Source organism: Mesorhizobium sp. M0317 (assembly GCF_040321555.1).
Classification (GTDB): Bacteria; Pseudomonadota; Alphaproteobacteria; order Rhizobiales; family Rhizobiaceae; genus Mesorhizobium.
Map to the genome: position 1 here is coordinate 1 of NZ_JAMYRV010000029.1, position 83,280 is coordinate 83,280.

The window sequence follows — 83,280 nt, forward strand, 5'->3', positions numbered from 1 at the left end:
CTCGCGATTGGCCATCTCCACGGCCAGGATCTGCCGGCGCCCGTCCCAGTCGATGCCGACCGCGATCAGCACCGCCTGGCTCATCACGATGCCGGCTTCGCGCACTTTCTCGTAGCGGGCATCGAGAATGAGGTAGGGGAATGGCTCCTGAAGCGGTCGTTCGGCAAACGCCTTCAGGCTCTCGTCCAAGCGCTTGTTGATGGCCGAGATCGACGAAGCCGAGAACGCATGACCGCACAGCTCTTCCGTGATCGCCTTGACCTTGCGGGTCGACACGCCCTGCATATACATCTCCGCAAGCGTCGCAACCAAGGCCCGCTCCGAACGCTGGTAGCGCTCGAACAGCTCGGTGGAGAAGTGACCCGCCCGGTCCTGTGGAACCCGCAGCTCAAGCTTGCCCACCCGGGTGACCAGGGTGCGGCCGTAGTAACCCGAGCGATACCCAAGGCGCTCAGGCGTGCGTTCGCCCTTCGAAGCACCCAGCGCCTCCTCCATCTCGGCCTCGAGAACCTCCTGCATTACCGCACGGATCACTTCGTGCAGCCCCTCCGGGTTCGAAAGCAGAATGTCTTTGACGGCAGCGCTGGTCGATTTACCTTCTGTCTTGGTCATGGTGGCGTTCCTTCCAGGGAATCGGTGACGTTGAACATCACCAGCCTGCCATGACCGCCCTCTCTCAGCGAATTTGCAGAACTCTCAGCACACTACCTTTTTAGCAATGGGCGCCGTTCAGTCTTAGGCTGGACAGCGATGGTCTGAGCACCTGGTCACCGACTGATGATGGTGATCCGTCAGACCCTCACGCGCCCCTTTTGTTCGACTATCCCATCCCTTCCCTTCACCTGCGCCTCGGAGATTCTGCTGAGCGCAGCTGCCGCAATGGGCGAGACATACGGGCTTGGGACCAGATTTTGCTCGCCAGATAGTGCGGGCCCTTTAGTGAACTCTGCCATGTCGATGAGCTCGTTGTTTGAATTGCTGGCAAGATGCATTAGCTGGGGCGCGCCGCTTTCAGGACGAGAACCTGCTCGGCGCGACAGTCCTGTCCGCCGCAATGCCAAGGCAGGCCCCTGCTGGCTTTGATGCAAGGCTGCAGCGCGTAGTTGTCGACCATCAGCTCGCCAAAATGACGGCGTCGTGCCGAGCGGTCCCGCCGCATGATGCCTCAACCTCGGGCTCACCACAAACAATGCTGTCCCCATGAACGAAACTGTCGCGAAGCGAACAGTCGAACCGTAGCCGAAACGTTTTCCGTTCGTGCTTGGGTGGATCCGCAAGGCAAAAACAAGGAAGTGCGAACCAAGGTCCGCCCGCACAATTGAGCTCCAAGCCGCAGCTGGTCGTCAGGCTGGCACGTCATTTGCGGTCGAATGCAGGACCGTTTGTGACGCCTACCTCTACCAGCTGAGTTGATTGTGATGATTTACAAAACTTTGCACACCTCCATTTCGGCGAAAATTACGTTATCGGCAGCTAAAACCAAATATTTTACAACAATTACCAGAGTACATTCTAGGCCTTCCTTCAGTACTTAGCTGACGGCCCAGCACAACTGCGCGCGTTTCAAAGTTGTTCACAGAATCACTCGTGTCCATCACTTTATTATTAAAGCGGAGATCGACAATGACCATTAGGAGCCTCCTCCTCGGCTCAACTGCGGCACTGATTGCCGTTTCCAACGCTCGCGCCGTCACCACCGCCGCCGAGCCTGACCCGACTGAGTACGTCAAGATCTGCAACGTCTACGACTCGGGCTACGTCTACATTTCAGGCACCGAGACCTGCCTGCGAATCGGCGGCTCTGTCCGTTACAACGTCGGACTGTTTGAGCACTCAAGAACCTCGGATGTGAGGACTGGTGAGCATCAGGGCGCGTGGCAAAACAACACACGCTTCACATTGAAAACCTGGACCGGCCAGGAGACCGAACGCGGGACGTTGAAGACCTACACCGAAACCCGCGTGAACTTCGGCAGCCAACAGACATCGGTTTCGGACAGTTCTCGGTCCTATGCCTTGAACGGAGGCAGCAGCCTGACTATCGCCTGGATTCAGCTTGGTGGCCTGCGAGTTGGTAAGGACCGGTCGGCTTTCGACATGTTTATTGGCTGCGCGGGTGATGTACTGAACCAGACGCCGGCTCCGTACGCCGCTTTCGATACCAATGTGGTTCAGTACTACTTGGACGCAGGGAACGGCTTTTCGGCCGTGGTTTCGCTGGAACAAGGCTCGGACGTGGTCGGCACAATCGACAGCTACGCTCCCCACATAGTAGGCGGCTTGAAATACGCACATGGCTGGGGAGCGATCACCGGCGTTGCAGCTTATGATAGCAACTACGAATCGGTGGCCGCCAAGGTCCGTGTCGACATCAATGTCACCAACGAACTGTTGCTATCCGGAATGTTGGGCTACGGTTCCCATGGCCAGCTCAATTACGGCTCGACGAATTCGGTAGACGCTCATGGTCGCGGTTTCTATAAACCTTGGGGCGGGAACTGGGCTTTCTGGGCTGGCGCCGGTTACGAGCTCACCGAGTCAGCTTCGTTCAACCTTCAGCTCTCGGGTGATCAGCTCAACAACTATGGTGTCGCTGCGAACGTCGCCTATGCGTTCCTTCCAGATTTCACAGTTACGGCTGAACTCGACTATGACCGCTACGGAGGCTCCGCCGTCGGAAAGGTGAAAGCTTCCGAAGTGAACTGGACCAATGCCAACAAGAAGAGCAGTGTCGGCGGTATCCTGCGTTTCGAACGCTCATTCTAATGCGATGAAGCGTTGGGCTCCGAGGTCCAGTTGATGCGCGGACATTCCCCCTACATTCCGTTGATTGTGCATGCACGGCTCGGACGGCCGTCGTACGCGGCGACCGTCATGGAGCTCGGGTTTGACGCCGTGCTCCTGAACACGGCGGTCCCGAGGGCGGCCGATCCGGTCGGCATGGCGCGTGCGTTCGGCAAAGCGGTCGATGCCGGTCGTGACGCTTTCAGCTCGGGAATGCTCGAACGGCGCTACCCACCGACGATCGGCAGGGCCGTCTTCTCATGAAGTCGTGGACGTGCCGGCTGGATTGACCGGCTGGTGCCGCTCGGCGTGAGTCTGGTGCAGCTCCGGATAAAGGATATGGACGAGAAAGGACTGCAGACGGAAATCCGCCGCGCGAACGACGCCTGCGCGGTCCATGGTTGCCAAGTGAGTCAACGACATTTGGCGCACGGCAATCGAGGAAGGCTGCGACTTCCTCCATCTTGGTCAAAAGGATTTGGCTGCCGCCGATGCTGGCGATGAAATACGTCGGATTGAAGCTCGGCCTGTCGATCCACGATCACACCGAACTGGAAACGGCGCCAGTGGCGGAACCGGAGTATGTGGCGCTCGCCCCAGTCTATCCAACAGCCTCAAGAAGATGAATGGGCGTCGCGAGGACTCGAGCGGATCAGCGAGTGGAAGCACCAGGTCGCGCCGATCCCATTGGTCTCCATCGGCGGCCTCAACCTGACCGTCTCGAAGGCGTTTTTCGAGGCTGGCGCGGAAAGCGCAGCCGTGGTCACCGACTTTGCGCTGAACGACGCCCCAGAAGCGCGCACGCGAGAATGGATCGAAAGACAGAGCAATGGCGCCGAGGCGAGAACCGCATGTGCTCGTTGCTGTCGGGTCAGACAGCAGCGGTGGGGGCTGGAATTGCCCGCGAGATCGAGACGATCGCTTCCAGTGGCGTGCGCACCTGCCTTGCTGTCAGCGCGCTGACGGTGCAAACCCATGAACACGCCTGGAAATCCAAGTTACGCAACCCCGTCCGGTGGCGGATCAGATGCGCGCTACGCTTCAGCCTAACAGAGTGGCCGCCACCAAGATCGGCATGCTCGCAACGGCTGAGATCGATCGTCGCTGCGGTTGCCGCTGTGCTGCGCGAATATTCGCGCATACCGACAATCCAGATCCGGTGCTGGCTTCCACGTGAGGCCGAGCGGTTCTTGAAGCAAGCGCCATCCAGCATCATGAAGTAGCATCTGATGTCGCTTTGCCGTGTCGACACCAATGTCATCGAAATGGCGCTTCTTGCCGGCTCAGTGCTAGCGGTGAATGAGGCCGGCGCGCTTCAACAAGGACCACAAGCCACCCCGCCTGCTGGACTCCTCCAAATTCGAAACACGGATGGTTCCTATCCAGACAATTGATTTTATCAATCTGCGACAATACCGCATATCGGCGCCGGCGGAATGATCACCGGTAGCAAGACGAGCTGTTTCGGTGGCCTGTAGGACGCGCACCGCGACCGAGGTACAAGCCAGCCCGTCTGCGGCCATGTTCCGATCGGGCGCATCGGTGCGCCGATGAGATTGCCGGCGGAACGTTCTATTCGTACAGCCGTGACGGCAGTCATCTCACCGGCGCCATCTGCCGATGGATGGCCGGCAGTCGGTGCAGCATGGGCTGACACTGTTCGGAATGAAGCCGCTCGCGCTTCGGACCGTTGAAATGGAGGACATTAGCTTGGAACCGATCAGTCTCGACGAGCTTCTGGCCAGCGTCGGCAAGGAAGTCGGCGTGTCGCCGTGGCGGGTGGTTTCGCAGCAGATGATCGACCAGTTCGCAGAGGCCACCGATGACCACCAGTTCATCCACTGCGATCCGGAGCGCGCCAAGCGCGAGACGCCGTTCGGCGGCACCATCGCACATGGCTTCCTTTCGCTTTCGCTTTTGTCGGCGATGACTTTCGAGACCATGCGGCCGCTCGAAAACTGCAAGATCGGTGTCAACTATGGCTTCGAATCGCTGCGCTTCCTGGCGCCGGTGAAAACCGGATCTCGCATCCGCACCCGTTTCGTACTGGCCGACGTCAAGGTCAGGCCGTCGGGCTGGGTGCAGACGGCGCTGGGCGTGACGATTGAGATCGAGGGCTCGAAAAAGCCGGCGCTGACCGCGCGCTGGTTGACGCTGACGCTGATCAAGCGCCAGCCGGAGGCGGCCTGAATTGCTCAACGAGCGTCAGCAGAGACGATCTTCACGTGCCGGGGCGATGTAGGCGACCAGTGCGCACCAATCGGCAACGCGGCCACGTGGGTCGGCTAAATAGAGTGGCAGGAATGCCTAATCGGGGCTCCGTCTCGGAAGAGGCGTCGATGTATCGGAAGCGCTTCGGCTTTCGACGCTGCATTCCTTTTTCACGAAGGTTTCATGGAGAATTCCCAACCACGGGGTCGAAAGATCGGCTTTTGATCGGAGTGGCAGATCCTCCCGGAATGAAACTGCCAATAGGGTGTTATCGAGTCAACCGGGTCGAACTTGAGGGTCGCGGGTGTCGCTGATCGGCTGCTCGTCGAGCTCGAGAGCTGCCAGCTAAAGGCAGAACACGGCTATGGCAAGAGCTCCGCAGTTGATGTGGACGCCCAGAGCTGGGAGTACAGATCGACAAGTTCCCGGCGGGCGAACTTGCCATTGGTAGCGCGCCAGACCAGTCGCGAGAAAGCCTCGATGAGAAGGCCCCCGAGCCGCACGCGGGATCGACTACAGCGGCGTTTGGCGAGAGGCATTCGAAGGCGAGATCGAGTGTAAGATGGACGAGCTCGACACGCGTATCGCGCAGTCCCTGCGATCGCGCCTTGTCCCGCGGCGCTCGTGCGTGCGAACTGTTAGTAGATTGAGCTGACTAGATGAACCGGGATGCCATCAAAGCGGAACTGGAAAAGACGTCCCTGGCCGAACTAAGCAAGATCAATCCAGCCATCGCTAAAGGTAGGCGAACGAGACGTTCGGACTCCGTGCCGCTGAAATCCTCAAATTGAATCGGCCGGACCGTTGGAGCTATCATCACCCGCTTGGCTTCCAGAGCTACGGAGCGGGTTGATTACCTGAACGTCCTCGAAGTCCTTTTCATTGTCGGTCACTACGACACACTCGTTGGCTTCGGCTACAGCGGCAATGATTGTGTCTAGGGCGCTCCGCGAACGGCCTCTGGCTTTGCCGTTGGCCATCAGCCGCGCCCACACGAGGCCAGCTTTCTCGTCGAACGATAGCACGCGGTCAGCGAACAGCGCTTGCGGGCCTTCGGAGCCCTCGAACCAAGTTTCAAGGCTGCTGCGCTTTTTCCCCTTCGGCTTCTCTAGGATGCCTCGGCGAATTTCGGCGACAGTAAGCGAAGCAATGAAGAGGTCTTCGTCCTTCTGCGCGCCCATCCAGGCCAGCAACGAGCCCGAAGGCTCCGGCTTTATGACGTTGCTGATGATATTCGTATCAAGAAGGTAGCGCGTCACAGGTCGATCTTGCGCCCCTCTTCGCGTGGCCGGCTGAGGTCGAGATTGGAGCCAACCAGAGGGGAGCGACGCAAGGCGGCGAGAATGCCGCCCGCTCTCGGTGGCTCACCCGCCACGGCTTCCTGTATGGTCCGACGAAGCTGTCGGGCATCCGGCCCGCTCTCCGTTAATTTTCGGGCAAGAGTTCGCAGTAGATCGCGGTCTGCGTCGAAGGCCAGGATCTCGAACCGCGCGATGCCGCGCTCAGCCAGGCGAGACCGATAATTCTCGATGGCTCTCTTCTGTGCAGTGTTGCCCATCGCGTGCCTCCGTTCTCTATCCGGATATATAGCCATGGCTTTTTCGGAGCACAAGGTGCCCCGTCATCGGCACTCCTGCGCGACGCGCGTTATTGATCATAGAATCTCCATCTTGTCGAAGCACTGTGACCTGGCATCATTGTCGCAAAACGAAGTATTTCGCGTCAGGACAGGAACGCGATCATAGCGCGACCGAAACGTGCAACCGCTTCGTGGTCGCCGGCGCGGCCCGCGAATCGGCTGTGCCTGCGTCGCCGAAGCCCGATCGACGCTTCGTCAATCTGGTCCGGCTGCTGGCGCGACAGGCCGCACGGGATTTCATTCAAGCCGAAACGGATAGCCAGACGCGAGACCGCGTCCCGGAGTAAGGGGCCGCCTCATGAAGGTCGCGCTTGGCGCTCACTACTCAACTGACAATCACCGGGACACCTCGATCGAGGATCAGTTGCGGCTCTGCTGCTTGCGTGCTGAAAAGCAAGGCTGGACAGTCGTCGGCAGCAATACCCACCGCGCGATCTGCGGCGCGTCGCTGTTGCGTCCCGGCCTTCAGGAGCTGATCAGCGATGCGATGCAGGGCAAATTCCTGATCGTGCTCGCAGAGGCGATGGATCGCCTGACCATGACCGCTGCAAACCGGGAGCAGGCCAGGCTGGGCAAACGTTGTAACAGATCCTTCAAGAAAATTCATAGACTCTTAGCAACTCCGGCTCGGTGTGAATGGTAGGCTTATTGCAACGTCTGAGGTCAGTGGTTCCAAAACGTGGCCCGCTTATCTTCGACTCGCCGAACTGCTTGCAATTTCGGCTAAAGGCAAAAGAGCGCGCTTTGTTGTTCGACAGGGCGATATCGGCAGTCGCCACAGCCACCGAGATTTGTCCGGTCGTTGGACAACCTTCAAAAGCTGCGACTTCTGTGGAGGACGCGAATGAGAAATTCGGTAGGACTTGGTCCTGACCCATGATGACACTGGTCAGTCGCCTACGCATGGCAGCGCATTCTGAGCGCCTTCGAATCCTGGGCCTTTGTGCGCATGCAGACCTAACTGTCTGCGAGCTAGCCGAGATTCTGGGTCTATGCCGAGAGCGGGTTGCGCGACACGTCCGGCTGCTCGCCAGAGCCGACTTTCTTTGCTGCAACGAACAGCCTCCGTGGCGCTCGTACCATCTCAAAGCAGGATCCAACAACGGCGGGCTGGTTCAATTATTGATCGATCTCCTGCCCCATCGCGACGGCTATCATAAACAGGACCTGCAGCGGCTTGAAGCGGTACGAGACACGCGGCCGAAGGGGACCGCGTGCTTGATCGTGAAATAGCTCAATCCAATTGGAGCGCGAAGCTACCATGGACAACTCCGCCGACGGCGCGATCGCACAGCCCGACACTCACGCGCGGTCTTCCTTGGCCGCGGTTGATTGCCGCGTTCACGAGCTGCTTCTGAGACAGGAGCGGCAGGAGCGGACGACCCTCAAGCTCATCGCCTCAGAGAACTTTGCGTCCTCGGCCGTGCTGGAGGCGAACGGCTCGATTTTCACGAACAAGTACGCCGAGGGGTACGCCGGTGCGCGCTACTACGCTGGAAACGAGATCGTTGATGAGCTTGAGAAGCTAGCCATTGAGCGCTTGAAAACACTATTTGGCAGCGAGCATGCCAACGTCCAGCCTTATTCCGGCTCGCCGGCCAACCAGGCTGTCTATCGTGCGCTTTTGAGTCCCGGTGACAAAGTCATGGGCTTGCCCCTTCCGGAAGGGGGCCATCTGACTCATGGTTGGGCCATCAACTTTTCCGGAACTGACTATCAACGCGTGCCCTATGGACTAGATGAAAAGACACAGCAGATTGACTATGACCGCTTGCGCGAGACAGCCAAGCGGGAACGGCCGCGGCTCATTTGGGTCGGCGGAACCGCTTACCCGCGTGTCTTTGACTACGCGGCAATGGCAGAAATTGCCCTGGAAGCGAACTCCTATCTCGTAGCCGACATTGCGCACATCAGCGGCCTGATTGCCGCGGGAGCGCACCCGAATCCCGTGGGCCATTGCGACGTGGTCAGCAGCACGTCCCACAAGTCGATCCGCGGTCCCCGCGGTGGCTTCATTTTGTCAAGGAACGAAGATCGCTATCAGGCCCTGTATCATACAAAGAGCAAATACAATCTCGCCAGACGAATAGACCGGGCGGTCTTCCCTCACCTGCAAGGCGGACCTCACATGAATGCCATCGCTGCGCTAGCGGTTGCCTTGCACGAAGCCGCGAACCCGTCCTTCCGAAGCTACGGCCAACAGACGGTCAAGAATGCCAAGGCTCTGGCACATGCACTGCTTGAGCGAGGTTATGACCTGGTTACCGGGGGGACGGACAATCACATGCTGATCCTTGATCTTCGCGATCGGCCACTATCGGGCAAGGCCTATGCCGAGCGACTAGCAAAGGCAGGAATCATCACAAACTTTAATATGGTGCCTGGCGACCCGCGGCATCCGGCGGTCACAAGCGGAATTCGCCTGGGGGCGCCAGCAGTGACGTCAATGGGCATGCGCGATGTGGAAATGGTGCAAATTGCTGGCTTCATTGACTCCGTCCTCCAGCGGCCAGACGACGAAGATCTCCATGCCTGCGTGCGAAGAGACGTTGCCGACTTGTGCGCTGCGTTCGAGGTCCCGGGCATCTCCGACAAGTAAGGTGGGCCAAGCAAAATGCCCATACCACATCCAACATCCGAAGCGAGGTATTCATGGCTAGGCAGTTCGTGTTCTCTTCCGAATCGGTTGGCGCGGGGCACCCGGATAAGTTGGCCGACAACATCTCGGATGCCATCCTCGATGCCATCCTCCGCACAGATCCCAAGGCGCGCGTCGCCTGTGAAGCGTTGGTAAAATCAGGGATAGTCGTTCTGGCTGGCGAGATCACCAGCGATGCCCAGGTGGATTACAGCCAAGTTGCGCGCGATACGATTCTCGACATTGGGTACGACGACGAAGCCGTCGGCTTTGACGGCCGGCGTTGCTCCGTCGTTCATGCCCTCACCGAGCAGTCGCCCGACATCAGCCAAGGCGTTGACGAGGGAAGAGGGCAAGACCTCCAGCAGGGAGCGGGAGATCAGGGCCTCATGTTCGGCTACGCATGCCGCGAAACCGATACCCTGATGCCTTTGCCGATCCAGCTCGCTCATCGCTTGACGAAACGGCAGGCGTATGTCCGGAAGGCACAACAGCTTGGCTGGTTGCGTCCTGACATGAAATCCCAAGTCTCAGTGCGCTATGAGGGGTTGCGCCCGGTCGCCCTGGATACCATCGTCGTGTCGACGCAACATGACGAGCAGGTCTCGCAAGAGACTGTCCGCGAGGGCGTCATTGAGGAAATCATAAAGCCTGTCCTGCCGACCCACCTGGAGACGGAAGGCATCAGAATTCTGGTCAACCCGACGGGGCGGTTCGTAGTCGGCGGGCCGCGCGGCGACTGCGGTCTCACTGGACGCAAGATCATCGTCGATTCCTATGGCGGGATGGGTCGTCATGGCGGCGGCGCCTTCTCGGGCAAGGACCCGTCCAAGGTTGACCGCTCGGCTGCCTATGCAGCCCGCTATGTCGCAAAGAACATCGTCGCTAGCGGACTTGCGGACGTGTGCGAGGTGCAGCTTGCTTACGCAATCGGCGTGGCCAGTCCGGTTTCCGTCATGGTCAACACGTTCGGGACAGCCAGGGTTGAGGAAAGCAGGATCGAGCGCCTCATTCTTGAGTTGTTCGATCTCAGACCGAAAGGCATTATCAAGATGCTTGATCTCTTACGCCCTATATATCGCAATACAGCGACCTATGGCCATTTCGGCCGTGAAGAGCCTGATTTCACCTGGGAGAAGACAGACAGGGCGGACGAATTGCGTCGCGAGGCAGGACTCGCCGCCCCGTGAGAGCCGCCGGCGAACGGATCGGCAAGCGGAAAGCCCATTTCCACCGGGCAGACCCGCGCCTGGCAGGCGTGGCGAGAAGCCGGCTCGGGTTTTTTGGCGGAGACATTGATGCCGGATTATGACGTGCTTTGCATCGGCAATGCCATTGTCGACATCATCGCCCAGTGCGACGAGGCATTCCTCGAGATCAACGGCATCATCAAGGGCGCGATGAACCTGATCGACACGCGCCGCGCCGAACTGCTCTACAGCCGCATGGGCCCGGCGATCGAGGCCTCCGGCGGCAGCGCCGGCAATACCGCCGCTGGCGTCGCCAGCTTCGGCGGCCGCGCCGCATTCTTCGGCAAGGTATCGAACGACCCGCTCGGCGAGATCTACGCGCATGACATCCATGCCCAGGGCGTTGCCTTCGACAGCAGGCCGCTCGAGGGCCAGCCGCCGACGGCGCGCTCGATGATCTTCGTCACCCCGGACGGCGAGCGCTCGATGAACACCTATCTCGGCGCCTGCGTCGAGCTTGGCCCTGAGGATGTCGAGGCCGACAAGGCATCCGGCGCCAAGGTTACCTATTTCGAGGGCTATTTGTGGGATCCGCCGCGCGCCAAGGAGGCGATCCGGCAGACGGCGAAGCTCGCACACGAGGCCGGACGCGAAGTGTCGATGACGTTGTCGGATTCGTTCTGCGTCGACCGCTACCGGGACGAGTTCCTCGAGCTGATGCGCTCGGGCACTGTCGACATCGTCTTTGCCAACAGCCACGAGATCAAGTCGCTCTACCAGACAAAATCCTTCGACGAGGCGCTGGCTCAGATCCGCAAGGACTGCAAGATTGCCGCCGTCACCCGTTCCGAAAAAGGCTCGGTGATCGTGCGCGGCGACGAGACCGTGGTCATCGAGGCGACCGCCATCAAGGAGTTGGTCGACACCACCGGCGCCGGCGACCTCTACGCCGCCGGTTTCCTGCATGGCTACACGCAGGGCCGCAACCTCAAGACCTGCGGCGACCTTGGCTCGCTGGCGGCCGGCCTGGTGATCCAGCAGATCGGCCCAAGGCCAAGGCAGAATTTGCGCCGCGAGGCGGAAGGGGCTGGGTTGCTGTAGATGCGCCGGCAACTAACCAGCCGCCCTACTGACGCGATGACCGCAGTGGCGGAACTGTGTCAAAGCTCGCTGATAGCGACAGCCATTCGCTTCGGAGAACTGACCCATGCTGCTGCCGTGAAGCTCGCTGGAGGAGCGGTGCAAGGCGTGCTTGCCATGACGGCATTCACCGTCATCCAGATCGTCACCAGCATTTTCCAGAAGCTCAGCTTGGGGAAGGCCAGTAAGGTTCCTGAGGTAACGGAGAACTCGCGGCGTCCGTCGGACTTGACTTGCGATCACGTCCCACGATGCCGAATGCGGGCAGCAGACTGAATATTTCACAATGCTAGACAAAGGCGTAAAAGCGCGATCACATAACGACATAAACATTTCGTTATGCGTCATTGACAAAAGAGCGAACTGCTGTGATTGTCTGCGTGTCGTGGTTCTCGCGTGCGGCGCTGCCGCAGCGGAGCTAAGAGGGAAGCCGGTGCGATGCCGGCGCTGCCCCCGCAACTGTTAGCGGCGAGCCAACACACGTCACTGAGGCGAATACCCTCAGGAAGACGGGTAGAGGCTATGACCCCGCGAGCCAGGAGACCTGCCACGCGAATTACGTCCACGGGCGGGGTGTCTCGGTGGCCGCTGCAACCCGGCGTTGATGCCGGCCTGCTAGCGCCTTCCTTGTCACCGACGCCCCAATCATCGGGGTATGACATGACTGTCTCTCAGCAAATTCCTGTAGCAACGCTCGGCGTGCCGCGCTTCGGTCGTCGGCGAGAACTGAAATTCGCCCTTGAAAGCTACTGGTCCGGAACATCGTCCGCTGGCGACCTTCTCACGACGTCGAAGGCGCTCCGTGCCGCTAGCTGGGAAGAGCAGCGCGATCGCGGCGTGTCGAAAATCCCGTCGAACGACTTCTCGCTTTACGACCATGTGCTCGACACCGCAGCCATGGTCGGGGCCGTTCCATCCCGTTACGGCTGGAATAGCGGCGAGGTCCCACTTGACATCTACTTCGCAATGGCGCGCGGCAACCAGGGTCAGACGGAGGATTGTGGACACGCTGGTTACCAGGAGGAGGCTCATGGACCTGGTGTAACCGCGATGGAAATGACCAAGTGGTTTGACACCAACTACCACTACATTGTGCCGGAACTCGATGATGATCAGACGTTCGCCCTCTCGTCATCGAAGCCGGTCGATTACTTCCTCGAGGCTAAAGCTCTCGGCATTCACACACGCCCAGTCATCCTTGGACCCATCACCTTCCTCAAGCTGGCGAAATCGCCTGCCGAGGGGTTCGGTCCCATCGCGCTCCTACCGCGGCTGCTGCCGGTTTACGAGCAGCTTCTGGAGAGGCTGAAGCTGTCGGGAGCCGACTGGGTGCAGATCGATGAGCCAGCGCTTGTCCTCGATCTGAACCCGAACGAACGAGCTGCGTTCGAATTCGCCTATGGCCAGCTGTCGAAAGCCGCGCCCGAGCTGAAGATCATGCTGGCTACGTATTTCGGGTCGCTGGGAGACAATCTCGAAACCGCGATTTCTCTGCCCCTGGCCGGCCTGCATATTGATCTCGTGCGCGCTCCCGAGCAGCTGGAAACGGTGGGTCGGCTCGCTCCGAAGGATCTGGTGCTCTCGCTCGGCTTGATCGATGGCCGCAACGTCTGGCGTGCGAACCTGCCCGCCATTCTCGACCGCATCAAACCGATCGTCGCCGGCTGGCCCTTGGACCGCGTCGAGATCGCGCCTTCTTGCTCGATGCTGCATGTGCCGATTGATCTGCGCATGGAGACGGAACTCGACGCGGACATCAGGTCGTGGCTCGCCTTCGCGGCCCAGAAGACCGACGAGCTGGTCTTGCTGGCCCGGGCCCTGTCCCAAGGCAGGGATGCGGTGGCAGGCGCGTTGAAAGCGTCTGCCGAGGCTGCCGCCACGCGCGTGACATCCACGAGGATCCATGACCCGCTTGTTCAGGGGCGGATCGCTAGCATTGAGGACAGCGCGAAGCGACGAGAGAGCGCTTTTGGCGAGCGCTCCAGAGTCCAGGCCGGCTCACTCGGGCTGCCGCCGTTCCCGACGACGACCATCGGGTCCTTCCCGCAGACGCCGCAGGTACGCAAGGCGCGGGCCGCTCATGCGAAGGGCCAGCTGAGCTATGTCGACTATGAGACGTTCCTGAAGAAGGAGATCGAGGCTGCAATTCGCTGGCAGGAAGAGATCGGGCTGGACGTGCTGGTGCATGGTGAGTTCGAGCGAAACGACATGGTACAGCATTTCGGCGAGCAGTTGTCCGGCTTCGCGCTCACCCAGCATGCCTGGGTACAAAGCTATGGGTCGCGCTACGTGCGTCCCCCCATCATTTTCGGCGACGTATCGAGGCGCAATCCGATGACAGTGCGCTGGTGGCAATTCGCCCAGTCGCTTACGGAAAAGCCCGTGAAGGGAATGCTCACAGGCCCAGTCACCATTCTCAACTGGTCTTTTGTTCGCGACGACGTACCCCGCTCCGAAGCCTGCCGCCAGATCGCGCTCGCCATCCGCGACGAAGTGACGGATCTCGAAAGATCCGGCGCAAGGATGGTCCAGATCGATGAGGCCGCGTTTCGCGAAGGATTGCCACTGCGCCAATCTGACTGGAAAGTCTATCTCGACTGGGCTGTCGAATGTTTCCGGATCGCTTCAACGGGTGTAAAGGACGCGACTCAAATTCATACCCACATGTGCTATTCGGAGTTCAACGAGATCATTCACGCGATCGCTGGAATGGATGCGGATGTCATTTCGATTGAGACGTCGCGCTCGAAGATGGAACTGTTGGACGCCTTCACGAGCTCCAAATATCCGAACGAAATCGGTCCTGGCGTCTATGATATTCACTCACCACGCGTCCCGGAAGTCGGCGAGATTTCGGACCTAATCATGCTTGCCCGCGAGCGACTGTCCGACGGCCAACTGTGGGTAAACCCGGACTGTGGCCTCAAAACACGCAAGTGGGAGGAGGTCCGCCCTGCCCTCATTAACATGGTCGCTGCAGCGCGCGCGCTCCGGGAGAAAGTGGCCTGAGGCTTCTCCTTCCTCACCGTGTGGTGAGCTACCGGCTGGCTCCTGTCGGCCGTGAACATGCCAAACCGGCACACTCTTGGAAATGAGCCACTCGGCGCAAATGTGCAATTTCCCTACGGCACGTGTCTTAATCCCGCAGAAATATAAATGTGGCACTACGCTATAATATTGGTTCCTTGGGGACATACAGGCCCCGCGCCTCGAACAAATCGGACACGCGTCGTTTCTCAAAGTAGACTGCTTGGCGCGTTCGCTCAGGACAATGTATGGTGCTGCGTCTGTCCGCCCCCAGTTGATCGCGCAGACTACGGGCGAGGTGGCAGGGTTCGGGTATCGCTAGCGTCCCGCCAATTCGGAGATGGACGTCGCAATTCGTGTCGCCAAGTAAAAATCGCCAATCATTTTCGATTGCGAGTCCGCGGCCAGTTGGCCCTTATTTTCCTGAGATCTGCGTTACAGGCCGGGGCGTTGTCGCCGTTTCTGAGGGTAAGATGGGATAGGCGACGTCAGGTGCCTCTCCGGTCAGCGAGTTGAGGAAGGCAACAAGCAGGTCAACTTCTTCGTCCGCCAGTACTACGCCGAGCTGGGTGGTCCCCATAATGGCGACGGCCTGTTTCAGATCCCAAACCTTGCCCGAATGAAAGTATGGCGCGGTGAGTGCAACGTTGCGCAGCGGCGCCACGCGGAAGACATAGGAATCGTCGGCTGCATTGGTGACCTCAAATCGGCCCTTGTCTTTGTCCGGCAGGACTTCGGCGCTGGGCCGTTCCACGAGGCCGAATGGGTAATAGGCTTGCCCACCAACGTTGATGCCGGCATGGCAGGACGAGCAGCCTTTGTCCATGAAAAGCACCAGGCCCTGTTTCTGTTCGGAAGTCATGGCAACCTCATCACCATTCAGGAAGCTGTCGAACGGGGCAGGTGTGACCAGTGTCGCCTCGAAGGCTTCGATCGCCTTGGCGAAGTTGTCGAAGGTGACCCGATCGGCTTCAGCCGGAAAAGCCGCATCGAACCACTCGACATATTGCGGCATGGACTTGAGAGTGGCGATGAGTTGGCCCGGTGTATTGGCCATTTCGATCCCGGCTTGGACCGGTCCCTTCGCCTGAGCCTTCAGGTCTTCGGCACGACCATCCCAGAACTGGGCGATGTTGAAGACAGCGTTCAGTACAGTCGGCGCGTTGCGCTGTCCCTTCTGCCAACCATGGCCAATCGAGGTTTCGTGATTGTCGTCGCCGCCGGTGGCCAGGTTGTGGCATGAATTGCACGACAAGACGCCTGACGCCGAGACGCGTGGATCGAAGAACAGTGCCTTGCCGAGAGCGATCTTTTCCGGGGTGATCGGGTTGTTGGCGACTGTCGGCGTGGTGGATGGCAAAGCCGTGAAGGTGGCCAATGCCGTATCTCTGAGGTCGGTGGGGATCCAATCCGCAGCAAAGGCGGTGGGTGCCAGCAAGGTGACAGCCATCGTACTGAATAGGATTTTCATAATTGGTCTTCCTGCGTCGTCCACGCAGCCATTATGCGATCTGCGGCTCATGAACGCCCTGAGCTAGATCAGCTAGAGGGAGAGGACGGGGTCTCACACCTGTTTTCGCAGCTGAGCTGGGACCTCTTGGAAGTGATCGCTCTTCTCGATTGGACTTCAGGAGGAGGAGTATCCCTGGTTGGCAACCGGTTTTATGCATCAAAGCACGCCCTGAGGGCGGCTTCGTAGATTCGGTCACTGCGATCTTCCAGCCAAGGTTGAGAAAGTCGACAGCATCCGCAAGACTGGCAATCTCTTGCACGATGTGCGCTGCACGCCTTGCGAAAAGTGAGCTTCTGAAACGTCAGGGTTCATTCGTTCCTCCTGACCTGCTGATTGCGTGAATCGGCCTTGTCGACACCCGCCGACTGCACATTTTGATGTCACCAGCGATGGCGGTTTCAATACCTAAGCAGCGACGGTCTATGCGACATGGAGGTCGTAGCGGAATAGCCGTTCTGCCTTCATCGATCGTCACACCGGCATATAGCTCCGCTTCTACGAACATCCCATCACGCGAGGATGGCGCGGCGCTTGAGCAGGTCCACCCGCTGCAACTGCCTCACACCTTGATCCACAGATCCTAGGCGATGACCATGTTGTCGTCATCATTTGACGGGCGCGGGGCATTGGCTCATAAGCGAGCCACCGCAAACTGTGCGGTTGCCAGTGCGTAATGAAGTGAATTGGAATGATCTTCGGTTTGGGAAACACGCACGTCCGACGCAGCTTGCGTTGACAGAGGCGGTTTTAGGCGCAATAGCACCTCCGCTGGCCTATTTTGTGGAGTTCAATTGTGGTTCGGCCAAAGGCGCGGCGCCGGACCGGCCCCTTGTAAACGTAATCAAAGAGAGAGAGACCCTGCATGGAAGAAATCTTACCGCGCATCGCCACTGGTGCCGGCATCGGCCCGGCTGTCGCAGAGAAGGCCGTTGGGTTAATGCTGGGTTTCCTGCGGAGCCACGCGGCCGACGGTCCCGGCGCGCGCATGATCGAGGCCATTCCGGGAGCTTCGGAATTAGTAGCGAAGTATCATGGCGACGACCCAGAGGGTGGCGGCCTTATGGGGCTCGGGCAGCAATTGATGAGTGAGGGTCTCAGCATGGCAAAGATCGCCGCCCTCGCCAACGAGACGATCGCCTGCGCCAAGGAACATGCCGGCGACGAACTCGTGGACGAGGTCCTCAATTCCGTTCCTGGCCTTCCCCAGTTCGTCTGATTAGCGGCAGCCGGGGGCGCATGACCTTGTTCGCCCGTGCCGGCCCGTTTGCGCAGCAGGCATTCTCCGCCGGGCGTTCCGCACCGATCTCGTGAGACCACCAACCGCCGGGCACGCGGAGCGAGCGTTGGAGTACTTCATTCGTCTATCGAAAAATCAACTTCAGGCGATTCGATGTGTATAATTTCTGGCGGTAAGGGTTTATCCTGAACGCTTTCGATGAAGCCCGCGAGATAGGCAAACGTATTGTATTTATCGAGGACTAGCCGCTTCGCCTCTCTTATTGCGCCGCGACGTTCCTTCCAGAGGTCTGAGTTGATAATTTCTTGAATTTTTTGGATTACGTTCTTGTCCTCTGGGTCAATCAGAACCATAGAGTCCGAAGGGAAGAACCTCGTGATTGCCGGGCTGCCGTAATAGATCGGCATTGTTTCAGCGACGAAGCAGTCCATAAGCTTCTCTGTAAAATAGTAATCAGCACGAGTATTCTCGAACGCTATACTGTAGCGATAAGGTGCGAGTGCGTTCCATTTATCTCCAATCAGCCGAAAACCTCGGCCGAACAGGTCAAAATCGAGCTCCTTTCTTAGCCGTTCCAGAAACGCCAGCCGATACCGATGTCCTTTAAGCAGGGCGATGTTACTGGTAATCCATGAGAGCCGAAGTGGCTTATCCATGACTTCGCTGACCAGAAGTTGGTCATATGTCTTGTTTACAGACCAAGACCGAGTGATCGGTGGAGACAAAACGAATCGGCGAGCTGCATTCTGCCGAGCAACCAGCTCTGCGTCAGACGTCAGGACGATAGTATTTTTCCCCTGCCCTTCATGAAATGCACGATGAGCTTTCGTCGGCGGTTCGCCGATTGCAAAAATTGTCCTGTTGGGGCTCGCCTCGATATCAACAGGGAGCCCAAAAAGAGAAGCAGAGTTAAAGACAATATGCCAATCGGGCACGAAGGATGTCGTGCGTACAAAAGCGACATTGTTCCAGATTCCACTGCCCTTTGGAGTGAGGTGGTGGATTGCATCATCCAAAACGCCCCAAGAATCTAGACATGTAGCAACAATGGGCGCCGGGCGTTCCGTCAACAATTTGGCCGACAAACCAGTTCCACTCCCTTCACACGTGAAGGTACTCAATCGCCATTCAGGATTGCGGTAACATCGGGCAGCATAAACCTTCCGGGACCTGCTGTCGAGGCAATTGTCGCATTGCACTTGACCAGGTTCTTCCTCGCTTCGTGTGGTGATTAGGCCGGCTGAGTGGCAGCATGCGTGCCTAAGGAGTTCGCAGCCGGCGCTGCCTAATGGTACGTTTGATCGTCTTCAGGCGGTTGATCAGCCCTTCCGCCTCGGCCGTTCTCCACGGCAGTTCAATGGCATCGCGAACGGAGTCAACGTCACGGCGTAGGACCAGACCGAAACGCGTGATGGCGATGAGCCGGGTGACGCCAAGTCGATCGAAGTGCCGAGCTTGCCCAACTCACAGGCCCCGCAAAATGCCGCGGAAGGGCATGGCAAGCCTGCGCATAGTGGCAAACTCATGTCATCCCTGCTTCAGGACGTCGACCTTTTCTGGCCTGGTTGATCGTCAGCACATCCGGAGGCTTCATGCAGAGGGCCTCGGCGACTACCGGCGAGATCACACGGCCGGTCGCGGCATTCTGTATGAGGACGCGTCGCTGGCTGGTTGATGCGTATGATTGATGCAGGCGGCTCACTGTCCTTGCCCGGCCTCTCGGCGCGGCGCCAACTTGCGAGAAGCCGCTCCAGATTCGAGAAGCTGCCGGTCGCCGCGCTGTTTGATATCGTGGAACAGGTGTCATCCGCAGCCATTGCCGCCTCTCCAGGACCGGCTAAGAAACGCCTCGAAATACATTGATGTCCCAGGTTTATCAGCGGCGGTTCCCAGCCCCTTTGCAAGAGCGGCTCACCGGCGATGAACTTACATCACTTTGGCCATTGCCAATGAACGTTTGTTCCATCGTCCCTGACGCCCACCATCAAGCGACCACTATCGCTCGATTTCACAGTCCAAAGAAGCAAAGCGAGACAAAAACAGCGCGCTTAGCCTCGAGGCTACTAGCGACTTCGGCGCTAAGTTAGAGCGGCACGCGCCACGCACCTCGGCAGGGTCGCCAACAACGAGTGGCTCAGCGGTCACGCCGCGAAATATGGCGCATCGATGTCGCTTCTGACGAGCATTGGCAATAACGCAGTCAGAGACATTGTTGCTTTCAGCGGCAACCGGCCCTATGAAGCGACGCTTCGCTGACTATGTTTCACCGCCTGGAGAGTTTCATGACAGAAGAAGCCGGAAAAAACGTCGACACCCTCATTGAGCTTGCCGCCGATGTCGTGTCGGCCTACGTGTCCAACAATCCGATCCCGGTGGGGGATCTCCCTGCCCTCATCGGCCAAGTGCATGCGGCTCTGAGAGCGACGGCCGGAGGTATCTCTGCACAAGAGCCGGTTGCCCTTACGCCTGCAGTCCCGATCAGGAAGTCTGTGACACCGGACTACATCATCTCCCTTGAAGACGGGAAGAAATTCAAATCTTTAAAGCGCCATCTGTCGACCCACTATGGGCTGACGCCGGGTGAATATCGGGCCAAATGGGGCCTGCCGGTGGATTATCCCATGGTGGCGCCGAACTACGCCGCGAAGCGTTCGTCACTGGCGAAAACGATGGGGCTCGGCCGCAAACCGAAAGCGCCGAGAGAGCCGGAAGCGCCGGTGCCGACGAAGCGAACTCGCAAGAAGGTCGCGGCTTGATTGCGGCAATTGAAATTCCTTCTGCAGCGTTGCAGCCGTCGGCTTAATCTGGGCGTCGCATAAAAAAGGCGGGGCCAACCCCGCCTTCCTTTCCAACAACTTGTTTCATGAGGAATTCGCGACCCATGCAGCAATCTGCTGCCCTCAGTTTTTGCTCGTCCCAATCGAGCGGCCGTGAGGACCTACGTGCCTACTCTTGCCAGGACGCAGGAGAAAATTTCAACCAGCTTTGCTCAGGCTGCCAGCTGAGGACTTGCCAGTGCGGCGGTCCTGCTCGATCTCATAGTTGATCTTCTGGCCGTCAGCCAGGGTCGAGAGGCCCGCACGTTCGACAGCGGAAATGTGGACGAAAACTGTCAATGACCATGGAATCGGGACCCTGTTTTTTCGCGCAAAAGGGGGTCTCTAGTCAGCGAGATCGGGGCTTTGCGCACGCCCTCCCGCAATCGCTCGTAGGGGAGCGTCTCGCTGCGGCACCAGTGAGCACCAGGGGACTCGACCATGACGATTTCTTTGGCCATCGGTGCAAAGTCCGCGCGGAAGTGAATGGTACTCTTGACTGCGACGACGGACTGCTCCTTCGGCTCTATTCCAACAGCGCGCAAAAGATCTTGGTCTAGGCATTGATATCGGATGGTCGAGACTGCGACCTGCACGTCGGAACGCGGGTCCAGTACTCGTAGGCGCGCCATCCGACCAAGATCAACTTTTACGCCGGCGAGGAACGGTCCATTGGCCGTGAACACCCCTTCCCAAAGTTGCTCGACGCGAACTCTGACCCGGTAAGGTTCGGCATCATACCCGAAACGTCCTCCCAGGCGTACGTCCATTTCGGCGCCTACCCCGGCCTCGTGAGCTGACGCTGCTGTCTCTGGATCCCAAAGCAGCCCTAGAGCGCTGTTCCGCAATCCACCTTCGACCATCCCTCTGAGAAGTCCTACGGTATCTGATGTTCCTCCGCAGCCTGGATTATCCTGAACATCGGCGAGGACGATGGTTTCGCCCCTGCCTCCGTGGAGTAGGGCATGTTCCACTGCCTGCCCGACGCTGAGCAACGGCATCTCGAACATGCTTTCAGCCTCGAGCATCGCCGCGCAGGCCTTGTCGGCTGCGGCTGCGACGGCCGCTGCATCTGTCCCGTAAGCTACTATCGCCGGGCCGCAGTCCCGAATATCAGCCAAAGGAAAACCTAGCGCCATGTCAACATTGAATACAGCGGCGTCCAGATAGCCCGGCAGTTTCTGGTACAGGCTCTTGCAAGGCTCGAAGTCTGTGCACTGCGCGGCCAGCGGAATCAGAAACGGCGGCTTTCTGAACGCTTTTGCCAGAGCCCTGCCATGTCGGATGCGGTGCCCTAATAGCGTAAAGGCGCGTTGACCGGTCGCGGCCATGTCGATGTGCGGGTAGGTGCGAAACAGAGCGATGCCATCACACAATTCCACCATCGTCTCAGTGACGTTGGCGTGAAGATCAAGGCTGATGACGACGGGCAGCTCAGGTCCGACGAATGCTCGGACGCGTCGAAGCAATTCTCCTTCACCATCCTCATATGATTGGACTGCCATAGCGCCATGAAGGTCGAGAAAAATCGCGTCGAGCTTCCCAGCGGCCGCGATGCCGCTGCAGATCTCCGTGGCGATCCGTTCGAACGCGTCGTCCGACACGAAGCTAGTCGGCTCGGCCGCAGCCCACACTATGGGCACGAGATCGCACGTGTCTTTGGCGGCAGCAATGAAGCCCCCAATCGGGATCTCAAGGGGAGGAAAGACATCGAGAATGTCAGCGCCAAACGTTATTGCTGGCCAGCCGTCGGCCCGAGCGAAGTCGTCGTAGAAGGCGCCAAACGGGGCGAACGTGTTCGTCTCGTGCAAGAGGCCAGCAATGGCTACGCGCAAGCGAGCCTCTGCCGGCTTGGTCGATGCTGGTTCAACGCTTTCGTTCATACAATGCTCCCTTCGGGAATTGGGCCGGCTGTTGCTGGTTTGAGAACCGTTCCTGACAGTTAATTGCAGGTGCTGCGTTGCCGCCCACCGTCTCGCGCACTGCTCGCATGCGGTTTGTGCTAAACACACACGGTAGCCGCGCGAACGCTCTTGTAGACCATGCGAGCCGCGACAAGGTCGGCCAACCCGGATCCAACCGCTTTGAAATAGGTGATCTCATCAACGGCGGTGCGCCCCTTCACTTTCCCGTTTGCAAGGTCCTCGAGCGTGCCGAGGACATGTTCCTTGGCAACCACGCCGCCTCCTATGGGCTGAACAAGGTCACCCGCCTCGTGCAACGCTTCGTGGGTATCGACAAACACCCTGGCCATCATCAACGCTGCATCGTCTGCCTCCCTCATTCCCGGGGTAAAGGCGCCAATGAGATCGATGTGTGTTCCCTTACGAATCCACTGTCCTTTGATGACTGGCTCGGTCGCAAGGGTTGCAGCTGTGACAATGTCCGCGGCGGCTACGGCCTGTTCCAAATCAGTCACGACCTGAGCGGTAATCCCGCGCTCATTCAATGAGCGAGTGAGCTTGTCAGCGCTCTCATGTTGAATATCCCAAACCGACACTTTCTCGATCGGTCTAACGGCGAGGTAAGCGTCAGGAATGAGGCTGCCGACCCGACCAGCGCCTATAACCAGTAGTGAGCGTGCATCCACCCGAGCGAGAAAACGAGCGCCCAATGCGGCCGTGGCCGCCGTCCGCCTTGAGGTGATGACATTGCCATCCATCAAGGACAGTTGTCGGCCTGTCACCGCATCGTAGAGGATGTAGGTGGACGTCAGTCCGGGTAAGCTTCGGGCTGCGTTTCCTGGAACCACAGTGACTAGCTTGACCCCCAGGAACTGATCCTGATCCTCGGGTTTGGCCCAGGCCGGCATGATAAGAAGGGTTGCATCCGGCTCACCAGTTTTCTCGAGACGATGATGATGCCGGGCAGGCACCACACAGCCATTGTGAAAACCGGCCTGTAGGGCGTCGACAAGTGCATCGAAGGGGAGACTTGCCGCAGTCGCATGGGCATCAATGATCCTGATAGCGGCATCAGTCATATCCGTTTGCTCCTTGTGGTATCGCTCCGTCGGCGAGCTTCGTAGCTTCCGTCCAGAATCGCGGCACGTCGAAGTTGCAGGCAGCAACACAAAGCTATGAAAGCCATCGAGCCCTCGAACTGACGTCCTCTAACGATATTTGTTCGCCTATGATCCTTTGCGCCAGCAACTCGCCGCAGCCGAACGCCATCGTCCAGCCGAGTTGCCCGTGCCCCGCGTTGATCCAAAGATTGTCGAACCGCCGGATGCGGCCCAGGTAGGGGGGACCACCGGGTGTGGTTGGCCGCAGACCGGACCAGAATTCCGGCGTTGCCAAATCCACCGCGTGCCCGAAAGACCGTCGCGCGTAAGCGGCAATCCGTTCAATGCGATCCTCGGGAAGAGAGCGATCGCGAGCCGCAAATTCAGCGATCGCGGTGACGCGTAGCTTTCCGCCAAAGGTTGCGACAGCCAGCAATTCCGTTTCGTCGACATAGGGCAACGTGGGCACCCCCTCGGGATCCGTAATCGTCCAAGTGCCCGAATAGCCCTTTACTGGATATATATTGGGGCGAAAGCTGAGCGATCGGGTGATGTCGGGCGTTTCGACACCCGTGGCCAAGATCACTGCCGAGCAGGGTATTTCTCCGCGGTCTGTTACGATCGCCGCGATAGCATTGCCCACGCGGCGAAAGCCTGTGACGCGGGTATCGAAATGCAGACTTACCTTGTGTGTCTGGCTCAAGAAGGCGGCTGCTCGTTGGCTAAACAGCCGGCAATCGCCAACAGAGTCTGCTGCACTGAACAGCCCTCCAACCAAATCGGGCATAGCGGCGAGCGCAGGTTCGCGCATAATCAGCCCCTTCCGGTTAAGCACCTCGATTGCGCCGTCGCCATGACGCCTGATCGAGGCGACATAAGTGTCGAACTGCGTCTTGTTCTGGAACAGATACAGGCCGCCCTGATGTCGGATTTCTTTGGGTAGGTCCATGTCGGTTTCGGCCGCGGCGACGAGAGCGCGGCTATAGCGGCTCAGACGCTGGAGCTTGTCGGTGTTCCTTAGATGAGTCGAAGAGCGGCAGTTGAGCAAGAACTCAAGGCCCCAATGCCAAAGCGCAGGATCTCCCAGGCGTGTTATTTGGACCGACGGGTCACGTCCCGCAATGGCTTTCACCATGGCGCCAATTGCTTGCGGTCCTGCCCAGGCTTTCGCGTGTCCGACAGCGATGATCCCGGCGTTCGCGCGGCTGCACATTTCGGCCGGGCCGGAGAGTGCGTCAATGACAGCTACGTTGATGCCGCGCTTCGCAAGAGCGTATGCGGTTGTGATTCCGGCTACCCCGGCACCAATCACGGCGATGTTGTTATTTCCATTTCCGTCACTCATAAAATTTCTTCAAGACTTAGCTAAATTCATTTTGTCCCTCTCAAACCCTTGGAGCGTCCGTCAAAGCGCACATGCGAACAGATCACCGGAATGCCTTTTCGGCAAAAGTTCATCGTGCGCTAGCGCGAGATCGCTTCAAACGGCTGAAGAGGGCTGGACCAGTACTCCGTGGACGCGCGTGGCGATCCACAAGATCAGTGCATCCTCCTCGCTTGCCGAAACGAGCGCGTGACCCATTGTGGAGTCATAGTAGCTGCTGTCGCCTGGCAAGAGGCGCACCGGCGCATAGTGCTCGGTGTGCAAGATCACCTCACCTGACAGCACATAGAAGAACTCCTCCCCCAGATGGCCCTCGATTTTGGTGAATTCTTTGATTGAGTGCGCACGCACACGCGTCAGCAGAGGCGTGAACTGCTTGGCTGCGAGATCGGCGCCAAGCAACTCGTATTGGTAGTGAGGTGTCTGTTGCAGAATGCCCTCGCCGCCTCTGGTGACGACCAGGCGGCCTGCCGCACCGGGTTTGCTGGTGATACTGCCGAAGAGCTCGGTCACATCGACACCCAACCCAACCGAAAGGCGAAGGATGGTGTCGTATGTCGGCGAGACTTGGCCGTTTTCGATTTTTGATACGGCCGAAATCGAAAGCCCCGATCTCTGCGCCAAGTCATTCAGGGTGAGCCTGAATTGCTTGCGCAGCTTCTGAACGGTAACTCCGACCGGTGGATATTTGTGCTGCTGTATGGAATCCAACTGCGTCATCTCTATCTCATACCGAATCGGGCTGGGGCGTCAGAGGTCTTTTTACCATCAAGGAGCAATGTAGGATGGATAATCACGCATCGCCTGGCGGGCAGCGGCGTCAGTCCTCAGATCGGGAACACCGGCACCCGGCGCGACCGTCAGCGTCGAGTTCAGCAGAAGCTGTGTGTAGGGGTGGCGCGGCTTTTCGAAGATCCGCTCGGAGACGTTCATTTCGACGACCCGGCCTACGTACATTACCGCCACGTGCGTGGTCATATGCTGGATCACGCTCATGTTGTGGCTGATCATGACGTATGTCAGATCGAATTCCTCGCGCAGCGTCAAAAGCAGATTGAGCACTTGGGACTGAACCGACACGTCAAGCGCCGAGGTCGGCTCGTCGCATATCAGCAGTTTCGGACGTGAGATCAGAGCTCGCGCGATGGCGACGCGCTGCCGTTGGCCGCCCGACATCTGGCTGGGATACGCTTCCAGGAAACGTGACGGCAAACCCACCACGTCAAGAATTTTTCGCGCTCGTTCTTGCCGCTCCGCCGACGTGCTCTCGCCGCGCAAATACAGCGGATAGGCCACGATCTTGCCCACGGTCTGGCGCGGGTTCAGCGACGAATACGGATCTTGGAAAATGAACCCCATCCGTTGGGCGATCTGCCGACGTGTCATGCCGGCGATGGACCGCCCATGCAGCAGTACGTCCCCTTGCGTCGGCGGGAGGAGACCGAGCATGATCTTTGCGAGCGTGCTTTTCCCAGACCCAGACTCGCCGACGATACCAAGAACGTCGCCCTTCCTGACGCGGATCGAAACGTCATCCACAGCACGCATCGGCGCGCTGTGGCCGAAAATCCCTCTTCGGCCACCGTATTCGTGCGAGACCTTGCGCAACTCGAGAACAGGTTTGTGGCTCATCAGGCAACGACCTTCAGACGCATTTTTGCTTCGCCGGCCTTTATGCAGCGTGCCTGATGGCCGTCTCCGATCTCTTCCAGGTCAATCGGCCTTCTGCAAGCATCGGAGGCGAGAGGACACCTATCGTAGAAATGACAGCTCTCTATACGCGTTAGAAGCGAAGGCACTGTGCCTCCTATAGAGGGCAACGGCTTCATTCGCGGGTGCGAAGGATCAGGTACTGAACCAAGCAACGCACGGGTATAGGGATGGGACGGATTGGTGAACAGTTTCTCGGCGGCCGCTGTTTCCACCACCTGACCCGCATACATGACGAGCACCTTATCGGCGATGCGTGACACAAGCCCGAGGTCGTGCGTAATCATGATCATTCCCATCCCGAAAGACTTCTGCAGGTCGATAAGCAGTCGCAGCAATTCAGCCTGGATGGTGACGTCCAGAGCCGTGGTCGGTTCATCCGCCACTATCAGCTCGGGCTCGCACATCAGCGCCATGGCGATTACGACACGCTGGCGCATCCCGCCCGAGAGCTCGTGCGGATAGTTGCCCAAGCGTTGCGTCGCGTTGGAAATCCCAACCTGCTCGAGAAGTAGGATGGCCCGCTCCCGCGCCTCCCTGCGAGTGGCCCAACGATGCGCCCGATAGACATCGGATAACTGCCGTCCGATCGTGTGCAGCGGGTTTAGCGCGGTCATCGGCTCTTGAAAAATCATCGACAGACGGTTGCCCCGCAAACCCCGCAGTTGACGCTTTGAGATCGATTGCATGTCGATGCCGTCGAAGCTCACCTCCCGCGCCGTCCGCTTTGCCACCTTGGGCAAGAGTCCCAGAAGCGACAGCGCGGTGATCGACTTTCCACAGCCGGATTCGCCGACGATGCACAGAGTTTCGCCTTTCGACACGCTGAAGCTTACATCCTGAACGGCCGCAAGAGTTCCGTTCGCCGTCGCAATGTCAATGTTGAGCTTTTCGACGTTGAGAAGCATTGGCCTTCCTTCAATTGCGTCCATCGGGCGACAGCAGATCGCGCAGACCATCGCCAAGAAGGTTCGTGCAAAGGACGAGCGTGAACAGAAACGCCCCAGGTATAGTGATAAGCCAAGGCTCAAACAGGATCGAGGCTTTGCCTTCCGCAATCATCAGGCCCCATGACGGGAGGGGCGCCGGCACGCCGAGACCCAGGAATGAGAGGGCCGCCTCGAGAATCATCGCCTGCGCCATTTCAAGCGTAGCCACCACGACCAGATTGTTGAGGAGATTTGGGAGGATCTCGTGCCTGACGATCTGGAGGACGGAGGCGCCCTGCAACTGCGCCGCGGTCACGAATTCCGTTGACCTCAGTTGAATCGTCGTGGCCCTCGTAACGAGCGCAAACCGGTCCCAAAGCAAGAGCCCGAGCGTCAGCATGACCACCGTAAGTGAGGACCCCACCAGCGCCACCACGGCCAGCGCCACCAGAATGACTGGCATTGCCAAACGAGCGGTGATGACGAACATCGCCACGCTGTCCACCTTGCCGCCGAAATAGCCCGCGCAAATCCCGATAGTGGTTCCGATGATGCCCGACACGACGGCGGTCCCAACGCCGATTACCAGGGAGATTTGGGCGCCATAGATGATGCGTGACAGGTAATCACGACCCAGCTGGTCGGTGCCAAGCGGGTGCACCCAACTTCCCCCGGGCAACCAGATTGGAGGGGCAAAGCGGGTTGCAAGCGATTGCAGATACGGGTCATAGGGGGCCAGCAAGGGCGCAAACACTGCCATAACAACGACGATGAACAAGACTAAGAGCCCTAGCACCAACCCGCCGTGCCTTAGCCAGCGCAGCAAGTTGCTCTTTTGTGCAATCGGTTCCGATCTTGCTGGATATGCTGAGGCGTCGGTCATTTGCTGCGCATCCTTGGATCAAGCATAGCATTGAGCATATCGGCCAGCAGGGTCAGCACGACGTAGAACAGCGAGAAGCAGAGCACGAGTGCCTGGACAGTTGGTAGATCGGCTCGCGATATGCTTTCCCAGGCTAGAGAGCCCGCTCCGTGAATGGCAAACACATTCTCGACAACTACAGAGCCTGCCAGCATGAAACCGAACTGCGCCGACGCCAGACTGATAACAGGCAGCGCTGCATTGCGCAGGGCGTAGTCGAATAGAACCCGCGTCTCCGAGAGCCCCATGGCGCGAGCGGTGCGAATATAGTCAGCCTCAAGGGCCGATATCATGCCTGAACGCGTCAAGCGCATGATTGCCGGGGTGGCGAAATAGCCCAGCACGACCGTAGGCATTATAAAACTTTGCCATGAGGCCGTGCCCGAGGCCGGCAAGATCGCCAGCTTCACGGAAAACAGGATGATCAGCAGAAGGGCAAACCAGAAGCTGGGCATGGCCTGACCGACGACCGCGAATAGCAAAGCCAGCCGATCCACAAAGCTGTTGGGCCAGCGCCCTGCAACAACGCCCAGCGGCACTGCAATGAGCAGCGCCAAAATCAAGGCGAAGAATCCCAGCTGGGCTGTCATCGAAAAGCGATCAATAAGAAGCGTGGCGACCGGCTGCCCGAAATAGAGACTTGTTCCAAAATCCCCGCGAAGAACTCCACCGAGCCAATGCACATATTGGACGACAATAGGCCGGTCGAAACCGTAGAGATGCCGCAGTCGATCGGCATCAGCCGCAGTCGAGGCTTGGCCGGCCAAGGCAGCCGCAGGATCACCAGCCGCAAAGATCAAGGAATAAGCGACAAACGATACAAATAGCGTGAGGAGGCAAGCCATCAGTATCCGCCGCATTGCAAAATGCAACATTGTGCGCTCCTGCAAGGGTTATGCGTCCAGCCGCACGTGGCGACTGGACGGCAGGAGATCACTTCCATTTCGCGTCGTAGAACGGAATGAACTCGTCTGGATTGATGTGCAGCTCGAGGTCTTTCGACATCGCAGTGTTCATGCTCCACACCCACAGTGGAACCCAATAGGCCCGATCGGCGATCAGCTTCAGAGCCTTTGAATAAAGCGCTTTGCGGCGATCCCTATCCATGATTTTGGAGGCTTCCACGACAGGCGCGACGATCTCAGGGTCGTTCACCACGTCGTCGCCTGTGCCTGCAAAGAAGTCACCAACGCTCAGCGCGACATCCCCCACGCCATAAGCACCCCAGTCACTATAATACATGTCCTGCTTATGGGCGCGCCACTGTTCTACGCCCGCTGCATACTGGAGATTGTTGAGGTTCAGGTTGATCCCGACCGCGGCGAGGTTGGCCTTCACGGCTTCTGCCACCGAGACGCCTTCGGGCGAGATGACCATGCTCAGGTTGATGCCCTTTTCCAATCCGGCTTCCTTGAGCAGCTGCTTTGCCTTTTCCGGATTGTACTCATAGGTGGTAACGTCGGTCTCGCAGCCGAACTGTACCGGATTGCAGGCCGAGTTGATGATCGGAGAAGTTTCTCCCTTGAATGCGTCGCGTATTTCTTTCCGGTTGATGGCGTAGTTGACGGCCTTGCGAACGCGTACATCAGCGAGCGGTGAGTTGGGGACGTGGGGATCGAGGCTGATTTCGTCGAAACGCATAACAGGCGAGCTTTCGACGTGTACGCCTGGTTGACCGGCAAGCCGCTGGATGTCATCTTTGGGAACACGCCAGATCCAGTCGATGTTGCCATTCAGCAATTCGGCATACTGGGTGTTGCTTTCCGGCAGGACCCGGAAGTTAATCTTGCCGATCTGCGGTTGTTCCTTCTGGCCGCCCTTGTAGTAGTCTAGGAATCGCTCAAGCTTGACTCCGACACCAGGCGTCAGTTCAACAAGTTTATAGGGACCAGTTCCGATGGGCTTGACAGCCATGCCAGCCGCACCGACCTTTTCGTAGTAGGCCTTGGAGTAAATAGGGACGTTGCCGGCGAGCATCTCCAGTGCCAACGGATAAGGAGCCTTCATGGTGAGTCGGACAGTATCATTGTCGAGCTTTTCAGCCTTATCGATCCAATTCACAGCGATGGCGTATTTAGCGCCGAAGTCAGGGCGGGAGACTAGGTTTAGGGTGAAAACCACATCGTCGGCGGTGAACGGAGACCCGTCGTGAAATTTGACGCCCTTGCGGATTTTGAAGTCGATCTGGGTGTCGGAGTTGAACTTGTATGACTCGGCCAGTTCGGGCACGAACTTTCCGGACTTAAAGTCCTTGGACACAAGGCCGTCGTAGAGGATGCGACCGACAGAGAGAGATTCTCGGCTGGTCCCGGTATAGTAGTCAAGCGTCTCGATCTCGTTGGTAAAGGCAACATTGAGCGTGTCGTCCGCCTTGCCCGCGAAAGCCGGGTGGCCGATTGTCATGAGGGCAAGAAGCCCGACGGCAGCTTTGTATTTCCTGACCTTGTTTTTCATTGCAGTTCCCCTGTTCTCGATGACAATGAGTTCCGATGCACCGTTTCGTTCATGTTTCTTTTGCTTCATCCCCCCAGATGGTTTCGTAGATCCGCAGCAGGTTATCGCCATAGATCTTGCGAATGTCGTCAGCCGTAAAGCCGCGCCTCAGCAGAGCTTCGGTCAGGGCCAACATGGTCTTTGGCGTTTCGATGCCTGCGGGATAGAAATGCGGGGGCTCGGGATAAGCGTCAGCGCTCCAGATATTTTCGGCAAGGAACCCACGATAATCCTTTATCGAAGCGGCATCATCCATGTAGGGAGACTGCCCGCTGTAGTAATCGATCCCTAGAGTGATGCACTGCGTACCAACAAGGTCGCACATGTAAACGATATGATCGATAAACTGGTCGATCGTCGGACGCTTGTCGCCCGAGACGAAACCGGGGAAGCCCACCACTCCAATGGTGCCGCCGCTCTCAGCGATCGCCTTGATCATCTCGTCCGAAATGTTGCGGGGCGACGGATGAACTGATTTGGCGTTTGCGTGCGAGATGATGACGGGCGCAGAAGAATGCTCGATGGCGTCCATCGTCGTCTGAATACCGGTATGCGAGCAATCGACGATCATGCGCGCTTGGTTCATCCGGTCGACTACTTGCAATCCAAAGCGACTCAGGCCTGCATCGGTGCGTTCTTCGCAGCCATCGCCGATGCGGTTCTTCACGTTATACGCGAGTTGCATGATGCCAACGCCAAGCGCTTTGAAAGCGTCGATCAGGTCGAGACTGTCCTCGATCGGTGCCGGCCCTTGGAAGTGCATGATGATGCCCGTCTTGCCCATTGCCTTGGCCGTCCGAATGTCGGCAGCGGCACGGACCAACACGAGATCATCCCGCTCCCTCAGCAGCCTATGCCACGATCCGATCGTCCGCATCGTCGCGCCGGCGCCGTCCCAATACCCCACGGTTGGCGCAATCGCAGTCAGACCGCCAGCCTGGTAGTCCGCAATTCGCGCGTGGTCATCCAGAAGCGGGCATACGGCATCAATGATGATTGCGGCCTCGTGCAGCTGTTTCTCCGTGGCATCCATCAAGTCCTCCTAGTCCAGTCCTCATTGCGTCCGGTCCACTAGCCGACCTAATTTTCTTGTAGGAAAATTTTGTCATCTATGCAACAAAATTGTCGTACTGTCGACACAAGAGAATCTCGGCGCCTCACCGAGGGAGCGGAAGGAACTCCGGGAAACCCACCGCATCTGGGCACGGCAGCCGTCGGGCTGGGGTCCTCTGCGGGACTCTCGGGCGGCAATTGACCGGGCACGTGCAGTGACGACAGGTTGAATTCCGGCGGCACCTGCGCAGCACCAAGTTGGCGAAGGTTCGGCTAACATGCTCTGCCGGTGCAACGAACAGCATTGCGACGCGTCCTTAGTGGGATTCATCGGTTCGACCGCGGTCGACAACATGAAAGCGACGTGCAACTAACAATCACCGTGGCGAACCCGGCAGCCCGGACCTGACCGCGCCCATCGCCCGGCGCTCGACCGCTCGAGAAGCCGTCAGCCGCTTGCCCTACCGTTGGGCCGATAGTGGCGAAAGACCTCAGGCTGACCAGCCACGAACAAGACGGAGATGGTCAAACGAGTTCGCTGTGCCGATGGTATTGTTCCAGATGTAACGTGCCATGCTCGACAGATCGTTCTGAGCAAGCAACGTTCGGACTGCGCCGGGGCCACAGTGCTGTCCAGCCGCACGACCGCACCGTCTTCCAGTTTTAGTTGGGGCATTCGACGGCAGCGCTCGATTGATCTCTTCCCAGGTCTCTGGCCGAATTGCGCTGATCGTCTTTTGCAGCACCGACTTCTGCGGGCTCCAGGGACCACGGCAGGCGGGCAAAGGCGCGAAACGAGGCTAGTCTTCGAGGTTGGAATGCGGTGTTGCTCGAGAAACGCACAGCGCAGCACCGCTTTGCCCCGGGGGTCTTGACGCCGCACCGAACCAAGTCTCGCGCCAAGCAGGTCATAGTGCTCATCCAGCCACTAGACCGCCTTCAACTCATGGCCGATCTCGTGCGTGGCGACAAAGATCGAATATGCTGGCTTGGACGGTGCGTTCTCGGCGCCTTGTCGGCTCCGGCGGTGCCGGATTGTGCTTTGGACTCGGCGCCATGAGGCGAAGTGTACCTGGAACCGCCGGACCTTGCCTGCGCAAAAACCTAGGGGCCCCCGAACAATATCAAAGTGATGGACGGAAACTAGTGGTTCTCGCCTGACATAAGAGTCCGGCTTGGGATTCCCTTTCGCGGGTTTGCATGCGAGTCTGGCGCATGCGCACAGGAATATCCCTCACCGTTTCGTTGATTGATCGCCAGCGCCTGAATGCGCTGATCCGGGATCTCGCACGCAGAAGCACGTTTGGCGCGCCGAGATCATTCTGTTGAGCAGCGACGGCGTCGGGACCGTCCAGATCATGCGGCAAACCGGCAAGTCCAAGACCTGCGTGTGGCGCTGGCAGGAGCGCTTCGCCGCCGAAGGCTTCCAAGGACTGTTGCGCGCAAGACGCGGCCCTCGCGCATTCCACCACCCGGGCCTGAAGTCGCCGAGCGCGTGGTGGCGCTGACGTTGCAGGACCCGCGGGCGAGACGACGCACTGGATCGCAGACATGATGGCGCAAGCGGCTGGCATCAGCGCAAGCGCTGTTCGTCGCATCTGGAAGGCGCACGGGCTGCGGCCGCATCGCTGGCGGCAGTTCAAGCTCTCCAACGATCCGCAGCTTGTCGACAAGCTGCGCGACGTCGTAGGCCTCTATGTCGATCCGCCTGCTCACGCCATCGTGCTGTCGGTCGACGAGAAGAGCAGATCCGGGCGCTTGACCGCACCCAGCCGGGCCTGCCGATGAAAAAAGGAAGCCTCGGCACCATGACCCACGACTACAAGCGCAATGGCACGACCACGCTGTTTGCCGCCCTCAACGTGCTCGACGGCACCGTTATCGGCAGGAACGTGCAGTGGCATCGCCATCAGGAGTTCATCCGCTTCCTCAACGCCATCGAGGCGCATGTTCCGGCCAGCAACGCCGTCCACGTCGTCCTCGACAACTACGCCGCTCACAAGCATCCCAAGGTGCGGGCCTGGCTCGATCGCCGTCAGCGCTTCACTTTCCACTTCACGCCGACTTCGTGCTCGTGGCTCAACGCGGTCGAGGGCTTCTTTGCCAAGCTGTCGAAGCGTCGCCTCAGGCGCGGCGCCTTCCACCCGTCGTCGACCTCCAGGCCCAAATCAACCGCTTCCTCGAAGAGCACAACCAGCAACCAAAGCCCTTCAGTTGGACCGCCGACCCCGACAAAATCATTGCCGCCGTCAAACGTGGGCACCAAATGTTAGATTCCATCCACACCTAGTCTAGCCGGAGCGCACGGCGACTATTTCGGATAAGCCTCTCACGGCACCTGCTATTCGCGCCCTTGCAAAGTTCGTGGCCAACGTTTCCACGCAAACGGCAATCCGTGGTGATCATCTAGCGGGCCTTCGTTCCCTAGCTTGGCTTTTCCTGCGACGATCACACGACCATCGGATGATGAGAGTTGCAGCACTCCTCCACTCTCAGATGCCTGCAGCGCACGCAGCTCCGTCCTCCCCAGGACCCTTGCCCAATAGGGATAGAGCTTGCAGTGCGCGGACACGCAGACCTGATCCTCATTGATAGCGATCCTCGGCGAAAAGAACCTTGACACGATATCAAACTCGGCGAGTGCTCCTTTTGGATCAACAAGAGCCGTGAGAACGAGACCGCGGCAATCGATCTCTGCTATGGTCCGAAAATTCGGCTCATAGTCAAGAACGAGACGTTCGTCGCCGACGACGACAACGAAATCATCATACGCCCTCCGAACTTCCTTGATCGGCAGGCCCATGCACCGTTCGATCGTTTCATATTCCATGGAATTTGCCGCAGCCGTGTCGATTGCCGGAAGCGCGACTTGCACGACGTCCCCTTCCAGCCAACCGTGGAGAAGGCCGCTTTGCGACTGATAGGACACTCGAAGGTGCCGGCCGTAGTCGGCGAAAAAATAAAGCCAGTATGTCGCCGCCAGCGTTCCATGCCCGCAGAGATCCAGTTCGGCGTTCTGCGTGAACCAGCGAATTTCGAAATGACCTGCAACTTCCAACGGGCGAAGAAAGACGGTGACAGGCTGGCGAAACCGTTGCGCCAGCCGGAGGCACTCGGCCGTTGCCGGATATTTCTCATAGAGCACGACTGCCGCCGGATTGCCGGCGAAGCGGTCGTCCGCAAACGCATGAACGACCGTCGGCAAATCGCAATCCGATCGAGTCGCATCAAACGTTTCCTGACTTGAGCTAGGTGGGCTGACGAAACCTTGCTTGCCAGGGGTCATATCTCAACTCCCCGGACTCGGGCTGAGATCATCAAGTTCCGTCGAAACTTGAAAGCCTGGGTCGGCCTGCTCTTCTTCGCTCGGATATGCGCGTTGCGCCTCGGCTCTGGCTCTCTCGTCCAAAAAGCCATATGGCTCGGCCCGCATGACGGGAACCAGCTTGGCCTCCATCTCTCTTGCGTCCACCAACATCGCGTGGGTCCCGCCTATTGGGAACTGCCGCAGCACATCTCTCATTTCGCGAACGTCGCGCTGAGTATCGTGTGCCAAGAAGGAATACTCGGGTCGACCCTTAACGTCGCGAGCATAAACCGAGGTCGAGAGATCCACCGGACCTTCTCCGAAGTCAGCGAGCCCCCTTAGGTTAATTGTCTTGCTGTAAGGTACGTCCCCTAACAGCTCGCACCTATGCACATGTGTAAAGCTTGATGTGCCGAGGCCGATAATCAAACCATCTGAGCGGCTGATCTCGCCAAATATCGAGTCATCGCCAAACGGGCTGCCCTGCCACCAATCTGTCTGGCACAATCGTTCCGTTCCCGGGCCGATAACGACCATCGAATAGGCGGGATGTTTGGTGCGCCTGGAGGGAAGCTGTCTCAACACTAGATCGGCCAATACGCCTGTCTCGGACTTCGTCTCCGTCCAGTGAAAATGCCGGGTGGCGCAGTAGCTCAACGTGAACGCGGGGAGAATAACTGTGGAGGAAGCGGAGACGCGCACTAATGCTTTCAGAAGAGTGGACGTTACCTCATCCGCACTTACGTTCCTCAGCGCCACCAAAGATGAGTGCAGGACAATGGTGCTGGGCGCTCGTGATTCGACGTATTCAACAATTTGCGCGAGCTCGTTTCCAAATCCGGAAGCTTGCCCGCACGCGGCAGTAGCGCCCGCTTGAAATCCGGTGCGGTCGATCGGTCGAATTCGCCTAGCCCACTCCTCGAGCGACAGGCCTTGCGCTTCATAGACGTCTTCGCCGAACATGAGGCCGCTTTGGGCCAGCATGAGCTGTATGTCGAGGAAGTGCAGGGAATCAATGCCATGTTCCCGGGCCGCGCAGTTGGGCAAAGCCGGTCGTTCCGTGACAGCGCGCACCGCCTTCAGTAGATGATCCAAAGGTGACCCCGTTCCCTGTCCGGCCTGGGGGTGAGCTGCGGCAGGCCTAGTATTCGCCCGAAGCGCTTCCTTGGCTGCTCTCTCAAGCGCGAGCTGATCGAGTTTTCCATTGGCGGTGAAGGGAAGCTCGACAATAGGCACAACAAGTCGAGGAACACGATCTTTCGGCAGCGCACGGGATAGCCGCCGCTGAATTTCATCCACGTCGGCGCTCGCAGGCGTCACCAAGCAAACCAGCTCCTGATCCGCGTCGTCGTCTCCATTTAGCACGACCACCGCTGAGTCCCTGCAAGCACCCGTCTGGTCGATCGCGCTAGTGATTTCCCCTTTCTCCAGTCTGGTTCCGCGAAACTTTATTTGCTCATCCTTTCTTCCGAGAAACCGCAGACCGTGTTCTGACGAAGCCATGACGTAATCACCAGTGCGATACAGAACTTGCTCACCATTGTCCGTTATGCATCGCGCGAAGCGCAATTTCGATTGTGCTTCATCAGCGACATAGCGATGTGACGTCTGCACGCCTCCCACCCAGAGCTCGCCCTCGGCCTCAAGGCCAACATTGGACCCGTTCTCATCGACAACAAAGAAATCGACGTTGCACGCTGGCTTGCCGATGAACATCGGACTGGCTTCATCACCTCGAGGGCAATAGTGGTAACTAACGGCAACGCAGCACTCGGTAGGACCATAACTATTTATTAGAATGGCATTGGGAAGGCACGAATAGAATCGCCGCCTAACTGAATCTGGCAAGGACTCACCATTGCATACCAGATATTTTAGATCGGTGAATTGCTCAGCAATATGAGGCAGACGTTCAACAGTTCCAAGAAACCGTCGCAGCAGCGTCGGCACCATCTGAACGACGTTGGTTCGGCTATGAGCCAGAAACTCGATCGTCTGAATAATCTGTGTTTGCAGTTGAGTGGATGGCAAGACTATCGCACCGCCTGTCACGAATGGTACGAAGAATTCGGGAATGGAAACATCGAACGCAGGGCGCGTAAGCTGCGAAATGCTAGCTCGCTCCGAGAAATCGATCATGTCGACATACCAGTCGACCAAATTCAGAAGAGCTGCCTGGGAAACCGGCACCCCTTTCGGGATTCCAGTGGTTCCGGAGGTATGCATGATATAGGCGATCTCCGAGAAGGCTGACTTGATGCCGCCGCTCTGCGAAAGGCGCTCGACGCGGATCGAACCATTGGAATGGTGCTCGACTATGGCCTTGGGTTTCGTGTTGCGGCGGATATAGTCCAATCGCTGGTCGGTTTCCGCTGGGTCAATAGGAACGAAGGCTGCACCAAGCAATTGAGTAGCCAAAATGGTCGCAACCAGTTCTACAGATCGGGGAAGTTTGACAATGACCGCATCACCATGGCCGACCCCAGCAGCCTTCAGGCGCCCTGAAAGGCCGGACGCGGACATCCCCAACTCGCGGTAACTCACGTCGCCATTATCGTTCGTGCGCACAGCAATATTCGACGCAAACCTGTCCAAATTCTTTGCGATGAGGTTGGCTAACGACTCGCGCCCAAAACGCAACGGCCGGCGCGGACCCGAGAGGGTCGGCGTTAGAGTCTGCATCGTCAGCATCTTCATTTGGGTTCTCTCCAAAGCTCTCGAGTTCTTACGCATCCGCCCCGTGCAGCCGACGTGCTGAGCAGCCCGGCGGCGACGGAGGCATTTGCGAGTCGCATGATCTCCTGAGTGGCGGCCGGTCGATGTATCCGGGACTGGCTTAAATACCTTGGCGCCCGGACAGTGATTGCTGCCAAAAGTCGACAGCGGCAAGCTGACGGTCGCCTTACCCTGCTTCATCGAAAGGCTGGAGCATGCCAGTAAGTGGGCAGTTCCCACCAACGCTCATCACCTCGCGCAATGTTTCGTCGCTAGTCCGTTGCTGCATGAACTTCACTGTACAACCGCATGAGCTGTGCCAAGTCGAAAAACAATTTCGGTTCAACACCGTTCGCTTCCGAGGTCCTCATTCAATTTGTCTGCGCGAACGCGGTTCTGTCCGCTTTCCGACAATGGATAAACGTTCAAAGGGGAATGTTGCGGAACGTTCGACACCGCCAAGACATCCAGATCCTTAAGGTCACTGCGCGTTTTCGACCGAGCGATCTGATCGCTGGTGGCTCCTCGAGTCCCTTCGTTGTGCGCGATGCACACCCTGACAAACGGCTGCCAGCAGTAGCAGCAGCGAGCAAAATGGCACGACTCTTGATGGCCCATTGAATGCGGACGCTGCCGCCTGCGGGCATTTGCCTTGCGGGCAACCCCAAAAAGGGATCAGGAGTTGAGCAACATGTCTGCGCAGATGGTCGGCTTGCCGAACGGCGAATGGAAATGGAGGTGGGCGCAGCCATCGGCCCCGCCTATAGCGAGAAGAACCCGCTGCGCCCCGCCCACCCGCAACGTCGCGAGCGCGACAAGGAGGCGCGCTCCGGCGCCGTCGAGCTGCGCACCGAAGCTCAGGAAGGAAGTACTCCCCGGGTTTACTCGAACCCCCGCCGCGCTGACCGCCGTCATCCAGGAAGCTATATTTTGAGCCCATCTCGACCGGCGATTGGCGCCAAGGGGTGAGCGGCAGCCTGGCATCAACGTGAGGCCTTTCTTCGAGCGGCCGATCGAGGGCGATCGGCCATACCTGTGGGTTGACGCCACTTGCCCGAAGGTCCGCCGTGGTGGGCCGATCGTCTCGGTCGCCGTCGTCATACCGTCGGCGTCACGCGGACGGACGACGCGAGGTACTGGGGATAGAGATTGGCACGTCTCGTCTGAGGGCGAGCCAATTGGACGGAGTTCCTGCGCAAGCTGACCCGTTGCGGCCTCGCGACTCGGCGTCTCCAATGCCCATGAAGCCAAGAACGCGGCGCACCAAGGTTTTGTCGGCCATATGGCAGCGCTATCGCATCCACTTGGTGAGGAACGTACTTACCCATGCCGGCGATAGCGGCCAACACTCTTAGCCTCCATCGCCACCGCTTTCGCCCCAGGATCCAGCGGCCACATTAACAGCCGTTTACAATTCATTCATACAACTTCACAACCGTAAATCGTCGACCCGTGATAATTTCACGACAGGTCTGAGATTAGGGCGCATCAAAAATGCAAAAGCCAATGGCCAAAAGAGTACTTATCCTGGTTGAAGGCTCGAGGACTGGTCTGTTATACATCCAGGCAGCCCAGCGTCTTGGCCTTCATTCGATTACCCTATCGGCTGATCCAGCTCAGTATGACTATATTGCGAGGGAAGAGGCCGAGGCAATCCGTGTCGATACAGCCGACCTCGATGCCTTGACCGACGAATGTTCCCGGCTTCGTGCGACCTATGGCATTGCTGGCATTACGTGCGCCAATGAGTCGGTCTATGCGACAGTTGGCAAGCTCTGCCGCTATTTCGATCTACCGGGGCCAGACCCAACGTCTATTGAACGATGTTGCAACAAATTCGTTCAACGTGAGCTCCTCAGGGAGGCCGTCGTTCCAGTGCCGTCTTATCGCTTGGCAACGGATGCGAAGGATGTAACACGCTCTGCCGGGGAGATCGGCTTTCCGGTGGTTCTCAAGCCAGCCGTAGGAGTCGGCAGCAGTGGTGTCCGATTGTGCCGCGACATCGATGAGGTGGCCGAACATACGACCTATCTGTTGGGTGGGAAGCACATGTGGCGGTCGTCACCGAGGATACTGGTCGAAGAATTCGCACAAGGCCCCTACTATTGCGCCGACATAATGGGAAATGAGGTCATTGGGATTTATGCCGGAGAGTTCGGCCCCCCACCGCATTTCGTCTTTCGTGAATTGACTCTACCGGCCCCGCTGACAGATGATGAGAATGAGCGCATCGTAGATATTTCGCAAAACAGTTTGCGAGCTCTCGGCCTTGGCTGGGGGCCAACGAACATTGAACTCCGGTGGACGAAGCGTGGGCCAGTCGTCATTGAAGTCAATCCGCGTATGGCGGGTTTGCCCAATGCTCAAATGATTCAGCTGGCTTATGGTGTCGACCTAATCACCGAGCACATTAAGCTTGTCATCGGCGAGGAATGGGATTTGCGTAGAAGGCATTCGCAGATTGCGGCTGCGCGAATCCTAGTTCCGGATCGCGATGGCACGCTCGATTGGATCGACGGGGACAGTCGGGCGACTGCTGTCCCAGGCGTCGCCGAGGTCGAATTCTATATTGGGCCCAAGACGCGGATCGTCAGGAAAGGCGATCACCGGGACTGGATCGGACATGTTATCGCCGCCTCACCCATCCGGGCTCGTACCGAGGCGGTACTTCAGCAGGCCGTCGATTTAATCGATTGGTCGATCACACCATTTCCGACCGCCGGCGATCAGGAACAGTGTGCGGCCCCTCAACTCTCCGCACCAGCGCAGGTGGCACCAGACAAAAGGTGATCGTCTCGGAACATTGATCCAATCGAAAGCGCGAGACAGAGAGACGCAATTTGATGAGAGATCCCAATTTTTGTCTCTGGCTGCTCACCAACTAAACGCTATTGGATGCAAGAAGAGCTTAGAAAAAAAAGTTCCAACGAGGACGGCCCAAGAGTCGGCTCGCAGGCTGATCGTCAAGATCGGCTCCGCAGTCATTGCAGACGCAGGAGAGCGGACAGGTACGAGGTACTTGGCTTGAAGATTGAGTCCATGTCACGTTACTTTCGTTAGACACAGCTTAGCCGACCCTAAAAAACTGGATGTATCTCTCGACGCTCGCGATTTTTGGCGGCCCTCGCCTGAGGCGACGGGCTGTGGTTGCGCGGGTCTGGTTGGAAGCTTGCGCACCATCGCCACCGTGAACGCTGGTTGCGAGCAGTAGCGGGTTTGTAGGGCAGAATTTGCTACCTTCCGATGTCAGTAGCTCAGTTGTTCTTCGCCGACTGCCGTGCCGGTACAGACTCGGACAGAACCGAAGATAGCATCACGCAGGCATTCGCATTCAGCATTCACAGTAGTGATCGGCGCACGACCCAGGGTTCGCCAGGAGACCAAGCGGGTCGAACCGCATGACAGCCTTGACCGGCTGGAGGACGGAAATCCCGATGCCGAAGAGGTTGGTCAGCGCAGTCGAGCCCACACGGCATTTGCGGAACGAACAGCAAGGGCTGGGAAGCGATCGGCCGGGCGGTCCTCCAAGGGCGGGCCAGGGTTGTCGACGACGCGTTGGTTCTGGTCCGCTACTCTGGTCTCTACCGTTTGATAGCGGCTTCGGTCGCCACTGACAGCGAGTCAAGATATTTGGCATCGTCGGCTTTGATTACCGCGCAGATCTGGTCGAGATTGGGACAGCTCACTGGTGCACCTTTGGGCTCATAGTGCTTCCTCCTCATCAAGATGAGGATTGCCGGATTTGGCGTAGAACACCAACACGGGTCCGAGATCAAAGCGCGTTCCGGGCGCAAGGCGCTGGGCGGATCGGGGCCATGTTTCGGTTGAGACGCCATCGATGCCTCGCGCCAGCGTTCTGGCGAAGCGGGGCATCAGCGGAGCGAGTGTCGGTGCCAGGATCGCAGCGGCCGTCGTCTGAAGGGCTGTCGAAGTCCGATTGCGGGCGGGATAGAAACGTCGGGCCGCCGTATAGTCTCGCGCCCCACGGTAGATTACACAATCGCGCACGAAATCGCAGACCTGAGCGGCCGCGCGCCGAACCGAGAAGCCTTCGTCCGAATAGGCGCGCTCCATCGCCGCGCGATAGATCTCTATCCGAGCAAAGAAGGCGCGGTCGACCGGGCTCCAATCGCCTGCATCGGGTACACGGCCGGCAAAATCCTGCTTGATTTCCTGGTTCAACGCCTCAAGCCAGTTCAGCCAGATCCTTTGGAACACCTCGTTCTCAGTGCGGCGCAGCGCGTCCAGCGTGAAATCCGTCCGCTCACCTTCTGGGCGTGTCAGGCCCAAATGGAGGCGCACGACGTCGACTGTCTTTGGGCTCAGAACCTCCTTGCCCCAGACCGCATGGCGGCAGCTGGTTGAGAATTTCTTGCCGTTGAGCAGGTAGAACTCGTTGACGTGATAGCGGATGCGTGGCGTCCAGTGGGAGAAGACCTCGGCGTAAAGAGCGGGGTAGAGTAGCGCGTGGTAGAACGAATTGTCGAAGCCGAAGAAATGGACAATCTGCCAGTCGTTGCCGGGCATTTCCGCCTTCCAGTCGCGACCCATCGAGCGGCCGAGCGCCTGGATGTTGTACAGAAAACCGAATGCCATCTCCGGCCACACCCAGATCACTTGCCCCGGGAACCCCTCGGCCGGCAGGCCCCAGTCCGAGGGGTGGGTAATGGGCACTGAGAAGTCGCCGCGTTGGCGCAGGCGCGCGAAGAGATCCAAGATCCGTAGCGGGACGCCCGACGCCCTTAGATGCCGGTCGATATTGTCGTAGCATTGGTCCATGGCAAGTTCCGGACGGCGGAGGGAGCCGACCACCGGCGCCTTTGCAGACTTCCGTGACCGCGCTGCACCTAAGTCGTGGCAAAGGTTTGGGGCACCGCATTCCTCGCAGATGTTGCCAGCGGCGGAGCCGCCGCAATCGGGGCAGAGGCCGCCAACATCCGGCTCGTAAAGATAGTGGCCTGTCACGGCATCAAAAAGCGCAGGGCTCTGGCGCAAATCTACCGCCGCGCTGCTCAGAAGACTCCGGAAACACGCGGTTTGGAACTCGCCGTAACCGTCATCGCCCATTGTGGCTTGGAAGCTGTGGAGTTCACAATCGAGAAGTGCAAGCGTGGCGCGTATCTCGTCGGCGTAGTAGCGCGCCACGTTTGCAGGAGTCGATTGATCGGCATCGGCGCGTGTCGCGACGTAGCTCTGGTAATCGTCGCTTCCGGTCAGGTGATAGGCCTCGAGTCCTTTCATGCGCAGGAAACGGGTATAGACATCAGCGCCGAAATAGGGGCCAGAAAGATGCCCCAGATGCAGATCGCCATTTGGCGTTGGCGGCGTGGAGAAGACGAAGATTGGGCCGCGTGGAGCCGTGAACTTTGCAGCGGCATCAAGGGCGGCCTCGCCGTCTCGCCAGTAGACAGCGACGAAATCTAGGTCTTTGTTCCCGTCGTTGCGCAGCACATGCGCTTCAAAAGGATGGAACAGAACGACGTCGCCGGCCGCGACCGAGATTTCCCCAAGGTCGGTGGTGACCTTGCCCGCGCCAGACAGGACCACGAAGGCCTCGATTTCGTCGTGCCGATGGGGCTCGGATGTGACCCCGGGTCCAACCTTTCCGAACGAAAACCCCGTGCGAGCGCTGCCCGTTCCAAGCGTGGCCGTGTCGATACCGAACGCCCGCGACAGCTCCGTTCGAGAAAACGTGTATTTGCGCATGACAACGAACCTAAGGTGTTGAAGAGTGGGCCGGACCTTCGGCTGCAACGAACAGCCTCAAGTGCACTTCATGGAGAGAAACGGCAGTCCGACCCGTTGGCGGCCCGGCCAGGATAGTGCAGCTCTGGGCCGGCAGGCGGGCGACCAAGGGGGGCGCTAGTCGGGCTGTAGGCACACAGAAGACCGCCTGCGACCACCTCCACAATCCACGTGGCCGAAGCGTCCGATGCTCCGCGAGCCCGCAAATCAGACCGCCATACCGTCCGCGCATTTTTTGAGCGGTCGATCAGTTTAGTGTGCATGCCTCCGCCTGGCTGCGTGAGCTCAATCGCGATAGAAGATCCCATTTGGGGGCTTGAGATTGTCGAGATCGGCCACTTTGCCCTCGGGCGGGTTAAGGGCGCGCTTAAGCACGTTATATTCAGCGCGGGTCGGCCCACCGGTTGAGGCACGCTGGAACACCAAGTAGAGTGTCCGCCGAGAACGATTGCTTTTGTTCGGTCGTGAGTAGTGCGGTGCGTAATCGTCGAAGATGAAGATGTCGCCAGCCTTCCATACTACGGGTTCCCAGGAGAACGTTTCGGCTACTTGAGGATAGATCACCCCACCGGCATCCATGGGAAAGACCCCCTTATTGTGGTTGCCGGGGCTGAAGAAAAGCCCGCCGTTTTCCGGGTCGGAATCGTCGATGGCTATGGCAACCACCGCATGGACCATCCGGTCGGGGAGTTTGTGTGGAATATGATAAATGTCCTGATGCGGGAGATAGCCGCCGCTGTCTGGGTAGTGGAAAATCAGCAACTCCTTGAGCCTGCGCGAATCTTCGCCAAGCAAATCCTCGACCGCTGACTTTATGCGCTGATCTTCTAAGAGCAAACGGCGCAATGGATCATGGAAATCGAGAAAATTCTCGATCTTGGAGATGATCTTTCGATTGTCCGTCGTCTTCTCGAACCACATGAGCCATTTATCATCGCTGACATCCCAGCGTGACATATCTTCGACAAAATTAGAGATATCTTCCTGAGCCGCTGGCGCAAAGAAGCTTTCGAGCCTGACGTATCCGTCTTTCTTCCACTTGTCTCTTTGTGTATCAGTCAACATGCGAAAAGCCTCCTGTTGGAGAGACAGATTGGTCGGACCCCAATTAGGGCAGTCGGGCGCTGGCAAGTTGCGGTCCACGGAGACGGTCCCACGCATGTGGGACGGCGATGCTAAGTGCGTTCCGCTCCGACGGATTTTGTCCGCAGAAGCTCGGCGCGAGACTGCCTATGTCAGGCTCAGCCGGGTCCAGGGCTTCGGTAAACTGGGCCGGATCAATCGGTTCACCCGGTCTAGCCGCTACAAGCATCGCTAAAGGCCGGCGCCATCCGCTGACCGCCGACCCAGCCATAGCCGCCAAGACCACGGCGCTCTTTTGTGTGAGCGACCTGGTACGGTCGTGACAACCGTAGCCGAAATGCACGCCCCCAGAATAATGCGATGCGCCGCTTGGTCCAAGAACTTGTTCCGTCACGATGATTTCGAAGAAGCCTCCGGCCTTCGCCGCAGCGGACGCGGACGTCATTCCCAGGATGCCACCGCCGATGATCAGAAGTTTACGAGTCATATCCCGCTGCCCATTTCTTCGGCTACGGGGTCGGGCCAGCTCTCGATCGAGGTATGGCTGATGAAGCCAGGATGCTCGGGGTTCGCGCATGGCGCGCGCCCAAGAAGGCTATCGAGGATGCGGCGCGCGCGCCAGGCCAGCAGGCTTAGGTTCGGATCGGCCAGGCCGCGCTGCCCGAGGCTCGCGTTTTGTACGAAGATGCGTCTGTCACGCGGTCCGTCCCAGCTCACCGAAAAGTCCTCGCAAATAGCTAATTCATCGTCGATATGCTCCAGCCGGTGCGCGATGGGTTCCAAGAAGTCTGGCATCGCGTTCTCGTAACCGGTGGCCAGGATGACGACGTCAGCCGTGACTTCTTCGACCTCGACCATGCCGTGCTGCAGGGTCAGCCTGTGACCCGCGCCGGCGTTGATGCAGTGCGAGACGGTGCAGCCCGGCCGCAGTGTGATGTCGGATCGGTTTGGCTCGAAAAATGAGTGGCGGTAGAGCGCCTGATAGATCGCGCGCAACGTGCTTTCTGAAATGCCGTCCGAGGCAAGCACGAAACGCCGCAGGAGCAGCTTACGCTGCGACTCGCTCATCGCCGCGAAACGATCCGAAAAGCAGGGCATGAACAACTCGTTTGTGAACGGGCTGTTGTCCAGAGGCAGATAGTTTTCGCGCTGCGAGACCCAAATGATCGAGGCAGGCCGCCGTTCTTTCGGCAGGCCGATAAGATGCAACATCACCTCGGCTCCCGATTGTCCTCCGCCGACCACGCAGACATGCTTTCTCCGCACCTCAGGGTGGATGTGCAGTAAAACAGATGAGTGGAACAGGTTGCGTCCAGTCCAGCCCTGGAACTGAGGCGGAATTTGCGCCTGCTTGCCAATGCCGACCACGACGTCTCTGGCGCCGAGAACCGCCTTATCCGTCCGCACCCGAAACTCGCCGTCAAAGCGGATTTCGCGCACTGTCTCACCGCCACGCACAAGTGGGTTCCTGTGGAAGACCCAGTTCAGGTATTGTTCGAACTCCACTCTGAGCACGGCTTCGAACTGTGCGTTCAGGAAGTGATACAGACGCCCGTTCTCGTGCAGGAAGTTTACGAAAGTGTAGGCTGATCGCGGATTCACTAGAGTGACCAGGTCCTTGAAGTGGCTGACCTGGAGCTCCGAGGAATCGAATGCACTGCCTGGATGCCAGCGGAAGTCGACCTGCCGATCCAGGAACACCGCCCCTTTCCCAACTTGCTCGTGTAGCTGACACGCAAGGCTCAAATTGGACGGGCCAGCACCGATCCCAACGCAAGATAACTCCACTGCTTCCTCCTATAGAGTCTTCCCACTAGGCGGCTTGTTCGCGGCGAATACCGGCCGCAGCCACTGGGCCCCCCTCGCGGACGTTCGGAGCACCGGTCCCGACCGGGTTTGCGAGCATTTGTCCAGCGCGTTCGCGTCGTCCAATGTAGACCGGAGCATTCCAGCGCGGTGAAATCGAGGGGTCATGCCGGCGACGTGGGACAACGACGTATGTCTTTCCGTTCGTCTCGATGCCCGCGTCGCCGTCACGCGAGACGCTTTGCAGGCCCATTAAGGTGTTTGAAGCCGGCCCAATCGCCGGCCCGACCATGACGCGCAGGCCTTTCGGCGGCTTGATGGCAGGCGAGAGCGCAGTGTTCACTACGGCGACGGCATTTTCGGTGCGCATGATCATGGACGACGTCTCGCTGATGCGTTCGCAGGGTCCCATGCATGGGCCGTGCCAGAGAAGGAAACTTTATTAAACAACAGGTTGGCGGATTTGCGATCCTGTCCGACATCCGACATTGAGGGGGACGCTTCAGGGCGGCGCCCGATTTGCACTTCGGTGTCGCCTTTCTCCGAATAGCTAATCGGGCACCCTCTGCATCAGAATACTTCTCCCATGGGGACCAGCGCAGTCTTTATGAACGGACAGTGCAGAACCCTGCGTCTCTGTCGGACAGATCACGATATGCCGTGTCCATCGAGCTCAGCAGTTGCAACAGCTGCCAGATCGTTAGCCCTATCGTCCCGTTGCACTGGCTGGATCCCGACATCCTTGGAGGCCGCGATCATGAAGAGCGACGCAATCTCATGTCCGCCGCGAGGCCTCTCTCATGCGGAAGCAATTCTCTATGTTGGTGTCGGATCGATGCTCTTGACGGGACGCTTGCGGATGGGCGCATGCCCAGACCTAAGCGCATCAATGAGTGCGCGATATGGGACCGACACCCGGAAGAATTGCGTATGACCACTCTGCCGGTTCCAAAAGCACGTGCGCCATTCGGTCCCAGGCGGAGGGATAGGGCCACAAAGCAGTCTTTTGCGCGCCGGCCGGTGGGCCAAGATGGAGCCATTGTAACTCAGTTATTGATCATCACCGCCGCGGATTTCTCAGGCTGTGCGTCCGAAGCTCGGCCAGTCTCGCGGTGAGCTTCACTGCTTATTCCGCAGTGCCCACCGAATTCGCACAGGAGTTCTTATCAGGCGGTCATGGCTGCACTCCTTGTCGGATCTTCGACGATGTCGGACATAAGACATAGCGCCATCAGGGGGATCACATTGTTATGAAACGATTTACTCATTTGGCACGACTCCTGCGATGCTGTCAGCAAAACGCGTTGCGGCAAGGACTGAGGAGAATTCATGCCATGATCAAGCTCACCGAACACGCGGTCGCAGCGGCAAAAAAAAAAGCTCTCCCGAGCCGAAGGAGAACCTTGAAATTGTTTTCCAGTCGAATGCCCCAAACGAGGATTCCTATCTTTGGCTCGAAGATCTGGAACGAGAACGGACACTTGCCTGGGCCGCCAGCCAGCCGGTTAGAACGATGGGGCACTTCGGTGGAACACAGTCGATCGCGAGGCGACGCCCTGATAGCGATCTCCGAATGTCCCGACAAGGTTCCCGTGTTCATGCGTCGCTGTCAGTACTTCTACAGTTCTGGCAAGACGGCCGGAAATCCGCGCGCACCGTGGGCCGGCACCACCATTGCCGCTACGCCGATCCTGCTCGCCACCACGAAGCGGGCCGAACGCGCCCACCCGGGCCAGGCGCGAAAGACGGCCGCGAAGCTGCAGGCCTTTGGTTATCCCGCTTACTTCTAAGTGAGTACAGCTCGATGATTGCGAGCACGGCGCAAATAGAGTGTGCGCGGTCCCACGCACACTGCGCATGAGCGCTCCGCCACAACTCGAGCAAGACTTGTCGTAGTTCAGTGCATCATTTCTGAAGAGCAAGGAGACGATATCATGGCGAGAAACAAAATCCGCATCGCGCGGGGAGTAACAGCGGCCGTTGTCCTCATCGTGATGGGACAGCAGGCCGTCGCGGCGGACCTTGCGCAAGCGGCTAGCGTCCCGAAGGCAGGAGCCTCGGTCACGGAAGCGCCAAGCCCTTGGCAGATCCGGCTGCGTGCGTTGGGGGTCATCACTGAGGATTGGGGTTACGTCAATGCGGTGCCCGGCTCTGGTCTTTCATATTCGGACACAGTGACGCCGGAACTCGATATCTCCTATTTCTTCACGGACAACATCGCTGCCGAGCTCATTCTCGGCACCACCTATGCAAACATCAACGGTCAAGGAACGATCGGAGGGCTTGGCGATATCGGCAAGGTTTGGCTGCTGCCGCCTACGCTCACATTGCAGTATCATTTTGCCGATCTCGGCGCTTTCAAGCCCTATGTTGGCGCCGGCGTGAACTACACGATTTTCTATAACCAGGATGCCGGCAGCGCCAACACTCTCAAGGTTAAGAACACGTTCGGCACAGCGCTGCAGGTCGGGTTCGACTACATGGTGGATCAGCACTGGGGCGTCAACTTCGACGTGAAGAAGCTTTTCCTGAAGCCAGACTTCGACGTCACGGTGGACGGCGCGAAGCTGACGGGCAAGGCCGAGCTCGATCCCTGGTTAATAGGCGCGGGTGTCACCTACCGGTTCTGATAGCGAAAGGCGAAGAAGGCTTGTTGAAGACCTGGACCACGAAGTAAGCGCCCCCTTGGGCAGCCGACCTGAAATGAAGGGCGCATCGTGCGAGCTTAGGCCGCGACGCTTAGGAAAGGTGGGATTGGAGGGCGTGTCTTCACATCTAGAGTAGTGCAGCAACATTGAACGGCAGCACCAACAAGCTCGATCCGATTGGCTTCGGCTCGCCGGCTGATGGTGAAGATCGGCTCAGCACTGATCGGCGATGCAGAAAACGGAGAGATGCACGGTCCTTGGCTTGAGACGCTGATAGAGGATGTCGTCCGATTTTCCGCACTCGGGCAGCAGATGATCATCGTCACCTCTGGTGCCGCCGCGGTCGGCTCAAGTCACTTCAACCATCTGGACAGATCTCTGCCAGTTGAGGAGAAACAAACGGCGGCCGCTATCAGTCAGGTTCAGCTCATGCGTGCCTATGAACAGAGTTTTGACCCCGCGCGCGCCCGTTCCGCCCATTTGAGGCACGTTGGCTGCACTTGGTTGCGTGCCGATCTCTCGCGGCTTCGCTCTGAAGCCCATCCGCTCAGGTGAAGACGCTATGATCGTGGATTTGAGGCGTCCGGTTGTCAAAGTGTGGTGACTGCGCCGGATAGGGCTGCGATCGTGTCGGAAATGTCCAGCCGATTACCATCAGCATGAAATTCCGACGAGTTTAAGCTCATTTTTGTCAAGCGATTGTGCTCAAACAATGAGAGAACTTATCTATATGTCTGCTTACCGCTTCGCAAATGTGACATAAATTCTATCTGATGACCAAGTATGATAGTCGCGTTAAGGTGTTATATCATTTCTTATTATGCGCTCGGTTGCTTTAACGCTCAAGATCATTTACTACTCTATCGAACGTCGCTAATTATTTTATTCGGAATTGTCGTGCAACCGTTCGTTTGCCTCGAAGGAAGTTAAATGTCTGCTGTAGGCGGTGTAAGCAGCGTCCGCGCCGATCGTTCTCGCAACGTCGATCGCATTGGATTCATCGGTACCGGCATGATGGGCCGGCCGATGACCGCCAAGCTCCTGCAAGCCGGCTACTCGGTGAATGTCTACGACATCGATCCCGCGGCTGCGACAGACGTGCTGAAAAAGGGCGCCCGGTGGCATAATGCACCGCGCGACGCGGCCCGCGACTGCGGCATTGTCATTACCTGCCTGCCGCTGCCACGCGACGTCTTCGACAATATGGTGGGCGAGCGGGGCGCTTTGGCCGGAATGCCCCCGGAGAGCATTTGGATCGACACGTCCACCACCGACTACCACAACACGCTCGAGATCGCCCGTCTGGCGGCAGCAATTGGCATGGATTCGCTAGAAGCGCCCGTAAGCAACCTGTCCCACATGGGGGTCGATTTTGCCAATGTCAGCTTTTTCGTCGGCGGGTCATCGGAGGCCTATGTGCGTTGCGAGGCGGTGTTGCAAACCATGGGAGCCGTCTCCTTCCATGTCGGAGACATCGGTCAAGGCCAATCAGTTAAATTACTGACGAATCTACTTTTCTACACTGCAGCCGTTGCGAGCGGCGACGCGCTCTGCCGAAGCGTGCGGGCCGGGGTTCCAGCGCAGCAGGCGTGGCGGAATTTTGCCGGTTCTTCGGCGAACTCCGTTGCAATCGAGCAATTCGCCCCGTTTCTCCTGGATGGCAGCTACGACCGCTCCTGCACCCTGGAGATCACGGTGAAGGATATGGGCTTGACCGTCCAGCTGGCCAACCAACTGCGCGTGGGACTGCCGCTCGGACGGGCGGTCGAAAAGCGTTTTAGCTTGGCGGGACGGAAGTTCGACCGATACGACAGCCACCTGAGGGTCATCGAACTGGCGGAGGTGGTCTTCGGCGTTCGACTGCAAGTGCCGGGTTATCGCGCGCCATCCAAGTACGGTGCCAACCCCGCGCATCCGCCAGACCAAGAATTCCTGACCGATCCCGTCGGACGGATCAAACCCAAGCTTGAGCATGTGTTTCCGCTCGACGACATCCCGCTCAGTGGCATCCAGATACGGTTGCTCAAGTCTCTGGTCGGTGAGCTCACCCACATCAATCGGCTGATTCTTGACGAGGCGTTTGATCTTGGGCGCGGAATGGGCCTGAGCGATGCCCTGATACACGAGGCTATCACCTGGAGCGTAGGCGCTTCCGCTTGGTCGGACAGCCGAAATGGGCAGTACGACAACAAACATCTTGTATATCCAGCCGCGGCGCTTGCGAAGCCGACGACTATACCGAATCTCATCTGTCCCTGTACGGAGGAACCTGTCATGAACACCCGCGATCAGCAGACGACACTGGAGCAAGCCGCGCGAAAACGCATCAAGGATTCCCATGACCTCGACGGCGACGTCGATCGCTTGACCCACTTCTATCGCGGATGGGCCAGTTCCTACGAGTTGGATGTTGGCCAGGACCGGTACTGCGGGCCGATGATCGTGGCGGAATTGGCGGGCACGGTTCAGACGGCCTATTTGGCCAATGAGCGAGCAGCCATCGCAATCCTGGACGCTGGCTGCGGAACGGGCCTCGTCGGCGTGGAACTGGAACGCCTTGGCTTCCGGTTGATCGATGGGATCGACCTCTCCGAGGCGATGGCCGAACAAGCCCGGCAAACGGGCGTCTACCGCGATGTCCAAGGCGATGTCGACCTTAACGTGCCGCTGCCCGAATACTCCAGTGCGACCTACGATATTACGGTCTGCTGCGGTGTCTTCACGCTCGGTCACATCCGACCGGACGCACTGCGCGAACTTGCTCGCGTCACGCGCCCCAACGGATTCGTCATCGTAAGCACCCGCAAGAGCTATGCGGAGGCCACATCCTTTGAAGATGAGGTGCGGCGTCTGCAGGATGCGGGCGTGCTTGTGACAGCACACTGTCTAAACGACGGCAGATACATCGCGGAGGAGGACGCACACTATTGGGTTTTCAAAGTGACCGACAAAGCTAACGCACCAACGGAGGAGCAGCTATGACCACACTACCGCAAATCTCACTGGCAAAACTGGCAGCCGATGCAACCCGACACGAAGAGCGCGAGCGCCTACGCCTGGCCTGCGAGGAGTACGGGTTCTTCTACCTTGAGCACGGAATCCCAAAGAAACAGATCGCAGAAGCGATCCAGGCTTCCCGGCGTTTCTTCACGTTGCCACAGTCGACAAAGGAACGTTACGGTCACGCCACCCAAGACGTATACCCTGCTACCGCCCGTGGGTACAGTCCGTTGTACGGCGAGGTGCTACATCCCGAGGCTGGCCCCGATCCGAAGGAAATGTTCGACCTAGGAATCGAGAAGGAAGGCGACCGGCGTCCATTTGCTGGTTGCACGCGCCTTCCGGATGACGCGGTGGCTCCTGGTTTCGCTCGAAACCTGCTTGCTTTGCAGGCTACTGTGGTCAACGAGGTTGTGCCACAGCTTGGAATGGCACTGGCCGACCTGCTCGAATTGGAAGAGAGCTGGTTCCGACGTCATTTCAGCCCGCCGACGGTCCTGCAACGCGTGATCCGGTATCCATCTAGTGGCGGCACGGCCGGAAAGCATACCGACAATGGGTTCTTCACGCTGCTGCTGCAGGAGGAACTTCCCACGCGCTCCTTGCAGGTGTGGTTCGGGGAGCGCTGGGTGCCGGCGCCGAGCTTGCCCGACACTCTCGTGGTCAATCTGGGCGACATGCTTCAGGCTTTGAGCGATAACCGATTCAAGAGCACACCCCATCAGGTCGTGCATACCGGTCCGACTGACCGAATTTCCCTGCCCTTCTTTATCTATCCCGACATCGACGCTTGCCTGACTTCCCGGCAAGGAAAGCAGACCTTCAGTGTGGCGGAAGTGATGCTGCGCAACTTTGAGTCAATCTGGGAAACCCGGGATGGAGCCGGACGGGCGCGAGAGTTGCAATAGGTCGTTCGGTTTTGCCGAACTTTGCACCGCTCAAGTTCGGCAGGTACCCCGGCGTGGAACTATCTCGTTGTCCACGCCCATGGGCGCATCACCGTTCGGGATCATGGAGCGCTACGTATGTCGCAAACGTCGCGAAGCTCACACGTATGCGCAGCCGGCCAGTGGAAGATGGGCGACGCGCCGAAGGATTCATCGAAACTATGATCAAAGCGATCGCGGCTTTGGGGATCGAAATCACCCAAAGAGGTGCGCGACATTCAGAACGCTAAGGGAATGGTGAACGCCCAAAGAGCCAGTAGTGTGGCACAAGCGATGAGCGAAGCCGCGGCCGGCAAATCCGATAAGCCTTGCGCAGAAGCCGCGGGTTCTGGACTGCCCAATGCTAGCCTAAGTTTTATGAGTTGCTGCGGAACAACTGATTTATAACATCTTGGATGATCCTCGCGCAGGGCGCCGTAAGCTGTGACCTGAGGGTTCATGAACTCAACTGCTCGAGCGGTCTGCAGCCACGGCGCTGGCCATCTTCTCGGCAACAGCGAGGTCCGTTCGGTTGAGAATGGCCGCAGATCGACTTAACCGTGTCGCAGACTGCTTGGTGCTTCACCGAAGTGATCACGAAAACATTTTGAAAAATGCGACGATGAGACAAACCCGCAAGCGATTGCCACCTGCAGCACGGACATATCGGTCAATTCGAGTAGTTGGCGCGCCCGCGCCATTCTGAGCAAAAGATAGTATCGCATCGGCGTCGCCTTGAGATGGTGAAGAAAGAGGCGCTGGATTTGCCGGCAAGAAAGGCCCAGCTCTTGAGAAATAGCGCGAATCGTCAACGGCTCATCTACAGAATTTTCCATCATGCGGATGATGCGGATCAGCTTTTCGCTCGCGCCGCTAAAGCGAAGCCCAAGGGGAGCAGATTGACAGCTTTCCCCCTCGCGCCATCGATCGGCTGTGAGGAATCGGCAGACTGATCGCGCCACATCGGAACCACATCGGTGTTCTACTGAGCTGATCGCGAGATCAAATGCCGCAAATTCACCGGCGCAGGTGACGATTCCGTTCTGCTCGACGAATAGGGCGTCGGTCAGCTTGAGACCTTCGAATGACTCCGAGAAGGCTGCCATCGTGTCCCAGTGGATGGTACAGCGCGTGTCTGACAACAGACCGGCCGCAGCAAAGACCCATGCGCCGGTGCCGAGTCCGTAAAGCCTCACATTGCGACGCGCACAGAAGCGTAAAAGTGACAACAGTGGTGCTGAGGGATAATGTTCGATTCCCGCGCCCGCGCAAACCACGATGCCATCGGGCAAACGCTCCGATTTCAGAAGCTTGGCTTCCTTAAGACTTGCATCCACGCACACTCGGATCCCACTGGCACATATAACAGGGCTGCCGTCGTCGCTTATCAACCTCCATCGAAACCGCTCGCGTCCGGACAATCTGTTCGCATACCGCAATGGATCGATGAACGACGACATACACAGTTGTGAAAATCCCGGAACAAGGACTATCGAGAACTCCGTGACTCCATCAGCCAAAGGCATGAAGGCCGTGGAATCTAGGTTTCCGCGACCCAATCTCCGCTCGCCAACAAGTCGGTTGTTTATTACGTTCATTCTGTCACCGCTTGACCAGAGGACGCCGTCTTATCCTCTAGCGAGAGGAACGACCGCTATCCTTTCCCGCTTCAGCCGCCTGCGAGCGCCTTTTCCAACTCCGGCAGGATGAGGAAGAGATCGCCGACCAGGCCGTAGTCGGCAACCTGGAAGATCGGCGCCTCCTCGTCCTTGTTGATGGCAACGATGACCTTCGAATCCTTCATGCCGGCAAGGTGCTGGATGGCGCCGGAGATGCCGACCGCGATGTAGAGATCGGGAGCGACGACCTTGCCGGTCTGGCCGACCTGCCAGTCGTTGGGCGCATAGCCGGCATCGACCGCGGCGCGCGAAGCACCAACCGCCGCGCCCAGCTTATCGGCAACCGGCAGGATGACCTCCTGGAACTTCTCCGAGGAGCCCAGCGCACGGCCACCCGAAATGATGATCCTGGCCGAGGTCAGTTCCGGACGATCAGTTCCGGAAAGCTTGTTCTCGATAAAGGACGATACACCGGGGTCGGCTGCCGCCGAGATAATCTCGACAGCAGCCGCATTGCCTTGGGAGGCGACGGGAAATGAAGCAGTGCGCACGGTGATGACCTTCTTGGCGTCGGTCGACTGCACGGTCTGGATGGCGTTGCCGGCATAGATGGGGCGCTTGAAGGTGTCGGGCGAGACCACTTCGATGATCTCGGAGACCTGCGCGACATCGAGCAGGGCCGCCACCCGCGGCGCGATGTTCTTGCCGGCCGACGTCGCGGGCGCGATGACCGTGTCGTAGGCGCCAGCCAGCGAGACGACCAGCGCCGCCGTCGGCTCAGCCAGGCGCTCGGCGAGTTCGTCGGCTTCGGCGAGCAGCACCTTGCTCACACCCTTCAGTTTCGCGGCTGCGTCAGCGGCAGCCTTGGCGCCTTTGCCGGCCACCAGCACATGAACGTCCGAGCCGATCTGCAGGGCTGCCGACAGCGCCTTGGCGGTCTGGTCGGAAAGCGTTGCGTTGTCGTGTTCGGCGATGAGGAGAATTGCCATTTTATCTGTTCCTTTCCCGATCGCTTACAAGACGCCGGCTTCGTTCTTGAGCTTGTCGACCAGTTCGGCGACGCTCTTGACCTTGACGCCCTCCTTGCGGCCGCTCGGCTCCTCGGTCTTGATGACCTTCAGCCGCGGCTTGACGTCGGCGCCGTAGTCGGCCGGGCTCTTCTCGTCGAGCTGCTTCTTCTTGGCCTTCATGATGTTGGGCAGCGAAGCATAGCGCGGCTGGTTGAGGCGGAGGTCGGCGGTGATGATCGACGGCATCTTCAGCTCCACCGTCTGCAGGCCGCCATCGACCTCGCGGGTCACCTTGGCCTTGTCGCCGTCGAGCACGATCTTGGAAGCGAAGGTGCCCTGCGCCCAGCCCAGCAGTGCCGCCAGCATCTGGCCGGTCTGGTTCGAGTCATCATCGATCGCCTGCTTGCCGAGGATCACGAGACCGGGCTGTTCGGCGTCGACGACGCCCTTCAGCACCTTGGCGACGCCGAGCGGCTCGGTCCGCTCGTCGGTCTTGACCAGGATGGCGCGGTCGGCGCCCATGGCGAGCGCGGTGCGCAGGGTTTCCTGCGCCTGCTGCGGGCCGATCGATACGACGATGATCTCTTCGGCCTTGCCGGCTTCCTTCAGCCGGATCGCCTCTTCCACCGCGATTTCGTCGAACGGGTTCATCGCCATCTTGACGTTGGCGAGTTCCACCGCCGAACCATCAGCCTTCACACGAACCTTGACGTTCGCATCCACGACCCGCTTCACGGGCACAAGCACTTTCATCGGATTTTCCTTTATTCACCCAGACGGCGCGGCGGCTGTGCGTGCGTACTGCATGAGGTTGAAGTCGGGTTTTAGGAGCAGTTCCCGCGGAAGCTCGACACGAGCTCCGAAGAGCCGGCGCGCTACCATGTGCGTTCTTGCATCATTCATCGTGTCAACGGCCACGGCCAAGCCATCGCGAAAGTACCAAAACGCTGAACAGCCCGGTTCCGCCGACACTGCGAGGATGTCATCGTAATCAAGCGCCAGACCAGCTGTTTGCAACTTGGTGTCGTATTGGTCGCTCCAAAACCATGGGACGGGCTCGTATGCCACCGGTCTTCCCAAAATGGCATTAGCGACGACACTGCCCTGCTCGATGGCGTTTTGTACCGATTCCAGGCGGATTGACCGGCTGCCAAAAGGAAAAGCGGCACAATCACCAGCCGCATAGATGTTGGGGTCGGATGTCTGACCGAATTTGCCAACAACGATGCCATTTTCGACTATCAGGCCGGCTTGCGCGGCGAGCTCAACATTCGCCATGCCACCAATCGCAACCAGCACCAAATCGGCAGGGAGCATCCTCCCGCTTTGCAAAGATACGCTCGAGACTTTGCCGCTGTCGCCGGAAAATCCTTTCAGCTGCTCATTGGTTAGGATGGTCGCACCGTGGCGCACATGAAGTTCTTCGATCGCTTGAGCTGTTGGAGCGCCTGCGACGCGCTTGAGGACCCGGTCAGCCATTTCGACAATGGTGACCGCATTGCCCATTCGAACAGCAACCGAAGCAACTTCCAGCCCCACGTAACCGCCGCCAACGACGACGATGCGCTTTGCGCTTGCTAACGCGCTCCGAAGGCGATCGGCATCCGCGATGCTCCTCAGGGTCAGGATCCCGTCCAGGCCGTGCGTCGTCTCTTCTGGAAGGGCCCGCGCCCGTGATCCTGTGGCTAAAACGAGCTTGCTATAAGAATAACTTCTGCCGTCAAATGTCCTAACAGTTCGGGTGTTGCGATCGACGGTGCTAACGGAACTTCCTCGCTCGACCATAATTCCGGCCTTAGCGTAGAACTCCTGAGGACGAAATTCCAATCGCTCCGCTGTTGTCTCGCCCTTCAGGTAGGCCTTGGACAGCGGAGGCCTTTGGTAAGGCAGCCATGGCTCATCACCAAGCATGGTAACGGCGCCGTCGTAGCCGGAGTCGCGTAACTTTACGGCACACGAGAGCGCAGCCTGCCCCGTGCCGACAATGACAACATTGTCCTGCATATGTTCCTCAGGGGGTGCTTTTGCTCTATGCTGCCACTAGTCTAGTCGCAGCGTGATCGATTGCTTCTTTCGTCCAGGCCAGATCACTGTCGGTCAGGGCAAGGGATGGGTAGATCTTACCCGGAGACTTGAAGATCCCCTTCTCACGCAGGGCGGTATTAAATGTACCGGCCGCCGCGGAATTGCCTTTTGCGACGTCTTGATAAGATTTCACGGTTTGCTCGGTGAAGACCACGTCAAACAGCACTGGATCGCCGACGATCTGGTACGCGATACCGGTTTGGTCGAGCGCGTTGCTAAGCATTCCCATGACCGTTACGCCATATCCGCGAAGTCGGTCGTAGTTACTGGGTCGACGCAGGATCTCCAAGGTTTTGAGTCCGGCCACAGCGGCAAGAGGATTACCGCTTAGCGTCCCGATCTGAAGGGTGAACCCGTCCTTCCCAACAGCTGCTTTGTCGAAGTGGGCCATGATCTCCGTCTTCCCCGCAACCGATGCAAGCGGAAGGCCGCCTCCGATGATCTTGCCCAAGGTGCATAAATCGGGCACCACGCCGTATCGCTCCTGAGCGCCGCCGTAGGCCAGGCGGAATCCGGTGACAACTTCGTCGAAGATTAGAACAATGCCTCGCTTCGACGATTCCTCGCGCAATGTCTCCAGAAAACCTGGCGCCGGTGGGATCAAGCGCTGGAGCGGCTCTACGATGATTCCGGCGATCTTCGAGCCATGCTCAGCCAGGAATTGACGCACGAATTCTACGTCATTGAATGGCGCGACGAAGACGCCGTCACGGACTTGCTCGGGAATCCCGGCCGAGTCTGGAACGCCGTTGGGATAATTCTCAATTCGGTCCGGAAAAACACTGATCAGCGCTTCAGACGACATCCCGTGATAGCCGCCCTCAAACTTCAGTATTTTATCGCGACCAGTATGCGCTCGTGCGAGACGCATAGCGTACATATCCGCCTCGCCGCCTGTCGAAACATATCGAAGCTGTTCTGCACACGGCACCGCCTCGCAGATGACTTCCGCAAGTTCGATCGCATGCCTGTTACTGGCGAAAAAGGTGAGACCCCGTGTCGTTTGCTCGCGAATGGCCTCAATGACCTCGGCATTGTCATGACCTAGGATCATAGGTCCCGATCCTATCAAAAAGTCGATATACTCCTTGCCATTCTCGTCCCAGACATGAGCGCCATGGCCTTCTCGTATGACGATGGAAGGATCAAAATTTCCAAATCCACCGCCGGGTAAGACCGCCTTCGCCCGGCTCACCCAATCGCTTTGTTTGGCGCTAGCATTCACGACGGTGTCAAGCATGTGCCGCAACCTTCTTGGTCGGGCTTGAGCTTTCAGCATCAACCCGTGGATGTTCATTGTTGGGATCGAAGACGGCGTCGCCGAGAACTGTCGCCGCTCGAGGCTCGCCGAGCACCATGACCTGCAAATTCGTTCCGACCTGCGCAGCTTCGGGAGCGACATAGGCGAACGCCAGGATTTTCCCGGCAGTCGGGGAATAGGCAATGGAGCTGACGGACCCGACCTGCCGATCACCCAGCAAGACAGCTTCGCCACCATTTCCGTCGGACACGCCGTCGGCTTCGATCGCAAGATAAGCGCAAATCCAACTCGGTCCTCTCTCCATTGCTTCCAACGTAGCCTGCCTTCCAGCAAATTGAGGCTTGTCCAACTTAACGAAACGCATGACGTCGGCCTCTGGAAGCGTCACTTCATTGGTCAATTCCCCTGCTCCCTTGAACATCTTTTCCAAGCGCATGACGTTCATTGCGAATGAGCCGTAGTCGACTAAGCCGAAGGCGCTGCCGGTGGCATGCAGGGCGTCGTAGATAGCCGGCAGGCTTTCTCTAGAGGTATGGAATTCCCAGCCCAGCTCGCCCGCATAGGACATGCGAAACGCCCAAACCTTCTGCCCGGCGACTTTGATTTCTTGAGCCGTCAGCCAGGGAAAAGCCGCGTTTGTAAGAGCAGCCTCGGTATTCGGTCCCAGAATGTCGCGTGACCGTGGCCCGTTAAGCGCAAGCGCGCCCCACCTGTCCGAGAGATTAGTGATGGTCACGGACTCGTTCGCCGTACGCGCAAACGTCAGGTGGTCCAGGAGTCGCTGTTCGAAGAAGGCAGCGCAGGTGAAGTAGAAGCTGTCATCCGCCAAGCGAACGATGGTCGTTTCCAGCTCGATGCGCCCTCTATCGTTGAGCAAATGCGTAAGAGCAATTCGGCCGGTTTTCGATGGGAGGCGGTTCGGTATCAGTCGATCAACGAACCCGGCAGCATCCGGGCCCGACACTTTAACCTTCGAGAAGGCCGAGATATCCATCAGGCCGGCACACTCGCGCACCGCGCTGATTTCCTTCTGAACGAGCGGAAACCAGGCGGGTCGCCGAAACGAGTAATAGTCCTTCTGCTCAAGACCGTCCTTCGCGAACCAGCGGGGGCGTTCCCAACCATAGACCTCTTCGAACACAGCGCCGCGCTTCTGCAGGCGGTCGTAAAGTGCGCTTGGCTTGACCGGCCGCCCATCATGACGGTTGAGGTGCGGGAAGGGTATTTCATGGCGCAGAAGGTAATCTTCTTTTGCCTTGATGACCTGATAGTCTTGATCGGCAAACTTGCCAAAACGCCGGGGGTCGTAGTCGCGCATGTTGATGTCGGCGGCGCCGTGAACCATCCAACGGGCCAGTTCGCGCGTCAGCCCAGGCCCCCAACCGATACCAATCTGACAGCCGCAATTGAGCCAAAAGTTCTTAAGCCCAGGCGCTGGGCCGATGAGTGGGTTCCCGTCCGGGGGGTGTGAAATGGCGCCATGCACAGCCCGCTTGATGCCGAGCTGAGAAAGCACGGGCATCCGACCCATCGCATTTTCGAGCCAGGGCATAATGCGATCGTAATTGGGCTCGAACAACTCATGCTCGGCTTCCCACGGACAACCTTCGATCCAAACGGCATTGGGATTCGCCTTCTCGTAGATGCCGATCAAACCGGACTTCTGCTCCATCCGGACGTAGCCGGATACCAAACGATCATCCCGAACGACGGGAAGCTCCTTTTCTAGCATCATGAATTCCGGAACAGTGTCCGTTATCAGGTAATGGTGGGTCATGGAGGTGGTGGGGACATCGAGCCCAACCCATTTTCCAACCTGGCGCGCGTAAGTGCCGCCCGCGTTAACGACATGCTCGCAAACGATCTCGCCCTGTTCCGTAAAGACGCGCCATTCGCCATTGGGCTCTGGCTTTACGTGCATGACCCGACATTGCCGTACGATCTTGGCCCCGAGCTGACGTGCACCCTGCGCAAGTGCGAAGGTGGCGCCGGAAGGGTCAACATGGCCGTCATCCGGCGTGTACAGTGCCGCCTGTACCCCTTCGAGATTATAAAAGGGATGAAGCTCTCTGATGCGCTCCAGATCTACCAATTCCATGGTGAAGCCCAGCGCCTTTCCGACGCTCAGGGTCTGACGGAGCCAGTCGAGTTCATCATCCGTGTAAGCCAGCCGCAAAGAGCCACAGCCGTGCCAGGTTACGGATTGTCCGGTCTCCTTTTCGAGCACCTTGGAATAGAGATCGATATTGTAGCCGACGCATTTTCCGAGCGAAAAACTCGACGTCGAATGCGTGATCTGCCCAGCGGCATGCCACGTAGATCCCGACGTTAACTCGGCCTTCTCCAACAAAACGATGTCGGTCCAGCCTTCATGCGCGAGGTGATAGACGAGGCCGCATCCCATGATGCCCCCGCCTATGATTACTACCCGCGCGTGAGATATGGTCATTGTCGTCTCTCCAAGAAAACTGCCTGTAGACAGGGCTACCGAACAAGTGTACGATTGTCAAGGATGAAACACATGACTGTACCAAACGGAAAGACAGCCACAACGGTTCTCGACGATCTGACGAGCCGCCTATCTACATTCACTCCCGAGTTGCAAAAGGCAGCTGCCCACGTGCTCGAGAATTCGAACATGATCAGCATCACGTCGATCAGAAGCATGGCGCAAGGCGCAGACGTAAAGCCCAACACGCTGGTGCGAATGGCGCGCGCGCTTGGTTTTGAGGGCTACGAGGATTTTCGAAAACCCTTTCGCGAGCAAGTGATGCGCGGACGTGAGGACTTTCCCGACCGGGCCCGCTGGCTGCAGTCGCTATCCAAAGGCGGGAAACTAGCCAGCCTCTATAGCCAGATGGCATCGACGTCGATCGAAAATATCGAAGGTCTGTTTTCGGGAACAAGCGCATCCGAGATCAAGAAACTGGCGGATTCCATTGTAAAAGCGCGCACCACCTACGTCTTGGGCTTGGGTTTTGCGAGTTCGGTTGCGCGAAATTTCGCCTATCTGGCAAGCATGGCAGTGAACAGCGTCGTTGCGATTCCACGCGAGGGATCCCTTCCTGTGGACGGGTTGGTCCGCGCCGAGAAGGGCGATCTCTTGATAGCGATGACGTTCAAGCCGTACCGGCGCGAGGTTGTCGAGGCCGTAGAGTTGTCTCGCGCCTATGGCATCAAGGTCGTTGGCATCTCCGACAGTCCCGCGTCCCCTATCCTGGCCCGCGCCGACCAACGTTTCGTCCTCCCGACCGACACACCACAGTTTTTCCCGTCGACCGTTGCCTTGACGGCGCTTTTTGAAACGATCGTTGCTTTCGTGGTGGCTGAAGCGGCGGCCGATGCAGTCAATAATATCGAGCGGTTTCATAAGCGCCGCTACGAGCTTGGTGTCTATTGGAAAGAGGAACCACGATGAACGTTTCGTCCGATCCGCCGAAACCCCTGCGATCGCTGGAAGCGCGCTACTATACCGATCCTACCATCTTCGCCAAGGAAGAAGACGGGCTCCTGAGCCGGACGTGGCAATTCGCTGGCCACTCCTCTTTGGTGGAGAAACCTGGCGACTACTTCACCTTTGAGCTCGCAGGGCAGAGCCTGTTTTGCATTCGCGACAGAGATAGCCAGGTCCGCGCTTTTTACAATGTATGCCAGCATCGCGCGCACGAATTGGTAAGGGGAAGCGGGAACGCTCGGCTGCTGGTATGCCCCTACCACGCTTGGACCTATGAACTCACGGGCAAGCTGCGAGGCGGTCCCAACGTCAACGCCGTCCCGGGGTTCGATCGCAACGACATCTGTCTGACGAGCGTGAAAGTCGAACTGTTTTGCGGATTTGTTTTTGTCAATCTCGACCCGGACGCCAAACCGATGGACGAATGGTTCCCAAAGGTTCGGCAGGAGCTGACGGAATTTGTCCCTCACATCGACCAGCTGAAGCCTCTGGAATGGGTTGAGATTCCTGAAAGCTGCAACTGGAAGGTATCGATCGAGAACTACTCCGAATGCTACCACTGTGCTCTGAACCACAAGACCTTTGCTACCGGGGTTATAAAGCCCGAAACATATGACATCCAGCCTCAGGGCTATTGTCTGCGTCATACTACCGAATGCCAGAATCTCGACCGAATGAGCTATCCCATTGACCTCAACGCCAATGCGCGCGCTGGAGAATATTCGTCCTGGTTTCTTTGGCCGACATTTTCCTTTCAGGTTTATCCCGGCAATATTCTCAACACCTACAACTGGCGTATCAAGAATGTCGACGAAGTCGTCGTCTGGCGTGGTTGGTATACGATCGACGGAGCCGATTCCGACATCATCCGAAAATTGGCGATCCAAGACAGGGCAACAACCGTCGAAGAGGATATCCATATCGTCGAGGCCGTCCAGCGTGGCTTGCACAGTCGCGGATACAGGCCGGGTCCGCTCGTTATCGATCCGAACTGCGGTGTGAACTCCGAGCACTCGGTACGAATGTTGCAGCAGTGGATGCGTGAAGATGTCGATGTCTGAGATCAAGGCCTATTGGCAGAACTATATAGATGGCGAGTGGGTCGACGGCGGTGCGGGCAATCTCACCGTGGATGATCCTGCAACTGGAGATGCGCTTGCGCAGCAGGCCCTGGCGAGCGCGCAGGACGTCGATCGCGCCGTGAAGGCCGCCAAGGCCTGTCATGAGTCCGGCGCGTTGACAGAAATGCGCCCCGTCAAGCGGGGGCGAATGGTGCGAGCGATGGGTACCTATCTGCTCGATCATATCGATGAGATTGCCTATATCCTCTGCCGCGAAGCGGGCAAACCGCTTTGGGAGGCCCGCATCGAGGTCGAAGGGGCGGCTCGATATTTCGAGTACTACGGCAATCAGTGCGAAACGATCGAAGGTCGTTCCATACCTCTCGGAGACGGCTACTACGATTTCACGGTCTATGAACCGTTCGGCGTATCCGCGCATGTCGTCCCCTGGAACTATCCACTTGAGATGACCGCACGCTCGTTGTCGGCGGCTCTGACAGCAGGCAACGCGTGCGTCGTAAAGACGCCTGAACTCGACCCTCTGACCAATTCGTTCATCGCAAGCGCCGCCGAGTACGCGGGGCTGCCGCGGGGGGCGGTGAACATTCTCTGCGGCTTGGGCCGCGAGGCGGGCGGGACCCTCGTCAGCCACCCCGACGTAAATCAGATCGTCTTCACCGGCTCGGTTCCGACAGGGGTCAGTATCGCATCGGCCGCTGCAAAAAATGTCGTTCCATGTGTGCTTGAATTGGGCGGTAAGTCCGCCGCGATCGCTTGGCCGGACGCGAACCTGGACCACCTCGTGTCGAATGTTCGTTGGGGGATTTTCTTCAACGCGGGCCAGGTGTGTTCGGCTATGTCTCGGCTGATCGTGCATGAGGACGTGCACGACGAAGTTGTTGAGCGGGTTGCGGACATGGCGCGCTCCATTTCAGCAGGTCCTGGCGTGGATAGGCCAGAATTCGGTCCCAACATGGGTGCCATGATTTCGGACTCGCAGCGAAATCGAGCTGAATCCATGTGCCAGCAAGCCGAGCGGCAGGGAGGGCGTGCGGTTGTCGGTGGCAGGCGCCTCAACCGTCCAGGATTTTTCTTGGAGCCGACTGTCTTCGACAACGTAACACCGGATATGACGATCGCACGAGAGGAAGTCTTTGGGCCAGTTTTGTCGGTTTTGAAGTTCGGCAGTGACGATGAGGCGGTGCGCCTGGCGAACGGCACCGATTATGGCTTGGTCTCCGGTATCTTCACGGCAGATGTCGATCGCGCGATGAAGACCGCCCGGCGCTTAAGAGCCGGACAGGTGTTCGTCAATGAGTGGTACGCCGGCGGCGTCGAGACACCCTTTGGCGGCTACGGCAAATCGGGCTACGGCCGCGAAAAGGGCCGAGAGGCGCTTTGGAACTACCTGCAAACCAAAAACATCGCGATTGCCATTCGCTGAAGGAGAACTCCGTTGCAACAGGATTTGTTTGACGTCGGCCTTGCCAAGCGCAAGGCGACTTTAGGAGCGAAGTACGTCGAAGCCAATCTCGCTGCGGCCGATGATTTCACCCGGCCCTTTCAAGAGGCGATGACAGCATGGTGTTGGGGTTTTGGTTGGGGAGATGAGACGATCGACGCGAAAACGCGTTCGCTGATGAACCTCGCCATGATCGGCGCTTTGGGCAAAATGCATGAATGGGAAACCCATTGCCGCGGCGCCATTACCAATGGCGTCTCAACGGACGAAATCCGCGCTGTTGTCCACGTTGTCGGCATCTATTGCGGCGTTCCCCAAGCGCTCGAGTGCTTTCGCGTTGCCCGCAAAGTGCTGCAGGAGCAAGGGTTGCTATGAAGATCACCGGTATAACTGTTTGGCAGGTAGACCTGCCTCTCTCGAAACCATATTGGCTATCGGGAGGACGACTTCGCTTTGACAAGCTCGACAGCACGTTCGTCCGGATCGACACCGATGAGGGCATCTCAGGGTGGGGTGAAGGATGCCCCTGGGGCAATACCTACCTACCCGCCCATGGGCCTGGTATTCGCGCTGGAATTGGAACGCTGGCGCCCTCTCTATTGGGGCAGGATCCTTGCGCTCTCGACGCCATTAATCGAACGATGGACGTTGCCTTGCCTGGCCACCTCTACGTCAAATCGGCACTCGACATGGCGTGCTGGGACATACTGGGGCGCGTTTCTGGAATGCCTCTTTGGCGGTTGCTTGGAGGCGACAAAGCCGACCCGGTTGCCGTCAACTCGTCTATTTCCACCGGATCGAACGACGAGATGATCGCGCTTATCCGTCAGGCCTACGAGCATGGATATCGGACGCATTCGGCGAAGGTTGGTGGCAGTGATCCTGTCGTTGACATCTCGAGAATCGAGGCAATCGAAGCGGCTTTGCGCCCCGACGAAACTGTCACCTATGACGTGAACCGCGCCTGGGTTCCTGCCGTCGCGGTTCAAGTGTTGAATAATGTCGCCTTGCGTGGATGGGTCGAGCAGCCTTGCGAAACCCTTGCGCAATGCGCCCAAGTGGCAAGCCGGGTGAAACAGCCTATTATGCTCGATGAGTGTCTGCATACCTTCCAGGATCATCTTGATGCGTGGAAGGTCGGTGGGTGCGAGGGCGTCAAGGTGAAGCCCAATCGGGTTGGCGGGCTGACCAAGGCAAGGCAAATTCGCGACTTCGGCGTGTCTGTCGGCTGGCAGATGCATTTGGAGGATCTTGGGGGATCTGCTCTAGCCGACACGGCAGCCATACACCTTGCGTCCTCCACCCCGCGCGAAAACAGACTCGCGAGCTGGCTTTGTCATCACCACCTGGCCGTCGATCCTGTTCCAGGTCAAGGGGCGCGGAACGTCAAAGGCTATGCCACGCCCCCCTGGGCGCCTGGCTTGGGAGTGAGCCCCGACGCCGACCGGCTTGGGACACCAGTGTCGACGTTCCATTAATTCGGGAAATCCGCATGAGCTCACAATCCGTAATGCGTGCCGTTGTACTTACTGGCCACGGCGGCCTGGATAAACTCGACTATCGTGAAGATTGGCCCATTCCGGTGCCGGCCGATGGGCAGGTTCTGATCAGAGTCGGTGCCTGTGGTTTGAACAATACGGACATCAACACTCGCACGGCCTGGTATTCCAAATCGGTGACAGATGGAATTACCCCATCGACCGGCAGCGATGGCTTTGCCAACGCTCGATCGGAGGAAGGAAGCTGGGGGGGTGCGCCGGTTCGGTTCCCTTTGATCCAGGGCGCTGATGTCGCTGGTACCATCGTCGGTGTCGGTGAGGGGGTGGATGCCGCACGAATTGGTGAGCGGGTTATAGTGGATCCCTGGTTGCTTGGCACCGGTGATTGGATGGACCTTGCCAATGCGATCTATTTCGGATCGGAGTGCGACGGCGGCTTTGCCGAATATACGGTCATACGCTCCGGCAATGCGCTGCCTATCGACACCGACCTTTCCGATGCCGAGCTTGCAACATTCCCCTGCGCGTACACGACGGCCGAGAACCTTGTGGCGCGAACGGACCTTCGTCCCGGTGAGACAGTGGTGATCGCGGGAGCTTCGGGGGGTGTCGGGTCGGCCGCGGTGCAACTGTGTCGGCTGCGCGGAGCGCGTATCGTTGCTATAGCGAGCCCGTCGAAGGTGTCCAGCCTTAGAGAACTGGGCGCATATGCGGTCCTCGATCGAAACACACCTGCCCTGTCAGACGCAATCCGGTCAGCGGTAGGCGGCCAGGTCGATGTCGCGATTGACGTCGTCGGAGGCAAGATTTTCAGTCATCTCATTGAGGCTTTACGCCAGGGGGGACGGTATTCCAGCTCCGGCGCCATTTCAGGGCCTACCGTCGAGTTCGATTTGCGACAGCTCATCTACAAGGATCTGCAGCTCACTGGCGCAACCATTGTGCCACCTGGCACTGCTAGGCGACTTGTAGTCCTCATCGAGCAGGGACTGCTGAAGCCACTTCTGGCAGCGCAGTACCCTCTGCGAGAGCTCCCCCAAGCACAGCAGGCGTTTATGAATAAACAGCACGTCGGGAACATCGTGGTCACCACGCAGTAGGCGCGAGTCTCCAACGGGAAGCCGCCGCCTGAAGCCTGTTAGGCTAGGCTGACCGCTCTGGCGAGCGCTGCACGGGTCTCTCGGATCGAGTCCAACCATTCCGGGTCCATCTGTGGAACCGAGGTTAGCAGGAGCTGCGTGTAAGGATGATGTGGAGGGGCGAAGAACTCATCCTTCGGGCCTTGCTCAACGATGCGCCCTTGATTCATCACAACGACTTCGTCTGCGATAGCTCTAACGGTCTGCAAGTCATGCGTGATGAACAGATATGAAACTCCGAGATTCTTTTGCAGGTCCATCAGCAGCCTAAGGATGCCCTGCGCCACCGATTGATCGAGGGCCGATGTTACCTCGTCACAAATGATCAGATCGGGCTTCGCGGCTAAGGCCCGCGCGATGCACAAGCGCTGTTTCTGGCCACCTGAGAGCTCTTCGGGAAAGCGATCCAGAAAATTGGGATCCAGCTCGATTTGCTCAAGCAGCTCAATGATGCCTCCTGTGCGAACGCGCTCCGTGAGCCCGTGGTAGAAGGTCAGGGGCCGTCCAAGTACCTCCCGCACGCGGTGGCGCGGATTCAACGATGTGTCGGGCATTTGATGAACAAGCTGAATGCGTCGGCGCAAGTCCAGGCTGCGGCGTTTGAGCGAGGAATCAATCGCTCTGCCTTCGAATAAAAGGGTACCTTTGCTGCACGGCAGCAGGCCGGTAACGACGCGCGCGAGTGTTGATTTCCCCGAGCCTGACTCACCCACCACTGCTACCGTAGCGCCCTCCCCTACGGAGAGGCTGACGTCATGGAGTACCTTGATCGAGCCGTAGGCGGCATCCACGGAGGAGACGGTTAGGATCTTTCGACTTGCGGTCGTTGTTTCGCTTTTTGGAGCATCACGCCTCAGGAGCTGGCGCGTATAGCCGGCCGAAGGCCGCTCTAAGATCTGCCGGGTGTTGCCTTCTTCGACCAGTTCGCCGTGCCGGAGCACCATGATGCGATCGGCGAGCTGGGCGACAACCGCCAGATCATGGGTGATATAGATAGCCGCGGTGTGGAAATCGCGGACAACATCCTTGATCGCTGCCAGCACCTCGATTTGAGTGGTCACATCAAGGGCGGTCGTGGGCTCGTCGAAGACGATGATATCCGGCTTGCAAGCCAACGCCATCGCCACCATCGCCCGTTGCAACTGGCCGCCGGAGACCTGGTGCGGGAAGCGCTCGCCGAAGGACTCCGGATTGGGCAGATGCAGCTTTCGATAAAGTTCGACCGCCTCAGCGCGCGCGGACGAAGCATCGCGAACACCGTGAACGACGGCAACTTCGGTATATTGATCGACAAGCCTGTGCGCTGGATTGAAGGCAGCTGCCGCCGACTGAGCGACGTAGGCGATCCTCACGCCTCGCAGCCGGCGCAATTCTGCCTCGGAAAGCTCGCTTAAATCTTCGCCGGCGAACAGAATGGTCCCATCCGTGATCCGGCAACCAGGTTTAACATACCCGAGCGCTGCAAGCCCTATCGTCGACTTGCCGGCGCCGGATTCGCCGATAAGACCAAGGATCTCACCGCGTCGCAGCGTGAGATCAATCCCTTTGACGATCTCGGCCCAACCGGCTTTGCTTTTGCCTCGGACTCGAAGGCCTTTCACATCCAGTATGACGTCGCCTTTGGTGCTGCGGACGCTATCAAGTTTCGTCATCTAAACCGCTCGATTCGTGCAGAAACCAATCCACTAGAAAATTTACTCCGACCGTCAGAAGGGCAATGGCGGCGGCGGGCAACAGTGGGGTGATATCACCGTAGGTGATAAGAATTGCGTTGTCCCTCACCATGGAGCCCCAGTCTGCTGTGGGTGGCTGCAGGCCGATGCCCAAAAACGAAAGGGAGCTGATCAGGAGAAAAACGAAGCAAAAACGCAAACCGAACTCCGCCACGAGCGGAGGCAAAATGTTCGGCAACACCTCACGAGAGAGTATCCAGATCAGCCCCTCCCCCCGCAGGCGCGCTACCTCCACATAATCCATCACCGCGATGTTCATTCCAGCCGCGCGCGCCAGGCGAAAGACGCGCGTCGCGTCGAGCACGGCAATAATCGAAATCAACGAAGTGACCGACGCACCGAAAATCGTAAGCAGCAGCAAGGCGAAAATCAGCTGCGGGACTGCCATCAGGATGTCTACCAGTCGCGCCAGGGCTTGGTCGACCCAACCGCCGACGACAGCCGCGACAAGCCCGGCGCTGCCACCAATAAGAAAGGCAAGCGATGTCGTCAAAAACGCGATGCCGACGGTGTTTCGTGCACCGTATACTAATCGCGACAGCGTGTCCCGACCAAGATTGTCGGTACCCAATAGATGCTGGGCAGTCCACGGATCAAACTGTGATCCAACCACCTGGCCTTCCCCGTATGGGGCAATCACGGACGCAAATAGCGCAACCACGACGTAGATGACCACGATGACAAGACCGAACCATGCGCTTAGAGGCGCCACACGAAGGCCTTCGAGCAAAGCCCTAAAGCGGCCGGGATCCTGGTGATGAGGCCGGCCGGCCGCGGCTATGTTCGGCAGCGGGGAAAGATCAGCGGGAGTACTCATTTGGGGTACATAAGCCTCGGATTGGTTGCAATCGCCAACACGTCGGCGAACATGTTCAGCAAAACGTAAGTGGCTGCAAATATTAGGCTGCAGGCTTGAACGACCGTAACATCGCGGCGCTGAACGGAGTCGATCATCAGCTGCCCGAGCCCCGGATAGACGAAGACAACTTCGACCACGACAACGCCTACAATGAGGTAGGCCAGATCGATCACGACGACGTTGATAATCGGCGCCAGGGCATTGGGCAGCGCATGCCACACGACGACCCGCCGCTGGCCAATGCCCTTCAGCTTTGCCATCTCTATAAACGGGCTGCCCAGAACGCTAATAATTGCCGCCCGTGTCATGCGCATCATATGGGCGGTGACGACCAGAGTGAGCGTCAATGCCGGTAACGTCACCAAGTAGAGGGAATGCGTAAAACTGTCGCTGTCTCTCATCGTCGACAGGCTGGGAAACCAGCCTGCCTGGACGGAGAAGAACATGATCAGGATGTAGGCGACGAAGAACTCGGGAAATGAGATCCAGGTGAGTGTAATTGCGTTCGTCAAGCGGTCGAAGACCGACCCGCGATAAAGCGCAGTGAGCAACCCCAAGAGCAACGACACCGGCACAGAGAAGCAGGCCGCAACGCCGGCTAGGAACAAGGTATTGCCCAGTCGCTCACCTATCAACTGTGAGACGGCACGCCCGTTTGCCAGGGAGTGTCCGAGATCCCCGGTGAGCAATCCGCCGAGCCAGTGCACATATCTGATGTGAAGGGGCAGATCGAGCCCCAGCTCGTGTCGAAAGGCGGCGACCGTTTCAGGGAGGGCGGACTGGCCCAGTATTTCGGTCGCCACATCTCCGGGAAGCAGGGACACCCCGAGGAAGATAAAAAGCGACACCACCCATAGGACAAAAATCCCCAGGGCGAGGCGCTTGATGATCAGCTTTGAAATGTTTCCCAACGGTCCCTCCGCGAACAGTCATGGCACAAATGTTTTTGTATGGACAGCCTAATAAAACAATCGTACCTTCGTCAACCGACGGACGGTCGGACAAAACAAATAAGTCGGGAAGGACCTCCGTGGCATGCTCGTCAAAGCGCTGCTGTTCTTCGCCCCATAACAGCGGTGAAACTGAGTGGGGTAAAATGGAGAATTTCCATGAATGGTCACCTGTCATGGCGTCCAACCCGGCGAACCTTGCTCGTCGCCGGCGCCGCGGCGATTGCAGGCGCCAGCTTGCGCGGCGGCCCGGCTTTGGCCTCGACACCCAGGCGAGGGGGAACTTTACGCATAGGCTACTCCCAAGGCGCAACGGTCGACAGCCTTGATCCCATGTCCTACTTTTCCGATCCCCACTATGCCTGTGGGTGGCTTTTTGGAAACAATCTAGTAGAGCTCGCGCCGGACAAGAGCCCAGTTCCGGAGTTAGCTGAGAGCTGGGAGGCCAGCAAAGACGCCAAGACCTGGAGGTTCAAGCTGCGCAAGGGCGTGGAATTCACGAACGGCAAGAAGCTGACTTCAGCCGATGTGGTTTACTCCCTGAAAAGGCATACAGCAGCTGACTCCAAGTCGGCGGCAAAGGGCCTGCTTGAGGATTTTGCGGACATTCGCGCCGACGGGGACAACGTCGTTGTCATTGAACACAAAACCGGTGACGTTGACGTCCCTGTTATCCTTGGCGATTTCCACCTTCAGATCGTACCCGAGAGCTTCAAAGACTGGATCACCTTTATTGGGACGGGACCCTATATCCTCGATAAATTCCAGCCGGGTGTAACGCTTAGTGCCCATCGCAATCCGAACTACTGGAAAGCCGATCGCGCCTGGTTCGATGGCGTGGAATTCACTTATATCAATGACGCTACAGCTCGGGCTAATGCCCTAACGACAGGCGCTGTCGACGCGGTTGATCGGGTCGAGCCGAAGATCGTTCAGTTGGTAAAGCGAAACCAGCAACTAAAAATCGTGGAGACGGTGGGCGGCACCTACGTCGGTAGCGCCATGGACATCAGCAACAAGCCCTATTCGGACAACAATGTTCGGGAGGCAATTAAATACGCAATTGACCGCGAAAGGCTGGTTGCCAGCGTCTTCTCGGGGTTTGCGGAAGTCGGCAATGACCAGCCGATCGCGAGCAACGACCCGTTTTTCAATAAGTCCTTGCCGCATCGCAAATACGATCCGGACAAGGCGAAGTGGCATTTGAAGCAGGCCGGGCTCTCGTCGCTCAATGTGGAACTTAGTGCTGCGGACGCCGCCTTTGGGGGCGCCGTCGATTCTGCCATTCTGATGGCCGAGCAAGCGCGAGCCGCCGGAATCAATCTCGCCGTCAAGCGAGAACCAGACGATGGATATTGGTCCAACATCTGGATGAAGCGGCCGTACTTCACGACCTATTGGGGTACACGGCCCACGCCCGGAATGATGTTCTCGCTTGCTTTCAAGTGCGACGCTCCCTGGAATGAAACGCGGTGGTGTAACGACCGGTTCAGCCAAATGCTGCAAAGCGCCCGCACGGAGCTCGACGTGGACAAACGTCGATCGATGTATCAGGAAATGCAGGCGATCTGCAGCCAGGACGGCGGCAATTGCATCTTCGCGTTCCCTGCTACTTTAGACGGCTACAGCACGAAGGTCGATGGCGTCGGGCCTGATCTCGTTCGCTCAATGGCGGGCGCGCGTTTGGCCGAGCGCGCTTGGTTCACGGAGTAGAAAAGCCAGCATGAGATCACCCCGCGGGTGACACGTCTTTCCACCCCCCGGGTGCACTGTTTATTTACCACGGCATTGAACCTTAGACATGGGCGAGGACCAGTATGAAAATAACAAGGCTCGTGGTCTGGGAGGTTGCCCTGACCAGCCATGTTGCTTATCACATGGCGGGCGGAAAAACCTGCGATACCGTGACATCGGTATTGGTTCGCGTTGACACCGATGAACACATCTCTGGGTGGGGTGAGGTGTGCCCCATTCCCCACTACCTACCCGCATATGCAGAAGGCGTCCGCCCAGCGCTCGAATACATGGCGCCTGTTATCATCGGGGCCGACCCTGTCGGACCCGAAGCCTTGATGACGAATCTCGACGCATGGCTGCAGGGGCACGTTTACGCGAAATCCGCACTAGACTTAGCGCTTTGGGACATTACAGGCAAAGTTGCAAAATTGCCTCTCTACGCCCTTCTCGGCGGACGGCAGGCGCTGCGAATGCCGCTGTATCATTCAATTACCTGTACTGCACCGGACGAAATGGCGCGTATCGCACGGGAAGCATTCGCTGAAGGGATGCGGCAGTTCCAAGTCAAGCTGGGTACGGACAACAATTGGGAATCCGACGTAGCGCGGCTTCGGCAAGTGCGCGAGGCGGTTGGCCCTGGTCCTCTCGTCTACGGAGACTGGAACTGCGGTGCGACCCGGTTAGACGCGACCCGCGTCGGCAAAGCCGTTGCGTCACTCGATGTCATGCTGGAACAGCCTTGCGCGACCTTGGAAGAGTGCACTGCAGTCCGGGCTGCCACAGGCCTCCCCATGAAAATCGATGAAAACGGCTATGACAGTGGCTCCTTGCTGAAGGCCTACAATCTCGGCTGTATGGATGCTGTCGCGTTGAAGCTCTCCAAATCTGGCGGACTTAGCGCACTTCGGCGTCTTCGCGATCTATGCTTGCACCTCGGTGCCAAGATGTGCATCGAGGATACGTGGGGATCCGACGTCACCACTGGCGCTTTGCTTCACTTGGCCGCCGCCACACCCGTAAGCCGGCTTCTGAACACGTGCGACCTGTCAGGGTATGTTGCGCCACGCCTGGACGCCGGCGCACCCGCGCGCATTGGCGGCGAGATTTCGCCGCCCGACGGACCAGGGATCGGCGTCAATCCTGACCCTGACGTCCTTGGTCAATCGAGGGTAGTTATTGACTAAGCAGCAAAAGATTTCGGTCCATAACGTCGGGATTTCGCGGCATTTGCAGTCGCTTGCATCCAAGGGCCTTCGACGGCCATGGACAGGTCCAGGGCAAGCTGATGATCGACAAACGGAAAAACGGGCGCTGGAGCCTGGTTTGGTCAGCGCCCCCTTCACAACTGGTCGGCGGGTTCAGGGTTCCTGCCCTTGAAGCATGATGTGGATGCGCCGATAGCCGAACCGGCGTCGTTCGCCTGCAACCACCGTCTTCATCGCAGCGGAGACGGCATCAACGCTTAGCGACGTTGAGCAAGAAAGCCTTGCATGGCCCTTGTAGCTCGCTGCCGTGGGCCACAAGTGTACCACTTGGCATCGGGCTTTTGCAGCGACATCCTTCACGATGGCATTGTCCAGCATCTGCTGGGGCCAGCAGCTTCTTCAGCTTGGCGTTCTCCTTTCATCACCCTTCGCTGCGCAACGGAACATCCATGCCACCGACTTGGCCATGCGTTTATGGAAGTCCCTTCCGAGATCCCATGGTTGCGGCATACATCCGCGGGTCTTAATTCCCGCTGCAGCCCCTAAGATCGCGACGTGCACCGTGAACGCTTCATTCGTCCCGTCTGCTTGTGATCTGAACCCCGGAAACTGGACGGTTCAGAATTGGAGCTTTCCGCTGTAATTTCCCGGTTGGGAGAGGAGCGGAGAGCAATGAAGGCATCGAAGTTTTCGGACGCACAGAAGGCGTTTCATTCTGAAGCAGGGAGCGGACGGCATTCCGGCGGCGGAGATCTGCCGCCGCGCGGGGATCAGCTAGGCGACCTACTTCAACTGGAAAAAAAATATGACGGGCTTGCTGCCGACGGAGATGAAGCGACTGAAGCAGCTTGAGGAGGAGAACGGCAAGCTCAGGAAGCTGGTCGCCGACCTGTCGCTGGACAAGGAGATGCTGCAGGACGTGATCCGCCGAAAACTGTGAGGCCTGGTCGCGAGCCTGCCGGGTTCTGGAGTTCGACACATCGAACTACCACTACAAGTCCAGTCGCCGCGATCAGGCCGGCATCGAAGCTCGGATCAAAGACATCTGCGCAACGCGGGTTCGTTATCGCTACCGGCGCGTGCACGTGATGCTCACGCGCGAGGGCTGGGACATCAACATGAAGCGGACCTATCGGATTTACAGGGACTTTAGGGCTTCAACTGCGGAACAAGACACCGAAAAGGCGCGTGAAGGCGAAGCTACGAGATGATCGCCAGCCGGCCGTCGAGCCCAACGACCTGTGGGTCATGGACTTCGTTCACGACCAACTCGCGACGGGCAAGAAGATCCGCGTCCTGACGGTCGTCGATACGTTCTCGCCCTACGTGCCGGTGCTCGACCCGCGCTTCAGTTACCGAGAAGAGGACGTGGTCAGGACCCTGGAACAAGTCTGTCCTCGGATCGGCTATCCGAAGACGATCCGGGTCGATCAGGGCACGGAGTTCGTGTCCCGCGATCTCCATCTGTGGGCCTACACCAAGGGCGTCACGCTCGACTTCTCGCGGCCGGGAAAGCCAACTGACAACGCTTACATCGAAGCTTTCAACGGCGCTTCAGGGCGGAGTGCCTGAATGCCCACTGGTTCCTGACGCTTGCCGACGCGGCCAAAAAGTTGGAGGATTGGCGCAGATACTATAACGAGGTGCGCCCACATGGCGCAATCGGACACAAGGTCCCGATCTCGTTGATCAATCCCGATGGCGCCACCAGCCCGTCATCGTGAAGCAGCCGGGAAACTCCACCTTCCGGCGGTCCAAACAATGGTAGCGGAGCACTTGATTGAGCGGTACGAATAAAACTGCAGGGGCTTCAGGGTCTCAGGTCAATGCCGCTCGCGGCGTGAGTGGAGATGATGGATGATAGTGCAGCCGGCTCACCAGCCAAGTTCTGATCGCAGCGGTCGTGGCGAGGAGGATCGGAATGTCGGCAGCGGTGAGAACCAGGTGATGTTTAGCCGGATGCACGGCGCAAGCGAGCAAAATGCGCTCCGCCTCAATGCACAATGCAGCCGTCTACCTCTAAAATTCAACATTCTGCAGCCAGCTCGGCCATCATCTTCACCAACTGACCGCTGAAGTCGCCGGAGCTGGCGCTCCAATTCTCGAGCACGCCTAAGTAGACGACGACGGTGCCTGTGTCGGGGTTCGCGAGCATGTGACTGCCGCCCCAACCTCCGTGAGAGACAAAGGTGCCATCGGTGTACGTCTGGCGGCTATACCACATACAGTTATGCGACTGCCAGTCGAGGGGAGGTCCGGGATTACGGCGTGTCTCTTCGATAAACACGGCATCGCCTACGCGCCGGCCGTCAATACCCTCGCCCTTGCGCGCGAAGAGCAGGCCATAGCGCGCGAGATCGCGGACGGAGAGGCACGCGCCGCCGTTGAGCAGCGGTACGCCCTCGCGGTCGCAGGTGATGTGAAAGCATCCCTCGAGGCCCGCTGCCTCCACGATCTCAATCAACCACTCGCGCAATGCTCGGCCGCTGGCGCGTTCAATGACCCACCCGATAATTTCGCTGTTGGTTGACTTGTAGATCGCTTTGCCGGTGCGGTTTACAACATCGTTGCTAGTAATCCCACAGAGGAAGGAGCGAAGTGCACCCTCCTTCTCACCCTCAGGTGGCAAGCGCCATCCGATGTGGCGCTCCATGGTCCACCACATTGTGTTGGGCTCGCTCAGATCCTCGGAGAAGTGGTTGGCAACGTTCATGTCGGCGACGTCGCGTATGGTGGCCTCCGCATAACCTGTCCCGATCTCGGGCAAATAGTCCCTAACCCTGCGGTCGAGGTCTACCAGGCCATCGGCCACCGCGCGGCCGAGCATGAGGTTCAGCGTCGTCTTGGTGATAGACTGAATGCTCTGCGTCTTGTCGGGTCCAAAGTCCGGCGCATAGGCCTCGTAAAGGATGTGGTTGCCCTGCACCACGACGAAGGCGGAGAAATGCGGCATGGCGAGGAAGCGGGCGACCTCCGGGCGCTCGCCGATTGTCCAGTCGACCTGCTTGCGAAAGGGCAGAAACGACGGGGCACGGAAGGTGATGCTGTAGCGGGCGATCCTGTGCAAGTTGTGAAACCCATGACGGCGGTGGTCGGGAACGCTCCAGCGGGGCTTATTGTCGAATAGGATAGCGAGGTCAGGATTCTCAATTGAGGCTAGTGTCATCTGATCGGTCCTGTTGGGACGTGCGAATGGGAGTTGTGCTCGTAACCGTTCTTCTCACAGTCGTTGCAACAACGGTTTCGGACCTGATCGACGATCAAGGTTAGATCGCTAACACCGGCCGTTTCCAGAAACTCCTTGGCGCGTGCCAGATCACCTTCCGGCGGTATGAGCGACTTCTCGCGGTGCCCGACGAGGCCTGGCGCAATCGGGCCTGTCGCGACGTTTGCCTGGCCAGAAAAGGCGGCATCTAGGATCTGCGGCACGTTGATCGCCCATTGGATTGCCTTGCGGACATTGACGTCCTTCAGCTTCGGATGGTCCATGTTCATCCCGATCCAATGATACCAGAGCGAGGGCTTTTCCTCGACCTTGGTGTTGGCGGGGGGCTGCTTTTGAAGCCCGCAAGAGAATCAACACTGATTTTAGAGAAATCGACATCGCCGGCTCGGTAGGCGCGTTCCGCAGCCTTGTCATCCGCGATCGGAACGATGCGGATTTCGTCAAAGCCCGGCTTCGGGCCTGACCAGTCGGGATTGCGAGTCAGAAGCACATACTGGTTCGGCTTCCAATCCGCGAGCACATAGGGCCCAGAAAAGGCGGGCGGATTCATACCGAAATCACCGCCGTCCTTGTTCGCCTTCATCACCGCATCCTCGGAAACAATATGGCCGCAGCCATAGGGAAGCGCGATGTTCCAGAGCGGCACGAACGGTCCCTTGAGTACGATCACGCCAGTATAGTCATCCTCTACGTCGATATGATCGAGCGGCCCCCAATCGAGCTTCACCGGCGAATTGTGCTTGATGATACGTTCGAAGGAGAACTTTACATCCCTGGCGGTCATCTCGCCGTGACCACCGGCAAACGTGATCCCTTTCTTCACGCGGAAACGGATATGCGTCGAGTCCACCTGCTCGATCTTTTCTGCCGCCTCGAGCTCCCACCCCCATTCGGAGCCCGCCTTGTAGCGCGTGAGCTTCGAATAAATACAGTTCATCACATCGACATTGTAAGAATTGTTGTAGAAGCCCGGATCCAGCTTGTCGATGTCGCCGGTGGCCCGCGCTTTCAGCACCTTGCCCGCGGCTGCCCAAATGGCCTGGGATAGCGGCATGCCCGCAACTATGATTCCGCCACCAACCGCGGCGCCCGTTTCGAGCAAAGCCCGGCGGCTCACATTCCCTGTGATATGACGCATGATGGTTCCCCTTTTTTTATTAAGCGAACTCCGTTCGGCGAGAGACCGCTGGTCGTAACTCACTGCTATCGTACATATGTTTGTTCGTCAACAAATTATCGTCCATTTGTGCGAATCCGCCTGAGCTGCACGGAGCAGCTGCGGCGGGTACTTATGTGCACATGTCACCTCCCCTTTTTTATGAACTCCGTTCGGCGAGAGACCGCTGTCGTAACTCACACTGCTATAGTACATATGTTTGTTTATCAACGAATAATCGTTCGTTCGTGTGAATCCGTCTGAGCTGCACGGAGCAGCTGCGGCGGGTACTTGCGTGCACATGTCGCCTCAATGCGGCATGAGCGACCGACGCACTATCCCTCGCCGGTCGTTGGCAGTCGCACGCCACTGACGCGGTTTGACGAGCAGTTCACTGCTGCGCGCATAGCCGGTTGCCGGCGGATCAATCCGGCGCGCTAATGCCCGTCTCACGCCGCTACGTCGAGAGGAGATGGCGCTGTCGGTGAAAGAATGCGCTTTGTCCAAAGCCCATGCGCGTCTGCGGCGTGTCGGCCAAGATCGTGGCGCGCTGGGTCGAGCGCTACAAGTCCGAAGGGCGGGCCGGCATGATCGACCGTTCCTCGCGGCCCGCTCATATGCCACAGGTCACCGCTGGGTTGACCGCCGAGCGCATCATGGCGCTGCGGCGGCAACGTTGGACCGGCAAGCACATCGCCCATGTGGTCGGCGTCTCGCCCGCCACTGTTGGCCGCGTCCTTAAGCGTGCCGGACTGTCGCGCTCGGCCTTGCCATTGGTTGATTGCAGGCTCCATTTCCTTCCGCGCTTGGGATCTTTGTCGGCCATGACGCGGGCTACCGCGACGCGCCTAAACCTGGCGGTCAATCGGCCCGCAATTGGGACCCTGGATCGGCGCGCAAAAGGGGCTCTGACTCACATTTGATGATTTTCGCTGCTGGCATGATTGCGAACCCGATCTACGGCGGCGCTTATGCTTATGGTAAGAGTCGCTCCGTACCGGGATACGGTGGCCGATCTGGAATTCGCCGCAAGGCGCGTGATGAATGGTTGGCGCTGATCCCGGATGCACACGAAGGTTACGTCAGTTGGGAACGGGCGGAGGAGATCCGCAAGATGGTCAGCGACAATGTACCGGCCAGTCGCCATCATGGAGCGCCGAAGCATGGCGACGCTCTGCGGCCTTTTCCGCTGCAAAAGGTGCGGCCGGAAGCTGACGGTTCGTTACACAGGAGCCAACCATAACATCCCGCGCTATTCCTGTTGGCGAGGGTTGCTCGACAACGGCGAACCACGTTGCATCGCCTTCGGCGGTCTGCGGGTCGATGATGCGATCGAGGAGGCGCTGCTCGGGGTGGTCGAACCAGGAGCTATTGCCGCCGCCATCGAGGCGGAACGCCGTATGGCCAACCAACGCGACCAGGTTCAGGATGCCCTGCTGCGCGACCTCGAGGCAGCGCGCTATGCCGCCGACCGGGCATTCCGGCAATACGACGCGGCTGATCCGGAGAACAGGCTGGTGACGTCGCAGCTCGAAGCAGAGATCGAAGCCAAGATTGCCAAACATCGGACGGTTGCGCCGCAGCCGATCCCCATGTCCGCATCCCAGGTAGCCGCACTTGCGGGGAACCTCCGCGCTGTCTGGACGGCGCCGACAACCGATGCAAGGCTGAAGAAGCGCATCGTGCGAACGCTCATCAATGAAGTGGTTGCCGATCTCGATGATGGACCTCCGAGATCGTCCTCGCCATCCATTGGGTTGGTGGTCTCCACACCGAGCTGCGCCTGCCGAAGCGGCGCCGCGGGCAAAGAAACGCGACGCCTGACGATATTGTCGACGCCGTACGACAGCTCGTCCTTATCGCCAAAGACGATGTGATTGCCGGTGTCCTCAATCGCAACGGACTGACGACCGGCAATGGCAATCGGTGCACACGGGAGCGGGTCACCGCACTGAGGTCATATCGCAAGATTCCGGTCCTCCGTCCCCAGGTCGATGGGGTCGAGCCGTGGCTTAATCTGGGCGGTGCGGCGAAGTTGCTCGGGATAACGCCAAAAACGCTGCGTCTGGCGGCCGAGGCCGGCCACATCGAGCGGGCTCATCCGCTACCCGACGGCCCATGGATCTTCAGCCGTTCAAAACTCGCCACCCCACAAGCACATAAGATCCTCGATCGCGCCCGGCAGAACCCTCGACACCCCACAGGATCGCATCGAGATCAGGAAACTTATTCCCTTCAACAACATAGAAAGATGGGCGTTATGAAACAGGATTGTAGTCTCTGCCCCAATCCTCCATCTTTTCAGGGGCATCGGCAAGGGTCAGGAACAATGGGCGTTCAGGCACTTCGCCCTGAAGCGACCGTTGAAGGCTTCAATGTAGGCGATGTCGGTGGGCTTTCCTGGCCTGCTGAAGTCGAGCGTCACGCCTTTCGCGTAGGCCCATAGGTCGAGGTCGCGGGAAACGCCGTCGGCCCGAACGACGTCTGGGCGATGGACTTCGTCCACGATCAGCTCGCGCCCGCGGTTTGCGACCAAGCCTCACAGTTTTCGGCGGATCACGTCCTGCAGCATCTCCTTGTCCGAGGAGAGATCGGCCACCCGCTTCCTCAGCTTGCCATTCTCGTCCTCAAGCTGCTTCAGCCGCTTCATCTCGGTCGGCAGGAGTCCGACGCATTTCTTTTTCCAGTTGAAGTAGGTCGCCTGGCTGATCCCCGCCAGACGACAGATCTCCGCGACGGGGATTCCGTCCGATCCCTGCTTCAGAATGAACGCCTTCTGCGCGTCCGAGAACTTCGATGCCTTCATCGTCTTCCGGTCCTCCCAACCAAGGGATGTTACCGCGGAAAACTCCACTTTCGAACGATCCAGTTTTCAGGGATCAGAGCACCAGCTTTTCCAGATGCGCGAATCCTCAAGCGCGGTCCTGCCCCCAACAGCATCGGAAACGTGTCGCGAAGCATTGTCTGGCCTGTCGAGGGCAAAAGGCGCACGCAACCAGCGACTCGAGCGTCGAAATCTATTGCTGGTTATAGAATAGTCGCAGGAAAGTGTCGACAGCATTCACAATGGCATCGCATTCGTTCTCCTGCATTGGCGTAGAGAGACTGGCAGCGGCCATAGGCGGCATCAGGACGCCCTTTCGTGCGAGGTGCCGCGTCATCTCGCGCATCGTCGCTATGTCGTATTCGGTGAGATAGGCATCGCGGTATTCATGCGGCTCGTTGGCGCGCGGGTGTATCCTGAAGAGGGATGCCGTACCAGTCACGCAAAACGGCACTTTGTTCTCAGCAATCGCCTTGCGCAGGCCGGATCGGACTCGCTCGCCAAGCCGCTCAAGACGATCGAATGCAGCTTTATCAAGTGCATCCATCGCAGCGATACCGGCAACCACCGAGAGCGGATTGGCGGAGAAGGTGCCGGACTGCGGCAGGATTGCCCTTCCGTGTTTGTCACCGAACACGCCCATGACATCACGCCGTCCACCGATCGCACCGATGGGCAATCCGCCGCCGATGATCTTGCCCATGACGACGAGATCCGGTTCAAGGCCGTAACGTGCGGCGGCGCCGTTGAAGCTTTGGCGGAGGTTCAGGACCTCATCGCTGATGAGAACGAGGCCGTGCTCGCCGCATGCGACTTGGAGGACGGCAATGAACTCGGGATCAGGTGGGATGAGCCCTGCCCGACTAGGCATTGGATCGATGAGAATTGCGGCAAGCCTGTGCGCATGCTCGCCGATGAGACGCCGAGCCTCTTCCGGTTGATTGAACCGCAGCACTAGCGTCTCGGAGAGGACACTTTGTGGCATTCCTCTGTAGGCTGGCGTTGAGTGCGGGCTTTCAGGCGGCCCCCAGTCTGCCGGCGAGCCACCCTGGCTCACCTCGGCCCAATCATAGGCACCGTGGAATGAGCCTTCGATCTTGGCGATGGCGCTACGCCCGGTGAAGGCGCGCGCGGCTTTGATCGCGAACATGACGGCTTCCGTACCGGTGTTAACGAAGCGGACCATGCTGACCGCCGGAACACGGTCGCAAAGCAACTCGGCCAGCCTTGCCTCGAATCGACTCGGGTTGGCGAAGCAACTGCCGCTCTTCAACTGCTCGGAGACGGCGCGGACAACCGGAGGGAAGGCGTGACCATGGATCAGCGTCGTAAAATTGTTGTTGAGATCCAAGAATTTCTGGCCATCGACATCAAAGAGATATGCGCCATCACCGCGGTCCATGTAGCGTGGTATCGGATCCCGTTCGATCGTAGCTCTGCTTACGCCACCGGGAAGCACCTTTGCTGCACGCTCATATGAATTCGCGGAGTTCTCGCCGATGGAGACAGCTCCATTCGAAACGTACATTGAACCATACATCTTGTGGACACCTCTTGAAAGCCTTGCGGCTGCGATTCATTGATCTGCCTTACTCGCGGCCCACGAAGATGGGCGGCTGCCACACTGCCCAGGGAATCGCCTCCTCCAGGTCACGCGCAAACGCGGACGAATGTCGCCTCGTCACCGAATCGGCCAACGATCTGATGCCGATGAACGGGGCGTCCGCGGCCTGGAATTGCTGCAAGCAAACGGAGGTTGGCCGGTGACGTTGAAGACCCCCAGATACTGGTTGGGCGCCGCATCGAATCCATGAGTAACTTCGGTCATTTTCATTGCAGTTCTCTTTTCTTGGTTGCTATGAACTCAGTAGGTGCTTTCATCCATGACGCCGACGCGCCCGCTTTCCCGGACGTCGTCGACGACGGAAGCGAGGTTGTCGAGATATTCCTGCACGACGGGTGCATGCACTGGATTGAACATGAGCTGGATGGAGGTGGCGCATTGCATCGTCCGACAAACCAGCCCCTGTCGGCCATACCCTCGGCGACGCCATCAATGTCGACGCCGTCGTCAACCGAG

Annotated in this window: 65 protein-coding genes, 9 pseudogenes and 1 riboswitch; of the genes and pseudogenes, 33 read left to right on the forward strand and 41 right to left on the reverse strand. The window is 58.5% G+C overall.

Annotation, left to right across the window (positions count from 1 at the left end):
- Both NKI88_RS19760 and NKI88_RS19765 read right to left on the reverse strand, forming a co-directional pair.
- Positions 1-612: IS256 family transposase (locus NKI88_RS19760; protein ID WP_352656720.1), on the reverse strand; the 612-nt coding region annotated here is incomplete at its 3' end.
- A 179-nt stretch (positions 613-791) separates the two neighbouring features.
- A complete protein-coding gene (locus NKI88_RS19765; protein WP_352656722.1) occupies positions 792-1,316 on the reverse strand; it encodes a hypothetical protein in 525 nt (174 codons plus the stop codon).
- A 307-nt stretch (positions 1,317-1,623) separates the two neighbouring features.
- Here NKI88_RS19765 and NKI88_RS19770 point away from each other — a divergent pair, with 307 nt between their 5' ends.
- The 3 genes and pseudogenes from NKI88_RS19770 to NKI88_RS19780 form a co-directional block, all read left to right on the forward strand.
- The gene (locus tag NKI88_RS19770; RefSeq protein WP_352656724.1) at positions 1,624-2,766 is read left to right on the forward strand and encodes a porin; all 1,143 of its coding nucleotides are present in this window, start codon (positions 1,624-1,626) and stop codon (positions 2,764-2,766) included.
- A gap of 18 nt (positions 2,767-2,784) precedes the next feature.
- Positions 2,785-3,048, forward strand: a pseudogene (locus NKI88_RS19775) (thiazole synthase); the annotation flags it as partial.
- A gap of 21 nt (positions 3,049-3,069) precedes the next feature.
- Positions 3,070-3,620: pseudogene (locus tag NKI88_RS19780) on the forward strand (thiamine phosphate synthase); the annotation flags it as partial.
- Positions 3,621-3,655: 35 nt separating this feature from the next.
- On the opposite strand, the gene NKI88_RS19785 reads toward NKI88_RS19780, so the two are convergent.
- Positions 3,656-4,045: a hypothetical protein gene (locus NKI88_RS19785; RefSeq protein WP_352656806.1), complete on the reverse strand. Its 390-nt coding sequence runs from the start codon at positions 4,043-4,045 to the stop codon at positions 3,656-3,658.
- Positions 4,046-4,479: 434 nt separating this feature from the next.
- Between NKI88_RS19785 and NKI88_RS19790 the strand changes: the two genes are divergently transcribed.
- A complete protein-coding gene (locus NKI88_RS19790) occupies positions 4,480-4,974 on the forward strand; it encodes a MaoC family dehydratase (protein ID WP_352656726.1) in 495 nt (164 codons plus the stop codon).
- 803 nt (positions 4,975-5,777) lie between these two features.
- On the opposite strand, the gene NKI88_RS19795 is transcribed toward NKI88_RS19790, so the two are convergent.
- Together NKI88_RS19795 and NKI88_RS19800 are read right to left on the reverse strand one after the other, a co-directional pair.
- Entirely contained in the window at positions 5,778-6,254 is a 477-nt protein-coding gene (locus NKI88_RS19795) for a type II toxin-antitoxin system VapC family toxin (RefSeq protein WP_352656728.1), read from the reverse strand.
- On the reverse strand, positions 6,251-6,553 hold the full coding sequence (locus tag NKI88_RS19800) for a hypothetical protein (RefSeq protein WP_023816310.1): 303 nt from the start codon (positions 6,551-6,553) through the stop codon (positions 6,251-6,253). The genes NKI88_RS19795 and NKI88_RS19800 overlap by 4 nt, the downstream gene beginning before the upstream one ends.
- A 379-nt stretch (positions 6,554-6,932) precedes the next feature.
- Here NKI88_RS19800 and NKI88_RS19805 point away from each other — a divergent pair, with 379 nt between their 5' ends.
- The 5 genes from NKI88_RS19805 (at position 6,933) to metE (ending at position 14,611) form a co-directional block, all read left to right on the forward strand.
- Complete coding sequence (locus NKI88_RS19805) at positions 6,933-7,277, forward strand: recombinase family protein (RefSeq protein WP_352656730.1); 345 nt, start codon at positions 6,933-6,935, stop codon at positions 7,275-7,277.
- Between the two features lie 618 nt (positions 7,278-7,895).
- Positions 7,896-9,233, forward strand: a complete 1,338-nt coding sequence (glyA, locus tag NKI88_RS19810) for a serine hydroxymethyltransferase (protein WP_352656732.1) — start codon at positions 7,896-7,898, stop codon at positions 9,231-9,233.
- A gap of 53 nt (positions 9,234-9,286) precedes the next feature.
- Complete coding sequence (gene metK, locus NKI88_RS19815) at positions 9,287-10,462, forward strand: methionine adenosyltransferase (RefSeq protein WP_023693516.1); 1,176 nt, start codon at positions 9,287-9,289, stop codon at positions 10,460-10,462.
- A 108-nt stretch (positions 10,463-10,570) separates the two neighbouring features.
- Entirely contained in the window at positions 10,571-11,563 is a 993-nt protein-coding gene (locus NKI88_RS19820) for an adenosine kinase (RefSeq protein WP_352656734.1), read from the forward strand.
- Between the two features lie 408 nt (positions 11,564-11,971).
- Positions 11,972-12,168, forward strand: a riboswitch (cobalamin riboswitch).
- 94 nt (positions 12,169-12,262) lie between these two features.
- Positions 12,263-14,611, forward strand: a complete 2,349-nt coding sequence (gene metE / locus NKI88_RS19825) for a 5-methyltetrahydropteroyltriglutamate--homocysteine S-methyltransferase (RefSeq protein WP_352656735.1) — start codon at positions 12,263-12,265, stop codon at positions 14,609-14,611.
- A gap of 433 nt (positions 14,612-15,044) precedes the next feature.
- Here the strand turns inward: metE and NKI88_RS19830 are convergent, their stop codons facing one another.
- A complete protein-coding gene (locus NKI88_RS19830; protein WP_023671847.1) occupies positions 15,045-16,100 on the reverse strand; it encodes a cytochrome-c peroxidase in 1,056 nt (351 codons plus the stop codon).
- Between the two features lie 904 nt (positions 16,101-17,004).
- Between NKI88_RS19830 and NKI88_RS19835 the strand changes: the two genes are divergently transcribed.
- Positions 17,005-17,358, forward strand: a complete 354-nt coding sequence (locus tag NKI88_RS19835) for a hypothetical protein (protein WP_023671848.1) — start codon at positions 17,005-17,007, stop codon at positions 17,356-17,358.
- Between the two features lie 137 nt (positions 17,359-17,495).
- On the opposite strand, the gene NKI88_RS19840 is transcribed toward NKI88_RS19835, so the two are convergent.
- Positions 17,496-18,464, reverse strand: coding sequence for a glycosyltransferase family 10 domain-containing protein (locus NKI88_RS19840; RefSeq protein WP_352656736.1), 969 nt, complete (start codon positions 18,462-18,464; stop codon positions 17,496-17,498).
- Positions 18,465-19,661: 1,197 nt separating this feature from the next.
- Here NKI88_RS19840 and NKI88_RS19845 point away from each other — a divergent pair.
- Positions 19,662-20,135, forward strand: a complete 474-nt coding sequence (locus NKI88_RS19845; protein ID WP_023693512.1) for a Ros/MucR family transcriptional regulator — start codon at positions 19,662-19,664, stop codon at positions 20,133-20,135.
- A gap of 219 nt (positions 20,136-20,354) precedes the next feature.
- On the opposite strand, the pseudogene NKI88_RS19850 reads toward NKI88_RS19845, so the two are convergent.
- The 12 genes and pseudogenes from NKI88_RS19850 to NKI88_RS19905 form a co-directional block, all read right to left on the reverse strand.
- Positions 20,355-20,489: pseudogene (locus tag NKI88_RS19850) on the reverse strand (cold-shock protein); the annotation flags it as partial.
- A gap of 2 nt (positions 20,490-20,491) precedes the next feature.
- Positions 20,492-22,078, reverse strand: coding sequence for a M81 family metallopeptidase (locus NKI88_RS19855; RefSeq protein WP_023685637.1), 1,587 nt, complete (start codon positions 22,076-22,078; stop codon positions 20,492-20,494).
- Between the two features lie 119 nt (positions 22,079-22,197).
- Positions 22,198-23,178 carry a bifunctional Delta(1)-pyrroline-2-carboxylate/Delta(1)-piperideine-2-carboxylate reductase gene (gene lhpI / locus NKI88_RS19860; RefSeq protein ID WP_023685638.1) on the reverse strand — a complete coding sequence of 327 codons (981 nt, stop codon included), beginning with the start codon at positions 23,176-23,178 and terminating at the stop codon, positions 22,198-22,200.
- Between the two features lie 94 nt (positions 23,179-23,272).
- Positions 23,273-24,544, reverse strand: a complete 1,272-nt coding sequence (locus NKI88_RS19865) for an FAD-dependent oxidoreductase (protein ID WP_023685639.1) — start codon at positions 24,542-24,544, stop codon at positions 23,273-23,275.
- A gap of 135 nt (positions 24,545-24,679) precedes the next feature.
- Positions 24,680-25,303 (reverse strand): helix-turn-helix domain-containing protein, encoded by a 624-nt coding sequence (locus NKI88_RS19870; protein WP_023685640.1) that lies wholly within the window; start codon positions 25,301-25,303, stop codon positions 24,680-24,682.
- 48 nt (positions 25,304-25,351) lie between these two features.
- A complete protein-coding gene (locus NKI88_RS19875) occupies positions 25,352-26,215 on the reverse strand; it encodes an ATP-binding cassette domain-containing protein (protein WP_352656739.1) in 864 nt (287 codons plus the stop codon).
- The gene (locus NKI88_RS19880; protein WP_023685642.1) at positions 26,215-27,201 is read right to left on the reverse strand and encodes an ABC transporter ATP-binding protein; all 987 of its coding nucleotides are present in this window, start codon (positions 27,199-27,201) and stop codon (positions 26,215-26,217) included. The genes NKI88_RS19875 and NKI88_RS19880 overlap by 1 nt, the downstream gene beginning before the upstream one ends.
- A 10-nt stretch (positions 27,202-27,211) precedes the next feature.
- The gene (locus tag NKI88_RS19885) at positions 27,212-28,105 is read right to left on the reverse strand and encodes an ABC transporter permease (protein ID WP_352656741.1); all 894 of its coding nucleotides are present in this window, start codon (positions 28,103-28,105) and stop codon (positions 27,212-27,214) included.
- On the reverse strand, positions 28,102-29,019 hold the full coding sequence (locus tag NKI88_RS19890) for an ABC transporter permease (RefSeq protein ID WP_023685644.1): 918 nt from the start codon (positions 29,017-29,019) through the stop codon (positions 28,102-28,104). The genes NKI88_RS19885 and NKI88_RS19890 overlap by 4 nt, the downstream gene beginning before the upstream one ends.
- 58 nt (positions 29,020-29,077) lie before the next feature.
- Positions 29,078-30,598, reverse strand: a complete 1,521-nt coding sequence (locus NKI88_RS19895; RefSeq protein ID WP_352656743.1) for an ABC transporter substrate-binding protein — start codon at positions 30,596-30,598, stop codon at positions 29,078-29,080.
- Positions 30,599-30,647: 49 nt separating this feature from the next.
- Complete coding sequence (locus NKI88_RS19900; RefSeq protein ID WP_352656745.1) at positions 30,648-31,670, reverse strand: dipeptidase; 1,023 nt, start codon at positions 31,668-31,670, stop codon at positions 30,648-30,650.
- A gap of 633 nt (positions 31,671-32,303) precedes the next feature.
- A pseudogene (locus NKI88_RS19905) lies at positions 32,304-32,748 on the reverse strand (hypothetical protein); the annotation flags it as partial.
- A 157-nt stretch (positions 32,749-32,905) separates the two neighbouring features.
- Between NKI88_RS19905 and NKI88_RS19910 the strand changes: the two are divergent.
- A pseudogene (locus tag NKI88_RS19910) lies at positions 32,906-33,980 on the forward strand (IS630 family transposase).
- 51 nt (positions 33,981-34,031) lie between these two features.
- Here NKI88_RS19910 and NKI88_RS19915 read toward each other — a convergent pair.
- Together NKI88_RS19915 and NKI88_RS19920 are read right to left on the reverse strand one after the other, a co-directional pair.
- Entirely contained in the window at positions 34,032-34,976 is a 945-nt protein-coding gene (locus tag NKI88_RS19915) for a PhzF family phenazine biosynthesis protein (protein ID WP_084634057.1), read from the reverse strand.
- 3 nt (positions 34,977-34,979) lie between these two features.
- On the reverse strand, positions 34,980-37,694 hold the full coding sequence (locus NKI88_RS19920; RefSeq protein WP_352656747.1) for an AMP-binding protein: 2,715 nt from the start codon (positions 37,692-37,694) through the stop codon (positions 34,980-34,982).
- Positions 37,695-38,417: 723 nt separating this feature from the next.
- On the opposite strand from NKI88_RS19920, the pseudogene NKI88_RS31850 reads away from it, so the two are divergent.
- Positions 38,418-39,058 (forward strand): annotated as a pseudogene (locus NKI88_RS31850) (transposase); the annotation flags it as partial.
- A 160-nt stretch (positions 39,059-39,218) separates the two neighbouring features.
- Positions 39,219-40,502, forward strand: a complete 1,284-nt coding sequence (locus tag NKI88_RS19930) for an ATP-grasp domain-containing protein (RefSeq protein ID WP_352656751.1) — start codon at positions 39,219-39,221, stop codon at positions 40,500-40,502.
- Positions 40,503-41,414: 912 nt separating this feature from the next.
- On the opposite strand, the gene NKI88_RS19935 is transcribed toward NKI88_RS19930, so the two are convergent.
- From NKI88_RS19935 to NKI88_RS19955, 5 genes are all read right to left on the reverse strand, one after another.
- A complete protein-coding gene (locus NKI88_RS19935; protein ID WP_023685651.1) occupies positions 41,415-43,418 on the reverse strand; it encodes a class I tRNA ligase family protein in 2,004 nt (667 codons plus the stop codon).
- Positions 43,419-43,742: 324 nt separating this feature from the next.
- Positions 43,743-44,522, reverse strand: coding sequence for a phytanoyl-CoA dioxygenase family protein (locus NKI88_RS19940; RefSeq protein ID WP_352656753.1), 780 nt, complete (start codon positions 44,520-44,522; stop codon positions 43,743-43,745).
- 43 nt (positions 44,523-44,565) lie between these two features.
- Positions 44,566-45,117 (reverse strand): FAD-binding protein, encoded by a 552-nt coding sequence (locus NKI88_RS19945; protein ID WP_352656755.1) that lies wholly within the window; start codon positions 45,115-45,117, stop codon positions 44,566-44,568.
- Complete coding sequence (locus NKI88_RS19950; RefSeq protein ID WP_352656757.1) at positions 45,024-46,328, reverse strand: lysine N(6)-hydroxylase/L-ornithine N(5)-oxygenase family protein; 1,305 nt, start codon at positions 46,326-46,328, stop codon at positions 45,024-45,026. The genes NKI88_RS19945 and NKI88_RS19950 overlap by 94 nt, the downstream gene beginning before the upstream one ends.
- 25 nt (positions 46,329-46,353) lie before the next feature.
- Complete coding sequence (locus NKI88_RS19955; protein ID WP_352656759.1) at positions 46,354-46,722, reverse strand: hypothetical protein; 369 nt, start codon at positions 46,720-46,722, stop codon at positions 46,354-46,356.
- Between the two features lie 958 nt (positions 46,723-47,680).
- Here NKI88_RS19955 and NKI88_RS19960 point away from each other — a divergent pair.
- The 6 genes from NKI88_RS19960 to NKI88_RS19985 all read left to right on the forward strand — a co-directional run bounded on the left by NKI88_RS19960 (position 47,681) and on the right by NKI88_RS19985 (position 53,106).
- Positions 47,681-48,136 (forward strand): hypothetical protein, encoded by a 456-nt coding sequence (locus NKI88_RS19960; RefSeq protein ID WP_352656761.1) that lies wholly within the window; start codon positions 47,681-47,683, stop codon positions 48,134-48,136.
- A gap of 144 nt (positions 48,137-48,280) precedes the next feature.
- Positions 48,281-48,976, forward strand: a complete 696-nt coding sequence (locus NKI88_RS19965) for an OmpW/AlkL family protein (RefSeq protein ID WP_023816337.1) — start codon at positions 48,281-48,283, stop codon at positions 48,974-48,976.
- A gap of 216 nt (positions 48,977-49,192) precedes the next feature.
- Entirely contained in the window at positions 49,193-49,549 is a 357-nt protein-coding gene (locus NKI88_RS19970) for an amino acid kinase family protein (RefSeq protein ID WP_352656763.1), read from the forward strand.
- A gap of 375 nt (positions 49,550-49,924) precedes the next feature.
- Entirely contained in the window at positions 49,925-51,976 is a 2,052-nt protein-coding gene (locus tag NKI88_RS19975) for an NAD(P)-binding domain-containing protein (RefSeq protein ID WP_352656765.1), read from the forward strand.
- Positions 51,973-52,902 carry a 2-oxoglutarate and iron-dependent oxygenase domain-containing protein gene (locus NKI88_RS19980; protein WP_352656768.1) on the forward strand — a complete coding sequence of 310 codons (930 nt, stop codon included), beginning with the start codon at positions 51,973-51,975 and terminating at the stop codon, positions 52,900-52,902. The genes NKI88_RS19975 and NKI88_RS19980 overlap by 4 nt, the downstream gene beginning before the upstream one ends.
- Positions 52,903-52,923: 21 nt before the next feature.
- Positions 52,924-53,106: an FMN-binding negative transcriptional regulator gene (locus NKI88_RS19985; RefSeq protein WP_352561698.1), complete on the forward strand. Its 183-nt coding sequence runs from the start codon at positions 52,924-52,926 to the stop codon at positions 53,104-53,106.
- A gap of 368 nt (positions 53,107-53,474) precedes the next feature.
- Here NKI88_RS19985 and NKI88_RS19990 read toward each other — a convergent pair whose 3' ends face one another.
- The 6 genes from NKI88_RS19990 to NKI88_RS20015 form a co-directional block, all read right to left on the reverse strand.
- Positions 53,475-54,518, reverse strand: a complete 1,044-nt coding sequence (locus NKI88_RS19990; protein ID WP_352561573.1) for a GlxA family transcriptional regulator — start codon at positions 54,516-54,518, stop codon at positions 53,475-53,477.
- A gap of 71 nt (positions 54,519-54,589) precedes the next feature.
- Positions 54,590-55,528 (reverse strand): electron transfer flavoprotein subunit alpha/FixB family protein, encoded by a 939-nt coding sequence (locus NKI88_RS19995; protein WP_352561575.1) that lies wholly within the window; start codon positions 55,526-55,528, stop codon positions 54,590-54,592.
- 24 nt (positions 55,529-55,552) lie between these two features.
- On the reverse strand, positions 55,553-56,302 hold the full coding sequence (locus NKI88_RS20000) for an electron transfer flavoprotein subunit beta/FixA family protein (RefSeq protein ID WP_352656771.1): 750 nt from the start codon (positions 56,300-56,302) through the stop codon (positions 55,553-55,555).
- A 15-nt stretch (positions 56,303-56,317) separates the two neighbouring features.
- Positions 56,318-57,553 carry an NAD(P)/FAD-dependent oxidoreductase gene (locus NKI88_RS20005; protein WP_352544116.1) on the reverse strand — a complete coding sequence of 412 codons (1,236 nt, stop codon included), beginning with the start codon at positions 57,551-57,553 and terminating at the stop codon, positions 56,318-56,320.
- A 25-nt stretch (positions 57,554-57,578) separates the two neighbouring features.
- Complete coding sequence (locus NKI88_RS20010; RefSeq protein ID WP_352544117.1) at positions 57,579-58,874, reverse strand: aspartate aminotransferase family protein; 1,296 nt, start codon at positions 58,872-58,874, stop codon at positions 57,579-57,581.
- The gene (locus tag NKI88_RS20015; RefSeq protein WP_352656774.1) at positions 58,867-61,344 is read right to left on the reverse strand and encodes an FAD-dependent oxidoreductase; all 2,478 of its coding nucleotides are present in this window, start codon (positions 61,342-61,344) and stop codon (positions 58,867-58,869) included. The genes NKI88_RS20010 and NKI88_RS20015 overlap by 8 nt, the downstream gene beginning before the upstream one ends.
- Before the next feature lie 72 nt (positions 61,345-61,416).
- Here NKI88_RS20015 and NKI88_RS20020 point away from each other — a divergent pair, with 72 nt between their 5' ends.
- Genes NKI88_RS20020 through NKI88_RS20045 form a run of 6 tightly spaced genes read left to right on the forward strand, consistent with a single transcriptional unit; the run spans position 61,417 to position 67,471 of the window.
- Complete coding sequence (locus NKI88_RS20020; RefSeq protein ID WP_352656776.1) at positions 61,417-62,313, forward strand: MurR/RpiR family transcriptional regulator; 897 nt, start codon at positions 61,417-61,419, stop codon at positions 62,311-62,313.
- Positions 62,310-63,410: an aromatic ring-hydroxylating oxygenase subunit alpha gene (locus NKI88_RS20025; protein ID WP_352656778.1), complete on the forward strand. Its 1,101-nt coding sequence runs from the start codon at positions 62,310-62,312 to the stop codon at positions 63,408-63,410. The genes NKI88_RS20020 and NKI88_RS20025 overlap by 4 nt, the downstream gene beginning before the upstream one ends.
- Entirely contained in the window at positions 63,403-64,854 is a 1,452-nt protein-coding gene (locus tag NKI88_RS20030; protein WP_352656780.1) for an aldehyde dehydrogenase family protein, read from the forward strand. Before NKI88_RS20025 ends, NKI88_RS20030 begins: the two co-directional genes overlap by 8 nt.
- Before the next feature lie 12 nt (positions 64,855-64,866).
- The gene (locus NKI88_RS20035) at positions 64,867-65,247 is read left to right on the forward strand and encodes a carboxymuconolactone decarboxylase family protein (RefSeq protein WP_352561584.1); all 381 of its coding nucleotides are present in this window, start codon (positions 64,867-64,869) and stop codon (positions 65,245-65,247) included.
- Positions 65,244-66,350: a mandelate racemase/muconate lactonizing enzyme family protein gene (locus tag NKI88_RS20040; protein ID WP_352656782.1), complete on the forward strand. Its 1,107-nt coding sequence runs from the start codon at positions 65,244-65,246 to the stop codon at positions 66,348-66,350. The genes NKI88_RS20035 and NKI88_RS20040 overlap by 4 nt, the downstream gene beginning before the upstream one ends.
- A gap of 14 nt (positions 66,351-66,364) precedes the next feature.
- A complete protein-coding gene (locus tag NKI88_RS20045; protein WP_352656784.1) occupies positions 66,365-67,471 on the forward strand; it encodes an alcohol dehydrogenase family protein in 1,107 nt (368 codons plus the stop codon).
- A gap of 38 nt (positions 67,472-67,509) precedes the next feature.
- Here the strand turns inward: NKI88_RS20045 and NKI88_RS20050 are convergent, their stop codons facing one another.
- The 3 genes from NKI88_RS20050 to NKI88_RS20060 are packed head-to-tail and all read right to left on the reverse strand — an operon-like array spanning position 67,510 to position 71,013.
- A complete protein-coding gene (locus tag NKI88_RS20050; protein WP_352656786.1) occupies positions 67,510-69,162 on the reverse strand; it encodes an ABC transporter ATP-binding protein in 1,653 nt (550 codons plus the stop codon).
- Positions 69,149-70,060 (reverse strand): ABC transporter permease, encoded by a 912-nt coding sequence (locus NKI88_RS20055; protein ID WP_352561590.1) that lies wholly within the window; start codon positions 70,058-70,060, stop codon positions 69,149-69,151. Before NKI88_RS20055 ends, NKI88_RS20050 begins: the two co-directional genes overlap by 14 nt.
- Positions 70,057-71,013, reverse strand: a complete 957-nt coding sequence (locus NKI88_RS20060; protein ID WP_352544127.1) for an ABC transporter permease — start codon at positions 71,011-71,013, stop codon at positions 70,057-70,059. The genes NKI88_RS20055 and NKI88_RS20060 overlap by 4 nt, the downstream gene beginning before the upstream one ends.
- 198 nt (positions 71,014-71,211) lie before the next feature.
- Between NKI88_RS20060 and NKI88_RS20065 the strand changes: the two genes are divergently transcribed.
- From NKI88_RS20065 to NKI88_RS20075, 3 genes and pseudogenes are all read left to right on the forward strand, one after another.
- Positions 71,212-72,765, forward strand: a complete 1,554-nt coding sequence (locus NKI88_RS20065; RefSeq protein WP_352561594.1) for an ABC transporter substrate-binding protein — start codon at positions 71,212-71,214, stop codon at positions 72,763-72,765.
- A 104-nt stretch (positions 72,766-72,869) separates the two neighbouring features.
- Positions 72,870-73,973, forward strand: a complete 1,104-nt coding sequence (locus NKI88_RS20070; RefSeq protein WP_352561596.1) for a mandelate racemase/muconate lactonizing enzyme family protein — start codon at positions 72,870-72,872, stop codon at positions 73,971-73,973.
- A gap of 693 nt (positions 73,974-74,666) precedes the next feature.
- A pseudogene (locus NKI88_RS20075) lies at positions 74,667-75,718 on the forward strand (IS3 family transposase).
- Between the two features lie 302 nt (positions 75,719-76,020).
- On the opposite strand, the gene NKI88_RS20080 reads toward NKI88_RS20075, so the two are convergent.
- From NKI88_RS20080 to NKI88_RS20090, 3 genes are read right to left on the reverse strand one after another with little or no spacing between them, the layout of a single operon-like run.
- Positions 76,021-77,160 (reverse strand): serine hydrolase domain-containing protein, encoded by a 1,140-nt coding sequence (locus NKI88_RS20080; protein WP_352656789.1) that lies wholly within the window; start codon positions 77,158-77,160, stop codon positions 76,021-76,023.
- Complete coding sequence (locus NKI88_RS20085) at positions 77,157-77,483, reverse strand: ABC transporter substrate-binding protein (protein ID WP_352656791.1); 327 nt, start codon at positions 77,481-77,483, stop codon at positions 77,157-77,159. Before NKI88_RS20085 ends, NKI88_RS20080 begins: the two co-directional genes overlap by 4 nt.
- A 2-nt stretch (positions 77,484-77,485) precedes the next feature.
- A complete protein-coding gene (locus NKI88_RS20090) occupies positions 77,486-78,358 on the reverse strand; it encodes an ABC transporter substrate-binding protein (RefSeq protein WP_352656793.1) in 873 nt (290 codons plus the stop codon).
- Between the two features lie 490 nt (positions 78,359-78,848).
- Between NKI88_RS20090 and NKI88_RS20095 the strand changes: the two are divergent.
- The 3 genes and pseudogenes from NKI88_RS20095 to NKI88_RS20105 all read left to right on the forward strand — a co-directional run.
- A pseudogene (locus NKI88_RS20095) lies at positions 78,849-79,137 on the forward strand (helix-turn-helix domain-containing protein); the annotation flags it as partial.
- A 179-nt stretch (positions 79,138-79,316) separates the two neighbouring features.
- On the forward strand, positions 79,317-79,619 hold the full coding sequence (locus NKI88_RS20100; RefSeq protein WP_352656804.1) for a recombinase family protein: 303 nt from the start codon (positions 79,317-79,319) through the stop codon (positions 79,617-79,619).
- On the forward strand, positions 79,540-80,253 hold the full coding sequence (locus NKI88_RS20105) for a recombinase zinc ribbon domain-containing protein (protein ID WP_352656795.1): 714 nt from the start codon (positions 79,540-79,542) through the stop codon (positions 80,251-80,253). Before NKI88_RS20100 ends, NKI88_RS20105 begins: the two co-directional genes overlap by 80 nt.
- 80 nt (positions 80,254-80,333) lie before the next feature.
- Here NKI88_RS20105 and NKI88_RS20110 read toward each other — a convergent pair whose 3' ends face one another.
- The 3 genes and pseudogenes from NKI88_RS20110 to NKI88_RS20125 form a co-directional block, all read right to left on the reverse strand.
- On the reverse strand, positions 80,334-80,477 hold the full coding sequence (locus NKI88_RS20110; protein ID WP_352656797.1) for a hypothetical protein: 144 nt from the start codon (positions 80,475-80,477) through the stop codon (positions 80,334-80,336).
- Between the two features lie 169 nt (positions 80,478-80,646).
- Positions 80,647-81,182 (reverse strand): annotated as a pseudogene (locus NKI88_RS20115) (integrase core domain-containing protein); the annotation flags it as partial.
- Positions 81,183-81,393: 211 nt separating this feature from the next.
- Positions 81,394-82,602, reverse strand: a complete 1,209-nt coding sequence (locus NKI88_RS20125; RefSeq protein ID WP_352656799.1) for an aspartate aminotransferase family protein — start codon at positions 82,600-82,602, stop codon at positions 81,394-81,396.
- A gap of 354 nt (positions 82,603-82,956) precedes the next feature.
- Here NKI88_RS20125 and NKI88_RS20130 point away from each other — a divergent pair.
- On the forward strand, positions 82,957-83,280 hold a 324-nt coding region (locus NKI88_RS20130), incomplete at its 3' end, for a hypothetical protein (RefSeq protein ID WP_352656802.1).

Coding starts and splice junctions, on each gene's coding strand:
- NKI88_RS19770 (WP_352656724.1), top strand. CDS start 1,624: ATGACCATTAGGAGCCTCCTCCTCGGCTCAACTGCGGCACTGATTGCC.
- NKI88_RS19785 (WP_352656806.1), bottom strand. CDS start 4,045: ATGACATTGGTGTCGACACGGCAAAGCGACATCAGATGCTACTTCATG.
- NKI88_RS19790 (WP_352656726.1), top strand. CDS start 4,480: ATGGAGGACATTAGCTTGGAACCGATCAGTCTCGACGAGCTTCTGGCC.
- NKI88_RS19800 (WP_023816310.1), bottom strand. CDS start 6,553: ATGGGCAACACTGCACAGAAGAGAGCCATCGAGAATTATCGGTCTCGC.
- NKI88_RS19805 (WP_352656730.1), top strand. CDS start 6,933: ATGAAGGTCGCGCTTGGCGCTCACTACTCAACTGACAATCACCGGGAC.
- glyA (WP_352656732.1), top strand. CDS start 7,896: ATGGACAACTCCGCCGACGGCGCGATCGCACAGCCCGACACTCACGCG.
- metK (WP_023693516.1), top strand. CDS start 9,287: ATGGCTAGGCAGTTCGTGTTCTCTTCCGAATCGGTTGGCGCGGGGCAC.
- NKI88_RS19820 (WP_352656734.1), top strand. CDS start 10,571: ATGCCGGATTATGACGTGCTTTGCATCGGCAATGCCATTGTCGACATC.
- metE (WP_352656735.1), top strand. CDS start 12,263: ATGACTGTCTCTCAGCAAATTCCTGTAGCAACGCTCGGCGTGCCGCGC.
- NKI88_RS19830 (WP_023671847.1), bottom strand. CDS start 16,100: ATGAAAATCCTATTCAGTACGATGGCTGTCACCTTGCTGGCACCCACC.
- NKI88_RS19835 (WP_023671848.1), top strand. CDS start 17,005: ATGGAAGAAATCTTACCGCGCATCGCCACTGGTGCCGGCATCGGCCCG.
- NKI88_RS19845 (WP_023693512.1), top strand. CDS start 19,662: ATGACAGAAGAAGCCGGAAAAAACGTCGACACCCTCATTGAGCTTGCC.
- NKI88_RS19855 (WP_023685637.1), bottom strand. CDS start 22,078: ATGAACGAAAGCGTTGAACCAGCATCGACCAAGCCGGCAGAGGCTCGC.
- lhpI (WP_023685638.1), bottom strand. CDS start 23,178: ATGACTGATGCCGCTATCAGGATCATTGATGCCCATGCGACTGCGGCA.
- NKI88_RS19865 (WP_023685639.1), bottom strand. CDS start 24,544: ATGAGTGACGGAAATGGAAATAACAACATCGCCGTGATTGGTGCCGGG.
- NKI88_RS19870 (WP_023685640.1), bottom strand. CDS start 25,303: ATGACGCAGTTGGATTCCATACAGCAGCACAAATATCCACCGGTCGGA.
- NKI88_RS19875 (WP_352656739.1), bottom strand. CDS start 26,215: ATGAGCCACAAACCTGTTCTCGAGTTGCGCAAGGTCTCGCACGAATAC.
- NKI88_RS19880 (WP_023685642.1), bottom strand. CDS start 27,201: ATGCTTCTCAACGTCGAAAAGCTCAACATTGACATTGCGACGGCGAAC.
- NKI88_RS19885 (WP_352656741.1), bottom strand. CDS start 28,105: ATGACCGACGCCTCAGCATATCCAGCAAGATCGGAACCGATTGCACAA.
- NKI88_RS19890 (WP_023685644.1), bottom strand. CDS start 29,019: ATGTTGCATTTTGCAATGCGGCGGATACTGATGGCTTGCCTCCTCACG.
- NKI88_RS19895 (WP_352656743.1), bottom strand. CDS start 30,598: ATGAAAAACAAGGTCAGGAAATACAAAGCTGCCGTCGGGCTTCTTGCC.
- NKI88_RS19900 (WP_352656745.1), bottom strand. CDS start 31,670: ATGGATGCCACGGAGAAACAGCTGCACGAGGCCGCAATCATCATTGAT.
- NKI88_RS19915 (WP_084634057.1), bottom strand. CDS start 34,976: ATGACCCCTGGCAAGCAAGGTTTCGTCAGCCCACCTAGCTCAAGTCAG.
- NKI88_RS19920 (WP_352656747.1), bottom strand. CDS start 37,694: ATGAAGATGCTGACGATGCAGACTCTAACGCCGACCCTCTCGGGTCCG.
- NKI88_RS19930 (WP_352656751.1), top strand. CDS start 39,219: ATGGCCAAAAGAGTACTTATCCTGGTTGAAGGCTCGAGGACTGGTCTG.
- NKI88_RS19935 (WP_023685651.1), bottom strand. CDS start 43,418: ATGCGCAAATACACGTTTTCTCGAACGGAGCTGTCGCGGGCGTTCGGT.
- NKI88_RS19940 (WP_352656753.1), bottom strand. CDS start 44,522: ATGTTGACTGATACACAAAGAGACAAGTGGAAGAAAGACGGATACGTC.
- NKI88_RS19945 (WP_352656755.1), bottom strand. CDS start 45,117: ATGCGCGAACCCCGAGCATCCTGGCTTCATCAGCCATACCTCGATCGA.
- NKI88_RS19955 (WP_352656759.1), bottom strand. CDS start 46,722: ATGATCATGCGCACCGAAAATGCCGTCGCCGTAGTGAACACTGCGCTC.
- NKI88_RS19960 (WP_352656761.1), top strand. CDS start 47,681: ATGATCAAGCTCACCGAACACGCGGTCGCAGCGGCAAAAAAAAAAGCT.
- NKI88_RS19965 (WP_023816337.1), top strand. CDS start 48,281: ATGGCGAGAAACAAAATCCGCATCGCGCGGGGAGTAACAGCGGCCGTT.
- NKI88_RS19970 (WP_352656763.1), top strand. CDS start 49,193: ATGGTGAAGATCGGCTCAGCACTGATCGGCGATGCAGAAAACGGAGAG.
- NKI88_RS19975 (WP_352656765.1), top strand. CDS start 49,925: ATGTCTGCTGTAGGCGGTGTAAGCAGCGTCCGCGCCGATCGTTCTCGC.
- NKI88_RS19980 (WP_352656768.1), top strand. CDS start 51,973: ATGACCACACTACCGCAAATCTCACTGGCAAAACTGGCAGCCGATGCA.
- NKI88_RS19990 (WP_352561573.1), bottom strand. CDS start 54,518: ATGAACGTAATAAACAACCGACTTGTTGGCGAGCGGAGATTGGGTCGC.
- NKI88_RS19995 (WP_352561575.1), bottom strand. CDS start 55,528: ATGGCAATTCTCCTCATCGCCGAACACGACAACGCAACGCTTTCCGAC.
- NKI88_RS20000 (WP_352656771.1), bottom strand. CDS start 56,302: ATGAAAGTGCTTGTGCCCGTGAAGCGGGTCGTGGATGCGAACGTCAAG.
- NKI88_RS20005 (WP_352544116.1), bottom strand. CDS start 57,553: ATGCAGGACAATGTTGTCATTGTCGGCACGGGGCAGGCTGCGCTCTCG.
- NKI88_RS20010 (WP_352544117.1), bottom strand. CDS start 58,874: ATGCTTGACACCGTCGTGAATGCTAGCGCCAAACAAAGCGATTGGGTG.
- NKI88_RS20015 (WP_352656774.1), bottom strand. CDS start 61,344: ATGACCATATCTCACGCGCGGGTAGTAATCATAGGCGGGGGCATCATG.
- NKI88_RS20020 (WP_352656776.1), top strand. CDS start 61,417: ATGACTGTACCAAACGGAAAGACAGCCACAACGGTTCTCGACGATCTG.
- NKI88_RS20025 (WP_352656778.1), top strand. CDS start 62,310: ATGAACGTTTCGTCCGATCCGCCGAAACCCCTGCGATCGCTGGAAGCG.
- NKI88_RS20030 (WP_352656780.1), top strand. CDS start 63,403: ATGTCTGAGATCAAGGCCTATTGGCAGAACTATATAGATGGCGAGTGG.
- NKI88_RS20040 (WP_352656782.1), top strand. CDS start 65,244: ATGAAGATCACCGGTATAACTGTTTGGCAGGTAGACCTGCCTCTCTCG.
- NKI88_RS20045 (WP_352656784.1), top strand. CDS start 66,365: ATGAGCTCACAATCCGTAATGCGTGCCGTTGTACTTACTGGCCACGGC.
- NKI88_RS20050 (WP_352656786.1), bottom strand. CDS start 69,162: ATGACGAAACTTGATAGCGTCCGCAGCACCAAAGGCGACGTCATACTG.
- NKI88_RS20055 (WP_352561590.1), bottom strand. CDS start 70,060: ATGAGTACTCCCGCTGATCTTTCCCCGCTGCCGAACATAGCCGCGGCC.
- NKI88_RS20065 (WP_352561594.1), top strand. CDS start 71,212: ATGAATGGTCACCTGTCATGGCGTCCAACCCGGCGAACCTTGCTCGTC.
- NKI88_RS20070 (WP_352561596.1), top strand. CDS start 72,870: ATGAAAATAACAAGGCTCGTGGTCTGGGAGGTTGCCCTGACCAGCCAT.
- NKI88_RS20080 (WP_352656789.1), bottom strand. CDS start 77,160: ATGACACTAGCCTCAATTGAGAATCCTGACCTCGCTATCCTATTCGAC.
- NKI88_RS20085 (WP_352656791.1), bottom strand. CDS start 77,483: ATGGACCATCCGAAGCTGAAGGACGTCAATGTCCGCAAGGCAATCCAA.
- NKI88_RS20090 (WP_352656793.1), bottom strand. CDS start 78,358: ATGCGTCATATCACAGGGAATGTGAGCCGCCGGGCTTTGCTCGAAACG.
- NKI88_RS20100 (WP_352656804.1), top strand. CDS start 79,317: ATGATTGCGAACCCGATCTACGGCGGCGCTTATGCTTATGGTAAGAGT.
- NKI88_RS20105 (WP_352656795.1), top strand. CDS start 79,540: ATGGCGACGCTCTGCGGCCTTTTCCGCTGCAAAAGGTGCGGCCGGAAG.
- NKI88_RS20110 (WP_352656797.1), bottom strand. CDS start 80,477: ATGAGCCCGCTCGATGTGGCCGGCCTCGGCCGCCAGACGCAGCGTTTT.
- NKI88_RS20125 (WP_352656799.1), bottom strand. CDS start 82,602: ATGGACCGCGGTGATGGCGCATATCTCTTTGATGTCGATGGCCAGAAA.